Source organism: Rhizobium sp. 9140 (assembly GCF_900067135.1).
GTDB lineage: Bacteria > Pseudomonadota > Alphaproteobacteria > Rhizobiales > Rhizobiaceae > Ferranicluibacter.
In genome coordinates this window covers 2,609,636-2,722,509 of sequence record NZ_FJUR01000001.1, presented here as the reverse complement: position 1 = coordinate 2,722,509, position 112,874 = coordinate 2,609,636, and the positions used below count along the sequence as shown (strand labels likewise).

General features: G+C 63.6%; 108 protein-coding genes and 1 riboswitch (1 of these 109 cut by a window edge). Of the genes, 64 read left to right on the top strand and 44 right to left on the bottom strand.

The features are described 5' to 3' along the window. Positions 1 to 122: 122 nt before the first annotated feature. The 4 genes from GA0004734_RS12825 to GA0004734_RS12810 are packed head-to-tail and all read right to left on the bottom strand — an operon-like array spanning position 123 to position 3,944. Entirely contained in the window at positions 123 to 1,160 is a 1,038-nt protein-coding gene (locus GA0004734_RS12825) for a sulfate/molybdate ABC transporter ATP-binding protein (protein WP_092934224.1), read from the bottom strand. Positions 1,161 to 1,177: 17 nt separating this feature from the next. Beyond that, on the bottom strand, positions 1,178 to 2,065 hold the full coding sequence (gene cysW, locus GA0004734_RS12820; RefSeq protein WP_092934222.1) for a sulfate ABC transporter permease subunit CysW: 888 nt from the start codon (positions 2,063 to 2,065) through the stop codon (positions 1,178 to 1,180). Beyond that, positions 2,055 to 2,912, bottom strand: a complete 858-nt coding sequence (cysT, locus tag GA0004734_RS12815) for a sulfate ABC transporter permease subunit CysT (RefSeq protein ID WP_092934220.1) — start codon at positions 2,910 to 2,912, stop codon at positions 2,055 to 2,057. Before cysT (GA0004734_RS12815) ends, cysW (GA0004734_RS12820) begins: the two co-directional genes overlap by 11 nt. Before the next feature lie 6 nt (positions 2,913 to 2,918). Next, on the bottom strand, positions 2,919 to 3,944 hold the full coding sequence (locus GA0004734_RS12810) for a sulfate ABC transporter substrate-binding protein (RefSeq protein WP_092934218.1): 1,026 nt from the start codon (positions 3,942 to 3,944) through the stop codon (positions 2,919 to 2,921). A gap of 170 nt (positions 3,945 to 4,114) precedes the next feature. On the opposite strand from GA0004734_RS12810, the gene GA0004734_RS12805 reads away from it, so the two are divergent. From GA0004734_RS12805 to GA0004734_RS12790, 4 genes are all read left to right on the top strand, one after another. Then, on the top strand, positions 4,115 to 4,669 hold the full coding sequence (locus GA0004734_RS12805) for a DUF924 family protein (protein ID WP_092934217.1): 555 nt from the start codon (positions 4,115 to 4,117) through the stop codon (positions 4,667 to 4,669). Positions 4,670 to 5,047: 378 nt separating this feature from the next. Beyond that, positions 5,048 to 7,726, top strand: coding sequence for a mechanosensitive ion channel family protein (locus GA0004734_RS12800; RefSeq protein ID WP_245292414.1), 2,679 nt, complete (start codon positions 5,048 to 5,050; stop codon positions 7,724 to 7,726). A gap of 172 nt (positions 7,727 to 7,898) precedes the next feature. Continuing rightward, a complete protein-coding gene (locus tag GA0004734_RS12795) occupies positions 7,899 to 8,732 on the top strand; it encodes a response regulator (RefSeq protein WP_092934214.1) in 834 nt (277 codons plus the stop codon). Between the two features lie 301 nt (positions 8,733 to 9,033). Further along, the gene (locus GA0004734_RS12790; protein WP_245292413.1) at positions 9,034 to 10,353 is read left to right on the top strand and encodes a sensor domain-containing diguanylate cyclase; all 1,320 of its coding nucleotides are present in this window, start codon (positions 9,034 to 9,036) and stop codon (positions 10,351 to 10,353) included. A 27-nt stretch (positions 10,354 to 10,380) separates the two neighbouring features. On the opposite strand, the gene GA0004734_RS12785 is transcribed toward GA0004734_RS12790, so the two are convergent. The 3 genes from GA0004734_RS12785 to GA0004734_RS12775 all read right to left on the bottom strand — a co-directional run bounded on the left by GA0004734_RS12785 (position 10,381) and on the right by GA0004734_RS12775 (position 12,335). Next, positions 10,381 to 11,388, bottom strand: a complete 1,008-nt coding sequence (locus GA0004734_RS12785; RefSeq protein WP_092936280.1) for a GlxA family transcriptional regulator — start codon at positions 11,386 to 11,388, stop codon at positions 10,381 to 10,383. 415 nt (positions 11,389 to 11,803) lie between these two features. Next, the gene (locus GA0004734_RS12780; protein WP_092934212.1) at positions 11,804 to 12,010 is read right to left on the bottom strand and encodes a hypothetical protein; all 207 of its coding nucleotides are present in this window, start codon (positions 12,008 to 12,010) and stop codon (positions 11,804 to 11,806) included. Between the two features lie 103 nt (positions 12,011 to 12,113). Beyond that, complete coding sequence (locus GA0004734_RS12775) at positions 12,114 to 12,335, bottom strand: hypothetical protein (protein WP_139056267.1); 222 nt, start codon at positions 12,333 to 12,335, stop codon at positions 12,114 to 12,116. Between the two features lie 106 nt (positions 12,336 to 12,441). On the opposite strand from GA0004734_RS12775, the gene GA0004734_RS12770 reads away from it, so the two are divergent. Continuing rightward, a complete protein-coding gene (locus tag GA0004734_RS12770; protein WP_092934209.1) occupies positions 12,442 to 13,326 on the top strand; it encodes a LysR family transcriptional regulator in 885 nt (294 codons plus the stop codon). 3 nt (positions 13,327 to 13,329) lie between these two features. On the opposite strand, the gene GA0004734_RS12765 is transcribed toward GA0004734_RS12770, so the two are convergent. After that, positions 13,330 to 14,475 (bottom strand): DNA topoisomerase IB, encoded by a 1,146-nt coding sequence (locus GA0004734_RS12765; RefSeq protein ID WP_092934207.1) that lies wholly within the window; start codon positions 14,473 to 14,475, stop codon positions 13,330 to 13,332. Positions 14,476 to 14,602: 127 nt separating this feature from the next. Here GA0004734_RS12765 and GA0004734_RS12760 point away from each other — a divergent pair, with 127 nt between their 5' ends. Further along, complete coding sequence (locus tag GA0004734_RS12760; RefSeq protein WP_092934205.1) at positions 14,603 to 14,761, top strand: entericidin domain-containing protein; 159 nt, start codon at positions 14,603 to 14,605, stop codon at positions 14,759 to 14,761. A gap of 124 nt (positions 14,762 to 14,885) precedes the next feature. Further along, positions 14,886 to 15,623 carry a phosphodiester glycosidase family protein gene (locus GA0004734_RS12755; RefSeq protein WP_245292514.1) on the top strand — a complete coding sequence of 246 codons (738 nt, stop codon included), beginning with the start codon at positions 14,886 to 14,888 and terminating at the stop codon, positions 15,621 to 15,623. Between the two features lie 3 nt (positions 15,624 to 15,626). On the opposite strand, the gene GA0004734_RS12750 is transcribed toward GA0004734_RS12755, so the two are convergent. The 3 genes from GA0004734_RS12750 to GA0004734_RS12740 form a co-directional block, all read right to left on the bottom strand. Then, a complete protein-coding gene (locus tag GA0004734_RS12750; protein WP_245292412.1) occupies positions 15,627 to 15,995 on the bottom strand; it encodes a hypothetical protein in 369 nt (122 codons plus the stop codon). Positions 15,996 to 16,085: 90 nt separating this feature from the next. Further along, on the bottom strand, positions 16,086 to 17,042 hold the full coding sequence (locus GA0004734_RS12745; protein ID WP_175386489.1) for a glycine betaine ABC transporter substrate-binding protein: 957 nt from the start codon (positions 17,040 to 17,042) through the stop codon (positions 16,086 to 16,088). Between the two features lie 98 nt (positions 17,043 to 17,140). Further along, a complete protein-coding gene (locus tag GA0004734_RS12740; RefSeq protein ID WP_139056266.1) occupies positions 17,141 to 17,332 on the bottom strand; it encodes a hypothetical protein in 192 nt (63 codons plus the stop codon). 342 nt (positions 17,333 to 17,674) lie between these two features. On the opposite strand from GA0004734_RS12740, the gene GA0004734_RS12735 reads away from it, so the two are divergent. Beyond that, positions 17,675 to 19,132, top strand: coding sequence for a cobyric acid synthase (locus tag GA0004734_RS12735; RefSeq protein WP_092936276.1), 1,458 nt, complete (start codon positions 17,675 to 17,677; stop codon positions 19,130 to 19,132). 30 nt (positions 19,133 to 19,162) lie between these two features. Here the strand turns inward: GA0004734_RS12735 and GA0004734_RS12730 are convergent, their stop codons facing one another. Beyond that, positions 19,163 to 20,968 (bottom strand): chloride channel protein, encoded by a 1,806-nt coding sequence (locus tag GA0004734_RS12730; protein WP_092936275.1) that lies wholly within the window; start codon positions 20,966 to 20,968, stop codon positions 19,163 to 19,165. 110 nt (positions 20,969 to 21,078) lie between these two features. Then, positions 21,079 to 21,479: riboswitch (cobalamin riboswitch) on the top strand. Between the two features lie 171 nt (positions 21,480 to 21,650). Here GA0004734_RS12730 and cobU point away from each other — a divergent pair. From cobU to cobO, 4 genes are read left to right on the top strand one after another with little or no spacing between them, the layout of a single operon-like run. Continuing rightward, complete coding sequence (gene cobU / locus GA0004734_RS12725; RefSeq protein WP_092936274.1) at positions 21,651 to 22,175, top strand: bifunctional adenosylcobinamide kinase/adenosylcobinamide-phosphate guanylyltransferase; 525 nt, start codon at positions 21,651 to 21,653, stop codon at positions 22,173 to 22,175. A 3-nt stretch (positions 22,176 to 22,178) separates the two neighbouring features. Then, complete coding sequence (gene cobW, locus GA0004734_RS12720; RefSeq protein WP_092934203.1) at positions 22,179 to 23,261, top strand: cobalamin biosynthesis protein CobW; 1,083 nt, start codon at positions 22,179 to 22,181, stop codon at positions 23,259 to 23,261. A 21-nt stretch (positions 23,262 to 23,282) separates the two neighbouring features. Continuing rightward, positions 23,283 to 27,044: a cobaltochelatase subunit CobN gene (gene cobN / locus GA0004734_RS12715; RefSeq protein WP_092934201.1), complete on the top strand. Its 3,762-nt coding sequence runs from the start codon at positions 23,283 to 23,285 to the stop codon at positions 27,042 to 27,044. Positions 27,045 to 27,063: 19 nt separating this feature from the next. Further along, a complete protein-coding gene (cobO, locus tag GA0004734_RS12710; RefSeq protein WP_092934199.1) occupies positions 27,064 to 27,693 on the top strand; it encodes a cob(I)yrinic acid a,c-diamide adenosyltransferase in 630 nt (209 codons plus the stop codon). Here the strand turns inward: cobO and GA0004734_RS12705 are convergent. After that, entirely contained in the window at positions 27,690 to 28,475 is a 786-nt protein-coding gene (locus tag GA0004734_RS12705; RefSeq protein WP_245292411.1) for a TSUP family transporter, read from the bottom strand. The two genes, cobO and GA0004734_RS12705, sit on opposite strands and share 4 nt — an antisense overlap. Before the next feature lie 527 nt (positions 28,476 to 29,002). On the opposite strand from GA0004734_RS12705, the gene GA0004734_RS12700 reads away from it, so the two are divergent. The 13 genes from GA0004734_RS12700 (at position 29,003) to GA0004734_RS12640 (ending at position 40,761) form a co-directional block, all read left to right on the top strand. Further along, positions 29,003 to 29,500 carry a cobalamin biosynthesis protein gene (locus GA0004734_RS12700; RefSeq protein WP_092934197.1) on the top strand — a complete coding sequence of 166 codons (498 nt, stop codon included), beginning with the start codon at positions 29,003 to 29,005 and terminating at the stop codon, positions 29,498 to 29,500. Further along, the gene (cobA, locus tag GA0004734_RS12695; RefSeq protein WP_092934195.1) at positions 29,497 to 30,318 is read left to right on the top strand and encodes a uroporphyrinogen-III C-methyltransferase; all 822 of its coding nucleotides are present in this window, start codon (positions 29,497 to 29,499) and stop codon (positions 30,316 to 30,318) included. Before GA0004734_RS12700 ends, cobA begins: the two co-directional genes overlap by 4 nt. Continuing rightward, the gene (locus GA0004734_RS12690) at positions 30,315 to 31,640 is read left to right on the top strand and encodes a cobyrinate a,c-diamide synthase (protein WP_092934193.1); all 1,326 of its coding nucleotides are present in this window, start codon (positions 30,315 to 30,317) and stop codon (positions 31,638 to 31,640) included. Before cobA ends, GA0004734_RS12690 begins: the two co-directional genes overlap by 4 nt. Continuing rightward, the gene (gene cobD, locus GA0004734_RS12685) at positions 31,637 to 32,638 is read left to right on the top strand and encodes a threonine-phosphate decarboxylase CobD (protein ID WP_092934191.1); all 1,002 of its coding nucleotides are present in this window, start codon (positions 31,637 to 31,639) and stop codon (positions 32,636 to 32,638) included. The genes GA0004734_RS12690 and cobD overlap by 4 nt, the downstream gene beginning before the upstream one ends. Beyond that, a complete protein-coding gene (gene cbiB, locus GA0004734_RS12680; RefSeq protein WP_092934189.1) occupies positions 32,638 to 33,612 on the top strand; it encodes an adenosylcobinamide-phosphate synthase CbiB in 975 nt (324 codons plus the stop codon). The genes cobD and cbiB overlap by 1 nt, the downstream gene beginning before the upstream one ends. A 140-nt stretch (positions 33,613 to 33,752) precedes the next feature. Next, a complete protein-coding gene (locus GA0004734_RS12675; RefSeq protein WP_245292410.1) occupies positions 33,753 to 34,154 on the top strand; it encodes a L,D-transpeptidase in 402 nt (133 codons plus the stop codon). A gap of 136 nt (positions 34,155 to 34,290) precedes the next feature. After that, positions 34,291 to 34,569, top strand: a complete 279-nt coding sequence (locus tag GA0004734_RS12670; protein WP_062592716.1) for an acyl carrier protein — start codon at positions 34,291 to 34,293, stop codon at positions 34,567 to 34,569. Between the two features lie 186 nt (positions 34,570 to 34,755). Beyond that, positions 34,756 to 35,286 carry a 3-hydroxyacyl-ACP dehydratase FabZ family protein gene (locus tag GA0004734_RS12665; protein WP_092934185.1) on the top strand — a complete coding sequence of 177 codons (531 nt, stop codon included), beginning with the start codon at positions 34,756 to 34,758 and terminating at the stop codon, positions 35,284 to 35,286. 4 nt (positions 35,287 to 35,290) lie between these two features. Beyond that, on the top strand, positions 35,291 to 36,508 hold the full coding sequence (locus GA0004734_RS12660; RefSeq protein WP_092934183.1) for a beta-ketoacyl-ACP synthase: 1,218 nt from the start codon (positions 35,291 to 35,293) through the stop codon (positions 36,506 to 36,508). After that, on the top strand, positions 36,505 to 37,788 hold the full coding sequence (locus GA0004734_RS12655; RefSeq protein WP_092934181.1) for a beta-ketoacyl-ACP synthase: 1,284 nt from the start codon (positions 36,505 to 36,507) through the stop codon (positions 37,786 to 37,788). Before GA0004734_RS12660 ends, GA0004734_RS12655 begins: the two co-directional genes overlap by 4 nt. Positions 37,789 to 37,833: 45 nt before the next feature. Next, positions 37,834 to 38,862, top strand: a complete 1,029-nt coding sequence (locus GA0004734_RS12650) for a zinc-binding dehydrogenase (protein ID WP_092934179.1) — start codon at positions 37,834 to 37,836, stop codon at positions 38,860 to 38,862. After that, positions 38,858 to 39,826, top strand: a complete 969-nt coding sequence (locus GA0004734_RS12645; RefSeq protein WP_092934177.1) for a lipid A biosynthesis lauroyl acyltransferase — start codon at positions 38,858 to 38,860, stop codon at positions 39,824 to 39,826. Before GA0004734_RS12650 ends, GA0004734_RS12645 begins: the two co-directional genes overlap by 5 nt. A gap of 215 nt (positions 39,827 to 40,041) precedes the next feature. Next, positions 40,042 to 40,761 carry a PAS domain-containing protein gene (locus GA0004734_RS12640; protein WP_092934175.1) on the top strand — a complete coding sequence of 240 codons (720 nt, stop codon included), beginning with the start codon at positions 40,042 to 40,044 and terminating at the stop codon, positions 40,759 to 40,761. Positions 40,762 to 40,780: 19 nt separating this feature from the next. Here GA0004734_RS12640 and GA0004734_RS12635 read toward each other — a convergent pair whose 3' ends face one another. Together GA0004734_RS12635 and GA0004734_RS12630 are read right to left on the bottom strand one after the other, a co-directional pair. Further along, positions 40,781 to 41,194, bottom strand: coding sequence for a polyketide cyclase (locus GA0004734_RS12635; RefSeq protein WP_092934173.1), 414 nt, complete (start codon positions 41,192 to 41,194; stop codon positions 40,781 to 40,783). Continuing rightward, positions 41,191 to 41,439 carry a hypothetical protein gene (locus GA0004734_RS12630; protein ID WP_139056265.1) on the bottom strand — a complete coding sequence of 83 codons (249 nt, stop codon included), beginning with the start codon at positions 41,437 to 41,439 and terminating at the stop codon, positions 41,191 to 41,193. Before GA0004734_RS12630 ends, GA0004734_RS12635 begins: the two co-directional genes overlap by 4 nt. A gap of 33 nt (positions 41,440 to 41,472) precedes the next feature. On the opposite strand from GA0004734_RS12630, the gene gndA reads away from it, so the two are divergent. Then, a complete protein-coding gene (gene gndA / locus GA0004734_RS12625; RefSeq protein WP_092934171.1) occupies positions 41,473 to 42,912 on the top strand; it encodes an NADP-dependent phosphogluconate dehydrogenase in 1,440 nt (479 codons plus the stop codon). A gap of 100 nt (positions 42,913 to 43,012) precedes the next feature. Here gndA and GA0004734_RS12620 read toward each other — a convergent pair whose 3' ends face one another. Continuing rightward, a complete protein-coding gene (locus tag GA0004734_RS12620) occupies positions 43,013 to 44,122 on the bottom strand; it encodes a LacI family transcriptional regulator (protein WP_245292409.1) in 1,110 nt (369 codons plus the stop codon). Positions 44,123 to 44,548: 426 nt separating this feature from the next. Here GA0004734_RS12620 and GA0004734_RS12615 point away from each other — a divergent pair, with 426 nt between their 5' ends. From GA0004734_RS12615 to mgrA, 8 genes are all read left to right on the top strand, one after another. Continuing rightward, positions 44,549 to 45,784, top strand: a complete 1,236-nt coding sequence (locus tag GA0004734_RS12615) for an ABC transporter substrate-binding protein (RefSeq protein WP_092934167.1) — start codon at positions 44,549 to 44,551, stop codon at positions 45,782 to 45,784. A gap of 237 nt (positions 45,785 to 46,021) precedes the next feature. After that, the gene (locus GA0004734_RS12610) at positions 46,022 to 46,948 is read left to right on the top strand and encodes a carbohydrate ABC transporter permease (RefSeq protein ID WP_245292408.1); all 927 of its coding nucleotides are present in this window, start codon (positions 46,022 to 46,024) and stop codon (positions 46,946 to 46,948) included. After that, on the top strand, positions 46,941 to 47,885 hold the full coding sequence (locus GA0004734_RS12605) for a carbohydrate ABC transporter permease (RefSeq protein ID WP_092934165.1): 945 nt from the start codon (positions 46,941 to 46,943) through the stop codon (positions 47,883 to 47,885). Before GA0004734_RS12610 ends, GA0004734_RS12605 begins: the two co-directional genes overlap by 8 nt. Before the next feature lie 5 nt (positions 47,886 to 47,890). Next, positions 47,891 to 48,979 (top strand): ABC transporter ATP-binding protein, encoded by a 1,089-nt coding sequence (locus GA0004734_RS12600; protein WP_092934163.1) that lies wholly within the window; start codon positions 47,891 to 47,893, stop codon positions 48,977 to 48,979. A 207-nt stretch (positions 48,980 to 49,186) separates the two neighbouring features. Next, on the top strand, positions 49,187 to 51,661 hold the full coding sequence (locus tag GA0004734_RS12595) for a glycoside hydrolase family 2 protein (RefSeq protein WP_245292407.1): 2,475 nt from the start codon (positions 49,187 to 49,189) through the stop codon (positions 51,659 to 51,661). Positions 51,662 to 51,715: 54 nt separating this feature from the next. After that, positions 51,716 to 52,477, top strand: coding sequence for a sugar phosphate isomerase/epimerase family protein (locus GA0004734_RS12590; protein WP_092936270.1), 762 nt, complete (start codon positions 51,716 to 51,718; stop codon positions 52,475 to 52,477). Between the two features lie 30 nt (positions 52,478 to 52,507). Next, on the top strand, positions 52,508 to 53,641 hold the full coding sequence (locus tag GA0004734_RS12585) for a Gfo/Idh/MocA family protein (protein WP_092934161.1): 1,134 nt from the start codon (positions 52,508 to 52,510) through the stop codon (positions 53,639 to 53,641). A 456-nt stretch (positions 53,642 to 54,097) separates the two neighbouring features. Further along, positions 54,098 to 55,129: an L-glyceraldehyde 3-phosphate reductase gene (gene mgrA / locus GA0004734_RS12580; RefSeq protein ID WP_092934159.1), complete on the top strand. Its 1,032-nt coding sequence runs from the start codon at positions 54,098 to 54,100 to the stop codon at positions 55,127 to 55,129. A gap of 52 nt (positions 55,130 to 55,181) precedes the next feature. Here mgrA and GA0004734_RS12575 read toward each other — a convergent pair whose 3' ends face one another. The 4 genes from GA0004734_RS12575 to GA0004734_RS12560 all read right to left on the bottom strand — a co-directional run bounded on the left by GA0004734_RS12575 (position 55,182) and on the right by GA0004734_RS12560 (position 59,098). Further along, positions 55,182 to 56,210, bottom strand: a complete 1,029-nt coding sequence (locus GA0004734_RS12575; RefSeq protein ID WP_092934157.1) for a sulfate/molybdate ABC transporter ATP-binding protein — start codon at positions 56,208 to 56,210, stop codon at positions 55,182 to 55,184. Beyond that, positions 56,207 to 57,124: a sulfate ABC transporter permease subunit CysW gene (gene cysW / locus GA0004734_RS12570; RefSeq protein WP_092934155.1), complete on the bottom strand. Its 918-nt coding sequence runs from the start codon at positions 57,122 to 57,124 to the stop codon at positions 56,207 to 56,209. Before cysW (GA0004734_RS12570) ends, GA0004734_RS12575 begins: the two co-directional genes overlap by 4 nt. Positions 57,125 to 57,126: 2 nt before the next feature. Then, entirely contained in the window at positions 57,127 to 57,948 is an 822-nt protein-coding gene (gene cysT, locus GA0004734_RS12565; RefSeq protein WP_092934153.1) for a sulfate ABC transporter permease subunit CysT, read from the bottom strand. Positions 57,949 to 58,120: 172 nt separating this feature from the next. Continuing rightward, entirely contained in the window at positions 58,121 to 59,098 is a 978-nt protein-coding gene (locus GA0004734_RS12560; RefSeq protein WP_092934151.1) for a sulfate ABC transporter substrate-binding protein, read from the bottom strand. 340 nt (positions 59,099 to 59,438) lie between these two features. On the opposite strand from GA0004734_RS12560, the gene GA0004734_RS12555 reads away from it, so the two are divergent. Further along, positions 59,439 to 60,545 (top strand): TRAP transporter substrate-binding protein, encoded by a 1,107-nt coding sequence (locus tag GA0004734_RS12555; protein ID WP_092934149.1) that lies wholly within the window; start codon positions 59,439 to 59,441, stop codon positions 60,543 to 60,545. 143 nt (positions 60,546 to 60,688) lie between these two features. On the opposite strand, the gene GA0004734_RS12550 is transcribed toward GA0004734_RS12555, so the two are convergent. Both GA0004734_RS12550 and GA0004734_RS12545 read right to left on the bottom strand, forming a co-directional pair. Beyond that, the gene (locus GA0004734_RS12550; RefSeq protein ID WP_092934148.1) at positions 60,689 to 62,440 is read right to left on the bottom strand and encodes a TRAP transporter large permease; all 1,752 of its coding nucleotides are present in this window, start codon (positions 62,438 to 62,440) and stop codon (positions 60,689 to 60,691) included. Further along, positions 62,437 to 63,021 carry a TRAP transporter small permease subunit gene (locus GA0004734_RS12545; RefSeq protein WP_092934146.1) on the bottom strand — a complete coding sequence of 195 codons (585 nt, stop codon included), beginning with the start codon at positions 63,019 to 63,021 and terminating at the stop codon, positions 62,437 to 62,439. The genes GA0004734_RS12550 and GA0004734_RS12545 overlap by 4 nt, the downstream gene beginning before the upstream one ends. A 325-nt stretch (positions 63,022 to 63,346) precedes the next feature. Between GA0004734_RS12545 and GA0004734_RS12540 the strand changes: the two genes are divergently transcribed. Beyond that, positions 63,347 to 63,682, top strand: coding sequence for an RcnB family protein (locus GA0004734_RS12540; RefSeq protein ID WP_092934144.1), 336 nt, complete (start codon positions 63,347 to 63,349; stop codon positions 63,680 to 63,682). Between the two features lie 44 nt (positions 63,683 to 63,726). On the opposite strand, the gene GA0004734_RS12535 is transcribed toward GA0004734_RS12540, so the two are convergent. Then, positions 63,727 to 65,643 carry an O-linked N-acetylglucosamine transferase, SPINDLY family protein gene (locus tag GA0004734_RS12535; RefSeq protein WP_175386338.1) on the bottom strand — a complete coding sequence of 639 codons (1,917 nt, stop codon included), beginning with the start codon at positions 65,641 to 65,643 and terminating at the stop codon, positions 63,727 to 63,729. Positions 65,644 to 65,704: 61 nt separating this feature from the next. After that, entirely contained in the window at positions 65,705 to 66,679 is a 975-nt protein-coding gene (gene znuA / locus GA0004734_RS12530; RefSeq protein ID WP_092934140.1) for a zinc ABC transporter substrate-binding protein ZnuA, read from the bottom strand. Between the two features lie 222 nt (positions 66,680 to 66,901). Between znuA and GA0004734_RS12525 the strand changes: the two genes are divergently transcribed. The 3 genes from GA0004734_RS12525 to GA0004734_RS12515 are packed head-to-tail and all read left to right on the top strand — an operon-like array spanning position 66,902 to position 69,097. Beyond that, positions 66,902 to 67,876: an ATP-binding cassette domain-containing protein gene (locus GA0004734_RS12525; RefSeq protein WP_092934138.1), complete on the top strand. Its 975-nt coding sequence runs from the start codon at positions 66,902 to 66,904 to the stop codon at positions 67,874 to 67,876. Beyond that, positions 67,869 to 68,699 carry an iron chelate uptake ABC transporter family permease subunit gene (locus GA0004734_RS12520; protein ID WP_092934136.1) on the top strand — a complete coding sequence of 277 codons (831 nt, stop codon included), beginning with the start codon at positions 67,869 to 67,871 and terminating at the stop codon, positions 68,697 to 68,699. The genes GA0004734_RS12525 and GA0004734_RS12520 overlap by 8 nt, the downstream gene beginning before the upstream one ends. After that, positions 68,699 to 69,097 (top strand): Fur family transcriptional regulator, encoded by a 399-nt coding sequence (locus tag GA0004734_RS12515; RefSeq protein WP_092934134.1) that lies wholly within the window; start codon positions 68,699 to 68,701, stop codon positions 69,095 to 69,097. The genes GA0004734_RS12520 and GA0004734_RS12515 overlap by 1 nt, the downstream gene beginning before the upstream one ends. Before the next feature lie 10 nt (positions 69,098 to 69,107). On the opposite strand, the gene GA0004734_RS12510 is transcribed toward GA0004734_RS12515, so the two are convergent. The 3 genes from GA0004734_RS12510 to GA0004734_RS12500 form a co-directional block, all read right to left on the bottom strand. Then, a complete protein-coding gene (locus tag GA0004734_RS12510) occupies positions 69,108 to 69,644 on the bottom strand; it encodes a gamma carbonic anhydrase family protein (protein ID WP_092934132.1) in 537 nt (178 codons plus the stop codon). A 62-nt stretch (positions 69,645 to 69,706) separates the two neighbouring features. Then, positions 69,707 to 70,393, bottom strand: a complete 687-nt coding sequence (locus GA0004734_RS12505) for a fumarylacetoacetate hydrolase family protein (protein WP_092934130.1) — start codon at positions 70,391 to 70,393, stop codon at positions 69,707 to 69,709. A 177-nt stretch (positions 70,394 to 70,570) separates the two neighbouring features. Further along, the gene (locus GA0004734_RS12500; protein WP_092934128.1) at positions 70,571 to 70,774 is read right to left on the bottom strand and encodes a hypothetical protein; all 204 of its coding nucleotides are present in this window, start codon (positions 70,772 to 70,774) and stop codon (positions 70,571 to 70,573) included. A 308-nt stretch (positions 70,775 to 71,082) separates the two neighbouring features. Between GA0004734_RS12500 and GA0004734_RS12495 the strand changes: the two genes are divergently transcribed. After that, positions 71,083 to 71,325, top strand: coding sequence for a hypothetical protein (locus tag GA0004734_RS12495; RefSeq protein ID WP_092934126.1), 243 nt, complete (start codon positions 71,083 to 71,085; stop codon positions 71,323 to 71,325). A 390-nt stretch (positions 71,326 to 71,715) separates the two neighbouring features. After that, a complete protein-coding gene (dusA, locus tag GA0004734_RS12490; protein ID WP_092934124.1) occupies positions 71,716 to 72,828 on the top strand; it encodes a tRNA dihydrouridine(20/20a) synthase DusA in 1,113 nt (370 codons plus the stop codon). A gap of 219 nt (positions 72,829 to 73,047) precedes the next feature. Here the strand turns inward: dusA and GA0004734_RS12485 are convergent, their stop codons facing one another. Then, entirely contained in the window at positions 73,048 to 73,260 is a 213-nt protein-coding gene (locus tag GA0004734_RS12485) for a cold-shock protein (RefSeq protein ID WP_092934122.1), read from the bottom strand. 523 nt (positions 73,261 to 73,783) lie between these two features. Here GA0004734_RS12485 and GA0004734_RS12480 point away from each other — a divergent pair. After that, positions 73,784 to 74,347, top strand: coding sequence for a J domain-containing protein (locus GA0004734_RS12480; RefSeq protein ID WP_092936269.1), 564 nt, complete (start codon positions 73,784 to 73,786; stop codon positions 74,345 to 74,347). A gap of 236 nt (positions 74,348 to 74,583) precedes the next feature. On the opposite strand, the gene GA0004734_RS12475 is transcribed toward GA0004734_RS12480, so the two are convergent. Both GA0004734_RS12475 and GA0004734_RS12470 read right to left on the bottom strand, forming a co-directional pair. Next, a complete protein-coding gene (locus tag GA0004734_RS12475) occupies positions 74,584 to 74,955 on the bottom strand; it encodes a hypothetical protein (RefSeq protein ID WP_092934120.1) in 372 nt (123 codons plus the stop codon). 689 nt (positions 74,956 to 75,644) lie between these two features. Then, complete coding sequence (locus GA0004734_RS12470; protein WP_092934118.1) at positions 75,645 to 76,148, bottom strand: nuclear transport factor 2 family protein; 504 nt, start codon at positions 76,146 to 76,148, stop codon at positions 75,645 to 75,647. Positions 76,149 to 76,591: 443 nt separating this feature from the next. On the opposite strand from GA0004734_RS12470, the gene GA0004734_RS12465 reads away from it, so the two are divergent. The 5 genes from GA0004734_RS12465 to GA0004734_RS12445 all read left to right on the top strand — a co-directional run bounded on the left by GA0004734_RS12465 (position 76,592) and on the right by GA0004734_RS12445 (position 80,702). Further along, positions 76,592 to 76,846, top strand: coding sequence for a hypothetical protein (locus tag GA0004734_RS12465; RefSeq protein WP_139056264.1), 255 nt, complete (start codon positions 76,592 to 76,594; stop codon positions 76,844 to 76,846). Between the two features lie 43 nt (positions 76,847 to 76,889). After that, on the top strand, positions 76,890 to 77,324 hold the full coding sequence (locus GA0004734_RS12460; protein ID WP_092932084.1) for an IS66-like element accessory protein TnpA: 435 nt from the start codon (positions 76,890 to 76,892) through the stop codon (positions 77,322 to 77,324). Beyond that, the gene (tnpB, locus tag GA0004734_RS12455; protein ID WP_060716621.1) at positions 77,317 to 77,670 is read left to right on the top strand and encodes an IS66 family insertion sequence element accessory protein TnpB; all 354 of its coding nucleotides are present in this window, start codon (positions 77,317 to 77,319) and stop codon (positions 77,668 to 77,670) included. The genes GA0004734_RS12460 and tnpB overlap by 8 nt, the downstream gene beginning before the upstream one ends. Before the next feature lie 53 nt (positions 77,671 to 77,723). After that, positions 77,724 to 79,313 (top strand): IS66 family transposase, encoded by a 1,590-nt coding sequence (locus GA0004734_RS12450; RefSeq protein WP_092932082.1) that lies wholly within the window; start codon positions 77,724 to 77,726, stop codon positions 79,311 to 79,313. Between the two features lie 96 nt (positions 79,314 to 79,409). Beyond that, positions 79,410 to 80,702, top strand: coding sequence for a reverse transcriptase domain-containing protein (locus GA0004734_RS12445; RefSeq protein ID WP_139056263.1), 1,293 nt, complete (start codon positions 79,410 to 79,412; stop codon positions 80,700 to 80,702). 11 nt (positions 80,703 to 80,713) lie between these two features. On the opposite strand, the gene uvrB is transcribed toward GA0004734_RS12445, so the two are convergent. Beyond that, on the bottom strand, positions 80,714 to 83,833 hold the full coding sequence (gene uvrB, locus GA0004734_RS12440) for an excinuclease ABC subunit UvrB (RefSeq protein WP_092934114.1): 3,120 nt from the start codon (positions 83,831 to 83,833) through the stop codon (positions 80,714 to 80,716). A gap of 65 nt (positions 83,834 to 83,898) precedes the next feature. Between uvrB and GA0004734_RS12435 the strand changes: the two genes are divergently transcribed. From GA0004734_RS12435 to GA0004734_RS12420, 4 genes are all read left to right on the top strand, one after another. Then, positions 83,899 to 84,678: a hypothetical protein gene (locus GA0004734_RS12435; RefSeq protein ID WP_139056262.1), complete on the top strand. Its 780-nt coding sequence runs from the start codon at positions 83,899 to 83,901 to the stop codon at positions 84,676 to 84,678. A gap of 82 nt (positions 84,679 to 84,760) precedes the next feature. Continuing rightward, positions 84,761 to 86,572, top strand: coding sequence for a methyl-accepting chemotaxis protein (locus GA0004734_RS12430; RefSeq protein ID WP_092934109.1), 1,812 nt, complete (start codon positions 84,761 to 84,763; stop codon positions 86,570 to 86,572). Between the two features lie 223 nt (positions 86,573 to 86,795). Further along, on the top strand, positions 86,796 to 87,257 hold the full coding sequence (locus GA0004734_RS12425; protein ID WP_175386335.1) for a MarR family winged helix-turn-helix transcriptional regulator: 462 nt from the start codon (positions 86,796 to 86,798) through the stop codon (positions 87,255 to 87,257). Between the two features lie 32 nt (positions 87,258 to 87,289). Continuing rightward, positions 87,290 to 87,688 carry a DUF1398 domain-containing protein gene (locus GA0004734_RS12420; protein ID WP_092936266.1) on the top strand — a complete coding sequence of 133 codons (399 nt, stop codon included), beginning with the start codon at positions 87,290 to 87,292 and terminating at the stop codon, positions 87,686 to 87,688. Positions 87,689 to 87,850: 162 nt separating this feature from the next. On the opposite strand, the gene GA0004734_RS12415 is transcribed toward GA0004734_RS12420, so the two are convergent. Further along, positions 87,851 to 88,231 carry an acyl-CoA thioesterase gene (locus GA0004734_RS12415; protein WP_092934107.1) on the bottom strand — a complete coding sequence of 127 codons (381 nt, stop codon included), beginning with the start codon at positions 88,229 to 88,231 and terminating at the stop codon, positions 87,851 to 87,853. A gap of 47 nt (positions 88,232 to 88,278) precedes the next feature. Further along, entirely contained in the window at positions 88,279 to 88,506 is a 228-nt protein-coding gene (locus GA0004734_RS12410; protein ID WP_092934105.1) for a hypothetical protein, read from the bottom strand. Positions 88,507 to 89,132: 626 nt separating this feature from the next. On the opposite strand from GA0004734_RS12410, the gene GA0004734_RS12405 reads away from it, so the two are divergent. The 6 genes from GA0004734_RS12405 to GA0004734_RS12380 all read left to right on the top strand — a co-directional run bounded on the left by GA0004734_RS12405 (position 89,133) and on the right by GA0004734_RS12380 (position 93,789). Then, on the top strand, positions 89,133 to 90,269 hold the full coding sequence (locus GA0004734_RS12405) for an extensin family protein (RefSeq protein WP_245292513.1): 1,137 nt from the start codon (positions 89,133 to 89,135) through the stop codon (positions 90,267 to 90,269). A gap of 239 nt (positions 90,270 to 90,508) precedes the next feature. Then, the gene (locus GA0004734_RS12400; RefSeq protein ID WP_092934101.1) at positions 90,509 to 91,330 is read left to right on the top strand and encodes a sulfite exporter TauE/SafE family protein; all 822 of its coding nucleotides are present in this window, start codon (positions 90,509 to 90,511) and stop codon (positions 91,328 to 91,330) included. Positions 91,331 to 91,411: 81 nt separating this feature from the next. Further along, positions 91,412 to 92,338, top strand: coding sequence for an ABC transporter ATP-binding protein (locus GA0004734_RS12395; protein WP_092936264.1), 927 nt, complete (start codon positions 91,412 to 91,414; stop codon positions 92,336 to 92,338). Beyond that, entirely contained in the window at positions 92,335 to 93,096 is a 762-nt protein-coding gene (locus GA0004734_RS12390) for an ABC transporter permease (RefSeq protein WP_092934099.1), read from the top strand. The genes GA0004734_RS12395 and GA0004734_RS12390 overlap by 4 nt, the downstream gene beginning before the upstream one ends. 70 nt (positions 93,097 to 93,166) lie before the next feature. After that, positions 93,167 to 93,430 (top strand): AbrB/MazE/SpoVT family DNA-binding domain-containing protein, encoded by a 264-nt coding sequence (locus GA0004734_RS12385; RefSeq protein ID WP_092934097.1) that lies wholly within the window; start codon positions 93,167 to 93,169, stop codon positions 93,428 to 93,430. Next, entirely contained in the window at positions 93,430 to 93,789 is a 360-nt protein-coding gene (locus tag GA0004734_RS12380) for a type II toxin-antitoxin system PemK/MazF family toxin (protein ID WP_092934095.1), read from the top strand. Before GA0004734_RS12385 ends, GA0004734_RS12380 begins: the two co-directional genes overlap by 1 nt. 15 nt (positions 93,790 to 93,804) lie before the next feature. On the opposite strand, the gene GA0004734_RS12375 is transcribed toward GA0004734_RS12380, so the two are convergent. From GA0004734_RS12375 to GA0004734_RS12365, 3 genes are read right to left on the bottom strand one after another with little or no spacing between them, the layout of a single operon-like run. Beyond that, positions 93,805 to 94,503 (bottom strand): retropepsin-like aspartic protease family protein, encoded by a 699-nt coding sequence (locus GA0004734_RS12375; RefSeq protein WP_092934093.1) that lies wholly within the window; start codon positions 94,501 to 94,503, stop codon positions 93,805 to 93,807. After that, complete coding sequence (locus GA0004734_RS12370) at positions 94,500 to 94,730, bottom strand: DUF1289 domain-containing protein (protein WP_092934091.1); 231 nt, start codon at positions 94,728 to 94,730, stop codon at positions 94,500 to 94,502. The genes GA0004734_RS12375 and GA0004734_RS12370 overlap by 4 nt, the downstream gene beginning before the upstream one ends. 39 nt (positions 94,731 to 94,769) lie before the next feature. After that, positions 94,770 to 95,558, bottom strand: a complete 789-nt coding sequence (locus GA0004734_RS12365; RefSeq protein WP_092934089.1) for an adenosylcobinamide-GDP ribazoletransferase — start codon at positions 95,556 to 95,558, stop codon at positions 94,770 to 94,772. Between the two features lie 364 nt (positions 95,559 to 95,922). Between GA0004734_RS12365 and cobT the strand changes: the two genes are divergently transcribed. After that, positions 95,923 to 96,942, top strand: a complete 1,020-nt coding sequence (cobT, locus tag GA0004734_RS12360; RefSeq protein WP_092934087.1) for a nicotinate-nucleotide--dimethylbenzimidazole phosphoribosyltransferase — start codon at positions 95,923 to 95,925, stop codon at positions 96,940 to 96,942. A 251-nt stretch (positions 96,943 to 97,193) separates the two neighbouring features. Here the strand turns inward: cobT and mazG are convergent, their stop codons facing one another. Further along, the gene (gene mazG, locus GA0004734_RS12355; protein WP_092936262.1) at positions 97,194 to 98,033 is read right to left on the bottom strand and encodes a nucleoside triphosphate pyrophosphohydrolase; all 840 of its coding nucleotides are present in this window, start codon (positions 98,031 to 98,033) and stop codon (positions 97,194 to 97,196) included. Between the two features lie 43 nt (positions 98,034 to 98,076). After that, positions 98,077 to 98,664: a nucleoside deaminase gene (locus GA0004734_RS12350; RefSeq protein ID WP_092934085.1), complete on the bottom strand. Its 588-nt coding sequence runs from the start codon at positions 98,662 to 98,664 to the stop codon at positions 98,077 to 98,079. Between the two features lie 230 nt (positions 98,665 to 98,894). On the opposite strand from GA0004734_RS12350, the gene cysG reads away from it, so the two are divergent. From cysG to GA0004734_RS12325, 5 genes are all read left to right on the top strand, one after another. Continuing rightward, entirely contained in the window at positions 98,895 to 100,370 is a 1,476-nt protein-coding gene (gene cysG / locus GA0004734_RS12345; protein ID WP_092934083.1) for a siroheme synthase CysG, read from the top strand. Positions 100,371 to 100,372: 2 nt separating this feature from the next. Continuing rightward, complete coding sequence (locus tag GA0004734_RS12340) at positions 100,373 to 100,696, top strand: DUF2849 domain-containing protein (protein WP_092934081.1); 324 nt, start codon at positions 100,373 to 100,375, stop codon at positions 100,694 to 100,696. A gap of 150 nt (positions 100,697 to 100,846) precedes the next feature. Continuing rightward, the gene (locus tag GA0004734_RS12335) at positions 100,847 to 102,520 is read left to right on the top strand and encodes a nitrite/sulfite reductase (RefSeq protein ID WP_092934079.1); all 1,674 of its coding nucleotides are present in this window, start codon (positions 100,847 to 100,849) and stop codon (positions 102,518 to 102,520) included. Between the two features lies 1 nt (position 102,521). After that, positions 102,522 to 103,019, top strand: a complete 498-nt coding sequence (locus GA0004734_RS12330; RefSeq protein ID WP_092934077.1) for a DUF934 domain-containing protein — start codon at positions 102,522 to 102,524, stop codon at positions 103,017 to 103,019. Between the two features lie 202 nt (positions 103,020 to 103,221). Further along, positions 103,222 to 104,034 (top strand): ferredoxin--NADP reductase, encoded by an 813-nt coding sequence (locus tag GA0004734_RS12325; RefSeq protein WP_092934075.1) that lies wholly within the window; start codon positions 103,222 to 103,224, stop codon positions 104,032 to 104,034. Between the two features lie 306 nt (positions 104,035 to 104,340). Here GA0004734_RS12325 and GA0004734_RS12320 read toward each other — a convergent pair whose 3' ends face one another. The 5 genes from GA0004734_RS12320 to GA0004734_RS12300 all read right to left on the bottom strand — a co-directional run bounded on the left by GA0004734_RS12320 (position 104,341) and on the right by GA0004734_RS12300 (position 110,685). Further along, positions 104,341 to 106,068, bottom strand: coding sequence for a M10 family metallopeptidase C-terminal domain-containing protein (locus GA0004734_RS12320; protein ID WP_092934073.1), 1,728 nt, complete (start codon positions 106,066 to 106,068; stop codon positions 104,341 to 104,343). A gap of 316 nt (positions 106,069 to 106,384) precedes the next feature. Next, positions 106,385 to 107,155 carry an amino acid ABC transporter ATP-binding protein gene (locus tag GA0004734_RS12315; protein ID WP_092934071.1) on the bottom strand — a complete coding sequence of 257 codons (771 nt, stop codon included), beginning with the start codon at positions 107,153 to 107,155 and terminating at the stop codon, positions 106,385 to 106,387. Between the two features lie 15 nt (positions 107,156 to 107,170). Beyond that, positions 107,171 to 108,325 (bottom strand): amino acid ABC transporter permease, encoded by a 1,155-nt coding sequence (locus tag GA0004734_RS12310; RefSeq protein ID WP_092934069.1) that lies wholly within the window; start codon positions 108,323 to 108,325, stop codon positions 107,171 to 107,173. Position 108,326: 1 nt separating this feature from the next. Next, positions 108,327 to 109,538 carry an amino acid ABC transporter permease gene (locus GA0004734_RS12305; RefSeq protein ID WP_092934068.1) on the bottom strand — a complete coding sequence of 404 codons (1,212 nt, stop codon included), beginning with the start codon at positions 109,536 to 109,538 and terminating at the stop codon, positions 108,327 to 108,329. 118 nt (positions 109,539 to 109,656) lie between these two features. Further along, on the bottom strand, positions 109,657 to 110,685 hold the full coding sequence (locus tag GA0004734_RS12300) for an amino acid ABC transporter substrate-binding protein (RefSeq protein WP_092934066.1): 1,029 nt from the start codon (positions 110,683 to 110,685) through the stop codon (positions 109,657 to 109,659). 395 nt (positions 110,686 to 111,080) lie between these two features. On the opposite strand from GA0004734_RS12300, the gene GA0004734_RS12295 reads away from it, so the two are divergent. Continuing rightward, on the top strand, positions 111,081 to 112,277 hold the full coding sequence (locus GA0004734_RS12295) for a cystathionine beta-lyase (protein ID WP_092936260.1): 1,197 nt from the start codon (positions 111,081 to 111,083) through the stop codon (positions 112,275 to 112,277). On the opposite strand, the gene GA0004734_RS12290 is transcribed toward GA0004734_RS12295, so the two are convergent. Beyond that, positions 112,274 to 112,874, bottom strand: partial view of an FAD-dependent monooxygenase gene (locus GA0004734_RS12290; protein ID WP_092934064.1) — the 3' portion only. It continues 569 nt past the right edge of the window; 601 of the gene's 1,170 nt are visible here — the last part of the coding sequence; its start codon lies beyond the right edge, outside the window — the gene reads right to left on this strand; it ends in the stop codon at positions 112,274 to 112,276. The two genes, GA0004734_RS12295 and GA0004734_RS12290, sit on opposite strands and share 4 nt — an antisense overlap.

The following is a 112,874-nucleotide window of genomic DNA, read 5'->3' as shown; positions in this document are numbered from 1 at the left end:
CGGAGCATCGATCCGTCGCCTAAAGGAATAGTCCGTCGCCGGCATTCTTCAAGACGCTAATGGAATAGCGACCACGCATTCTCCGCCGGTGTGGCCGTGGTGCACGTTTCGGTCCGGCAACCTCAGGGACGGAACAGGCGCCAGCGATTCGGACGGAAAGCGATGCGCGTGCCGGGGGTGGCTGCGACGTCGGAAGGCAGCTCGATTTCGACACGGCGCGTGCTGCCGGCGATATCCAGCTCGACATGCCGCGTGCCGGCAACGCGCCGGCTGAGCGTGACGACGCCGGCAAGACAGCCGCCGCAGCCATCGAGCAGGTCGATATCGTGCGGGCGGAAATAGAGGTCGGCCGGACCTTCGGGCTCTCCGGGGGCGCTGACGCCGATCGAGCGGTCCTCGAGCCATAGCTGTCCGTTCTCGATGCGCACCTTCAGGGTGTTGGACTGGCCGATGAAGCCGTAGACGAAGGGGGAGTTCGGCGTGTCGTAGATCTCGTCCGGCGTTCCCACCTGCTCGATCCGGCCCTTGCTCATCACCACGACGCGGTCAGCCAGTTCCATCGCCTCGTCCTGATCGTGCGTCACGAAGACGGTGGTGTGGCCTGTGCGGTCGTGGATCTCGCGCAGCCAGCGGCGCAACTCCTTGCGCACCTGCGCGTCGAGCGCCCCGAAGGGCTCGTCGAGCAGCAGCACGTTCGGCTCCACCGCCATGGCGCGGGCGAGCGCGACGCGCTGGCGCTGGCCGCCCGAAAGCTGCGCCGGATAGCGCTTCTCCAGGCCGCCGAGTTGCACGAGATCGATGAGATCTTCGGCGCGCTTGCGGATGTCGGCCGCAGCCGGGCGACGAGACGAAGGCCGCACCTTTAGCCCGAAAGACACGTTGTCGATCACCGTCATATGCCGGAAGAGAGCGTAATGCTGGAACACGAAGCCGATATTGCGCTGCTGCACGGTCTTCCTGGAGGCGTCGTCGTCGCCGAAATAGATCGTGCCGCCGGTCGGGCTTTCCAGCCCGGCAATCAGCCGCAGCAGCGTCGTCTTGCCGGAACCCGACGGGCCGAGGAGGGCGATGAGTTCGCCCGAGCGGATGTCGAGCGAGACCTTTTCGAGGGCCGGGAACCGGCCGAAATCCTTGCGGATGTCCTGAACGCGTACTTCCATGAAACCATATACCTTTTTCAGTGCTTGCGTGCGGCGGCGATCTGCGCACTGAATTTGAATTCGAGCAGCGACTTGATGACGAGCGTCACCAGCGCCAGAAAGGCGAGCAACGTGGCCACGGCAAAGGCGCCGATGAAATTATACTCGTTGTAAAGGATCTCGACCTGCAGCGGCATCGTGTTGGTCATGCCCCGAATATGGCCTGAGACGACCGAGACGGCGCCGAATTCGCCCATGGCGCGGGCGTTGCAGAGCAGCACGCCATAGAGCAGACCCCATTTGATATTCGGCAGCGTGACGTACCAGAAGGTCTGCCAGCCGCTGGCGCCGAGCGAAAGGGCTGCCTCCTCGTCGCTCGTGCCCTGTTCCTGCATCAGCGGGATCAGTTCGCGGGCGACGAAAGGAAAGGTGACGAAGACCGTGGCGAGCACGATGCCGGGCACGGCGAAAAGCACCTTGATGCCATGGCTGCTCAGCCATGGGCCGAGCAAGCTGTGCGATCCGAACAGGAGCACGAAGACGAGCCCCGAGATCACAGGCGAGACCGAGAAGGGCAGGTCGATCAGCGTGGTCAGAAACGCCTTGCCCTTGAACTCGAACTTGGCGATGGCCCAGGCGGCGGCGATGCCGAAGGCGAGATTGAGGGGCACCGCGATGGCCGCGACCAGCAGGGTCAGCCGGATCGCCGCCCATGTCTCGGGATCGGCGATGGCCTCGAAGAAGGCGCCCGGCCCCTTGCGCAGCGCTTCCGTGAAGACGATGGCGAGCGGCAGCACGAGGAAGAGGCCGACGAACGCCAGCGACAGCGCAATCAGGCCGTAGCGGGCGAGGCGGCTTTCCGAGGTCGCGGATCGCACCATCTCCGATGTTCCGCCGGATGCGGGAGCGGCAGCATCATGCGCCATAACCATACCTCCGCCGGCTCCAGGCCTGTATGGAATTGATCACGAGCAGCATGACGAAGGAGATGATCAGCATGACGGCGGCGATCGCGGTTGCGGCGGGATAGTTGAACTCTTCCAGCCGGATGACGATGAGCAATGGCGCGATCTCCGAGACATAGGGCAGGTTGCCGGCGATGAAGATGACGGAGCCGTATTCACCCACGCCACGGGCAAACGCCAGCGCAAAGCCGGTCAGAACGGCCGGCGCGAGGCCCGGCAGCAGCACGCGGCTGACGGTCTGGAAGCGTGTCGCGCCGAGCGTCGCTGCGGCCTCCTCGACCTCGCGGTCGATCTCTTCCATGATCGGCTGCACCGTCCGCACCACGAAGGGCAGGCCGACGAAGATCAGCGCGAAGACGATGCCGAGCGGCGTGAAGGCGACCTTGATCCCGAGCGGCGTCAGCAGGCTGCCGATCCAGCCGTTCGGTGCGTAAAGCGTGGTGAGCGCGATGCCGGCGACCGCCGTCGGCAGGGCGAATGGCAGGTCGACCATGGCGTCAATGACACGCCGGCCGAAGAAGCGGTAGCGCACCAGCACCCAGGCCAGCAGCACGCCGAAGACCACATTGGCCAGTGCCGCGAGGAAGGCGGTTCCGAAACTGATCTTCAGCGCGTTCAGCGTTCGCTGATCGGTCGCCAGCGTCCAGAACGTGCTCCAGCCGAGCGCGCTCGATCGCCAGGCGAGACCGGAGAGCGGAATGAGAATGATGAGAATGAGCCATGACAAAGTGACGCCGAGCGCCAACCCGAAACCCGGGATGACGCTCGGCTGTCGAAATTGCCACCGCTGAGGGAGGCTTATCGTCATGTAATCTTATTGCCCCGGCTTGTAGATCTGGTCGAAGACGCCCCCGTCTCCGAAGAATTTCGGCTGAGCTTCCTTCCAACCACCGAATTCGTCAATGGTCGAGAGCTTAACATCCGCAAAGCGCTTGATATCGTCGGGATCGGCCGCTTCCGGCTTGAACGGGCGATAATAATGCTTGGCGGCGATCTTCTGCCCGACATCGGAGTAGAGATACTGGAGGTAGGCCTCGGCCACCTTGCGGGTTCCCTTCGCATCGACATTGCCATCGACCAGCGCCACCGGCGGCTCGGCCTTGATGGAAACGGACGGCGTGACGATGTCGAAGTTGTCGGGGCCGAGTTCCTCAAGCGAGAGATAGGCCTCGTTTTCCCAGGCGATCAGCACATCGCCGAGACCGCGCTGGACGAAGGTCGTCGTTGCGCCGCGCGCGCCGGTGTCGAGCACCGGAACGTGCCTGAAGAGCTGGGCGACATAGTCCTGCGCCTTGGCATCGTCGCCGCCATTCTGCGCGAGCGCCCAGGCCCAGGCGGCAAGGAAGTTCCAGCGTGCGCCACCCGACGTCTTTGGGTTCGGCGTGATCACCTGGATGTCGTCCTTGACCAGATCGCCCCAGTCCTTGATGCCCTTCGGATTGCCCTTGCGGACGAGGAAGACGATCGTGGACGTGTAGGGCGCGCTGTTGTTCTCGAACTTCGACTTCCAGTCGGCGGGGATCTTGCCGCTTTCCTTGGCGATGGCGTCGATGTCGGCTTCGAGCGCGAGCGTCACCACGTCGGCCTCGAGGCCATCGATGACGGATCGCGCCTGCTTGCCCGAGCCGCCATGGGAGGTCTGGATCGTCAGCGTTTCCCCGGTGTCGGTCTTCCACTTCTCGGCGAAGGCGGCGTTGAAGTCCTTGTAGAGTTCGCGCGTCGGATCATAGGACACATTCAGGATCGTCTGATCGGCAAACGCGAACCCCACACCCCCGACCTGAATGCTGGTGGCCAGCAGGGCCACCGTGAAAAAGCGGGACAGTCCCTTTGCGTTCATGAATCTCGACCTCCGTGTTGTCGCACGTACTCTAGCGGGTCTGTAGAATAGGATAACAAAGAAGTTTGCGATTGCGACGCCCTTTGGAGAAAAGTCCTGCCGTCAGGTCTCCCACTCGCGCAAGATTGATGCAACAAGGCACCCTTACGTCCGGCAGAGAGGGGATACCCATGACCGAAACGCTGTGCACGCCGCAGGAGGTTATCTCGTTCTGGTTCGAGGATATCGACCCGGAACAGTGGTACAAGGCGCACCCGGCGCTGGATGCGGAATGCGACCGGCGTTTTCGCGCCACACATCTCGCCGTGTCACGCATTGTCGGCTCCGACTGGCGGGCGACGCCGGAGGCGCGGCTTGCGACCCTCATCCTGTTCGACCAGATGTCGCGTAACATCTATCGCGGGTCGCCGCTGGCTTTCGCGACGGATGGTCTCGCGCGCCGCGAAGCGCGGCTGGCGCTGGAAGCGGGCGCCGACCAGGCGGTCGCGCCGGTGCAACGCGCGTTCTTCTACCTTCCGTTCGAGCATTCCGAGGCGATGTCCGATCAGGATCTCGCGGTGCAGCTCTTCACGGCGCTGGGCGATCCCGTGCTTCTTGATTTCGCCGTGCGCCACCGGGAGATCGTCGCCCGCTTCGGTCGCTTTCCCCATCGCAACGCTATTCTCGGCCGCATGTCGAGCCCGCAGGAGGAGGCGTTCCTACTGCAGCCGGGTTCGAGTTTCTAACGTTCGGCCGGAGTAACCTTCTGCAGGAAGCCTAAAATTCGCCATACCCGGCCGCCAACCGGAGCGGGTATGGCACCTTCCTGCCGCCTGATTCTTTCGGCACCGTGCCGCGTTCTTTTCCAGTACCTTTCGGCCTCATCCGTCGGGAAGACAGACCCAACCGTGAAAGCGTGTTCCCCAACGATGCTTCGTTTCCTCGTCCTTCTGCTCATCCTTGTTTCCAGCCTGTCACCCGTGGTGGCCCAGCAGGCGCCCAGCCAACCCCCAGCAGGCCAACCCCCGGCAAACCAAACCGGGGCAAGCCAACCTGCGGCAAACCCAGCGCCGGCGACGCCCGCTGCAAGCGTCGGGCGGCAAAGTGCCGGTGGTAGCGAGGCCGTGCGGGACAGGCCGGACGACGCGCAGGCCGATGCGGCTCAGCAGCTCGACGCCGCGCGCAAGCGGCTCGATACGCTGGCTGCACAGGTCGAGGCGGCCGATGCTGCGGAAACCGCGCGTTCGACCCAGGCCAACAATTCCAATGCTGCCGACAACCGGCTGGCCGAAATCAAGGCGCAGGTGGACGACCTGTCGCAGCAGGTTGCCGGCCAGATGGATGCGGCCCGCACGCGCATCGAGCAGATCAAGGCGCGGTTGACCGAACTCGGCGATCCGCCGGTGGCCGGTGCGGAGCCTGAAGCTTCCGTCGTGACCGAAGAGCGTGGCCGCCTGATCGCCGAGCGCAACGCCCTGAACGCCGTGACCGGCACGGCCGAAACGCTCGTCGCGGATGCCAACGCGCTCTCGACGACCATCACCGAGAAGCGCCGGGTGCTGTTCTCCAGCACGCTGCTGCGGCACACGGACATCAACATCGACATGCTGGTCGATGCGGGCCAGGCGCTGGTGGTCGAGGCGCAGGCGTTTTCCCGCAATATCGGTAGCTGGCTGACCTTCGTCTTCACCTTCAAGCGCGTACCGCTGATGTCGGCGCTGTTTCTGTCGCTCTGCTCGGCACTGGTGCTTCTGGCCGGTACGCACCGGCTTTTCGCGCCGCTTCTGCGCCGTTCGGTGCGGGACATGAACCCGACCTACATCGCCCGCCTGTCGCGCGCCTTCGGCTCGACGCTGGTGCCGACCATCGCATCCGCCACGTTCGCGACAACGGCATTCTTCTTCCTGCAAACATTCAATGTCCTGCGACCGGATATCGCGCCGATCGTGGTGACGTTTCTGGCGCTCTGCGTCGCTCTCCAGTTCGTCTGGACCATCTCCACGGCGGTTCTCGCACCCGGTCAGGCCGTCTGGCGGCTGGTGCGCGTGTCGGATCGCGGCGCGCGATTGCTGGTCGCCCTCATCATGGCGATGGCCTTCGCAAATCTCTTCGATTACCTGCTGGAAACAATCAGCGTCACGCTCGGCTCGCCGCTGGTGCTGACGGTCGCGAAAAGCCTGATCGCCTCGATCCTCATCGGCCTGCTTCTGATGGCGATCGCGCTGATCCGTCCTGTTATTTCTCAGGGCGAGCCGCTGGACGGGCAGGGGCGGCCGTGGCCGCGCGCCATCTCCATCCTGCTACTCCTCGCAGGCCTCGGACTGATCACGGCGGCGCTCTCCGGCTATGTCGGGCTGGCACGCTTCATCGCCACGCAGATCGTCGTCACCGGCGCGATCTTCGTCACCATGTATATCGGCATCCTCACCGGCAAGGCGCTGGCCAAGCAGAACGCGCTCGCCAAGACCGTCGGCGGACGTTACCTCTCGCACCGCTACCGGCTGGAGCCGATGGCTCTGGATCAGATCGGTCTTGCGGTCGGGCTCAGCATCTACCTGCTCGTCGCCCTGTTCTTCGTGCCGCTTCTGCTCCTGCAATGGGGCTTCAAGATCGCGGATATCGAGGCGTGGGCATACCGGATCCTTACCGAAATCCGCATCGGCACCATCACCATCTCGCTCGTCGGCATCTTCGCCGGCATTCTTCTGTTCATTCTGGGCTTCGTCATCACCCGGTGGCTCCAGCGCTGGATCGACGGCAGCGTGCTGGCGCGCAGCCGGGTCGATCTCGGCGTGCGCAATTCGGTCAAGACGGGCATCGGCTATCTCGGCATGGGCATTGCGGGCCTGATCGGCATTTCCGCCGCGGGCCTCGACCTGTCGAGCCTTGCGCTGGTCGCCGGCGCCCTGTCTCTCGGCGTCGGTTTCGGCCTCCAGAACATCGTCTCGAACTTCGTCTCCGGCCTCATCCTGCTCGTTGAGCGACCGTTCAAGGTGGGCGACTGGGTCATCTCAGGAACGACCGAGGGTTTCGTCAAGCGCATCTCCGTGCGCGCGACCGAGATCGAGACGTTCCAGCGGCAGACGATCATGGTGCCGAACTCGCTGTTCATCAACGCCTCCGTCGGCAACTGGACCCACCGCAACAAGCTCGGGCGTGTCGATGTCACCTTTTCCGCGCACGCCTCCAACGATCCGCGCAAGGTGGTGGAATCGCTGCGCGCCGCGGTGACGGGGCTGCCGAACATCCTGCGCAATCCCGAGCCGATCATCGTCTTCCGCGGCTTCACGTCGTCCGAGCTCGAGTTCGAGGTGCGCGTGTTCCTCGCCGATATCCTGCAGGGCGTCTCCGTTCGCACCGATGTCCGCATGGCTGTCTTCGAGCGTTTTCAGGCCGATGGCATCGCACTGGGCGGTCCGGCGGCACCCGAAGTGCCGATCAAGATCTCGCCGGAGGATGCCGAAGTGCTCTCGGCCATCTTCCAGGGAACGCGGTCTGAGGCTTCAAGGGCGTCCTCGCCGTTGCCGGGAGACGCCGGCGGCTATGTGGAGCAGCCGAGCGTCGAACCGCCGGACAGCCGCGGCAATGATGTGCCGGATTCCTCCGAGAGCGACCGGCGCGATGCGCTGCGGGGCGAGGCATTGCGTGCCGATGCCAAGCCCGGCGTTTCCGCTGCGGCATCGCCCGCACCGGTCACCCCTGCGCGAAAGGTCGATATCGGCGAAGACAAACCGGCACCGGGCAAGGGCACGGAGGGGACGAAAAACGGTTCCCGCAAGCGCCGGCCCGGCCGGCCCCGCTGAGCGTCGTTCGGCATTTGACGGTATGAACGTCGCGCCGGCGAAGACTGTTTTCGCATTCTCCGCCGGTTTGTCGCCGTATTCCTAAAATAGCCACCCTAGGTAGCGGCCTTTTAACGACTGCGAAAACCTTTTTTGCTAATGTCTCTCTCAGTGTAGAAAAAGAGAGCGCGCAATGTCTTTTTTCGGTGTGTCGGGGATGTATTACTCCGGAGAGTCCCTGCAACAGCACCGTATCGTGCTCGCGGAAGATAGTAATCTCTTCGCGGCAATGGTGTCGAAGCGTCTTAAGGAACTCCTCGATATCGATGTCATCGTCTGTAAGGACTATGACGAAGTCACCTTCGCCATTGAGAACGCTTCCTTCCCCGCGACGCTTGCCATCTCGAATATCAATCTTCCCGGCGCTGAGAACGGCGAGGCGCTGTCCTATCTGGTCGATATGAGCATCCCGACCATCGTGTTCACGGGCACGTTTCAGGAAAGCACGCGCGAGTCGATCCTGGCCAAGGACATTGTCGATTACATCATCAAGGACAGCGTCTTCGCCGTGGATATGCTGGTGGAATCGGTCTGCCGCTTTCTGACCAATCACCGGCACCATGTCATGATCGTGGACGACAGCCCGACGGCCCGCGCGCTTTTGACGACGCAGCTCAAGCGGTTCAATTTCCGCGTCAGCACTGCCGATTGCGGCGCGACCGCGCTCGAACTCCTCAAGCGCCATTCGGATATCGGCCTCGTCATCACGGACTACAACATGCCCGATATCGACGGCTTCGAGCTGACCCGGCGCATTCGTGGCGCCTATGGTCCGCATCAGCTGCGCATCATCGGCGTATCCTCCTCCACGAACCGTCTTCTGTCCGCGCGCTTCCTGAAGGCCGGCGGCAACGACTTCATCATGCGGCCGTTCGTCAACGAGGAGTTCTACTGCCGCGTCAACCAGAACCTGGATACGCTGACGAAGATCCGCACTCTCGGCTCGAAGATGGCGCTCAGCGCCTGATCTGACCAACGGCGACACTCTTGGGTCCAACGTTGCAGATATGACGCTTGCGCTTGCCTGATGTGCACCAGGCGCCCGCTCCGGGCGCTTGGTGTTTGTGCTGCGCCACGCCGACCTCCCCGATCTTTTATCCGTAGCGATGTGTACCCCGTACTGTTTTCGGGTCGCGTTAACGGAACACAAAACCCTTCATGGTAAGCCATACGAGACATAACAGATCCCGCTTGCGCAGCGTTGACGGCCGGGATCGTGACGGGAGCAGAACCGACATACGGTGTCCTGCTCGAAAAGGGTGGGGACCTTGACGTTCAGCAAGCAAGAGCAGACCGGCGATGCCGCGCGGAAGCAGAGCGGCAGGTATCTGCTGCTGATCGAAGATTCCCGTGTCTTCTCGACGCTCATCCGTCACGAGATCCAGAACGGTGAGGCCATGACGGTGACGCATTGCGCCTCGCTTGGTGACGTTACGCGGGCGCTGGAGTGCCAGAGCTTCGATGTCGCCGTGCTCGACCTCAACCTTCCCGACGCGCCGAACTGCGAAGCGCTCGACCTCGTGCTCTCGCACGGCATTCCCGCCATCGTCTTCACCGGCAGCTTCAATGACAGCACGCGCGAGCGCGTCATGGCGCGCGGTGTGGTGGACTGCATCATCAAGAACAAGCGCGACTCGGTGTCTTCGGTCGTTGCGGCCGTCAATCGCATGCTGAGCAATGCCGGCACGAACGTGCTGGTGGCGGACGACGATGCGGAACGGCGGCAGGCGCTGGCGTCGATCCTGCGCGAGCAGCGGTTTCAGGTGACCGAGGTGACGACGGGGCAGGACGTGCTCAGCGCCGTGCTGGAGGGCCGCGTCGATCTGGTAATCTCGGAATATGCATCTAGCGAACTCTCCGCGCAGCAGCTTCTCGTCGGCCTGCGGTCCTATGAATGCGAAACGACGGTGCCGATCATCGCCATGGCCCCACAGTCCGCCCGCGGTCAGGCGGCGCGCTTTCTCAAAGGCGGCGGCGCCGACTTCGTCGAGCGGCCGTTCGACCGCGACGAGTTCATCAGCCGCATCAACCGGTCGATCACCGTCAACCGGCGTATCGCCTCGCTAGAGCGCCTGGCGTCGCGCGATTACCTCACCGATCTCTACAACAGACGCTTCTTCTTTCAGGAAGGGCCACCCATTGTCGAGCAGTGCTTCCGCCGCAACGCGGGTTCCTCGATCGCCATTCTCGACATCGACCACTTCAAACGCCTGAACGACACGTTCGGCCACGAGGTCGGCGATCTCGTGCTGAAGGCGGTCGCACGCACGCTGCGCAATTTCGTCGGCAACGACCACCTTCTCGCCCGCCTCGGCGGCGAGGAGTTCGGCGTGTTGTTCGACGGGCTCGATATCTCCGCCGCCACCCTCTATTGCGAGCAGTTGCGTGAAACGATTGCCCGGACGCAGGTCGTCACCGACGACGAGGACCTGTCGGTTACCGTGTCGATCGGCCTTGCGCCCATCGAGCAGCGCGAGGTGTTCGACAACTACCTCCACGCAGCCGACCAGTTCCTCTACATGGCCAAGCACGCCGGCCGGAACCGGATTGTGTCCGAACTCACGATGATCAATACAATGGCGTCCTGATACGCCACACCCGGATTGGGCAAGTCCTTAACGAGGGGACTGGGCAAGTGTGACCTTGCGGTCGGCGCGTTCCTGCTGCGGCGAACGGTTGTAGAGTTCGCGATAACACTTGGAGAAGTGCGACGCGGAGACGAAGCCGCAGGCGACGGCCACCTCGACCACCGGCATGGCCGACTGGACGAGGAGGTGACGGGCGCGGTCGAGCCGGATTTCCAGATAGTAGCGGGCAGGCGAGCGGCCCATTTCCTGTCGGAACAGCCGCTCGATCTGGCGTCGTGAGAGACCGGCGCTGTCGGCAAGTTCCAGCAGCGACAGAGGCTCGGCAAGATTGCCTTCCATCAGCTCGATGATCGACAGGACCTTGGCGTTCTGCACCCCGAGGCGCGCGCGCAGCGGCAGTCGCTGGCGATCGTGCGGGCCGCGGACGCGATCCGTCAGCGCCTGTTCGCAGACGCGATTGACGAGGTTCTCGCCGAAATCCTGATCGATCAGGTTCAACATCATGTCGAGCGAGGCGGTGCCGCCGGCGCAGGTGTAGATGTTGCTGTCGATCTCGTAAAGATCCGCAAAAACATCGACCTGCGGGAAGGCTTCGGCGAAGCCCGGCAGGTTCTCCCAGTGGATGGCGCAGCGCTTGCCCGTCAGCAGGCCGGCCGAAGCCAGCACATGGGCGCCCGTACAGAGGCTACCCACGGCGACGCCGCGATTGTAGACCTCGCGGAGCCAGGCATTGACGGACTTGTTCTGGAAATCCTCCACGAAGACGCCGGAACAGACCAGCACCATCGACGGCCGGCTCTCGCCGCCCAGGTGCTTTCGCTCGTCGGCGACCGATGAGTTGACCTCCAGCGCGATGCCGCTGGAGGACACGACCTGAGCGCCATCCGTGGAGGCGAGCCGCCAGGAATAGGCCTCGTAGCCCAGCATCCGGTTGGCAATCCGCAGCGTCTCGATGGCGGCCGCGAAGGGCAGAAGAGAAAAATGGGGAACAAGGAAGAAGACCAGCGAGCGCTTGGCAATGAGCGGCTTGTTCACGAGCGATATCTCCATGCAGGGCAGATGGCTATTCGTCGCTTGGGAACGGCCGACGAGCTTGCTTGAATGCGACACTGGCATGGATGGTCGCGACTGCCAAGGAACAAAATTTGCGACATCCTGCGCCGTGCCTGAAAAAGCATCTGCCGATGGTGCAAACGCCCAATTATATTGCTTTGCAGCATAGGGACTGGAGGGTGGAACAAGCGATGCGGGCTCGGCCCCCCTCTTGACTGATCTGTTTGCGACGCTCTGACATGCGGTGGCCTTGTCGGAAACAGAAGGTTTGAGGGTCATCTCGTCCGCGTTTGAACACGGCACAAAAAAGGGCGTCCTGCCGAACGGCAAAACGCCCTTTTGTCATGGCCGCGGCGGGAACACGGCGGGTCCTCTTTGGCGTCATTGGCGGATGGGATCATTGCGCAGGCGTGTTCCGGCTGTCGGTGGATGCGGGAAAGCCGATGTCCTTGAGCATGTCATAGGACAGCGATGCCAGAGCGCGTTCGGAGCGCCTGTCCTGCCATGTCTTGACGATGCGATGTGCGAGCGACGTGGCGCCAGCAAGCGCACGCGATCCGAACGATGGGGTTGAGGGTGAACTCGAGAGGCTGAAGGTAGACATTGCACTGGTTCCTTTTGATGAGGTTCTTCAAAAGGTCGCGACCATGAGGGCATCATGTCGCAACCTTATCTATCAATCCAACGAATAGAATTGATGTGTCAGTTCAGCATTCTTGATGATCATTGACATCGAATATGCCGATGTCGCGTCGGACCACCGTGGGAAGATTCCGCAATTGCCGGCGCGTGATCCGGCGTGTCGCCGCAAGCTTTTGCCGGTCGATGATTGCCCGCACGATGCGGATGATTGTGCCGATGGGATAGCGCGCCAATTCCGCTGGCTCTTGGATAGTCCTCGTCTTGAAATGGATGATGTTGCTGTTCATGGCCGGCGTCTCCGTTGCCCGTGCCTTGACAATGCGCGTCGGTCGATGTTCAATCAAACGAAATGAACTCATGGTATCGTTCAGTTTTTCTGATGATGGATCCCACATGAACATGATGATGCGGCACGCGCTGCCGATGCTCGAGATCGACGTGCTGAAGACCTTCGTGGCCATTGCCGAGACCGGCAATTTCACCACGGCGGCCGAAGCCGTCTACCGTACGCCGTCGGCCGTCTCCATGCAGATCAAGAAGCTGGAAGAGCTTCTCGGTTGCGCTCTGTTCCTCCGGGATGCGCGCTCGGTGTCGCTGACGCCGAAGGGGGAGGTTCTGCTGGGCTTTGCCCGGCGCATGCTGGCACTCAACAATGAAGCAGTCACGCGCTTCCTCATGCCCGACATGCACGGCGTGGTGCGCCTCGGCGCGCCGGAAGATCTTGGCGAGCGTATCCTTCCCGACGTCCTAAAGCGGTTCGGGGAGACCTTTCCGAACGTCACGGTCGATGTCACCATCGGGCAGAGCAATGTCATGCGGAAACGCGTCGAGGAGCGGCGCATGGACATCGTCATCTACAACAGCTTTCCGAGCGAGACGCTGCGCGACGGCGAGATCCTCATGGAGGAAAGACTCGTCTGGGCGGGCACACGGTGCGGGACCGCCCATCTGCGAGACCCGCTGCCCGTCTCGATGTGGGAAGACGGCTGCGTCTGGCGCGCCGATGCGATCGACAAGCTCAACAAGGCAGGGCGCGCCCATCGCGTGGCCTTTCTCAGCGCACATACGACCGGCCAGAAGGCGGCGATCCTCGCCGACCTCGCGATTGCACCTTTGCCCCGCTATCTCGTGCAGGGCGATCTCGTGGAGCTTGGGCCGGCGGAAGGTCTGCCGGATCTCGGAACCTACAACATCGGCATCCAGACGATCGACGATGCCTCTGCGCCCGTGCTGGCGGTCGCCGAACACGTGCGCGCCGCCTGCATCGCGCTCGTCTGATCGTCAGGCGCTGTCCGTCGTCTTCTTCAGCCAGCGCAGCACGCGGATTTCGTCGTCGTCCATCCAGCGCGTCATCGTCTCGCTGGTGCTCTTGCGCTGGGCGCGAAGGGTGCGCAGTTCGCCGTTCTCGAAATCCTCGAACACCTTGGGGTGAATGTAGGAGCTTCGGCACACGGCGCGCGTATTGACCAGTGCGGCCGCGATGCCATCCACCGCCTCGTTGATCTGGCGCTTTCGCTGCCGCTCGCTCGTTGCCGGCTCCACGGTCGAAAGCGCTGTTGCCGCCATCTGCGTTGCGCCCCAGGTGCGGAACTGGCGCGACGAGAACTCACCGCCGGTCGCCTCGCGGATATAGGCGTTCACGTCCTGCGAGCGGATCTGGTGGCGCTCGCCGTCCTCATCGAGATACTGGAAGAGATGCTGGCCGGGCAACTCCTGCAGCGATCGGATGATGCGGGTTATCCGGCGGTCATTATGGCTGAGGCGCCATTCCTTGCCCGATTTGCCCTTGAACTGGAAGTGCACGCTCGATCCCGACACTTTCACATGCCGGTTTTTGAGCGTCGTCAGGCCGTAGGAACCGTTTTCTTCGGCATAGACCGTATTGCCAACGCGGATGAACAGGTGGTCGAGCAGCCAGACGATGGTGGCAAGCGCCTTTTCCATGCCCGGCGTGCGTATGCGCAGATCATGATCGACGCGCTCGCGGATTCGCGGCAGACGTGATGCGAAGGACGGCAGCAGCGCGAACTTTGCCTTGCCGCGCTCGGCATGCCAGTCGGGATGGTAGCGATATTGCTTGCGGCCGCGCGCATCCTTGCCGATCGCTTGCAGATGCGTCTGCGGATCGGGCGAAATCAGAACCTCGGTATAGGCGGGGGGAATGGCGAGCGCCGCGATGCGCTCGACTTCGCCCGGATCGGATATGCGCTGGCCGTCCGGTCCGTAATAGAGGAAGCCATTCTTGCCCTGCTTGCGGGTGATGCCCTCTTCAAGCCGGGAAAGATAGACGAGTTCGGGAGCAGGCGTATCGCCAACTTGGCCGGCGTCGCGTTTTTTGCCGACCGAAGCGGCTATCGAGGCTGTGATCTGGTCCACGGCCGTAAGAACTTTATCGGCAAGCGGAAGTTCCGCTGCGAAGCATTCCATGGTGCAAATTTTTCGACAAAGGCGTTCCGATTTTTGTCACGATCACGTGAACCTTTTTGAAGGCCCGGCGTTAGGTGGTCGAAGACACATGTCTTTCTTCCACTGGCGTTATTCAAGGACCCAAGCCATGACCGCAAAGACCATCGCTACCGTCGGCATCGTACTCGTCTCTCTCGTTTCGCTTTCCGCTTGCGGTAACACGATCCGCGGCATGGGTCGGGACACGGCAAACACCGTCAACGCCACGCAGGATGCGGGCCGCAGCGTCGAACGCGCCGCCAACTGATCCGATCTGATTTCCCCAAGCGCCGGCGACCGTGGGTCTGCCGGCGTTTTCGTGTCTGGCAACAGGGCGCAGCTCGCCTATGATGACGCCGATGTTCGCAAAACTTCTTCTGGCGCTGGTCCTGATGGTCATTCTTTCTCCCGACGCCCGTGCCGCCTGCCGGATCGTTCGGCACCTCGGGGCCGACTATGCCGTATGCGATGTCGATCCCGTGACCGCGTCGCTCACGATCTTCCATACAGACGAGGCCGGCCGACCCTATGGCGGCTTCACCGCTTTGAAGACCGATCTTCTTCGCGATCAGACACGGCTCGACTTCGCCATGAATGGCGGCATGTACGAGAAGGACCTCTCACCCGTCGGACTGCTGGTCATCGACGGCGAAGAGCGCAAGCCGATCGCGACCGGCGGTGGCTGGGGCAATTTCTATCTGCTTCCGAATGGTATCTTCGCCCTCTCGAACGGCAAAGCGATCGTCAGGGAAACGGAGGCCTACCGGCGTTCGGTGGTGGCCACGCCCGATGTCGCAACACAATCCGGGCCTATGCTCGTCATCGACGGCGCGCTCCACCCTGCGTTCAAGCCGCAGAGCGACAGCCTGCAGATCCGCAACGGTGTCGGCGTCGATGAGAAGGGCGTCGTGCATTTTGCCGTCGCATTATCGCCGGTGCGCTTTCACGATTTCGCGACGCTCTATCGCGACGCGCTCGGTTGTCCGAATGCGTTGTTTCTCGACGGGCACATTTCCAGTCTCTACGCGCCCGACCTCGGCCGCATCGACGAGACCTACCCGATGGGGCCGATCATCGCCGTGACGACGCCGATGTGGCATGGCGCCGTTCTTCCCAAGCCCGCACCCTAAAGCCTAGGCCTTCGGAAACGCCCGCTCCAGTCCGCCCGACTTCGTGAGCCCGGCGCGGAAAGCCTGATAGGCTGCATGCTGCGACGAGCGTGCCGCTTCCGTCAAGCGAATCTGCAGCCGGGCAGGGGCGACACTTCCGAGCCAGAAACCGCGCTGCTCCAGCTTCAGCGTGTGCAGGAAGCGTGCGCCGGCCGAGCGGTCGAGGAAGCGGTGCAGCCCGTCGATCAGCGCGTCGTCCTGTTGCGGATTGTCCATCATCAGCGACAGAAAGGCCGTGTCCGCCGGCTGGAAGCGCTCGATGACGTCGGCAACCGCATCGCGGTCCGTCGGCGTCGGCTGCTGCATGGGGCTGATCGTCGTGTGCGTGTTCATGGGGTCCCTCAAGCCGGTGTCTGCGTTCTCGCGCCGTGATGCCATATAAGGCTGAAGCCGGACTGGAGTGCTGCGCCGTGAAGGAAACGGTCAGAGGGCGGCCTTGACCTTCGCAGCGATATCGGCAGGCAGCCAGGCGGTCCAGACAGGCTCGAACGTCTTCAGGAAGTAGCGTGCTGCATCCTCGCGGCTGCCGTTGGTCTGGTCCATATGCGCCAGCACGCTGTTGACCGTCTGATTATCCCATTGCCGTTTCGAGACATAGGCGAGGGCGGCGGGACCGGCCTTTTCGGGGAAGGCGCGCGTGACGATCGTGTAGACATCGGTGGTGGGATAGCCGTTGACGACGGGCGCGCTGCAGTCGGGCACCGCCGTGCAGTTGTTCCACTCGGCCCGGTCGTGGGTGACGCCGAAGGAGAGTTTGACCATCTCGTATTTGCCGAGGATTGCGGTGGGCGCCCAGTAATAGCCGAGCCAGCCCTTCTTTTCCTCGAAGGCCCGGGCGATCGAGCCGTCGAGATCGGCCGCCGATCCGGAATTGATCAGCTGGAACCCGGCGTCGTCGCCCTTCAAGGCCCGGTAAAGGTTGGATGTCGGGATCTGGCAGTTCCAGTCCGAGGGACAGTTGTGAATCGCGCCCTTCGTGGCATCCTGCGGCGAGGGGAAGAGTTCAGGGTGCTTCAGCGCATCCTGCACCGTCTTGATGTCGGGATGCGCATCGCTGATGTAGCGGGGGATCCACCAGCCTTCGACACCGCCATCTGTCAGGACGCGTGCGACTTCCACCAGTCGGCCATCCCGCAGCGCATCGGTCAGCGGTGCCTGCAGCGAGGCCACCCAGATCTCCGGCGCCATGTCGGGTCGTCCTTCGGTATTCATCGAGGCGAAGGTCGGCATTGTGTCGCCGGGTACGAGCTGGACGGTGCAGCCGTAGCCCTTCTCCAGAATGAACCTGTCGATATGGGCGGTGATGGCGGCCGATCCCCAGGTCATCTCGGCAATCGAGAGCCTGCCGCAGCCTGCGGCGCGTGCGGGCGTGCCCGACATCAGGAGGACGCTGCCGGCGAGAAGGCCGAGCGCGGTTGCAAGCGTCGGGCCGACGGCGGACTTTGTCATCTTTTCGCAGACGTCGCGAATGTTCTTCATCAGACCGACGCCTCCAGTGCGAACGCACGATGTCCCGCGATCATATAGTGCCAATATTTTTCGTCCGGACAGCCTAGAAGCTCTGGGACAGAAATCAACCGCTCTTCTTGGCCGGTCGAATTGGAACCGTCATGCAAGCCATTGAATTTTATCTCTTTCGAATGTTCGGTTTTGTGGGCGCTCTTATCCAAGGCGCGTCATCCCGGCAGTTGCATCGATCAGAGCCCCTTCATTCGAGATGACGTGATTGTGACAAAAACGGAGGCCGAGCCCGGCAGGTAACTCTCTGGTAACTCTCACGGCGTAAGGATGGTCCGTGGCTGGTCACAGCTGCTCTGCCGGATCAGGTATTGCGTCCCGGCATTCTGCCAGCCTCTTGGCATCCGTTCGATGCCTCCCGCTTGCCCGCCCCGTGCCGTGCGTTTCTTTGGTGTCGAGGGTGGAAAACCGCAGAGCTTCGGCTGCTGCGGTTTTTGCGCGTGATCGTCCGGGCCGTCCATGGCGCCCGCCGCGTCCCGGTGATATCAGGCCGCATGGCAAAATCGATCATGCTTCAGGGGACGGGTTCGGATGTCGGCAAGACTGTGCTCGTCGCCGGCCTCTGCCGGCTCGCGTCCAATCGCGGCGTCCGCGTCGCACCCTTCAAGCCGCAAAACATGTCCAACAACGCGGCGGTGTCGGCCGATGGCGGCGAGATCGGCCGGGCGCAATGGCTGCAATCGCTCGCCGCCCGCATTCCGTCCTCGATCCACATGAACCCCGTGCTCCTCAAGCCGCAGTCGGAGACCGGCAGCCAGGTCGTGGTGCAGGGCAAGGTCGTCGGGCAGGCGCGCGGGCGCGACTATCAGGCGATGAAGCCGAAGCTGCTCGGCGCGGTGCTGGAGAGCTTCGAGACGACCCGCGCTGGCCGCGACCTCGTGGTGGTCGAGGGTGCGGGCTCGCCGGCCGAGATCAACCTGCGGGCCGGCGACATCGCCAATATGGGATTTGCGACGCGCGCGGGCGTGCCCGTGGTGCTGGTTGGCGACATCGACCGCGGCGGCGTCATCGCCTCGCTTGTGGGAACGCATGCGGTGCTCACGCCCGAGGACCGGGCCATGGTCACGGGATACCTCATCAACAAGTTCCGGGGCGATGTGACCCTGTTCGACGACGGGCTCACCGCGATCCAGGGCTTCACCGGCTGGCCCTGTTTCGGCGTCGTCCCCTGGCTGAAGGCCGCGCGCCAGCTTCCGGCCGAGGATTCCGTCGTTCTCGAACGCCTGTCGCGGGGAACGGCGCGGGCGCTGACGATTGCCGTACCCGTGCTGCCGCGCATCGCCAATTTCGACGATCTCGATCCGCTCGCCGCCGAACCGTCCGTGGACCTCCGCTTCATCCAGTCCGGCGACCGCCTGCCGGAGGATGCGGCGCTCGTCATTCTCCCCGGCTCGAAAGCCACGATCTCGGATCTCGCGGCCCTGAAAGCGGCCGGCTGGGACAAGGATCTGGCCCTGCATCTTCGACGGGGCGGACGCGTGATCGGCCTCTGCGGCGGCTACCAGATGCTCGGACGCCGCATCTCCGATCCGCTCGGCATCGAGGGCGGAACCGCCGAAATCGACGGCCTCGGCCTGCTCGACGTGGAAACAGAAATGGCGTGCGAAAAGGTGGTGCGCAACAGCGGCGCCCGTTCCACGGAACACGATGTCGCGCTTGAGGGCTACGAGATCCACCTTGGGAAGACCACCGGACCCGACTGCGCCCGACCGCCCGTTATGATCGGGGACCGTCCCGACGGTGCGCTATCGCCCGACGGTCGCGTCATGGGGACCTATCTCCACGGTCTGTTCACCAGCGATGCCTACCGCGCGGCACTGCTGCGCAGCTTCGGTATCGCGGCGGAGGCCTTCGATTACCGCGCTTCCGTCGATGCGGCGCTCGATGCGGTTGCCGGGGAGCTGGAGGCCGTGCTCGATCCGCGCTGGCTCGACGGGCTCACGGGTCGCTAGAGCGTCGTCGCCTGTATCGCTGAAATCGCTCTAGAATTCGCCGGATGCCTCGCGACGTCTCCGGTCGAGTTCCTCGCTGTAGCGGCGCAGGGTGTAGCTCTCGGTCAGCACCCCGACGACGCGGCGCTCGATGAGATTGTTGCAGACGGCGAGCGCGTCGCTCTCCGTCTTGTCGAACAGGGTCGCCGCCTGCCGGGCGTTCATGTTCGGCTGGAGGAAGTCGTTCGGGAGCTTGATGTAGTCTTCAATGCCCTTGCCGGCGGCATCCTTTTCCACCGGGCTTGCATAAACCTCGGGAATAAGGATGACGCCGCCATAGCGGTTGGTGTCATCCACGACGATGGCGCGCTGGGCCGAGCCGAGCGGGAATTCGGCTTTCAGCTCGTCCAGTGTCGCCTTCGCGTTGATAGTGCGGACATCGGGCCGCATCAGCCGCCCCACGGTCAGGTTGCGGATCCAGCCGACATCGTGGGCGCTGCGAATGCTTTCGCCGCGCAGATGGAAGCGCCACGTGGCGAACGAGTAGCCGAAGGTGGTGCGCACGACCAGCGACGAGGTGATGACGGCCGCCAGCACCAGCGTGGTGATCGGGAAGTCGCCGGTGATCTCCAGCGCGAGAAACGTCATCGTCAGCGGCCCTCCGATAATGGCGACCGCAAGCGAACTCATGCCGACCACGGCATAGATGACCGGCGTCAGCGTGGTGTCGCCAAAGACGTAAGGTACGACGCCGGCAAAGACCTTGCCGAGCAATGCGCCCATGAACAGCGAGGCGAAGAACAGCCCGCCGCGAAAGCCCGAGCCGATCGAGACCGCGGTTGCGACCGACTTCATCAGGAACAGGCCGATCAGCATGGCGAAGGGCGTGGCGTGCGCGAGGTTCAGATGCAGGGCGCCGTGACCGCCGGAGAGCACCTGCGGCGAGATGGTGGCGAGCAGCCCGACGACGACACCGCCGATAGCGGGGCGCAGCGGCGCGGGGATGTCGCTCTTGCGGGCGACCTCTTCCGTCAGCGACACGCCCTTCATGATGAGAATGGCGACGCCGGCGCAAAGCGCGCCGAGGAGGATGGCCGGCACGTAGTCTCCGGGGACGACATCGCCGAATGCGCCGATGTCGATGGTGAATTCTTCGCCCCAGAGCAGGCGCGTCACGAGGTTGGCGACCAGCGCGGAGACGACGACCGGGGTCAGCGAGGCGATGGTGTAGGAGCCGATGATCAGCTCGAAGGCGTAAAAGGCGCCCGTCAGCGGCGCGTTGAAGGCCGCCGCGATAGCACCCGCCGCGCCGCAGCCGAGCAGCGTGCGCAGATCGTTGCGCCGTAATTTCAGATTCACACCGATCTTCGATGCAAGACCGGAGGCGAGCTGCGTGTAGCCGGCCTCCAGACCGACCGACGCGCCGAAACCATTGGAGACGAGGTTCTGCACCGCGACGACGATGCTGTCGGTCAGGGACATCCGCCCCCCGTGCAGCGCATTCGCCTCGATCGGGTCCACCATCGCCTTCTTACGCCAGAGCGCAAGGCCCATCATGATTAGGCCCAGCAGCAGTCCGCCGACGATCGGCGCCATAAGAATGGCGATCTGGCCCTTGAGGTCGGCGGAACTGACGCGCTCATATTCTGAAATACCGAAGATCAGCTTGTGCAGCTGCAACGAGATGAAGCTCATGGCGATGACGGCGAGCCCTGAGGTCAGGCCGACGACGATGCCGGCGACGAGCAGCCCGACCTCGCTGCGCCGGGCGAAGATGCGCCATTCCGAAAAGGTGACGGATTTCCGGGCCAGGCGCTTCACGCGGGCAAGGGTCAGGGACTTCAGGATGTCGGGCATGTCAGGCTCGATCTCGTCGGGCGTCTCCAGGGGTGAAACGCGATGGATCTTCGGGTCGGGCGATGGGGCCGACATAGCGCGGATGATTGACTTGATCCAGCGACGCGCCTAATCTTATCGGCATGGATGGTTCCCGTGCGGCGCGTGTCGTTCGGGAGTAAATGGGAATGCGAAGGGATGGACCCATACAGGGCATCCTCATCGCAGCCGACCCCGCGACTGTAGAACGGTCAGGGTTCGCCATCCGGTCTCGTCCGAAGGGCGACGGACCATGCCGCGTGGTGCGGCTGGCGTCACCAGACGGGCAGGGCCGGAAAAGCCACTGAAACAGCGATGCGAGCAACCGGGGTCGGACGCCTCTTTATCTACGAATCGTCCACCTCTTCGACATCGACCCGACGGTCAAACGCCGGGCAACCTGTTTCGGGAAGGCGAGGCGAACCCGTTCTCAGGGCTTTCGCCCTGCGTGACGCCGTGAGCCAGGAGACCTGCCAGCCACACCGCGCCGCATCCTCATGATGCTGCGTTCCAGCGCCAGCACGGAGGTTGTCGTGGCACACGAGACGTTCGCCCACCGGGTTTTCCGGGCCGGCGGTTTTTACCCATGCCCGTCCGGTGTATACCGGAGCCGCAGGCTGCCTTCGCTTCCATGGAACGGGAGCAGCGGGATAGCCGCGCGCGCATGACATCTCCCCTTCACGGTGCCACACTCGTGCTTGGCGGCGCACGCTCCGGCAAGTCGAACTTTGCCGAGCGGCTGGCTGTGGAAACGGGTCTTGTCCGGCATTACATCGCCACGGGCCGCGCCTTCGATGACGAGATGCGCACGCGGATCGACACCCACAGGACGTCGCGCGGCGATCTCTGGACGACGCATGAGGAGCCGTTCGATCTCGTTGGCCGTCTCTCGGTCATAGACGCCGTCGGCTGCGTCGTTCTTGTCGATTGCCTGACGCTCTGGGTCACAAATCTCATGCTGGAAGAGCGCGATGTCGCGGCGGAATCGGAGCGGCTCGTCGCCAGCCTTTCGGCGCTTCGCGCCTCCGTCATTTTCGTTTCCAACGAGGTGGGCCTCGGCATCGTGCCGGATAACCGCATGGCGCGGGACTTCCGCGATCACGCCGGCCGGCTCCACCAGCAGGTCGCGGCGCAGGCACGCGACGTCTATTTCGTGGCGGCAGGACTGCCGCTCAAGATGAAGGGTTAATCCATGACATTTTCAAAGACCGGCGACCGGACAAACCCGGGCGCCAAGATCCCCGCGACCGTCATCACCGGCTTTCTCGGTGCCGGCAAGACGACGATGATCCGCAACATTCTGGAAAATGCGGAAGGCCGGCGGATCGCGCTGATCATCAACGAGTTCGGCGATCTCGGCGTTGACGGCGACGTCCTGAAGGGCTGCGGCGCCGAGGCGTGCAGCGAGGACGATATCATCGAGCTGACCAATGGCTGCATCTGCTGCACGGTGGCGGATGATTTCATTCCCACCATGACCCGCCTTCTGGAGCGGGACGGACGCCCCGACCATATCGTCATCGAAACCTCCGGCCTTGCACTCCCTCAGCCGCTGATCGCCGCGTTCAACTGGCCGGATATCCGCACGCAGGTGACGGTGGACGGCGTGATCACCGTGGTGGACAGCGCCGCCGTCGCCGCCGGGCGCTTTGCCGACGATCACGACAAGGTGGATGCCGCGCGCGCGCAGGACGACAATCTCGACCACGAGAGCCCGATCGAGGAGCTGTTCGAAGACCAGCTGACCGCCGCCGACCTCATCGTCCTCAACAAGACCGACCTCCTGGATGCAGCCGGCATCGACGCCGTCCGCCGCGAGGTCGCTTCGCGCACGATCCGCAAGCCGATGATGATCGAAGCCGCCAACGGCGCGGTGCCGGCCTCCGTTCTGCTCGGCCTCGGCGTCGGCACGGAGGACGATATCGCCAACCGCAAGTCCCACCACGAGATGGAGCATGAGGCCGGCGAGGAGCACGACCACGACGAGTTTGCCAGTTTCGTTGTGGAACTCGGCCCGATTTCCGATCCCGCAGCCTTCGTATCGCGGCTGAAGGACATCGTCTCTGCGCATGATGTCCTGCGGCTGAAGGGCTTTGCGGATGTTCCCGGCAAGCCGATGCGGCTTCTGATCCAGGCCGTGGGAACGCGGATCGATCCCTATTTCGACCGTGCATGGGCAACCGGTGAAGCCCGCCGCACGCGTCTCGTCGTCATCGGCCTTCACGATCTCGACGAGGCGGCGGTGCGTGCTGCCATCGTCGCGTCTGCGGCATAAGACGGACGGGATTGGCGGCGGATGCATCTTCTTCTTGCGCAGAAAGGCACGATCTCGGACGGGGACGAGGCCATCGATCTCGGTCAGTCGCCGGGCGAGATCCTCTTCCTCTCCGCCGCCGATACGGAGCTTTCCGCCATCGCCAGCGCCTGCAAGGCCGAACCCGACGGGCGGACCCTGCGGGCGGCAAGCCTCCTCTCGCTGAAGCACCCGATGTCGGTCGATACCTATGTCGAGCGTACCGCGCGGCATGCAAAGCTGATAATCGTACGGGCACTCGGCGGCGCTTCCTATTTCCAGTATGTGTTGGAAGCCCTTCACGCCACGGCCGTGACCCATAGAGCAAAAATCGCCGTGCTCCCCGGTTATGACAAGCCGGATCCGGCGCTCGATGCCTATTCCACCGTGTCCGCAGACGATCGGGCGGCGATGCTCGCCTATTTCACCGAGGGCGGCCCTGAGAATATGCAGCGGTTCCTTGCGTATGCCCATGCACTCGTCGATGACGGCGAGCGGCCGGCGGCGGCAACGCCGCTGTTGCGGGCCGGCATCTGGTCGCCGCACGAGGGTATCGTCGGCGCGGAGAACTGGGGGCGAACGCACGCCGGAAGTCAGCCGATCGTGGCGCTCTGCTTCTACCGTGCGCTCGTCCAGTCCGGCGAGACACGACCTGTTGCAGCCCTGGTCGAGGCCCTTTCGGCCGAGGGCATGCGGGTTCTCCCGGTTTTCGTCTCCAGCTTGAAGGATGCCCTGTCCGTCGGCACGGTCGAGGCGATCTTCGCGCGGTTCACGCCGGATGTCGTTCTCAATGCCACGAGCTTTGCCGTTTCCGCCCCGGGCGGCGATCACAAGGGGACCGTGCTCGATGCCGGCGGCGCGCCGGTGTTGCAGGTCCTGTTCTCCGCGTCGACACGGCAGGCATGGGAAAGCTCGTCGCAGGGCCTGATGGCGCGCGATCTCGCGATGAACGTCGCGCTTCCCGAGGTGGATGGACGCATTCTCTCCCGTGCCGTCTCGTTCAAGGCGGCGGCGATCTACGACGAGGCGGTCGAGACGAATATCGTCGGGCATGCGCCCCTGGCCGACAGGGTCGCGTTCGTCGCAAAGCTCGCGGCAAACTGGGCGCGCCTGAACCACACGCCGCCGGCCGAGCGCAAGGTCGCCATCGTTCTCGCCAACTATCCGAATCGCGATGGCCGTCTCGGCAACGGCGTCGGGCTGGACACGCCCGCCGGCACCATCGGGGTGCTGCGCGCGATGGCGAAGGCGGGGTATCCGGCGACCGAGCTGCCCGCAGACGGCGATGCGCTGATCCGCTATCTCATGGAAGGCCCGACGAACGCGGCGCGTGACGGGCGGCATATTCGCGAGACGCTGTCTTTCAACGATTACAACGCGTTCTTCGCAACACTTCCCGAAAAGATTCAAACCGAGGTCACGGCACGCTGGGGCGATCCCTCGCGCGACCCTTATGCCGATGGCGACCGCTTCGCGCTGCCGCTTGCGCGTCTCGGCGGCGTGCTCATCGGCATCCAGCCGGCGCGCGGCTACAATATCGACCCGAAGGAAACCTACCATTCGCCGGACCTCGTGCCGCCGCATGTTTATCTCGCCTTCTATGCGTTCCTGCGCCAATCTTTCGGCGCCCACGCCGTCATCCATATGGGCAAGCATGGCAATCTCGAATGGCTGCCGGGCAAGGCCCTGGCGCTGTCGGAGACCTGCTACCCGGAAGCGGTGTTCGGCCCGCTGCCGCATCTCTACCCGTTCATCGTCAACGATCCCGGCGAGGGAAGCCAAGCCAAGCGCCGGACATCGGCCGTCATCATCGATCACCTGACGCCGCCGCTGACCCGCGCCGAAACCTATGGCGCGCTCCGCGATCTCGAAGGTCTGGTCGATGAATATTACGACGCCGCCGGTGGCGATCCCCGGCGCCTGCGGCTGCTCTCCAACCAGATCCTGCATCTCGTCCGCGACATCGGGCTCGATGCGGATGCCGGCATTGCCGAGACGGATGGCGAGGAGGCGGCGTTGCAGAAGCTCGACGCCTATCTCTGCGATCTGAAGGAAATGCAGATCCGCGACGGCCTCCACGTCTTCGGCGTGTCGCCCGAAGGGCGTCTCCTGACCGACCTGACGCTGGCGCTCGCCCGTGTGCCGCGCGGCAGCGGCGAGGGCGGCGATGCCAGCCTGCAACGGGCGATCGCGCGCGATTGCGGGCTCGTCAACGGGGAGGGCGCGGATAGGACGGCGTTCGACCCGCTCGACTGCGCACCGGCCACGCTCTGGCAGGGCGCGCGCCCGCCGCTTCTTCTGGCTGCGAGTGACGATCCATGGCGCAGCGAAGGCGATACCGTCGAGCGAATCGAATTGCTCGCGGCAAAGCTGGTCGGCGGCGAGATGGCCTGCCCGCACGGCTGGGCGGCGACGCGCGCCGTTCTCGATGCCGTCGAGGCGCGGCTGAGGCCATCGTTGATTGCCTGCGGGCCGGCGGAGATCGCCGGTCTCATGGCCGGTCTCGACGGTCGGTTCGTGGCGCCCGGGCCTTCCGGCGCGCCGACGCGGGGGCGGCCGGACGTGCTGCCCACAGGGCGCAACTTCTATTCCGTCGATAGCCGCGCCGTGCCGACGCCGGCCGCTTTCGAACTTGGCAAGAAATCGGCCGATCTCCTCATCCGGCGCTATTTGCAGGATCATGGCGCGTGGCCGACGGCGCTCGGCCTCACCGCCTGGGGCACCTCCAACATGCGCACCGGCGGAGACGATATCGCGCAGGCGCTGGCACTCATCGGCGCGAAACCGCTCTGGGACCCGATGTCACGACGCGTCACGGGCTACGAGATCGTTCCCCCGGCGCTTCTCGGCCGCCCACGCGTCGATGTTACGCTGCGCGTCTCCGGCTTCTTTCGCGATGCCTTCCCCGAGCAGATCGCGCTGTTCGACAGCGCGGTACGTGCCATCGGCGCGCTGGAAGAAGACGACGAGGACAATGCCATTGCGGCCCGCATCCGCCGCGAGAGCGCGGAATGGCGCGAAAAGGGCCTGAGTGCTGCGGATGCCGAACGCCGCGCCTCCTACCGCGTCTTCGGCTCCAAGCCCGGCGCCTACGGTGCCGGGCTGCAGGCGCTGATGGACGAGAAGCGCGGGCCGGAACGCTCCGAGCTTGCCGACGCCTATCTCACCTGGGGCGGCTATGCCTATGGCGCGCATGCCGAGGGTCGGGATGAGCGGGAGATGCTGGAGACGCGTCTTGCTTGCGTGCAGGCCGTGGTGCAGAATCAGGACAACCGCGAGCACGATCTTCTCGACAGCGACGACTACTACCAGTTCGAAGGCGGCATGAGCGCTGCCGTAGAGCATCTCTCCGGCACGCGGCCTGTGATCTACCACAACGACCATTCCCGCCCGGAAAAGCCGGTCATCCGGTCGCTGGAAGAGGAAATCGGCCGCGTCGTGCGCGGGCGGGTGGTCAATCCGAAATGGATCGCCGGCATGATGCGGCACGGCTACAAGGGCGCTTTCGAGATGGCGGCGACCGTCGATTATCTTTTCGCCTTCGCTGCGACCACAGGCGCTGTCCGCAGCCAGCATTTCGAGGCGGTCTATCAGGCCTTCGTGCTGGACGATGCCGTGCGCGCCTTCATGGAGGAGGCCAACCGCCATGCCTTCCGCGATCTGGCAGCCCGGCTGACCGAGGCCATCGACCGGGGATACTGGCAGCCGCGCTCCAACTCGGCACGATTCGCGCTTTCAAACAGCCTGACGCTCAGGGCGTCGTGAGAACCCCAAGGGACGAGATATGACCGAGGAAACACCGGCCGCCGAGGTCGATCTGGAGCGTCACGCCATGAAGATGGCGAAGAAGAAGGTCGCACGCGAAAAGATCATGGCGACGAAGACCGACGGCAAAGGCCTCATCATGGTCCACACCGGCAAGGGCAAGGGCAAGACCACCGCCGGCTTCGGCATGATCTTCCGCCACATCGCCCACGGCATGCCGTCCGCCGTCGTGCAGTACATCAAGGGTGGATGGGAGACGGGGGAGCGGACGCTGATCGAGACGCATTTCCAGCATCTCTGCCGTTTCTACACGCTTGGCGAAGGCTTCACATGGGAAACGCAGGATCGCGCCCGAGATGTGGCGATGGCGCAGAAGGCGTGGGAAACCTCCAAGGAACTGATCCGCGATCCTGCCAATTCGATGGTCCTGCTGGACGAGATCAACATCGCCCTGCGATACGACTACATCGATATCCACGAGGTCGTGCAGTTCCTGCGGGAGGAAAAGCCGCCAATGACGCATGTGGTGCTGACCGGCCGCAATGCGCGCGAGGAACTGATCGAAATCGCTGACCTTGTGACCGAGATGGAACTCGTCAAGCACCCGTTCCGCTCGGGCATCAAGGCACAGGTGGGCGTCGAGTATTAGATTCCCAGCCAGACCCGAACCGGATTCATCGGATCGGCGAGCAGGCGTATGGCGAGTGCGATGCAGGTGACGACCAGCAGCGGCTTGATGATTTTGGCGCCGCGCTTCATGGCGAAGCGCGAGCCGACCTGCGCACCGGCAAACTGCCCGACGCCCATCATCAGCCCGACCTTCCACAGCACGACGCCATACCAGGCCAGCACGAGGAAGCCGCCGATATTGGAGCCGAAATTGAGGAGCTTGGTATGCGCCGTCGCCTTGAGGACGCCGAAGCCGGCAAGCGCAATGAAGGCCAGCATGAAGAAGGAGCCGGTGCCGGGGCCGAAGATGCCGTCGTAAAAGCCGATGGCAGGCACGATGGTGAGGCCGAACACGAAGGGCGTGATGCGCTGGGCGCGGTCGAGATCCGCCACGTTCGGCTTCAGCGCGAAGTAGAGCGCGATGCCGATGAGCAGGAACGGCAGCACGGCGCGCAGCACATCGCCGGGAACCACGGTCGCCACCATGGCGCCGATCCCGCCGCCGGCAAGCGACAGGAGCGCCATCGGCAGCTGGCTCTTCAGGTTCACATGGCCGGCTCTGGCATAGGCAAGACTGGCCGAGCCCGAGCCGAACAGCGACTGGAGCTTGTTGGTGCCGAGCGTTTCCAGCGGCGGCAGGCCGGCCAGCAGCATGGCCGGCACGGTGATCATGCCGCCGCCGCCAGCGATGCTGTCGATGAAGCCGGCGACGAACGCTGCAAGGAAAAGGAAAAGGAGCAGATGAAACGCGAGATCGTGCACGATGGACCTTGGGCCGTGTCGCCGGCAGAGGGTGTTCCGGGAAGCGCGCGCTCCGGGCGCAGGCGCAGACGCTCTTTGGCAGAGCCGGCGGACAAAGGAAAGGGCCGGCGGGGAGGCAGGATGCCGGTGACGGGTATGCTTGCGCCGTGTTCCCGGTCTTTCCTTTCGCATCCGGTCCCGCAACCCGTCTCGCATCGCGCGCTCGACCGTTGCTGCGGGAACCGAAAGGGCGGATTTTGTCATGGCGTCTTCATAAGCAATTCCGATCTGCGCAAATCTCTTGTAAAAGACCCCGAATGCGACGGCGCCCGGTTCGGGCTGAAAACGCGTCCGGTGCGGCCGACCCTGATCGGGGGCTCATGCCGGAGCTGTCGAGGCCTCGGCCGGGGAGAGATCCCCAGCCGCTCGGCGTCTGCGCGACCATGGCCTGCGGTGTCGGTATCGACCGCCGCATCGCTGCGGGATCTGGAACGCGGCTTCCTGTCCGGCCTTTTCAGGCGCAGGTGGCGTGCAGCGGAGAGCGTGGAATGACGATGAGCGGTGAGACGACGGGGTGCGGGCTTGTTCTCGGCCTCGGCTGCCGGCCGGGGTCATCCGCCGCCGAGGTGCTCGATCTCGCGCGGGCCGTGCTGGCGGAGGCCGGCTATCCCGCACTGCCACTCCACGCCGTCGCCTCGCTCGATGCCCGCGCCACGGAGCCCGCCATCCTTGCCATTGCCGATGCTTTCGCGGTTCCGCTCCTGACATTCAACGCCACCCGGCTGGAAGAGGAGACGCCGCGCATCGTGACGCCGTCGGCGGACGTTTTCCGCCTGACCGGATGCCACAGCGTTGCGGAGGCATCCGCCCTTGCCGCTGCCGGTATCGGCGGGCGGCTCGTGGTGGCAAAGCGCGCGTCTCGACAGGCGACCGCTGCCGTCGTGGAAACCTTTTCGAAACAGCTGTTTGCCGCCGCGTCTTCAACTGGTTTGGCGACAGCTTCCCAGAATGATTCATCCTTTGCAGCCCTGGAGTTGGCGGGATGAGCGTTTTCCCCTTCGAAGGCCTGCCGCTGATGGCGCCCGGCGCGGTCTGGCTGGTCGGGGCGGGGCCGGGCGATCCTGGCCTGCTGACGCTGCATGCGGTCAACGCCCTGCGGCAGGCGGATGTGATCGTGCATGATGCGCTGGTGGATGCCGCCTGCCTGTCTCTTGCGCGGCCCGGCGCCGTTCTGGAATTCGCCGGCAAGCGCGGCGGCAAGCCCTCGCCGAAGCAGCGCGACATCTCGCTGCGCCTCGTGGCTCTCGCGCAGGAGGGCAAACGCGTGCTGCGGCTGAAGGGTGGCGATCCCTTCGTGTTCGGTCGCGGGGGCGAAGAGGCGCTGGTGCTGGTCGAGCACGGCATTCCCTTCCGGGTCGTACCCGGCATTACTGCGGGTATTGGCGGTCTCGCCTATGCCGGCATCCCCGTCACCCACCGCGATATCACCCATGTCGTCACCTTTCTCACCGGCCATGATTCCTCGGGTCTCGTGCCGGATCGCGTCGATTGGGCAAGCGTCGCCAAGGGGTCGCCGGTCATCGTCATGTATATGGCGATGAAGCACATCCGTGAAATCACCGCGAACCTGCTGGCCGCCGGCCGCGCGCCGGACGAGCCGCTGGCCTTCGTCAGCAATGCCGCCACGTCCCGCCAGTCGGTTCTCGAAACGACGCTCGGCCAGGCCGCCGCCGATGCCGCCGCGGCCGGCGTCTCGCCCCCGGCCATCGTCGTTCTCGGCGAGGTCGTGCGGCTGCGCTCCGTCCTCGACTGGCTCGGCTCCGCGCAGGCCGATGGGGTGCTGACGAAGGAATACTCGGCATGAGCGGTATCCTGATCGCCGCCCCGTCCTCCGGTTCCGGCAAGACCACCATTACCCTCGGCCTGTTGCGCGCCCTCAGCCGGCGCGGCGTTGCCGTGTCTCCGGGTAAGGCGGGGCCGGATTACATCGATCCCGCCTTCCACACGGCGGCCTGCGGCATCGCCTGCGTCAATTACGATCCCTGGGCCATGCGTCCCGCTCTGCTCGATGCGCAGGCCTTCCGCGCGCGGGACGGTGGCCGCCTTCTGGTCGTCGAGGCCATGATGGGCCTGTTCGATGCGGCGCTGGATGGCACCGGCGCGCCGGCCGATCTTGCGGCGTCTCTGGGTCTGCCGGTCGTGCTGGTGGTGGATTGCGGCCGGATGGCACAGTCCGTGGCGGCGCTCGTGTCCGGCTATGCCCGCTTCCGCGCCGATGTGCGACTCGCCGGCGTCATCCTCAACAAGGTCGGCAGTCCGAAGCACGAAGCCATGCTGCGCGGCGCACTGGCGTCTATCGATATGCCCGTACTCGGCGTGATCGGTCGCGATCCCGGCCTCGCCTTGCCCGAGCGGCATCTCGGCCTCGTTCAGGCCGGTGAACATGGCGGCCTCGATCTCTTCATCGACCATGCGGCCGACGCGGTCGAGGCGGGTTGCGATCTCGCCGCGCTGGTGGCGCTCGGTGCGCAGGCCCGTCCGGTTCGGTCGCCCACAGGGCAGGTCGTGGCGCTCGACCCGCTCGGGTCGCGAATCGCGATTGCGCGCGACGTCGCATTTGCCTTCGCCTATCAGCACCTGCTGGACGGATGGCACGTAGCGGGTGCTTCTCTCTCTTTCTTCTCGCCGCTGGCCAACGAGGCGCCGGCGGACGATGCCGATGCCGTCTACCTGCCCGGCGGCTATCCGGAACTGCATGCGGAGACGTTGTCGGCGGCCGGAACCTTCCGTGCCGGCATGCGGGCTGCGGCCGCACGAGAGGCGCGGATCTTCGGCGAGTGCGGTGGCTATATGACGCTCGGCGAGGGGCTTATCGATGCGTCGGGCAAGCGCCACCCGATGCTCGGCCTCCTGCCGCTAACCACCAGCTTTGCCGAACGACGCCGGCATCTCGGTTACCGTCGCATCCGGCCGCTGGATGAAACGGGCGCTTTCAAGCCGATGATGGCGCATGAATTCCACTACGCGACGATCGTCTCGGAAGGTGACGCGGCACCCCTGTTTGCGGTCGAGGATGCCACGGGTGCCTCGCTCGGTACGGCTGGCCTCAGCGCCGGAACGGTCGCCGGCTCCTTCATGCACCTCATCGACCGCGCGCCGGAACACATCACCACGGAGCCCGCATGACAGCGCCGATCCAGCATGGCGGCGGTCTGGCTCGGGCCATGGCGGAATATGGCGGTATAGCGGCGGACTGGCTGGATCTTTCCACCGGAATCAACCCCTGCCCACCGCCGCTTCCGGACATTCCCGCATCCGCTTGGCACCGTCTGCCGGATGCGGACCTCGTGCACCGGACCGAAATGACTGCTGCCGCTTTCTACGGCACCGGTTCGCTGCGGCCGCTGGCCGTGCCGGGGACGCAGTCCGTCATCCAGCAATTGCCCGCTCTCGCCGCGCCGGGCCGGCCTGTCGCGATTCTCGGGCCGACCTATGGCGAGTATCAGGGGGTGCTGTCGCTCGCCGGTTTCGCGGTCGATCCGATTGCGGATATCGGCGAACTTCGCCCCGATCACGGTCTTGCCGTCATCGTCAATCCGAACAACCCGACGGGACGCCTGCTGCCGCGCGATACGCTGCTGGATCTCGCAGACCGCATGGCGGCGCAGGGCGGACGGCTGGTCGTGGACGAAGCTTTCGGCGACGGGATGTCAGGCAACAGTGTCGCCGCCGAGGCGTTCGCCCATCCCGGCCTCATCGTCTTCCGCTCCTTCGGCAAGGTCTTCGGATATGCCGGCATCCGCCTCGGCTTCGTCATGGCTGCGCCCGCCGTGCTGGAGGCCCTGGCCACGGCGCTTGGCCCCTGGGCCGTGTCCGGGCCGGCGCTGGCGGTCGCAGAGCATCTGTTTCGGGGCGATATCGACGGCTTGCGGTCGCGGATCGCCGAGCGCAAGGCCGGGCTGGACGGCGTTCTGTCGGAGGCCGGCGTCCGCACGGCGGGCGGCACGCATCTGTTCGCGCTCATCGAGGTCGCCGATGGCGCCGCCCTTCGGCACGCCCTTGGCGAGCGGCATATCCTCACGCGCAGCTTCGACTACGCACCCCGCTGGGTGCGGCTAGGCCTCACGCCGGATCCCGCATCCGACATCCGGTTGCTCGACGCGCTTCGCGAGGTTGCCGCCTGATGCATCTCGTTATTCTCGCAGCCGGTCTTGCAATAGACCGTATCGTCGGCGATCCCGACTGGCTCTGGCGCCGCCTGCCGCATCCCGTCGTCCTGTTCGGCAAAGCCATTGGCGCCTGTGAACGAAGGCTGAACCGGCGACATCTCAGCGGGCCGCAGCTTCGCCGACGCGGTGTGGTGGCGATATCAGCGCTTCTTCTGCTGTCCGCCGCGATTGGCCTGCTCATCCATCTCGCGCTGTCGTCGCTCGGCCTTGCCGGCGCCGTGGTCGAGGCCCTGATCGTCGCGATCTTCCTCGCGCAAAAGAGCCTGTCCGATCACGTCCTGCGCGTCGCCACCGGCCTGCGCGAGGGCGGGCTTGCGGGCGGAAGGCGGGCGGTCGCAATGATCGTCGGGCGCGATCCCGAAAGCCTCGACGAAGCGGGCGTCTGCCGCGCCGCCATCGAGAGCCTGGCCGAGAACTTTTCGGACGGGGTCGTGGCGCCGCTCTTCTGGTATGCGATCTCTGGGCTTCCAGGGCTCTTCGCCTACAAAATGCTCAACACGGCCGATTCGATGATCGGCCACAAGACGGAGCGTTATCTCCACTTCGGCCGGGCGTCGGCACGATTGGACGATGTCGCAAACCTCCCGGCCGCGCGGCTTTCCATGCTGCTAATTGCATGTGGAGCATGGTGGCGGCTTGGCCAGCGGGCAGGGCGGGATGCGCTCTCCGTCGCCCTGCGGGATCAGGGGCTTCACCGGTCACCTAATTCCGGCTGGCCCGAGGCGGCTATGGCAGGCGCGCTCAACCTTCAACTCGCCGGCCCCCGCCTTTACGCCGGCGGCCGGGTGGAAGAGCCGATGATGAATGCCGCCGGTCGGCCGGTCGCCACGGTGGACGATATCTTTCGCGGCGTCAGGGTCTTCCATGCCGCCTGCACGCTGGCGCTGGCTGCGGTGGTTTCCGCAGCCTTATGTCAGAACTTATTTTAACGCTCTGTTTCCACTGCTGTTTAAGTCTTTCTCCGTCCTCCCTGGAGTAGTATCCTCCGCAGTGGGGACATCGTACCGTTGCGGTACGCCAGGGGGATCGGATGCGTCGTTTTTTTCTCGCCGCTGTGGCGGTATCGTGCATGACCATGGCGATCGCTGTGATGCCGAGCACGGCAAGCGCCGCGACGCTCGTCGCCCGCATCAGCCTTTCCAGCCAGACGATGACGGTCAGCGAGAACGGGATCGTTCTGCACCAGTGGCAGGTTTCCACGGCGCGCCGGGGCTATGTCACACCGCAGGGCAGCTGGAGCGCGAAATGGCTCTCCCGCAATCACCGTTCGCGAAAATACAACGATGCGCCCATGCCCTTCGCCGTCTTCTTCAACGGCGGTTATGCCGTCCACGCGACCTTTGATCTGAAGAGACTCGGGCGACCCGCATCGCATGGCTGCGTGCGGTTGCATCCCCGAAATGCGGCGGCGTTCTTTACGTTGGCGAGCCAGGCGGGATTGAAGAACACGCGCATCGTCATCGCCGATTGACGTCGCCCATGCTGCAACGCGGTCCTTTCGGCAACAGGGCGGCGCAAAAATCCCTGCATGGCCGGAAGGCCATTGGCTTTTCGCGCGCAGTTACCCTATAGCTTCGGCAAAACTTGCCATTCAAAGAGGTCCGCGCGTGACAGCCACATTCGACAAGGTCGCCGATATCATTGCAGAAACCAGCGAGATCGATCGCGAGACGATCACGCCGGAAAGCCACACGATCGACGATCTGGGCATCGACAGCCTCGATTTCCTCGACATCGTGTTTGCGATCGACAAGGAATTCGGCATCAAGATTCCGCTGGAAAAGTGGACGCAGGACGTCAACGAAGGCAAGGCCTCGACCGAGGAATACTTCGTTCTGAAGAACCTCTGCGCCAAGATCGACGAACTGCGCGCTGCCAAGGCCTGATCGGCCTTTCCAACTGCACCCGTTCCGCGATGCCGCCTGACGCCGCTCTTGCGCGCTTGACAGGCGGCATCGCCGTTTCTACCTGACGGCCTCGAACGCAATGTCCGGGTGCCGCCGTCACCGGTCCTCGATACCTGTTGCGGGTCGCCCCTCGCAGGCTTGAAGGTGGTCAGCGGATGATGTCGTATGCTGCTTGAATATTTCCAGATGATCGACCGTGTCGAGGCCGTCGACATGACGGCGAAGACGCTGCGCGCCCGCTCCGTCGTGCCGGCGCAGAGCCCGGTTTTCGAAGGTCATTTCCCCGGTTATCCGCTCGTCCCCGGCGTTCTCCTCATCGAAACGATGGCGCAGGCCTCCGGCTTTCTCGTGCTGGCCGTGACCGATTTCGCCGCGATGCCGTTCCTGATGACGGTGGACGGCGCGAAGATGCGCTCCTTTGTCGAGCCCGAAGCCGTGCTCGACATCGAGGTCGTGCTGGAGCATGACGGCTCGGGCTTTGCCGTGACGAAGGCGAAGATCTCGTCCGCCGGCAAGCGGATCGCCGATGCCCAGCTGAAATTGCGGACCGTCCCCTTCGATCAGCTGCCGCTCGGCCCCATCGTCCGCAAGCGGGCCGACGAGGTCGGGTTGACGGCCGCGCTGGCCGCCCAGGTTTCCCCGGAAATATCCCCGGAGCTGCCACCGGAATCGCCCCCAGAATCGCCTAAGGAGTGACCGCATGAAGGCCGCCAACGATGTCGTGATCACCGGGGTGGGGATCGTCACCAGCCAGGGCGTGGGTGTCGCGCCGCATGTTGCCATGCTCACGGCGGGCGAGGCGCCGGCGGTGGTGGTGGAGACGGAGCGTTTCGCGCCCTATCCCGTCCACCCCCTGCCGGCCATCGACTGGTCCGCACAGATCGCCAAGCGCGGCGACCAGCGGCAGATGGAGAACTGGCAGCGCCTCGGCGTGTTCAGCGCAGGCCTTGCGCTTGACGATGCGGGCCTGAAGGACGATGCCGACGCCTGCGGCACGATGGACATGATCGTCGCGGCCGGCGGTGGCGAGCGCGACATCGCGGTCGACAGCCTGATCGTGGACGAGGGCCTCAAGCGTAACGACCGCGAGCATCTGCTGAACGAAAAGCTGACCACGGAACTGCGCCCGACCCTGTTTCTCGCGCAGCTTTCCAATCTGATGGCCGGCAATATTTCCATCGTCCACAAGGTCACCGGCTCGTCGCGCACCTTCATGGGCGAGGAAGCCGCCGGCATTTCCGCAGTCGAGACGGCCTTCGCCCGCATCAAGGCGGGCCAGTCGAGCCATACGCTGGTCGGCGGCGCTCTGTCGGCCGAACGGCTCGATATCATCCTGCTCGTGGAAGCGCTTCAGGCGCACGCCACCGGTCCCTGGCATCCGCTATGGTCGCGCGCGGCGGGCGAGGGCGGCGGCATCATCCTCGGTTCGGTCGGCGCTTTCCTGGTGCTCGAATCGCGCGAACATGCCGAAAACCGCGGCGCGCGGATCTATGCGACCATCGATGCGGTGGGCGGCGATCGCGGCAACCGCGACGATGGCCGGCTCGAGCGGCGGCTGGACCACTTGAGCCAGGCGGCGCCCGCCGAGGATACCATCGTGTTCTCCGGCGCCAGCGGCCTTGCCGCCCTTGCCACGCAGGAGCTGGCATGGCTGACCAAGCGCTTCCCCAACGCGCCGGTGCGCGGCTATAGCGGCGCCGTCGGACATGGGATCGAGGCGCAGTTTCCGCTGGGTCTCGCGCTCGCCGCGCTTGCGCTCGACGCCGGGGCCGTCGTGCCGCCCTTCGATCCGTCGGAGCCGTCGATAGTGCGCGCGCCGAAGCACGCCATCGTCACGACGCTCGGTCACGGCCGAGGCGAGGGGATCGCCGTACTCACAGCGCATGCCAAAGCGGGTTCACAGGAGCTCTCGTCATGACCAATGCCTATAAGGACCATCTGGGCCGGCCGCTGATCGCCGTCACCGGCATGGGCGTCATCACTTCGCTCGGCCAGGGTCTTGAGGACAACTGGGCCGCGCTGACCGGCGGCGTCTCCGGCATCCACAAGATCACACGCTTTCCGACCGACGGCCTGTCGACGCGAATCTGCGGAACGGTCGATTTCATCGATGTTCCCAATGAGAACTCCGTCGAGCGCTCCTACGCCATGGCGCGTGAGACGACGCTGGAAGCTCTGGCGCAGGCCGGCATTTCCGGTGATTTCGACGGCCCCCTCTTTCTCGCAGCGCCGCCGATCGAGCCGGAATGGAGCGCGCGCTTCGCGCTCGCCGACCGTTCGCCGCCGTCGGAAAAGCCGGCCGATGCCTATAATCGTTTCCTCGCCGCTATGCGGGAGAAGGCCGATCCGGTGTTTTACGAGGCCGCCCTGTTCGGCGCGATCTCCGAGCGTCTGTCCGACCGGTTCGGAACGCGCGGTCTGCCGGTAACCCTGTCGACTGCCTGCGCCTCGGGCGCGACCGCCATCCAGCTCGGCGTCGAGGCTATCCGGCAGGGCCGCACGACGCGTGCGCTGACGGTTGCGACCGACGGCTCGGTGAGCGCGGAAGCACTGATCCGGTTCTCTCTGCTCTCGGCTCTCTCCACCCAGAACGATCCGCCGGAAAAGGCGTCGAAGCCCTTCACGCGCGACCGCGACGGCTTCGTGATCGCGGAGGGTGCGGCGACGCTGGTGCTCGAATCGCTGGAAGCGGCCGTCGCGCGCGGCGCAAAGGTTCTCGGCATCCTCAAGGGTTGCGGCGAGAAGGCCGATCTCTTCCACCGCACGCGCTCCTCGCCGGATGGCGGTCCCGCCATCGCCTCGATCCGCGCGGCGCTGGCGGATGCCGGCATCGCCGAGAGCGATATCGGCTACATCAACGCGCATGGCACCTCGACGCCGGAGAACGACAAGATGGAATACGGCGCTATGTCGGCCGTCTTCGGCGAAGGGCTTGCCCGCATCCCGGTCTCTTCGAACAAGTCGATGATCGGCCACACGCTGACGGCGGCCGGTGCCGTCGAGGCGGTGTTCTCGCTTCAGACGATTCTCACAGGCACGCTGCCCCCGACCATCAACTACCAGAATCCCGATCCGGCCATTGCCCTGGATGTGGTGCCGAACGTCAAGCGCGATGCGCAGGTGACGGCCGTGCTCTCCAACTCCTTCGGCTTTGGCGGGCAGAATGCCAGCCTGGTCATGACGGCGGAACCCGCCTGAGACAGGCGGCAATGACGACCTCGCGGAAACGATAAGGAAAAGACCATGCGCGCGCTGCAACTGATCGACGACCGGAAGCTTGAAGTCACCGACCTGCCGGAACCCGACGCGCCCGGCCCGGGCGAGGTGACGTTGCGCGTCAAGGCCGTGGCACTCAACCATATCGATGTCTGGGGCTGGCGGGGCATGGCCTTCGCCAAGCGCAAGATGCCGCTTGTCATCGGTGCCGAGGCTGCCGGCGTGGTCGAGACCATCGGGCCGGGTGTCGCGAACGTTCTTCCGGGCCAGCTGGTGTCGATCTACGGCGCGCGCACCTGCGGCCTCTGCCGTCCCTGCCGCGAGGGCCGCGACAATCTCTGCGAACATGTCAGCGGCGTCCACGGCTTCCATCTCGATGGCTTCGCGCAGGAAAAGGTCAATCTTCCCGCCCGCCTTCTGGTACCCGCACCGCCCGGCGTCGATGCGGTCGCCGCAGCGCTGGCACCCGTCACCTTCGGCACGGTCGAGCATATGCTGTTCGACAATGCCAAGCTCGAGCCGGGCGAAACCATCCTCATCCATGCCGGCGGGTCCGGCATCGGTTCGGCGGCGATCCAGCTTGCCAAGAAGATCGGCTGCACCGTCATCACCACCGTCGGCTCCGACGACAAAATCGAGAAGGCCAAGGCCCTCGGCGCCGATCACGTCATCAACTACCGCACCGACCGTTTCGAGGGCGTGGTGCGCAAGCTGACGAAGAAGAAGGGCGTGGACGTTGTGTTCGAGCATGTCGGCAAGGATACCTGGGCCGGCTCCATGCTCTGCATGAAGCGTGGCGGGCGCCTCGTCACCTGCGGCTCCACCTCGGGCGTTTCCGCGGACATGAACCTGATGATGCTGTTCCAGCAGCAGCTGAAGCTGATCGGCTCGTTCGGTTGCCGGATGGAGAATATGGCCGACGCCATGCAGAAGATGGCGCGCGGTCTCGTTCATCCCGTCATCGATACTGAAGTAACCTTCGAGAACATCGATCGCGCGCTGGAGCGCATGGAAGGCCGTCAGGTGTTCGGCAAGATCGTGCTGCGGCTGGATTGAGCCGGTGCGCAGTCTGATCACGCGGCTCGTTCTGTCTTACCGGCAGGCGAGCGACTGGATCGTGGCGCAGCTGGCCTTCCTGCCGCTGATGCTGCTGAAACTCCTGCCGGCGGATACGGCGCTCAATGTCATGGACCGCGTTGCGCGGCTTGCCGGGCCGCGCTTTATGCGCGGCCGGCATCTGCTGACGCTCGCCAACCTGCGCGCCGCCTTTCCGGAAAAGAGCGAGAGCGAGATCGAAACGATCGCTCTGGAAAGCTGGGGCTCCATCGGTCGGCTTGCCGCCGAATACGTATTCCTCGACCGGTTGTTCGACTATGACCCGACGCGCGGCACGCCGGGCCGGGTGGAGGTGGCGGGCGCGCCGATCTTCCTCGATCTATGCGCCAACCCGCGTCCCTTCATCGTCTTTACCGGCCATACCGGCAGTTTCGAAATGCTGCCGGTTGCAGGGTCCGCGTTCGGTCTCGATGTCACGGTGCTCTTTCGCCCGCCGAACAATGCGACCATGGCCAAGAAGGTCTATGATTTCCGTGCCAAGCGCATGGGAACGCTGGTGCCGTCCCACGCCGGATCGTCCTTCACGCTCGCGCGCAAGCTGGACGAAGGGCAGGGGATCGGCGTTCTGGTCGATCAGAAGTTCAAGAAAGGCTTGAGCACCACGTTTTTCGGACAGCCGGTCAAGACCAATCCGCTGCTCGCAAAGCTCGTGCGTCAGTTCGGCTGCGAGGTTTACCCGGCGCGCTGCATCCGCTTACCCGGCAATCGATTCCGCCTGGAAATCGAGCCCGCCGTCGCGATTCCCCGCAAGGAGGGCGGCAGCGTGGATGTCGAGGCGACGGCGCAGCTTCTCAACGACACGGTGGAGCGCTGGGTGCGGGAATATCCCGGTCAATGGCTGTGGTATCATGATCGCTGGCAGGTGAAACGCAAGCTGGCCCGCGATACGAATACGAAAATGTAGATGGAGAAGACTGAGGTTTGCTTTCTCAGGTCAGTACATCTTGTAAATAAGGCATATGACGTTCACGATATCGCGAAGGATCGGTTGAACGAGGCTGCCGCCTGTGTAGAGTGAAACCGCGCATTATCAGGCGTTTCGTTGACATGGTGTCATGCGGTCGGAATAGACATTTCCTGTCTGTTTGCGGTTGCGCGCATGGGTGTGGAGATAAGGTCGTGAAGACGCTGATCGATTTGTTCTGGATGAAATACAGCCAGATCCAGCAGGCGGTGAACGGCGGGGACACCGTGCTGATCGACGTCCTCGACAGAGAGATCGAACCCCTTTTGAAGGCGATCGAGAGCGAACGTGCAAATACGGTCGCGGATGCCCGCCTGCAGTTCCGGTTTCTGTTGGATCTTCTGAAAAAGGAGGCCGACGACTGCTCCACTGTCCTGCGGCACAGCAATGTGCTGTCGGATCTGGCCGAGCGCTATTTCGTCGAGTCGGAAACCGGAAATCTGATGGTGCGGTACCCGGGCATCGCCCCGGAACCGACGGCGCTGCTTCCGAAGGTCCGCGCGGATGAGGGGCTGTTGAACGAGGCCATTCTCGACAGTCTGCCGGACCGTGTCTGTGTCGTCACGCCCGATTATCGCTATCTCTATGCGAATGTCCTTCACGCACAGCATGTTCATCAAACCCCGCTATCTCTGATCGGGCGGACGATTCTCGAATTCGCCGGGCTTCAGTTTTTCGAGGACAATCTGAAACCCCGCCTCGACCGCTGCTTTGGCGGCGAGACGGTGGATACGACCTATGCCCGCGAAATCGATGGCCGGACGATCGTGATCCGGTCCCGCATGACCCCGTGTCGCACATCGACAGAACAGATCATCGGCGCCATCATTGTCTATCAGGAACTTGCCAACCGCCGCCGCGCCATCGCGGCCTGAAGGTGCCGCCGCCGGTGGCTCAGGCCGCCGCGTCTCCCTTGCCCTCCAGAAGTGCCTTGAGCCGGGTCAGGTCTTTCCGCACCCACGCGATATCGCGTGCGAAGCTATCCTCACTCGTATCGGCCTGCTGCAGCAGGGTGAACACGACCACGGCGCCTGAGCCGTTCGGTGTCACGCGGAAAGCATTGTAGGTTGTCACGCCTGTTTCCTCGACGACCGTATGGTCCATCACGCCGAGATCGTTTGCAGGCGTGAAGAAGATCCTGACGGTTCCGAGCGGCCCGCTCGCGATCCAGTGATCGCCGGCAGGCTGAAGCCCGCTTGCAAGCCCGGATGCCCAGAGCGGCATCGTCTCGGGGCGGCTCGCATAGGCATAGACCGCGCCCGCATCCCGCTCGATGACGACCTCGACGGTTCGCACGTTCATCGTCATTTCGCTCTCTCCTCCTCTTCGAGCATTCCTGTCGATGCAGGCGCGGACGCCTGTGCAGGACGTCCTCGCGCTGCTGCAACATCTGTCGGCATTGGAGAGGAAATGTAGCTTCGAACGTCAACAATGTCTTGTGGTTCACGCTTTCCGGTGCCAAAACTTGCGGCGTTCACCCATTCGGCAACCGGCTGCAACGGTCGGCACTGCGGGTACGACACATCAATGGAACGCCCGCCGATGATCGGCATCCCCGCGTTCCAGGATCTAATGGAGGCATACACGTGGCACAGGCGGAAATCGGCCTCATCGGGCTCGGCGTCATGGGGTCCAACCTCGCGCTCAACATTGCCGAGAAGGGCAACACGATCGCAGTGTTCAACCGCACGGTCGAGCGCACGAGAGAGTTTTACGAAGAGGCAGGCAATCTGAAGGATCGCATCATCCCCTGCGAGACGATCGAAGAGTTCGTCGCGGCGATCAAGCCGCCGCGGCCGATCATCATCATGATCAAGGCCGGCGAAGCGGTCGACCAGCAGATGGAAATCCTGAAGCCGCATCTCGAAGCGCACGACATCATGATCGATGCCGGTAACGCCAATTTCCGCGATACGATGCGCCGTTTCGACACCCTGAAGGATAGCGGCCTGACCTTTATCGGCATGGGTGTCTCCGGCGGCGAGGAAGGTGCCCGCCACGGTCCTTCGATCATGGTCGGTGGCCTTGAGGAAAGCTGGACGCGCGTCGAAAAGGTCCTGACCTCGATTGCCGCGCGCTATGAAGGAGATCCTTGCGTCGCGTGGCTCGGCGAGAACGGTGCCGGTCACTTCGTCAAGACCATCCATAACGGCATCGAATATGCAGACATGCAGATGATCGCCGAGATCTACGGCATCCTGCGCGACGGTCTGAAGATGAGCGCGACCGAGATCGCCGAGGTTTTCGCGACCTGGAACAAGGGCCGCCTCAATTCCTTCCTGATCGAGATTTCCGAAATCGTGCTGCGCGCCGACGACCAGCTCGGTTCCGGTCCGCTCGTCGATGTCATTCTCGACAAGGCGGGTCAGAAGGGCACCGGCAAGTGGTCGGTGATCGAGGCGCAGAACATGGGCGTGCCGGCCACGGGCATCGAGGCGGCCGTCGCTGCCCGTAGCCTGTCGTCGATGAAGGCCGAGCGCGAGGCCGCCGAGAAGATTCTCGGCCTGCCGGATGTGCCGCCGCTGTCGATCGGCGACAAGGCGGCCTTCCTTGCCGATCTCGAAAACGCCTTGCTTGCGGCCAAGATCGGCGCCTATGCGCAGGGCTTTGCCGTCATGGCGGCGGCCTCCCGTGAATTCGGCTGGAACCTGCCGATGCCGACCATCGCCCGCATCTGGCGTGCCGGCTGCATCATCCGCTCGCAGTTTCTCGACGAGATCACCAAGGCGTTTACCGAATCGCCGGATGCCGCGAACCTCATCGTCACCCCGGCCTTTGCCGCCATGGTCAAGGAAACCGATGGTCCGCTTCGCCGCGTGGTCTCCACCGCCGTTCTCGGTGGTCTCCCGGTCCCGGCACTCGCATCGGCGCTCGGCTACTTCGACAGCTACCGTCGCGCCCGCGGCACCGCCAACATGATCCAGGCCCAGCGCGACTATTTCGGCGCCCATGGCTATGATCGCACGGACGGCAAGGATTCGCATCACGGCCCGTGGGGCAGCGGCCTCGTCGCCGAACGGTCCTGATCTGCCGAACAATCCTGCTCTGAAGGGTCGAACGACGTGACGAAGAAAGGCCGCGCGGCATATGTCGCGCGGCCTTCTTGCTGCTCTGAGAGAGGCGTCGTCAGCTCTTCGATCTGTCGAGCCCGCTCAGGCTCTGAAGCTCTTCCGGCGGTTGGCCGGCGATGCGGGCGAGGACCGCCTTGGCAAGTTCGTGGCCGGCGTGGCGGATATCTTCCTTCATCGTGATGACCTCCGGGCGCAGCCAGCCGAGGAAGTCGCTCGGCACCTTGGAGACGAGGTCGAGGTCGGCGCCGATCTTGCGGCCGGTCGCCTCGATGGCGGCGATCAGGGCGATCGTTCCCGCACCGCTCCCCGAGACGATGCCATCCGGTACCGCTCCGCCGCGCAGCAGGCTTTCGAACGCGGTGCGGATGTCGATCAGCGAATGGTCGATATCGACGGTGTCGAACGGGATGGTCTCGACGCCGAAGTCGCGGACCGCGCGGTCGAAGCCGTTGCGCATGTGCCGGTGAAAGGTGAGGTGGGGCGGCGGCTGCAGCAGCGTGAGCCGACGCCGCCCGCGCTCCACCAGCGTCCGCACGGCCGCATAGGCAAAGCCCTCATTGTCGTAATCGTGATAGGGATGTGCCAGCCCCATATCGGTGCGGCCATGAGTGGCGAAGGGGAAGTTTCTCTCCAGCATCAGTGCCACGCGGGCATCTTTCGGCTCCGTCCGCGAGATGATGACGCCATCGGCGGCACCTGTGTCCAGCACGTAGCGAACCGGGGCGAGGGCGTCCCGCGAGGGGCTGTAGGGTGTGACGACGAGGTGGTAGGGCGTGGCCGCCAGCACTTCGGAAATGCCGACGACGATCGGGCTGGTGAGGCCCATGATCTCCTCCTCCAGCGACAGGACGAGGCTGATGACGTTGGTTTTGCCAGTGCGCAATCTCACGCCTGCGCGATTCGGCTGGTAGCCGACCTGGCGCGCCACGAGGCGCACGCGCTCCTTCGTTTCCGCGCCGATATCGGGCGCGTCCTTCAAGGCGCGCGACACGGTGGTGATGCCGAGCCCGGTCATGAAGGCGATCGTCTTCAGCGTCGGGCGGTCGTTGCCGGGGAGGTGGCGTTGCGCGCCGCCGGTCTGCGGGCCGGTCTGCGCTGCCGTTTGTGGCAAACCATCGGTTTTCGTCGTCTCGTCCATCGATGCCTGCCCTTCTATCCGGTTCATGCAACCGGCATGTCGCCGATCATCCTAGCCGGTTCGAAGCGGCTTGACCAATGTCACCGACGCCGTGCCTACACGAAAAACCTGTAACGATACAGTTGATGGAGCCGATCTTTCACGGGTCTTCGACCAGGTTGCAATCTTCGGGTGACGCCTGCGCGACTCGAGAATGATTGCTGCGCTGCAAATCGGCGTAGCACAACGAATGAAGGCAAGAATGCCGAAAATGATGCACATTCAATAAGCTTGTTGCACACAAAGACGTATATTGCACCGCAATACGGCAAGAACACGACCTTGCTGTCGAGTTAGAGTTTCTCCTATAGGTAGAAATTTAGTTCTCTCAAAAAATTTAACGGTTGCTCTGTTGCGTGCTTCTCGCACATCCGCTACGTTTTTACGGCAACGTTACAGTGAGGGAGGAGACTCATGATGACACGCTTTCGCGCAGCAATTCTGGCTGCCGGTGTGGTACTGCCGCTCGGTGCGGCTCATACCACGGATCTGGAAGTAACGCATTGGTGGACGTCCGGCGGGGAGGCTGCGGCGGTCGCGGAACTGGCCAAGGCGTTCGATGCGACCGGCAACAAATGGGTGGACGGCGCGATTGCCGGTTCGGGCGGCACGGCCCGTCCCATCATGATCAGCCGCATCACCGGCGGCGACCCCATGGGCGCCACGCAGTTCAATCACGGCCGTCAGGCGGAAGAACTGGTTCAGGCCGGCCTGATGCGCGACCTGACCGATGTCGCCACGGCCGAAAAGTGGAAAGAGGTCATCCGGCCCGCCAGCCTTCTCGATGCCTGCACGATCGAGGGCAAGATTTACTGCGCTCCCGTCAATATACACTCGTGGCAGTGGCTCTGGCTTTCCAACGCGGCCTTCAAGACGGCTGGCGTCGCGGTGCCGAAAACCTGGGACGAGTTTGTGGCCGCAGGCCCGGCGCTTGAAAAGGCCGGTATCGTGCCGCTCGCCCTTGGCGGGCAGGCGTGGCAGTCGTCCGGCCTGTTCGACGTGCTCGTGCTCTCGCTCGGCGGCAAGGACTTCTATTTCAAGGCCTATGGCGACAAGGACGAGGCCACGCTGACCGGCCCTGACATGGCCAGGATCTTCAAGGCGGCGGACGACGCCCGGCGCATGGCAAAGGGCTCCAACGTTCAGGACTGGAATCAGGCGACGAACCTTGTCATCACCGGCAAGGCCGGCGGGCAGATCATGGGTGACTGGGCGCAGGGCGAGTTCCAGATCGCCAACCAGAAGGCCGGCACCGATTATTCCTGCCTTCCCGGCCTCGGCGTCAATGCGATGATCTCGACAGGCGGCGATGCCTTCTACTTCCCGCTGCTCAGCGACGAGGCGAAGACCGAGGCGCAGAGCGCCCTTGCCAAGACCATCCTCGATCCCGCCACGCAGGTCGCCTTCAACCTCAAGAAGGGTTCGCTGCCGGTGCGGGGCGATGTCGATATGTCGGCGACCAACGACTGCATGAAGAAGGGTCTCGACATCCTCGCCAAGGGCGATGTGGTGAAGAGTACGGACGAACTGCTGTCGGCTGACATCCAGAAGCAGAAGGAGGACCTGTTCTCCGAATTCTTCTCGAGCACGACCATGACGCCCGAGGATGCCCAGAAGCGCCTCGCAAGCATCATCGCCTCCGCCGAGTGACGGTGCGGGTGGCGGTCTCCAGCCGTCACGGCCCCACAACCGCCGTCACGTTCTGACGGCGGTGTTCACGCCACCAAAGACGTTCCGCATCCATCGTCCGTGACGCGCTGCTACGGTTTCCGGGTCGCGAAACGATCAACCGGAAACGGTGTGGCAGGATGCGGGACAGCCTGCCCCAAGTCTCATGTTTGCCGTGCTCCGCCCTTTGGGCGAGAGCCCACGAGGAGGCGATTGCCGATGACGGTTCCAGCGATGACAGCTGCCGCACCGGTCCGGAAATTCACCCGGCCAAACCAGTATTTCCGCAATATGAGCGCGAAGATCGCGTCCATTCCGATGATCCTCACCGCCGTCGTCATCTTCGCGGGGGGTACACTCTGGACGGTGCTCTATTCCTTCACCAATTCGCGTCTGCTGCCGCGGATGAGCTTCGTCGGCTTCGACCAGTACGAGCGCCTGTGGGCAGCCCCCCGCTGGACGGTGTCGATCATCAATCTCGGCATCTACGGCATCTTCTCGCTGATCTTCAGCCTCTTGATCGGCTTTCTGCTGGCGGCGCTGATGGATCAGAAGATCCGGTTCGAAAACACGTTCCGCACGATCTTCCTCTATCCCTTCGCGCTGTCCTTCATCGTCACGGGCCTCGTCTGGCAGTGGATCCTTAATCCAGAGTTCGGCATCCAATCCGTCATCCGCTCTCTCGGCTGGACCTCCTTCCGCTTCGATCCGCTCTATAATCCCGATCTCGTGATGTACGGCATCCTCATCGCCGCGCTCTGGCAGGGAACCGGTCTCGTCATGTGCCTGATGCTCGCCGGCCTGCGCGGCATCGACGGCGAGATCTGGAAAGCCTCGCGCATCGACGGCATTCCCGCCTGGAAGACCTATCTCTTCATCGTCATCCCCATGATGCGGCCGGTCTTCATCACCACGCTCGTCATCATCGCCTCCGGCATCGTCAAGGTCTACGATCTCGTGGTGGCGCAGACCAGCGGCGGCCCCGGCATCGCATCCGAAGTGCCGGCGAAATACGTCTACGACTACATGTTCCAGGCCCAGAACCTCGGCCAGGGCTTTGCAGCCTCCACCATGATGCTGCTGGCCGTCGCGATCATCATCATTCCCTGGGCCTATCTCGAATTCGGAGGACGCAAGCGTGGCTGATATCGCCTCCCTCAACACCACCGCCGTCGCCATCGACGCCGCCAAACCGCAACTGGCCGCCGGCCCCCGCGGCAAGCGCCCTGCGCGTGCCTTTTCCGGCACTAACATCGTGGTCTACGGCACGTTGCTGGTGTTTGCCTGCTACTACCTGCTGCCGCTCTACGTGATGGTTGTGACCTCGCTGAAGGGCATGCCGGAGATCCGGCTCGGCAACATCTTTTCACCCCCTGTCGAAATCACCTTCGAGCCCTGGGTCAAAGCATGGTCCAGCGCCTGCACCGGCCTCAACTGCGATGGCCTGTCGCGCGGCTTCTGGAACTCGGTGCGCATCACCGTGCCGTCCACCATCGCCTCGATCGCGCTCGCCTCGATCAATGGCTATGCGCTCGCCAACTGGCGCTTCAAGGGGTCGGAGACCTTCTTCATCATCCTGATCATCGGGGCCTTCATTCCCTATCAGGTGATGATCTACCCGCTCGTCATCATCCTGCGCGAACTGGGCATCTATGGCACGCTCAGCGGCCTCATCATCGTCCACTCCATCTTCGGCATGCCGATTCTGACCCTGCTTTTCCGCAATTACTTCGTCTCGCTGCCGGAGGAGCTTTTCAAGGCGGCCCGTATCGACGGCGCGGGGTTCTGGATGATTTATTTCCGGATTATGCTGCCGATGTCGCTGCCGATCTTCGTGGTCGCCATGATCCTTCAGATCACCGGCATCTGGAACGACTTCCTCTTCGGTGTCGTGTTCACCCGTCCCGAATATTATCCGATCACCGTCCAGCTCAACAACATCGTCAACTCGGTGCAGGGCGTGAAGGAATACAACGTCAACATGGCCGCCACGCTGCTGACCGGCGCGGTACCCCTCATCGTCTACTTCATCTCCGGGCGCCTGTTCGTGCGCGGCATCGCCGCCGGCGCCGTGAAAGGCTGATCCTCATGACGTCAAGCGTTTCCATCCAGGATCTGTCGCTGAGCTTCGGCGCAGTCACCGTTCTCCGGAACCTCAACCTCGATATCCGCGACGGCGAGTTCCTCGTGCTGCTCGGTTCGTCCGGCTGCGGAAAATCGACCCTGCTAAACTGCATTGCCGGCCTTCTGGAAATTTCGGACGGGCAGATCTTCATCAAGGGCAAGAACGTCACCTGGGAGGAACCCAAGGATCGCGGCATCGGCATGGTGTTCCAGTCCTATGCGCTCTATCCGCAGATGAGCGTCGAGAAGAACCTCTCCTTCGGCCTCAAGGTCGCAAAGATGCCGCAGCCGGAGATCGACAAGCGCGTCGCCCGCGCCGCCGAGATCCTTCAGATCCAGCCGCTTCTGAAGCGCAAGCCGGCCGAGCTTTCGGGCGGGCAGCGCCAGCGCGTGGCGATCGGGCGAGCCCTCGTCCGGGATGTCGATGTGTTCCTGTTCGACGAGCCCCTGTCGAACCTCGACGCCAAGCTGCGTTCCGAATTGCGCGTCGAGATCAAACGGCTGCACCAGTCGCTGAAGAATACCATGATCTACGTGACGCACGACCAGATCGAGGCGCTGACGCTCGCCGACCGCATCGCCGTCATGAAAAGCGGCGTGATCCAGCAGCTTGCCGACCCGATGACCATCTACAACGCACCGGAAAACCTGTTCGTGGCCGGTTTCATCGGCTCGCCGTCCATGAACTTCTTTCGCGGCACGGTCGAGGAGAAGGGCGGACGAAAGGTCGTGCATGTCGGCGGCGTGGATTTCGCCATCGATGCCTATCCAGCGCGCGCACCCATCCGTGCCGGCACCAATGTCGTCCTCGGCATCCGCCCGGAGCATGTGACGGTGGACGAGGTGTCTGTCGGCGGCGATGCGCATGCCGCCGTGGTGGATATCGAGGAGCCGATGGGTGCCGACAATCTGCTGTGGCTGAAGCTCGCCGGGCAGACGATGTCCGTCCGTATCGCCGGCGCACGTCGCTACGCCCCGGGGTCGCAGGTGCGCCTCGGCATCGACATGGGCATGGCGTCGATCTTCGATCAGGGGACGGAGCAGAGATTGTGACGGTTGTTATTCGACAAGCGCTTTTGGGCGCCGCAGCCCCTCACCCTAGCCCTCTCCCCGCCCGCGGGGAGAGGGGACGTGCCTCAAGGCCGCTGCGAGTCCCTTCGCCCCGCTCGCGGGGAGAAGGTGCCGGCAGGCGGATGAGGGGCTGCGACCTCGCAGCGCGCTGAGCGATTGCGGCCTTATCGCGAAACGAACCGAGCAAACATGACCGAGCAGAGACCCGAAATGACCGAAGCCGCCACCACCCACACCACCGATCTTTCCGGCACCTGGACCCTGTCGAGCCTCGACGCGAAACACACCCTCACCATGCCGGTCCCCGGCGATGTCCACAGCGCGCTGCTTGCAGCCGGCATCATCCCCGACCCCTATGTCGGGCGCAACGAAGCCGACGTGCAGTGGGTGGCCGAGCAGGACTGGGTGCTGGAGCGGACTTTCGACATTACCGATACCGCCTCGACCGACAGCTGGTATCTCGACCTCGCCGGGCTGGACACGGTGGTCGATGTCACCCTCAACGATACCCTTGTGCTTGAGGCCGACAACAGCTTCCGCCGCTACCGCCCCGACGTGTCCGGCAAGCTCGTTCCCGGCGTGAACCGGCTGAGGCTGGTCATCAAATCCTCCGTGCGCGAGAGCGCCGAGCGGCAGGCCAAACAGCCGTTCTACATTCCCTATTCCACCGCCAATTCTCCCATTCCCAACGGCAGCATGCTGCGCAAGGTCCAGTGCCATTTCGGCTGGGACTGGAACATCGCCATCGCACCCCTCGGCGTCTACGAGCCGCCGCTTCTCAAGCGGCTGGCGGAAGCGCGGATCGAGCATGTGACGACGCGGCAGGATTGGCATGAGGATGGCTCGGTCGATCTCGTCGTCACCGCCGCGCTCTTTGCGGCCAGAGCCGGGCATTCGTCCGTCAGCTTCGATCTCGACGGCACCAAACAGACGCTCGACGTCGATCTCGCCAAGGGGAAGACCACGGTAGAGCACACCTTCCCGGTCCCCCGGCCGAACCTCTGGTGGCCGGCTGGCAGCGGAGACCAGCCGCTGTCGCGTCTCGTCGTGTCCGTTGGCGGCGATCACGTCCGCAAGACCATCGGTTTCCGCAGGATCGAACTTCTGACCGATCCGGACGAGGCCGGCAGCCGCTTTGCCTTCCGGGTCAATGGCGTCGAAATCTTCTGCCGCGGGGCGAACTGGATCCCGGCCGACGCCCTGTTCTCGCGCGTCACCCAAGCCGGCGTCGCGGATCTGCTACAGTCGGCTGTCGATGCGCATATGAACATGATCCGCGTCTGGGGCGGCGGCTTCTACGAACCGGACTGGTTCTACGACCTTTGCGACCGGCTGGGCCTCATGGTCTGGCAGGACTTCATGTTCGCCTGCAACCTCTATCCCTCGACCACGGATTTCCTCGAAAACGTCGCGGTCGAAGTGGACGATCAGGTGCGCCGCCTGTCGTCGCATCCCTCCATCGCGCTCTGGTGCGGGGATAACGAGCTTGTCGGCGCGCTGACCTGGTTCGAGGAAAGCCGCCGGGATCGCGACCGTTATCTCGTCTCCTACGATCGCCTGAACCGCACCATCGAGACCGCGATGAAACGGGCGGCACCGGACCTGATCTGGTGGCCATCGAGCCCGGCCGTCGGTCCTCTGAACTTCGGCGATGCCTGGCATGCCGACGGTGCGGGCGACATGCACTACTGGTCGGTCTGGCACGAAAACAAGTCGTTCGACAATTACCGTACCGTCCGCCCGCGCTTCTGCTCGGAGTTCGGCTTCCAGTCCTACACATCCATGCCGGTGATCCATCAATTCGCTGCGCCCAAGGATCTTAACATCGCCTCGCCGGTGATGGAGAGCCACCAGAAGAATGCCGGCGGCAACGAGCGGATCGCGGGCACCATGTTCCGCTACTTCCGCTTCCCCAAGGATTTTCCGAGCTTCGTCTATCTCAGCCAGATCCAGCAGGGTCTCGCCATCAAGACGGCCGTGGAGTTCTGGCGCTCGCTGAAACCCCATTGCATGGGTACGCTCTACTGGCAGCTCAACGACACCTGGCCGGTCGCATCCTGGTCGAGCCTCGATTATGGCGGCAGCTGGAAGGCCATGCATTACATGGTGCGCCGCTTCTTCCAGCCGGTCGCCGTCGCCGCCATCCCCTCGGACGACGGAAAGACCCTTGCGATCTCGATGGTCAACGACACGCGGGAAGCCGTCAGCGTCGAGGTTCAGACCTTTCTCGTCTCGACATCCGGTGAGCGTCGGCCGCTATTGGCCGCAAGCGGCACATGCCCCGCCGACCGTGCCGCAACGCTGGTCACGCTTCCCGCCGCCGATATCCCCGAAGGCATGCTGCTCTTCTGGACCTTCGAGGCCTCGGACGGCGCGCGCGGTGCCGGCCACCATGTGGCGGGTACCTACAAGACGCTCGATCTCGAACCCTCCGGCCTGACGCTGACGACGGCCGGCCGCGATGGCGGTATCGACGTCACCGTGTCGGCGACGGGGCTCGCCCTCCATGTGATGATCGAGGCCGATGTCGCCGGTCGCTTCAGCGACAACGCCTTCGACCTGACCGCCGGCGACAGCCGCACGGTGCGCTTCACGCCGACGACGCCGGGCCAGCGCCCGTCGCCGGTCTTCACCGTCTACGACCTGCAATCCTCGGCCGGTTGACGCTCCTCGATGGAGCCAGAGACCGACCCGCATTTTCTGAAAAAGGACAGTTCCATGAGACCGCTCAGCTTCCAGCTCTACACCGCCCGCAATTTTCCGCCGCTCTCGGATGCCCTGCATCTCGTGGCCAAGGCCGGCTATACCCAGGTCGAAGGCTATGGAGCGCTCTATGGCGATCACGACGACAACGCGGTCCAGGCGCTGAAGACCGATCTCGACCGCAACGGGCTGACCATGCCGACCGGGCATTTCAGCCTCGATATGCTGGAGAACAAGCCGGATCGCGCCATCGACGTGGCGAAGATGCTGGGTATCCAGACGATCTACTGCCCCTATGTCCTGCCGGAGAACCGGCCGACGGACGCGGCAGGCTGGAAGGCGTTCGGTGCGCGCCTTCAGAAGGCCAGCGAGAAGGTCCGGGCAGCGGGGCTCGGCTTCGGCTGGCACAATCACGACTTCGAATTCGCGGCCCTGCCGGACGGCACTGTTCCGATGGACCTCATTTTCGAAGGCGGCCCGGATCTCGAATGGGAAGCTGATATCGCCTGGGTGATCCGCGGCGGCGCCGATCCGCTGGCCTGGATCGACCGTTACGGCGACCGCATCACGGCGGTTCACGTCAAGGACATCGCACCGGCCGGCGAGAACACGGACGAGGACGGCTGGGCGGATGTCGGACACGGAACGGTCGACTGGAAGGGGCTTTATGCCCGTCTCGCCTCGACACCCGCCAAGACCTACATCGTCGAGCACGACAATCCGAGCGATCTCGCCCGCCTTGCCGAACGCTCCATCGCCTCCATCAAGACCTTCTGACAGCACGACCTTTTCAAAGGAGCACACGTCATGACACAGGATCTCGGCGTCGGCATCATCGGATGCGGCAATATTTCCACCACCTATTTCCGGCTCGCGCCTCTGTTCAAGGGCATCGAGATCCGCGCCTGCGCGGATATCAACCCGGCAGCGGCCGAAACGCGCGCCGGCGAGTATGGGGTCAAGGCACAATCGATCGACGAGCTTCTCGCCAATCCCGATATCGACATCGTCGTCAATCTGACGATCCCGGATGCGCATTTCCCTGTCTCGAAACACATCCTCGAGGCCGGCAAGCACGTCTACTCAGAAAAGCCGCTCGTGCTGACGCTGGAGCAGGGCGAGGAGCTCCGCTCGCTTGCGACATCGAAAGGTCTTACCGTCTGCTGCGCGCCGGATACGTTCCTCGGCGGCGCGCATCAGTTGGCGCGGGCCCAGGTCGATAGCGGTCGCATCGGTCGCGTGACCTCCGGCACCTGCCATGTCATGAGCCCCGGCATGGAAATGTGGCATCCGAACCCGGATTTCTTCTTCCTGCCGGGTGCCGGTCCCGTGCTCGATCTCGGGCCGTATTACGTGGCCAACCTGATCAACCTCATCGGGCCGGTCAAGCGCGTTGCGGCGCTCGCCTCCAAGGCCGCGAAGACCCGCACCATCCTGAGCGAGCCGCGCAAGGGGCAGGTCATTCCGGTGAAGACGCCGACAAACATCCACGCGCTGCTCGAATTCCACAGCGGTGCCACCGTGACGCTGACGGCGAGCTGGGATGTCTGGTCGCATCGCCATGGCAATATGGAGCTTTACGGCACCGAGGGCTCGCTTTATGTGCCGGACCCCAACTTCTTCGGCGGCAAGGTCGAGGTGAGTGGCAAAGGCAAGGAAATCTCGCCGGTCGACCGTTGGGACCATCCGTTCTCGGTCGAGAATCAGGAACATCCGCAGGGCCCGCTCGCCAATTACCGCACGGCCGGTCTCGCCGATATGGCGCAGGCCATCACCGACGGCCGTGACCCTCGCTGCTCGCTGGAACGCACGCTCCACGGCGTCGATGTCATGGTGTCGATCCTGAAATCGGGCGACGAGGGACGGTTTGTCGATCTCACCACCACCTGCACCCAGCCGGCCCCGCTCGGCATCGAGGCGGCGCGGGCGCTGCTGCGCTGATCGGTCGGGACTCAATGGCGTCCGGGATCGGGCGCCGTTCGCGGTCTGACCGTTGGTCCTACGACGTGTGCAGCTTCCGGCGGTCTTCGTCGCTCGGATTGCACGCCTCGCCGGAAGAGGTATAGAATTTGCCGTCCGGCGAGGGGTTTGTGCCCCCGCCGCAACCCGGCATGCCCGGTTTCCCGTCGCGTCCGCCGGGGAGGCCGGCTCCACCATTGCCCGCGGGAGTTCCGTTGCCCCCGTCACCGCCATTAGCGGCATGGAGTGATAGAGGCGTCGCCAGAAGGCACAGGGTAGCCAGTATTTTCGGTATTGCTTTCATGTCTTTAGCTCCGAACTAAGTGAGACCATGGCGCCATTGTGCGGTATCACCATACGAGAACACGCCGAGTCGTTCGCCCTCGCGGGGCTGACGCGACATGCCTGACAATACGTACGAAATATGGAGCAACGACGATGACCTGGCACCCCGCCGACACCCGCTACGAGACGATGATCTACAACCGCTGCGGCCGCTCCGGCCTCAAACTTCCGGCGATCTCGTTCGGGCTGTGGCACACCTTCGGCGAAACCACGCCGCATGCCTTGAAGCGCGAGATGTGCCAGACGGCTTTCGATCTCGGCATCACCCATTTCGACCTCGCCAACAATTACGGCCCGCCCTATGGCGCTGCCGAAACGGCCTTCGGCGCGATCTTCGCCCAGGACTTCAAGCCCTATCGCGACGAGATGATCATTTCGTCCAAGGCCGGCTACGACATGTGGCCGGGTCCCTATGGCGAATGGGGCAGCCGCAAGTACCTCATCGCCTCCTGCGATCAGAGCCTGAAGCGCATGGGCCTCGACTATGTCGATATCTTCTACTCACACCGATTCGATCCCGAGACGCCGCTGGAGGAGACCTGCGGCGCGCTCGATCATATCGTGCGGTCCGGGCGGGCGCTCTATGTCGGCATTTCGTCCTATAACTCGCAGCGCACCCGCGAAGCCGCCGCGATCCTCAGGGAGCTCGGTACGCCGCTGCTCATCCACCAGCCGAGCTACTCGATGATCAACCGCTGGGTCGAGGACGACGGGCTCCTGGATACGGTCGAGGATCTCGGTGTCGGGTCCATCGTGTTCTCGCCGCTGGCGCAGGGCATGCTGACGACGAAGTATCTCGACGGCATTCCGGGCGACAGCCGCGCTGCCCTCAACCACTATCTCAACCAGCGCCTCATCCGTCCCGAAGTGATCGACAACGTCCGCAAGCTCAACGAGATCGCCACCCGTCGCGGCCAGACGCTGGCACAGATGGCGATTGCATGGGTGTTGCGCGGCGGACGCGTGACGTCGGCGCTGATCGGCGCGAGCAAGACCTCGCAGATCGTGGATTGCGTCAAGGCGATCGACAATCTGTCGTTTACGACCGAGGAACTGGCCGAGATCGACACCTACGCCCGCGAGGCGGATATCAACCTCTGGGCCAAGTCCGCCGAGCTGGCCTGACGTTCACCGCGTAGCAAGCCGGCGCATTGCCGGCTTGCTAACTCTGCCCGGTTCAAGCCGGTGTGGTGGAAAATACCCGCGGGCGCAGGATTTCCAACGTTCCGCGCGCCGTCGTGCGGAAGGGGAATTCTGGCGCGGTGTCGAATTCGACATGCTGGCCATCGGCCGTCACCGCGAGGATGCGCTTGGAGTCCGGGCGGTCGATGACGCGCAGGATGACGGCGGGGATGCCGGCGCCGTCCTCGCGCCAGATGACGTCGGCCGGTCGGAAGAACAGTTCCGCCGGACCGTCGGCGACGCCTGCCGCATCGAACAGGATCTCGTTGACGCTGGCGCGTCCCGCCGTCACCGTCGCCCTCAGCCGATTGGCATCGCCGAGAAAATTCATCACGAAGGCATTTTCCGGCGCGCGGCAGACCTCTTCCGGCGTGCCTGCCTGCACGATCCGTCCCTTGTCGAGGATGACGACGCGATCCGCGAGATCGAGCGCCTCGGCCTGGTCGTGGGTGACGAAGAGCGTGGTGATCCCCAGTTCCTCGTGGATCTTGCGCAGCCAGCGGCGAAGGTCGCGCCGCACATTGGCGTCGAGCGCGCCGAAGGGCTCGTCCAGCAGCAGCACTTTCGGATCGACGGCCAGCGCCCGGGCAAGGGCCACGCGCTGGCGCTGTCCGCCGGAGATCTGCGCGGGGAAGCGGTCCTTCAGCCCGTCGAGCTGCACCAGCCGCAGCAGATCGGCGACGCGGTCGGCAATCTCGGCCGTCGAGCGGCGGGTCTTCGAGACCTTCATGCCGAAGGCGATGTTCTCGCCGATCGTCATGTGGGGGAAGAGCGCATAATGCTGGAACACGAAGCCGACGCCGCGATGGCGGACCTCGATGTCGGTCGCGTTCTCCTCGCCGAAGAAGATCGCGCCTTCGTCGGGATATTCGAGGCCTGCGACCATGCGCAGAATCGTCGTCTTGCCCGAGCCCGAAGGGCCGAGCAGGGCCACCAGTTCGCCGCTTTCGATCTCAAGCGAGACGCCGTGCACGGCGCGGAAGGTGTCGAAGGTCTTGACGATTTTATCGAGGCGGATCTTCACGGCTTGGATATCCCCGGTTCAGTCGTTTCGAGTTTTGGCCCTGCCAATGCCGGCCCGGTCAGCGCCGGACGCTGCACGCGGCCGGCGCCACGGCGCTCCAGCGCGACCTTGGCGATCAGCGTCACAATGGCAAGGCTTGCAAGGATCGAGGCGGCCGCGAAGGCGCCGACCGCGTTATAGTCGTGGTAGAGCAGTTCGATGTGCAGCGGCAGCGTGTTGGTCTGGCCACGGATATTGCCCGAGACGACCGAGACGGCGCCGAATTCCCCCATGACGCGGGAATTGCAGAGGATGACGCCATAGAGCAGCGCCCATTTGATGTTGGGCAACGTGACGAACAAGAACGTCCGCCAGCCGCTTGCGCCGAGCGATGTCGCGGCTTCCTCCAGATCCCGGCCCTGCGCCTGCATCAGCGGAATAAGCTCGCGGGCGACGAAGGGTGCGGTGACGAAGAGGCTGGCCAGCACGATGCCGGGCAGGGCGAAGAGGATCTTCATGTCGGCCGATTGCAGCGCCTCGCCGAACAGCCCCTGAAGGCCGTAGACGAAGAGATAGGCGACGCCGGCGACGATGGGCGAGACGGAGAAGGGAATCTCGATGACGACGAGCAGCAGGCGGCGTCCGGGGAAGTCGAATTTGGTGATCGCCCAGGCGGCGGCGACCCCGAAGATCGTGTTGATGGGGACGGCGATGAGCGCGGTCAGCGCCGTCATCCAGATGGCATGAACCGTATCGCGATCCATGATCGATTTCGCGAAGAACGCGGCGCCCTTCGAGAAGGCCTGCACGCCGATGATGACGAGCGGGGCGACGATCACCAGCGCTACCAGCACGAGAACCACGGCGATAAGCGTGTTGCGGAAGACCGGCTTCTCGCCGATGCGCGGCGGGCGGCGGGTTTTGGCTGTTGTCATGGTCAACCCTTCACCGTGTAGCGCAGGGCGCGGGTTTGCAGGATGTTGGTGATCGCGAGCATCAGGAACGCGGCCATGAGCATGACGGAGGCGATGGCGGCGGAGGCGGGGTAGTCGTATTCCTCCAGCCGGATGAAGGTGAGGAGGGCGGTGATTTCCGTCTCGTAAGGCTGGTTTCCGGCGATGAAGATGATGGCGCCGAACTCGCCGAGGCTGCGCGCGAAGGACAGCGACAGGCCGGCAAGCATGGCCGGAAAGAGCTGCGGCAGCAGCACCCTGGCAAAGATCTCACCGTCGCTGGCGCCCAGCGTCTGCGCGGCCTCTTCCAGCGCGCCGTCAAGCTCTTCCAGCACCGGCTGCACCGTGCGCACGATGAAGGGCAGGCTGGTGAAGGCCATGGCGACAATAATGCCGATGGGGGTGTAGGCGACCTTGATGCCGAGGCTCGACAGCGCTCCGCCGAACCAGCCATTGTTCGCAAACAGCGTCGTCAGGGCGATGCCCGCCACGGCCGTCGGCAGCGCGAAGGGCAGGTCCACCAGCGCATCGACGATGCGGCGGCCGGGGAAGCGATAGCGGACGATGACCCATGCGAGCGCCATGCCGAAGACGAGGTTGAATGCGGTCGCGGCGGCAGCGCAGAGCAGCGTCACGCGATAGCTCGCAACAGCGCGGTCCGACGAGACGATCGTCCAGTAGTCGCCGGGGCCGAGGCTTGCCGCCTTGAAGATCAGCGCGCCGAGCGGCAGCACCACGATCACGGCGACATAGACCAGCGTGATGCCGAGGGTCAACGGCAAGCCGGGAAGAATGCGCCGAGCCAAGGCCGGTCCTCTTTCTCTTCAGGTCGCGTGGACGGCGAGGGCCGTCCTGCGGTCGTTTATGGGCCGCAGCGTCGTTCGTCACCGGCGGTGGCGGACGGCTCTGCAAACAAATAGAGGCCGCGGGGACACTCGGTCCGCCGCGGCTTCCGTTTTCCATAGATCGCGCCTGCGATCAACGGCTGCCGTAAAGTTTGTCGAGATGGCCGCCTTCGGCGAACTCTTCCTTCTTGACGTTGGCCCATCCGCCGAACACGTCCTCGACCTTGAGAAGACGGATATCCGGGAACTGGTCCTTGAAGGTCGCCGCAACCGTGGCGTCATTCACGCGGTTGCCGTTTTCGGCCAAAATCGTCTGGCCTTCGGGCGTGTAGAGAAAGTCGAGATAGGATTTCGCGAGCTCGCGGGTTCCATGCTTGTCCACGACCTTGTCGACAACGGCGACCGGAAATTCCGCGAGCAGGCTGACGGAGGGAACGACGATATCGAACTTGTCCTCGCCGAATTCCCGGGCGATGCCCTTGGTTTCCGCCTCGAAGGTGATCAGCACGTCGCCGGTCTCGCGCTCCACGAAGGTGGTGGTGGCGGCGCGGCCGCCCGTGTCGAAGACGGGGACGTTGTCGAACAGCTTGGCAATAAAGGCATCCACCTTGGCCGGATCGTCCTTGAAGGTCTCCTTGGCGAAGGCGAGCGCCGCCAGATAGGTGTAGCGCGCATTGCCGGAGGTCTTCGGGTTGGGGAAGACGACCTTCACGTCGTCGCGAACCAGATCGTTCCAGTCCTTGATGCCCTTCGGGTTGCCTTCGCGCACGAGGAAGGCGGGGAAGGAGTAGTAGGGCGAGGCGTTGTTCGGGAAATCTGTCTTCCAGTCATCGGTGACGAAGCCGCCTTTCACCAGGGCATCGACATCGATGACCTGGTTAAACGTCACGATATCGGCTTCCAGACCTTCCAGAATGGCGCGCGCCTGCTTGGACGATCCGCCATGCGACTGATCGACCGTGACGCCGGGATGCTTGGCAACGAAGGCCTCGTTGACCTTCTCGAACAACTCGCGCGAAATGTCGTAGGAGGCGTTCAGCAGCTTGTCGTCGGCATGGGCGGACGCGGTCAATGCGGCCAGGGCGGCACCGATCAGAAGGAAGCGTTTCATTCAAGTCTCCGGTCTGTTGATGGCGGCATCATAGGGTGGTGTCGCCTTGTGTCCGAGGTCGGCCATCTCAGGTTGTTCGGCCATCCGGGAAAATTATTGCCGGGATGGGGGCCGGGGCAGAAAACCTGTCGTCTTCACGGTCAAGTCTCCCTTTGCTGCAAAAGTCGAACTGCCCTGTCGCCACCCCCGCTGGACACGGCGACGGGGGCGTGTAATCTCCCTCTCGGGAAAGCGGTTCCCTCAAGGAAACCGCTTCTGGGATCAGGCGCCTGAAGGGGCGCCCGCAGGGAGGACAGACCGGCATTCTACCGGCTGACTGCGACAGGAGGAGAGACAGAACATGGATCGTCGTTCATTTATTCGTCGAGCAGGGATTGGTAGCGCCGGAGCCGCCGCTGCAACCGTGCTGGCGGCACCCGCCATTGCCCAGACGACCCCGAAAGTCTCCTGGCGGCTGACGTCGTCCTTTCCGAAATCGCTCGACACGATCTATGGCGGCGCCGAGGTCATATCGAAATATGTTTCGGAAGCGACCGACGGCAATTTTCAGATTCAGGTCTTCGCGGCCGGTGAAATCGTCCCCGGATTGCAGGCGGCCGATGCCGCGGCATCCGGCACGGTGGAGGCCTGCCACACGGTTTCCTATTATTACTGGGGCAAGGACCCGGTCTGGGCGCTCGGCGCCGCCGTTCCCTTCGCGCTCAACGCTCGTGGCCACAATGCCTGGCAGTATCACGGCGGCGGTATCGACATGTTCAACGAGTTTCTGGCGCCGCAGGGCCTCGTCGCCTATCCCGGCGGCAATACCGGCGTGCAGATGGGTGGCTGGTTCCGCAAGGAAATCAAGACCGTCGCCGACCTCCAGGGCCTGAAGATGCGCGTCGGCGGCTTTGCCGGCAAGGTCATGCAGTCGCTTGGCGTCGTGCCGCAGCAGATCGCCGGCGGGGACATCTATCCCTCGCTCGAAAAGGGCACGATCGACGCGGCCGAATGGGTCGGCCCCTATGACGACGAGAAGCTCGGCTTCTACAAGGTCGCGCCGTATTACTACTATCCCGGCTGGTGGGAAGGTGGCCCGACCGTCCACGCCATGTTCAACAAGACGGCCTTCGACGGTCTGCCCAAGGCCTACCAGTCGCTGCTGCGTACCGCCTGCCAGGCCGCCGACGCCAACATGCTGCAAAAATACGACTACCTGAACCCGGCCGCGATCAAGCGTCTCGTGGCGGCGGGCGCGAAGCTCAGCCCGTTCAGCGCCGATATTTTGTCCGCCTGCTTCGACGCCTCCAACAAGGTCTATGCCGACATGGAAGCGACGAACCCGGCCTTCAAGAAGATCTGGGGCTCGATCAAGGCGTTCCGCTCCGAGTTCTACCTCAATGCGCAGATCGCGGAATACAATTACGATACGTTCATGATGATTCAGCAGCGCAACGGCAAGCTCTGATCGATCTTTACCGTTTCAAAGACCGCCGCCGGAGCCCGTTCTCAACCACGGGCTCCGGCGGTTTTCGTTTGTCGTTTTACCACATGAGAAAAGGCCGGGGATGGACCCGGCCGTTCTTTTGCTGCTCGCTGCTTCTGCCCGCCCTATTTGAACGAGGGCGGGGCGCTGAGGTCGTTCATCGGAGGCGGCGCACTCAAGGGATCGGCGGGTTTCGGGCTGTCCAGCGGGTTTCCGGAGGGCAGTTGCAGACCGCCGGGGAGGCTCAGGCCGCCGCCGTTGTTGCCGAAGCCGGGAACCTCGATCTTGATCGTGTTCGGATCGACCGCCGCGCCGTCACCCTTATAGTGCATGACCATCTGCGGAAACAGGATCGTCAGCGCCACCATGATGATCTGGATGCAGACGAAGGGAACGGCACCCCAGTAGATCTGGCCGGTTGTCACCGGCGGCGTCATTTTGCCGGTGATGCGGTCGAGATAGGGGATCTTCGGGGCGACCGAACGCAGGTAGAACAGGGCGAAGCCGAAGGGCGGGTGCATGAAGCTCGTTTGCATGTTGATGCCGAGCAGCACGCCGAACCAGATCAGGTCGATGCCGAGCTTGTCGGCGGCAGGCGCCAGCAGCGGCACGATGATGAAGGCCAGCTCGAAGAAGTCGAGGAAGAAGGCGAGGAAGAAGACAAGCGCGTTGACCGCAATCAGGAACCCGGTCTCCCCGCCCGGCATGGCCGTGAGCAGGTGCTCCACCCAGATATGGCCATTGACGCCGTAGAAGGTCAGCGAGAAGACGCGGGCGCCGATGAGGATGAAGAGCACGAAGGCCGACAGGCGTGTGGTGGCGGCCAGCGCCGAGCGGATGACCTCCATCGACAGGCGGCCCTTGGCGCCGGCCATGATGAGCGCGCCGACGGCACCCATGGCGCCGCCTTCGGTCGGCGTGGCAATACCGAGGAAGATCGTGCCGAGCACGAGGAAGATCAGCGCCAGCGGCGGGATGAGGACGATGATGACCTGCTGGGCCAGCCGCGACATCATGTTGAGCCTGGTCGTGCGGTCGATGAGGGCGACGACATAGATGAAGGCGACGCCGCAGGTGCCGCCGAGAATGTCGGCATCCGGCCCGTAGGTCGGCGACAGCATGACGTGGGCCGCATAGGCGAAGGCGAAGGCGACGGCGAGCGCGACGATGAGCGAGGTGACGCCGGAGCCGAGGGTGCGCGCCTCCAGCGGCAAAGCCGGCATCGCATCGCGCTTGATGAACGACATCAGCAGGATATAGCCCATGTAGAGGCCGGTGAGGATGAGGCCGGGGATGAGCGCGCCGGCATACATGTCGCCGACCGAACGGCCGAGCTGATCGGCCAGGACGATGAGGACGAGCGAGGGCGGGATGATCTGGGCCAGCGTGCCGGATGCGGCGATGACGCCGGAGGCGACGCTGCGGTCGTAGCCGTAGCGCAGCATGATCGGCAGGGAGATGAGGCCCATGGCGATGACCGAGGCCGCGACGACGCCGGTGGTGGCGGCGAGCAGCGCGCCCACGAAGATGACGGCATAGGCAAGGCCGCCGCGCACGGGGCCGAACAGCTGGCCGATCGTATCGAGCAGATCCTCCGCCATGCCGGACTTCTCCAGCACGATTCCCATGAAGGTGAAGAAGGGGATGGCGAGCAGTGTGTCGTTCGACATCACCCCCCAGAACCGGTCCGGCAGCGCGTTGAGCAGCGGCCAGGACAGGTTGATGCTGTCGGAATAGGGGGCGAGTTCGACGCCGATGACGAAGAACAGCAGGCCGTTCGCGGCGAGCGAGAAGGCGACGGGGTAGCCGATCAGCATGAAGACGATCAGCGAGAGGAACATGATCGGGGCGAGGTTTTCGGCGATGAACGCGATCACGGGCGCGCCTCCGGGTCGATGGTCGACGGCACTATTTCGAGCGGCGCATGTGTCGGCACATAGGGCGCGGGGTCGTCGATGATGCCGCGCATGATGGCGATTTTCTTGACGATCTCGGATACGCCCTGAAAGGCCAGCAGGATGAAGCCCGCGAGCAGGATGGCCTTTGCCGGCCAGAGGATGAGACCGCCGGCGCTGGAGGACATTTCACCGGAGACGTAGCTCATGCGGACATAGGGGATGAGATAGACGATCATCACGAGCACGAAGGGCATCAGGAACAGGAGGTGGCCGAGCAGGTCGATCCAGTGCTGCACCCGGCGCGAGAAATTGCCGTAGACGACGTCGATGCGGATGTGCTCGTTCTGCTTCAGCGTGTAGGCGGCGGCCAGCATGAAGGCGGCGCCGAAGAGGTACCATTGCGCTTCGAGCCAGGCGTTCGAAGACATGTTGAAGGCTTTGCGGATGACCGCGTTGCCGGCACTGACGAGCACGGCGACGAGGATCAGCCACGTCACGGACTTGCCGATGAACTCCGTCGTCGCGTCGATCAGGCGGCTGAGGCCCAGCAATGGTGTCATGTCGATCTCCCTCACTCGGCTGCTCTCCCCAGCAGCCTTCCTTGTGCCACAGTGCCGATTTCGGACGTGCTTTCAAGCGCTTTGGGCTGTTTTCAGTGTGGTTTGGCGCGGATGCGACCAAAGTCGAAGATGCGGTATGGCCGGCGTCTAAAGGGATCGGGTGACAGACTCTGTGCGGGCGGCCAGCTGTAAATTTCATGCGTTTAATGATGAATGACTTATAATATGCTGATATAGTTACGGAAATGTAATGTGCGCCTTCACCTCCCGTTCATCATCGCGGCCCTAGTTTCCGGCTGTCTCGAAACACGAAGGACACACTTTCATGAAGCGTTTTATCATCACCCTTCTCGCCACATCCTTCTTGGCCGCGCCGGGCGCCTTTGCTGCGCCGCAGGACCGGAATGACGGGTTCCGGGGCCGGAAGGTCGAGCGGCATTCGACCACGACGATCAAAAAGACGGTCGTGCGCAAGAACCGCTGGACGCGCGGCCACCGCCTGTCGCCTGCCGAGCGCCGCCGCACCGCCGAGGTCCGCGACTACCGCCGCTACCGCCTGAACGCTCCGCCGCGTGGCCAGCGCTGGGTCAAGGTCGATAACGACTTCCTGCTCATCAGCGTTGCCACAGGCGTCATCGTCGGCCTCGCCTCTAGCCGGTAAGCCATGTTCGCCGCAGCTTCCTTGCGGGGCTGCGGTGTTCCCTTTCAACGAAAACGCCCCTTCCGTTCGGGCAGCGCCGGCACATCGAACGATGCCGGCGGCAGCCTCAGTCTCGCCCTCTCGGCCATTCTCTCATAGGCGGCTTCGAGGTGGAGACAGAATCGCTCGGCGTCGAACAAGGGCGCGGAGTCCCGGTTCCCGATCAGCCGCTGCTTGAGGTGCCCAATCTCTTCCGGATGCCTTGCGAGGGCGACCGCGCGATCGATCAAGGCCTGTTTGTCCGCGAGGACGAGGTCGGGCAGGCCAATCGCCGTCAGCAGGCTTTCGGAGACCCGCGACGCGAAATTTCTTCCCCGCAGGGTGATGACCGGAAGACCCGCCCAGAGCTGGTCGGATGTCGTCGTGTGCCCGTTATAGGGAAAGGTGTCGAGACCGAGGTCGGCGGCCTGCAGCCGGGCGATATGGCTCTCGTAATGCGCCTTTCCTGCAAAGACGATCTGCGTTTCCGCAACGCCCCGCGCCGCCATGGCCCGGGCGAAATTTTCGCGTGCGACACTGCCATCGACGAGGACCCAAAGGAGGGCGTCCGGTACCTGGCGAAGGATGTCGGCCCAGATGTCGATCGTCTCGATCGTCATCTTCCGGGTCACGTTGAAGGCGGCGAAGACGAAGCGGCCTTCGGGAAGGCCGAGTTCGGCGCGGGACGTTGGCGGCGGAAGGGCGCGGTGGAACGGGTCGTTCGGCTGGTAGGTTTCGGGAAGGCGGCAGATGCGTTCGTGGTAGAAGGGGGCGGACGAGGGCGGCGTGACGATCGGGTCGCCGATGACGTAATCGCAGTCAATGTTGGTGTTGCTGCCGGGAAAGCCGAGCCAGGACACCTGCACGGGCGCCACGTTTTCATTGAGGATGGTGTTCCGGTTGCCGGCGGTCGAACCCTTAAGATCGACGAGAATGTCGATGCCGTCGGCGCGGATTGTCTGCGCAGCCTGCCCGTCGCTCATGGCATGGATGGGGACGATGCGGCCCCAGCGCGTGCGATCAGAGGTCTCGGCGGTCGTGAATTGGTCGTGCGTATGGCAGTAGAGCGTGACATCGAAGCGGTTGCGGTCGTGCAGGGTGAGGACGGCCTGCAGCAGGCGCATGGTGGCGTGGCCGCTCCAGAAGTCGCTGGAGAGGTAGCCGATCCGCAGCGGTTGCGTGCTGCGTTTCCGGCTCATGCGGGGGCGGGCGGCGAAGGTGGGTTTCGAGCGGTTGCGGGTCGGGGTGCCGTTGGTCGCGAGACGGTTCAGGCGTTCGTTGTCGCAATGGAGCAGGTTGGCATAGGGCGTTTCGCCCTGGAGGAGCGGCGGTGTCGAGGTTGCCGTGTCCCAGGAGGCCTTCTCCCACCGGCTTTCCAGATCGGCCAGGGCTTTATAATCGCAAAAGTCCCGCGCGATCGCCATATAGGTTGCCTGCGCATAGGGATCGTCGGTCTTCAGGTTCGCCAGCTTGCGAAAGACGGTGAGCACGGCGGGGTCGCGGTCTTCGCCCGCATAGAGGTTTGCGGCGAGATGGATGTGGGCGGGGTCGTCGCTCTCGACCAGAGCCGCCCGGACGAGGTGCGCTGATTGGGCATCGCCGGAGCGGATGAAGGCTGAGGCGACGAGCGCCGCGACAGTCGCGTTGTTGGACTGGAGCACGAAGAGCCGCATTCCATAGAGCAAGGCTCGTGCATCGTCCCCGGCGACGACGGCTGAGGCGGCGGCGCGCTCCAAGGCTTCGGGCGTCGGATCGAGATCGACGGCGCGACCGAAGAGATCAAGCGCGTCCTTTTCCAGGCCGAGCTTCTGGAAGGTCCGGCCGAGAAGCGTCAGCACGCCGGCATCCGCGCCGTCATCGACCATGCTGCTCAAAAGCGTGAGAGCGGCGATGTAGTCGCCGCTCTCGTAAGCTCTGGTCGCGTTCGCCAATCGTCCCGTCATAGCATCACGCCTGTCTGTCATCGATACCGGGATGATGGCGAAGCGACCTTGTGCGAGGCCATCAGCCCTGCTGGGACAGGCAGCTTGCCAGTGACTGGGCGACGCCGTTCATCAGCTGGAAGTAGAGGTCCGGGCCGGCGGTCAGCGTGCCGGCTTCGGGGTCCAGCGTACCGGATCTGGCCGTCGTGCCTTCCAGAACGACGTTGACCAGCTTCGGCTCGAACTGGGGCTCGGCGAAGACGCAGGTGGCGCCGAGCGTTTCGATCTTGGCGTGGATTTCTTTCAGGCGCTGGGCGCCGGGAGCGGTCTCCGGGCTAACGGTGATCGAGCCGGCAACCGTGACGCCGTAGCGGTTTTCGAAATACTGGTAGGCATCGTGGAAGACGATGAAGGGGCGATCCTTGATCGGGGCGACCGTGGCGGCAATCGCGAGATCCAGGGCGTCGATGCGGGCGTCGAGGGTCTCGCGGTTGGTGCGGTAGGTTGCGGCATGTTCGGGATCGGCCTTCGCCAGCACTGTTTCGATCTCGGCGGCCATGGCCTTGGCGTTGCGCGGATCGAGCCAGGAATGCATGTCGAACTCCCCGTCGTCATGAGCATGCTTGGCGTCATGAGCGTCGGCGGCGTCATGGCCATGAGCGTCCTCGGCCTCGTCGCCATCGTCATGCGGCTCGAACGGGCCGCCTTCGCGCTGGGGCAGCTTTTCGACGCCCGGCGCTTCTTCGAGCGCGACGATGGTGGCCTTGGAGCCCAGCGTTTCCAGCGGCTTTTCCAGAAAATGCTCCATGCCTTCGCCCATCCAGAAGACGACATTCGCCTTCTGGAGCGCCGAGGCATTGGACGGCTTCATGTTGTAGGTGTGGGGGGAGGCGGCGCCTTCCACGATCAGCTTCGGCTCGCCGACGCCGGCCATGATGGAGGCGACGAGCGAGTGGATCGGCTTGATGGAGACCACCACATCGGGTGTCTGGGCGTGGGCCGTGCCGGCTGCGAGGAATGCGGTGGCGGCGAGGATCAGCGAGGCGCGAGGGGACATGGAGAAGCTCCTGTAGGGTTCATGCCGGGTCCGACCATCTCGCGAGCGACGAAGACGTCGCGGTTGAAGGGATGGTCGGGCCGTTTGTTCGGGCAAGACGTCGGCAGGGGTCAGGGAGGATGCCGGCGGCTTGTATTCTTAATGTAATGTTATTACATCAATTGCGTTATGCTATAACGTGTGGCATAGCCGCTGGCAACAGGGTCCTCCGGGAAATTTCCGATGTCCGAAACCGACATTCATCCGCACACCGCGCCTGCAATATCCCGCACGGGTGCGCCCGCGCGCGCCGCGAACGAGGCGCTCGTGACGCTGCGGGAGGTGGGTATTCGCCGGAGCGGGCGGTGGCTGGTGCGGGGCGTCGATTTTTCCGTCTCGCGTGGCGAGATCGTGACGCTGATCGGGCCGAACGGCTCGGGAAAATCCACGACCGCGAAAACCGCCATCGGCGTGATGAAGCCGGACGAGGGGCGCGTGGAAAAGATCGGCGGCCTGAAGGTCGGCTATGTCCCGCAGAAACTTTCCATCGACTGGACGCTGCCGCTGACCGTGGAGCGTCTGATGACGCTGACCGGGCCGCTGAAAAGCGCCGAGATCGCCGAGGCGCTGTCGTCCACCGGCATCCTGCATCTGGCGCGGGCCGAGGTCCAGCATCTCTCCGGCGGCGAGTTCCAGCGGGCGCTGTTGGCGCGGGCGATCGCCCGCCGGCCGGACCTGCTGGTGCTGGACGAGCCGGTTCAGGGCGTGGATTTCTCCGGCGAGATCGCGCTTTACGATCTGATCAAGACCATTCGCAACCGGACCGGCTGCGGCATTCTGCTGATTTCGCACGACCTGCATGTCGTGATGGCGGAAACGGATACGGTGATCTGCCTCAACGGGCATGTCTGCTGCCGCGGTACGCCGCAGGCGGTGAGCCAGAGTCCCGAATATCAGCGCCTGTTCGGCGTGAAGGCTGCACAAACTCTTGCTGTCTACAATCACGATCATGATCACACCCATCTGCCCGACGGCCGCGTCCTGCATGCGGACGGAAGCCTGACGGACCATTGCCATCCGGATGACGGCCATCACAGGGACGACCATCACGGGGATGATACGGCCGTTCAGGACCACGTGCATGACGATACCTGCGGATGCGGCCACAGCCAGATCCGCCTGAAGCGGCTCGAACCGGGGAAGCGCGACCGTGCTTGACGATTTCTTCATCCGCGCCCTCATTGCCGGCGTCGGTCTGGCCATGACCGTCGGGCCGCTCGGCTGCTTCGTGGTCTGGCGCCGCATGGCCTATTTCGGCGACACCATGGCGCATTCCGCGCTGCTCGGTGTCGCGCTCTCCCTGCTGCTCGACCTGAACCTGATGGTCAGCGTGTTCATCGTCGCGGCGATGGTGTCGCTGCTGCTGCTGGCACTGCAGAAGCGCGGCGGGCTTTCGACCGATGCGCTGCTCGGGATTCTCTCGCATTCCTCGCTGTCGATCGGCCTCGTCATCGTCGCCTTCATGACCTGGGTGCGGATCGACCTCGTCGGGTTCCTGTTCGGCGATATTCTCGCCGTATCAGAGGCCGATATCGACATCGTCTGGGGCGGGGGCATTCTCGTGCTGATGGCTCTGGTCATGCTGTGGCGGCCGCTGCTCGCCGCAACCGTCAATCCGGAGATCGCGGAGGCCGAGGGCCTGCATCCGGAGCGGTCGCGGCTGTTCTTCATGCTCCTGATGGCGCTCGTCATCGCCATCGCCATGAAGATCGTCGGCATTCTGCTGATCACCTCGCTGCTGATCATTCCCGCCGCCACGGCCCGCCGCTTTTCGGCCTCGCCCGAGATCATGGCGGTGTTCGCCTCGCTGATCGGTGCGGTGGCGGTGGTCGGCGGGTTGTTCGGCTCACTGCATTTCGATACGCCGTCCGGCCCGTCCATCGTGGTCGCCGCCGTCGTCATCTTCGTCCTCAGCCTGTTGCCGATCGGCCGGCGCGGGCCGGACGGTACGCCGTTTTCACCGCCGGGAGGACATCACTGATGGAGCCACGCAAGCTGACCCGCAACCAGGCGCTCGTTCTGGAAACGCTGACCCATGCCGAGGCGCCGCTCAGCGCCTATACGATCCTCGACAAGCTGCGCGACCACGGGTTTCGGGCGCCGCTGCAGGTCTACCGGGCGCTGGAGAAGCTGACCGAATTCGGCATCGTTCACCGGCTGGAGAGCCTCAACGCCTTCGTCGCCTGCACCCATCCGCATGATCACGGGCCTGACAAGGCCGTGATCGCGTTTGCGATCTGCGAGGATTGCGGGCAGGTGAGCGAGATCAGCGATCCCGAGATCGAGGACCGGCTGGCTCTGCTCGCGAGCAAGCAGCAGTTCAGGACTGAAAAGACGACGATCGAGATGCGCGGGCATTGCGGAAATTGCACGGCCTGAGAGCGATTGCTCATTCCTCTTCGATCGGTGTGAGTTCAGCGGCGAAAGTCTGCCAGTTGCGGACGTAGTTGTCGGCCGAGGCGCGCAGGCCGGCAATTGCTGCGTCATCCAGTATGCGCAGGACACGGGCCGGGGCGCCGACGATGAGAGAATTGTCGGGAAACACCTTGCCTTCGGTAACGAGTGCATTGGCGCCGACGAGGCAGTTCCGGCCGATGACGGCGCCGTTGAGAATGGTTGCGCCCATGCCGATAAGGCTGTTGTCGCCGATGGTGCAGCCGTGGACGATGGCGCGGTGGCCGATGGTGCAGCCTTGACCGATGGTGACCGGGAAGCCGGCATCGACATGGACGACGGCGCCCTCCTGAATATTGGTGCGCGCGCCGACCTGGATCGGCTCGTTATCGCCGCGCAGCACCGCGCCGAACCAGATGCCGACATCCTCGCCGATCACGACATCCCCCATGACATGCGCATCCGGCGCGATCCAGTAGCGATCCGCGGGCGGGCAGGTGGGACGGCGTGTGCCGAGGGCGTAGAGGGGCATGGTGGCTCCGGTGATTCGGGCAGGGAAACTGACGCGCGGGGAGGCCCCGCGCGCTGGAAATGTCAGACGATGGTAACGGTGAGATCGCCAAAACCTTCGACGCTGCAGGTGACGACATCGCCCCGGTTGACGGCGCTGACGCCGGCGGGCGTGCCGGTGAGGATGATATCGCCGGCGGCGAGCGTGAAGAGCTTCGAAAGTTCCGCAATGATCTCCGGGATCTTCCACGTCATCTGCGCGAGGTCGCCATCCTGCCGCGTCTCGCCATTGACGCTCAACTGGATGCGGCCGCTGGCGGGAGCGGGGCAACCTTCCGCAGCGACAAGCGGGGAGACGGGTCCAGAATGTTCGAACGCCTTGGCCGCTGCCCAGGGGTGGCCTTTGGTCTTTGCCTCGGCCTGAAGATCGCGCCGCGTGAAATCAATGCCGACGCCGTAGCCCCAGACGCAGTCCATCGCGGTGGCCGGATCGATATTCGTGCCGCCCGCCTTCAGCGCGACGACAAGTTCGACCTCGTGGTGCACGTCGCTGGACTGCGCAGGGTAGGGGAAACCGGTCGCCGGCAGCACGAGATTTTCCGGGTTCTTCTGGAAGAAAAAGGGCGGTTCGCGTGAGGGATCATGCCCCATCTCGATCGCATGGGCAGCATAGTTGCGGCCGACGCAATAGACGCGACGAACGGGAAACCCGGCGTCGCTGCCGCGAACGGGCAGAATGACGGGGGCGGGGGCGGGAATGACGGTGTTCATGGCAATCCGGATGCTGGTGATGACAGCGGCAGGATAGCACCCGCGAGAGGCGGCGGGGAAGACGGTGCGGAGATTTCGTGGTGTGGGAGCGTGAGGTGAGGCCGGTCGCTCCGGATTTTTCGCATCATCCTGCGTGTCGCAGCAAGCGAACCTTGCCGGCAGGCGCTGTCGTTCCCCTCAGCGGCAGGCGTAGGCCTGAAGCTGGGCGCGGGTGATGAAGGGGCCGCCACTGCGAGTCTTGCGGTCCGGATCGGTATATTCCAGGCTCGGCACATCCGGGAGGGCCAGCGCCTGGCGCACCGTCATGATGCCGACATCGCGCCGGTCCGTGCCACGTTTCACGCTCACTTCGACAATACGATACAGATTTTCCTCGACCATGACGTTCTCCCTTTGCCTCTTATTTGCGATCCATCTTTTGCGACGTGTTTTCCGACTCAGGCATTTGCAGCCGTGAAGCGGGTTTTTATGAGGCACCTCACGAAGAGCTTGCCAGAAACGATCCGATGCAACCAGAGAAAATTTCGCAAAATCGAAAATAAGACTGACATGCAAAGCAAATTTTGCCCCGATATGCTGCACTGCGAAAACAGAATGCCTTAGAAACGAAGTTTCTTTCGGCGCTGCGGAACAAAAATCTTCTCTGCCCTTTTCTTAAGGGATACCTCACTCAACTTCGGAGCAGCGAAATGTCTGACATCAAGGCAGGATTTACCGGCGAACTGGAAGACAAAACGACCGTGGCCGCGAATGTAAAGCGCGCAACCGCCGCCGTTCAGCGCGAGGCCGGTGCCGTCGTCGCCTCGGCGCAGGATCACCGGGCAGCGGCCGGGTCCGTGCTGCTGCTGGTCGGAGCTGCGGCATTTGTCGCCGGTTATCTGCTGGGCACCGGACATCGCCGGGAGACGCTGGTATCGCGGTACTGGCGATAGCGTTTTGCTCGATGGAAAATGTGTTTGCCGCAATCTGACAAAGGGCTGACCCGAGCAGCGGCAGAAAATCTCATTGCTGATCTTGTTTTTGCTGCAATGCAATATTATCTTGAATCCACCGAAGCACTCATCCTCCTCCCGGGTGCTTCGAGAGATCCGGGTCACCTCCTCCCGACCCTTGGATCCTTTCATAAAGCCTGCCGCACCTCCTCCCGCGGCAGGCTTTTTTCTTTTTCGGCGACCGGCGATGTTGCGGCCGTCGGGATGTCGGCTCTTGGCGCAGTGCGCGCTGAGGGGTATTGGAAGGGCGGCAGGTTCGGGCGACCTGTGGCCCTTGCGCCCCGCGGGCGTTTTCCGCCCGGCGATTCTTCGAGATGACGAGACGGCACCATGACGGACATTGAGAACGCTTCCGAGACCGCGCAGGCCCGCATGTTTGCGCCGCCGGTGTTCGCCGTCGCACCGATGATCGACTGGACGGACCGCCATTATCGCTATTTCGCGCGCCAGCTGTCGGCGCATGCGCTGCTCTATACCGAGATGATCGTCGCCGATGCGGTGTTGCGGGGGGATCGGGAGCGGTTGTTGCGGTGCTCGGTCGCGGAGACGCCGGTGGCGTTGCAGTTGGGGGGCAACGATCCGGGGAAGCTGGCGGAAGCGGCGCGGATCGGGGTGGGGTTCGGCTATAGCGAGATCAACATGAATGTCGGCTGCCCGTCCGACCGGGTGCAATCCGGTACGTTCGGCGCCTGCCTGATGCGGGAGCCGGAGGTGGTGGCGGACTGCGTGGCGGCGATGAAGGCGGCGGTTTCGGTGCCCGTGACGGTGAAATGCCGGATCGGCGTCGATGACCAGGACCCGGAGATCGCGCTGCGGGCGCTGCTCGACCGCGTGCGGGCGGCCGGCGTCGACGGCGTGTGGGTGCATGCGCGCAAGGCCTGGCTGCAGGGGCTTTCGCCCAAGGAGAATCGCGACATTCCGCCGCTCGACTATGGGCTGGTGCACCGGATCAAGGCGGAGAATCCCGACCTTTTCATCGGCATCAATGGCGGGCTTCACACGCTGGGTGATGCCTTGCTCCAGCTTCGTCATGCCGACGTTCCTCTTGCTCTCGACGGCGTGATGCTTGGCCGGGCGGCCTACCATGATAGCGCGATGCTGACGGGCGTGGATGGCGCTTTTCCGCATCCTCTGACGGGTGCTGCGCCCGTGGCTGTCGATCCGGGTGATTTTATCGAGGCGGGGCATCGGCGCTCCCCGGACTTCTGGTGCGGCGTTCGGGATGCGATGATGGCCTATGCGGCGGGGCATATCGCCAGCGGCGGGCGGCTGGTGCATGTGACGCGGCACATGGTCGGGCTGTTTCAGGGCTGGCCGGGGGCGCGGCGGTTTCGGCAGATCCTTTCGGCCGATGCGACACGGGCCGGCGCCGGGCCGGAGGTGATCGCCGCCGCCTTTGCCGCGGTGCTCTCGGTTGCCGGAGACCGCGAGGCGGCTGAGTAATGCGGGACGGCGCGGGTAAAGACGGGCTTGTTCAAAGAGCGGTAGAGGACCGGTATCGGCGTTTCCCGAACCTCAGACGCTCACTGTAGCCCGCCCGTGCCGAGCGGGGAGAGGATGGTGGGGATTTTTTCGACAGATGCATGCCGGGCAGGTGGGCCGGCCGGCGCAAACAGAAACGGCGCCACTGGGGCGCCGTTTCCGGATGTCGTCAGCGGCAGATTATGCAGCGCTGATGTTGACGGCCTTGGGGCCTTTGCCCATGCGATCCGGCTCGGTGTCGAAGGTGACCTGCTGGCCGTCCTTCAGCGTCTGGAGGCCGGCGGCCTGGAGAGCGGAGATGTGGACGAATACGTCCTTCGCGCCGCCGTCCGGAGTGATGAAACCAAAACCCTTGTCCTGGTTGAAGAATTTTACGATGCCTTTGGTGGCCATGGGGGATGTCCTCTGGTCTTCCCTTGAAGTGGTAACCGCACCCCCGAGACCGGGGAGGCGGGCGGTCATGCGTGTCGAAACAGGACACGCCGTCTGGATGTCACGTACGGGAGCAAAGAACGTCTACGCCCATGGGAGCCGCAAGGCCTTGCCGGCCATCCGCCCCATGCTGCCGTTCGGCCGTGTCCACAGCGGATCTCTCCACCGGAACGCCGCCGAGCGGCACAACCACATCAGTCCAGTCTCCGGGATGAACAGCCCGAACGGTATATTTCTGCCAGCAAATACGCGCCTTGGCAAGCGGGTCCGGATGGGGACAGATGAGAGAAAAAGGCCGGGCCTCCACATTTTCGTCGGATGCATGGCGGAGTGTCCGCAAGCGGTGCACAGCGGGCCGTCTGAGCCTGCCAAGGGTTGATGCCGGCGGCCGGGGCGGGTACTGCAAGGGTGGCCGACACTGTAGGGCCGGCGCCATGGCCGGTGCGGCGAGAGGATTGGGGGCAAGGTGATCGATCCCTATGCGATGCTGGGCGTGGAGCGCGACGCCGACGAGGCCGCGATCAAGACGGCCTATCGCCAGCTGGCGAAGACGGCGCATCCCGACCAGGGCGGCGATGTGGAGGCTTTTGGCAAGCTGCAGGCGGCCTACGACCTGCTGCGCGACCCCGTGCGCCGCAAGATCTTCGACGATACCGGCTACGACCCGCAGCTCGCCGACCCGCGCGACCTGAAGGGGCTGCTGGTGATCGAAATGCTGGTCAACGAGGTGATCCTGGACGAGCGCGAGCCCGGCAGTTTCGACCCGGTGGCCGCCATGCGCCGCCGCCTGTCCGACGATATCGTCAAGAGCCGCTTCCATATTCTCGAACTGGAGCGCCACCGCACCCGCGTTCGCCAGCACATGGACCGGCTGGGACGCCGCCCCGAGGCGGATGTGCTAGGGTCGATGCTGCGAGCGCGCTCGCAATCCATCGCCGAGGCGATCCGCAGCGCGGAGGGGCAGATCGAGGTGATCGAGCAGGCCTATCTGATGCTGGAAGGCTATCGGTATGAGCTGGAGGTGTTGCGGGACGAGGCTGCTGAGTGAAGTTGGTGAGTAGTGAGTAGTGAGTAGTGAGTAGTAAGTAGTAAGTAGTAAGTAGGGATTAGGAAGGAAGGCCCTCTCTGGCCTGCCGGCTATCTCCCCCACAAGGGGGGAGAAGACTTGGGGTTGGCCGCGCGATTCCGTTTTGTCTTCGTGCTTGATTTCGTCCCTATTCCCTATTCCCTATTCCCTATTCACTGCTCACTGCTCACTGCTCACTGCTCACTGCTCACTACTCCCTACTCCCGCTTCTCATCTTCCCGCCAGAAAGCCCGAAACTCCGCCAACAAGGGATCTCCCCGGGGCAGGCGGCGGGCGGCGAGGGTGAGGGCGGCGCGAATCTGGTCGCCGGTGTCCTCGGTGTCGATATTGCCGCTCCAGGTTTTCAGCAGGCCCGGTTCCAGAAGCTTTTCGATGTGCATCAGCAAGGCGAGGATCAGAAGGAATTCCCCGCGAAATCCGGTCTTTGCTTCCATGATGCAGCGGGGAAAGCAGGTTTCGGACTGCCAGAGGGGAATGTCCGGGTCGGGCTCGGTCGCGCCGGGCAGGCTGCAGGCGCGGTGACGGCGGCAGCGGGCGCGGTGGCAGAGGAAGGCCGGCGCGAGCAGCATGTCCGCGACCGCGCAGGCGGGGTTCGGGGGTGAGGGCCGGATGGGCGGTAAAGCCTCTGGCGGTTCTGGCTCAGCCGGTCGAGCGCTGGCCGGCGCGATGCCGGGGGATGTCGGGTCTCGTCTGGACATGCGGTCTCCTTCACGCAGGCGGTTTTGCCGCGTGGTCTGGCGCATCGATGCTGGACCGGCTGTCGGGCCGGAATTTCGGACGGGGCGCTGGAAGCTGCCGCGTTGATAGGTAAAGGAATGACACCTTCCGGCGCCCCGTTCGGCGGTTTATGCCCGCAAATGCCTCTCTGCCGGTCTCCCGACCGCCCGGAGGGGCAGGACAGGATGGCGTTGCATGCCGCGAAGGCAAACCCGAACCCATTTGCATCCTCGCTTGCGCGAGGCGCTGCCGTTTCGGGGGGAGGCCGTGTTGCGGACCGTGATGCGGGAGGCGCACGTCGTTCCTCACACCCCACAGCCGGCTCCGCCTCGCCGGCACGCCTGCCGGTGTATCCGAGAGCGGAACGGGGCCAGTATGGGGGCGGGTCCGGGCGGCGGGGAAAACGGCGCGTGCAAAAATGGGGGATGTGCGCGTTTCGGCTTCGCTTGATCAGGCCGATGCGGACGGCGGACACGAAAAGGAGGCAGAACCGTTTCCGGCCTGCCTCCTTGTTTTCAAACAGATTTTCGAACAGTCGGGATCAGCTGTAGCCGCCCTTGGCGCGCTGCTCGGCGGCTTCGCGCTGGGCGGTCTCCAGATCGTCCTCGCCGTTGTTTTTCCCCGTCACTGCGATCTCCGGTTTCCCGCCGCGACCGGACCCTTTGCCGCCGGTGGAATGGGCGCGGGGGATCTGGGCGCTGTCGAAATAGGTGCGAAACGCGGCGATCTTGCCATCCGCCACCTCCAGAACGCTGACGCCGCCATAGTCAAAAGCCTCGCCATCGATCGAACCGCGGCTGCGCCATTCGAGAAAGGCAACGCCATCCGTATCCGTCACGGCGCGGAACTCCGAGGCGATATCATCGAAAGCATCGCGATAATGCGACCAGAACGTCTTCGCCGCATCCACCCCGCCATCGTCATAGGACACCAGCGGATTGGACAGGCTGGCATCGTCGGTAAACAGGCTGGCGATGGTGTCGGTATCGTGGTCGGATTCGAGGTGGTGGAGGGCGGAGATGAAGGTGTCTGCGAGTGCGGGCATGGGGCGCTCCTGAGGTTTGGGCTCGGGAGAGAACGGGGGTGGGGGTGGGTTGTTCCGGGGCGCGCAAATCGAGTATATGGATAAGTGGAATTTTGTTGTGAGCGTTATTTCACTTAACTTAGACGGTTCTCTCTTGAATCAACGTATTGGAATCGCCATTATACGTTTATGGGGGTTCCCAGACGGCAAGCCTGAAACTACGGAAGCAGTAAACTCAACATCTATGGTTGGGATTGTTGGCCTCCGCAGTCAGTGTCCCGGATCACGGTAACGCGTGAGTCTCGTGTTTAGACTGTCAATTGGACAGGCGGTTAATAGCTCTACGATCATCTGGATTATTCCTGCGGTTCGTTGTAGCGACTGTCGCGTCTTCATCATGCCGGCAGCTGCCGTCACGATTCGCGATACTACAGTATAGCACACATCGTTGAACTTGGACGATAGTGGCGAAAGCCATGATAAATGGCGGAGGCAATAACTATACCATGCCAACTGGTGTTATTGCCTCCACTCAATCCTACGATTGGGTTCCCAGAGATAAAGACATAAAAAAATATCTCCATTTTGATCGAAAAGTACCGATCAAAAATGTTGTGGCGCTTGCTAACGATCCGGACGCTGTGTCGAAGCACACCTTTTTTCCCTTGTTAAGATTTAACGTAAGCGCGAATTTCTCCGCACCTTCTGTAATTGAGTGAGCTTTGGCATGAGGTGTCCACTTAAAAAAGGTGGACACCAAGTATGGGTGAAGGTCAAAAACTTGCTGTGCGGCTGGTTGGTCGGAATGGAAGACGGCGCTTCGATCAAGGTTCGAAAGATCGCCTTGTTGCGGCCTGCCTTGAACCCGGCGCATCAGTATCGAAACTGGCGCGAGAACACGGGGTCAACGCGAACCTCGTTTGGAAATGGATCAGGAAACATACCCCGGCACATCCATTATCGCCGTCTTCGACATCTGCGTTTATTCCAGTTCAGATTGCCGCCCCGAGCAGCGAGTTCGACATTGAGATGCCTGCCACGGATCGCGAAGAGCGATTGCCGACGACGGAGAGGAGCGACCCGCTGACCTCTCCAGCGAAGGTGAGTGTATCATTGCCGAATGGTGTGAGATTGACGCTGGAGTGCCGCGATCTCAACGCATTGACGGCAATCATCGGAGCTCTGGGTCATGTTTAAGCTTGGCGCTGATCTTCAAGTCTATCTGCATCGCGAACCGATCGACTTCCGGGCCGGCATCAACAGCCTTGCGGTCCTGGTCCAGGAGACGATGGCGCTGGACCCGTTTGCTCCTGCAGTGTTTGCCTTCTGCAACCGCCGGCGTGACCGGGTGAAGCTGCTATTCTTCGATCGCTCGGGCTTCGTGCTCATCCTGAAGCGGTTGACCGAAGACAAGTTCCGATGGCCGCGCCGAGAGGTGACGGTGGTCACACTGACGACCGAGCAACTGCACTGGATCCTCGACGGGATCGATATCGATGCGATGATCCGCCATCCCGTGCGGCAGTATCAGATCGCCGGCTAAAGGTGGCGAATTGAGCTATTGACGCGGCAGCACGGCTCAGATTCAAAACTGGGATGACCCGAACCGGCGAACTGAGCGTTGCAGAGCTGATGGCGCATTTGGCGGCCAACGCCGCCGAAATTGCTGCGCTCAAAGCCGAGAAGGAGGCCCTCTCGCAGCGGGTCGTCAAGCTTGAAGAAGAACTGGCGCTTGCAAGGCTCCATCGTTTTGCCCCCCGCAGCGAAAAGCACATTGATCGCATCTTCAACGAGGCCGAAGAGGCCGCGGACGAGGATGATCCTGATTATGGCGACGCGGCCGCCGATCTCCCGGATACAGGCTTGCCGGTGGTCCAAAGCACAACGGGAAAGAAGCGTGGCAGAAGGCCTCTACCGGAAGATTTGCCACGCGAGCGTGTCGAATATGACCTTGCCGACGATCAGAAAGCTTGCCCTTGCTGCGACAGTCAAATGCATCGCATGGGCGAGGCCGTCACCGAGCAGCTCCATATCGAGGTCAAGGCAAAAGTCCTGCAGAACGTGCGGTTCAAGTATGCCTGCCGCCATTGCGACCGCACCGGGATCAATACGCCTGTCGTGATCGCTCCGATGCCGACGCAGCCCCTGCCGGGCAGCATCGCCACCGCCTCGACACTGGCTTTCGCGCTCGTCCACAAATACGTCGATGGCACGCCGCTCTACCGCGTGGCTCAGACATTCGAGCGTGCCGGCGTTCCGATCAGCCGAGGCGCTCTCGCTCACTGGGTGATCGGCTCGAGCGAGAAGCATCTTCACCGCATCTATGATGCGCTGAGATTGCGGCTCAGGTCGCAGCCTCTCATTCACGGTGATGAGACGACCGTTCAGGTCCTCAAGGAAAAGAATAAGGAAGCCACCAGCACATCGTATATGTGGGCTTATCGCAGCGGCGAGGACAGTGACGAGCCGATCGTGCTTCTCGACTACCAGCCCGGCCGCGGTCAGATTCACCCACAAACCTTCCTTGGCAAATACCGCGGCATACTCATGACGGATGGCTACACAGCCTGGCGCACCTTCGATGATGCCACCCATGTCGGATGCATGGCTCATTCCCGGCGGCGCTTTGTCGAGGCACTCAAAACCAGAAAGAATGGAGGCGGACCGCCGGAACAGGCACTCCGGTTCTTCGAGCAGCTCTACCGGATCGAAAAACAGGCGCGAGACAAAAAGCCCGACGCCGATGAAACGCAGGCCGATTGCATTCGCCGTTTCCGGCAACAGCACAGCTTGCCGGTCCTGAACGCTCTAAAGGCATGGCTTGACAACATCGCGCCGAAGATTATGCCTGATACAAAGCTCGGCGATGCAGTGTCCTACACCCTCAACCAATGGGATTATCTGACGCGCTATATCACCGACGGCAGGATGCCGATCGATAACAACATTCTGGAGCGTGACATCAGGGTCTTTGCGACAGGAAGAAAATCGTGGCTGTTCAGCGACACCGCTGACGGAGCCAAGGCCAGCGCAGTGGTCTACAGTTTGATGCTGACTTGCCGCGCATGTGGCGTCGACCCACTCACCTGGCTGCGCTATGTGCTCACTGAGTTGCCGCAGCGGGACGAAGCGGCCGAAATCGACGACCTGCTGCCGTTCAACTACGCCACGACCACTGCGGCGTAATAGAGCTGGATATCAAAATCGGTGTGACGGCGGTTCAGCGCTGCCGCAGCCGTCAAGGTGCATCGAAAATTGCGCTTACGATTTAACGAGGAGTGGGTGAAGTTTCGCAGCAATGGTGAGCGAAAGAAGAAAACTCGGCCTCTTCGTTACGCATCTCGGGTTGATGCAGCCATTTATGCTCGTTACCGTGTTTTGTTGTCTAAACTATATGAAGATAAGTTATACGTTGAAGGTCTTCAAGATAATGTTATAGCGTATAGAGAATTAACTAATGCGACTGGTGGCAGTAAATCTAATATTAATTTTGCCTTCGAGGTATTTGACTTTATAAATGACATTGGTGACTGTTATGTCACGGTTGTTGACATAAAATCATATTTTGAAAGCCTTGAGCACAATAAAATTTTGCAGGTATGGGAGCGCCTGCTAGGCTCAAAATTACCTCCTGATCACTTGGCGATATTTAAAAGTCTGACTGCTTACTCAGTTGTCGACTTGGATCAGCTATTCGACCGTTTGAAATTGAATTCTATGATTGTATCCGGCACAAGACAAGAGCGTCGCCGAAGAAAGATTGATCAACTTAAAGCTGATAGATTTAAGCAGATCTGTACTCCATCAGATTTCAAAAGCTTCGTTTCTGGTCGATCGGGATTACCGAGCCTCATTCAAAAGAATAGTTTCGATTTCGGTATTCCTCAGGGGACCCCGATATCTGATCTAGTCGCAAATTTCTATCTCATCGATTTTGACAAAGAGATAGCTGATTTTGTTTCTAAAAGTGGCGGACTGTATCGTAGATATTCTGACGATATAATTATCGTTTTACCTAAAAACTCGTGTCGTCGTTATTCCGAAGGGAGAATTTTTCTTCAAAAAACCATCCGAAAGTACGGACGAAAATTAAAGATACAGGATAAAAAGACGTCTGTGACTAAGTTCTCGCGCTCTAATGGAACGGTAAATTTTGCGCGCTTATTCGGAACTTCATCAGCCAACGGCCTTGAATATCTCGGCTTTGAGTTCGATGGGACATCAGTCAGATTGCGGAATAAAACAATGTCTAACGCTTGGCGTCGAATGAAGAGACGTTCATACGGACACGCCTCGCGTTTTGTTAAGCAGTATCGCGGGAAAGGTAAGCTGTGGCTAAATCAAAATTACCCGTTTCTTGAGCTTGAGACTAGAATCCTGAGAGATGTGACTATCGCACAAGATGTCGGGGTTAGGAGTTGGACATTCATTCGGTATGTGCGTCGTTCTAATAAAGTATTTATTAAACTAAATCCTAAGTTTAGTATGCAGACAAAACGTTATAGGCGCATGACAAAAACTATGATCGCTATTGCATTCGGTAAAGCAATGCGAGTGCATTTTAGGCAATGCTAGCTTTAACTCCACTACCGCCCCGGCCGTCCCGTCTTCCCCTTCGTCCGGCCCTTCTGCCGCTTCACATCCCCCGCATCCTCATAGCTCCCGACGCCCGCCTTCGCCCGGACCAGCGGGCGCGGGTCGTCCTTGCCTTGTTCCGGCAAGCCTTCCGTCAGCGGTGAAAAGCGTTTCGTGGCCTTTGCGGCGTCGGGTTTGACCGGCAGGGCGCCGGGGACGGGTTTTTCGGTGCGGCCGACGGTCATTTCGTCGAGGTCGTTGCGGCGGAAGAGGGGGCGTTCGGTGTCGGTGCCGGGACCCATGTTGTCGAGGGTGTTCCGGCGGAAGAGGGAGGGGGCGGGTTGTGGCTGCCCCTCATCCGCCCTGCGGGCACCTTCTCCCCGCGGGCGGGGAGAAGGGAGGGCGCCTTCGGCGCTTTCCGCTTCCTCATCTGCATTCCGCGCGGTTTTCGGCTTGTTGGTGGCGACTTCCTGCGCCTTCGCCGCGTCTCTTGCCTTGGCGCTCTTCTGGTCGGCCTTGCTGACGAAACCTTCCTGTGCCTTGGCCGGGTTTCCTGCCTTCCCGGTCGCGCCTTCGGCGCTCCTCGCCTCCTGCCGGGCCATCGGGTCGTCCATCGTTGCCAGCTCGGTGGCTTTGAGGCGTTTGATTTCGTCGCGGAGGCGGGCAGCGGTTTCGAAGTCGAGGTCGGTGGCGGCGTTGCGCATCTGTTTTTCGAGCGCTTCGAGATGGGCGGCGAGGTTGTTGCCGACCATGTGTCCGCCGGAGGCCAAGCCCTTGCCGGAGGCGCCGGCAATGTCGGCGCGGACGTGGTCGCGCTCGTAGACCGAGTCGAGAATGTCGGAGATCTTGGCCTTGACGGACTCCGGGGTGATGCCGTGGGCCTCGTTATAGGCCATCTGCTTTTCGCGGCGGCGGGCGGTTTCGTCCATGGCGCGCTGCATGGAGCCGGTGACCTTGTCGGCATAGAGCACGACCTTGCCATCGACGTTTCGCGCGGCGCGGCCGATGGTCTGGACCAGCGAGGTTTCCGAGCGGAGAAAACCTTCCTTGTCGGCATCGAGAATGGCGACGAAGCCGCATTCGGGAATGTCGAGACCTTCGCGCAGCAGGTTGATGCCCACCAGCACGTCGAACGCGCCGAGACGCAGATCGCGGATGATCTCGATGCGCTCCAGCGTGTCGATGTCGGAGTGCATGTAGCGGACGCGGATGCCCTGCTCGTGCAGGTATTCGGTGAGGTCCTCGGCCATGCGCTTGGTCAGCACGGTGCAGAGCGTGCGGTAGCCCTTGGCAGCGGTCTCGCGGATTTCGCCCAGCACGTCGTCCACCTGGCTTTTGGCCGGGCGCACCTCGACGGGGGGGTCGATGAGGCCCGTGGGGCGGATGACCTGCTCGGCGAAGACGCCGCCGGCCTGCTCCATTTCCCAGGCGGCCGGGGTGGCGGAGACGGCGACGGTATCGGGGCGCATGGCGTCCCATTCCTCGAAGCGGAGCGGGCGATTGTCCATGCAGGAGGGCAGGCGGAAGCCGTATTCGGCCAGCGTCGCCTTTCGCCGAAAGTCGCCCCGGTACATGCCGCCGATCTGGCTGACGGAGACGTGGCTCTCGTCGATGAACAGGAGGGCGTTGTCGGGGATATATTCGAACAGGGTCGGCGGCGGCTCGCCGGGGCGGCGGCCGGTGAGGTAACGCGAATAGTTCTCGATGCCGGCGCAGGAGCCGGTGGCCTCCAGCATCTCGATGTCGTAGCGCGTGCGCTGCTCCAGCCGCTGGGCTTCCAGCAGGCGGCCGGCCTTTTCGAGTTCCGCGAGGCGAAGTTTCAGCTCCTCCTTGATCGACTTGATGGCGGCGTTCAGCGTCGGGCGCGGGGTGACATAGTGGCTGTTGGCGTAGATCTTGACCGATCGGAGGTCGCCGGTCTTGTTGCCGGTCAGCGGGTCAAATTCGGTGATGGCGTCGATCTCGTCGCCGAACATGGAGATGCGCCATGCGGCATCCTCCAGGTGGGCGGGAAAGAGTTCGATCGTGTCGCCGCGCACGCGAAAACTGCCGCGCTGGAAATCCATGTCGCGGCGCTTGTATTGCTGGGCGACGAGATCGGCGAGCAGCTGGCGCTGGTCGAGACGGTCGCCGACCGACATCTGGAATGCCATGGCGGTGTAGGTCTCGACCGAGCCGATACCGTAGATGCAGGAGACGGAGGCGACGATGATGACGTCGTCGCGCTCCAGCAGCGAGCGCGTGGCGGAGTGGCGCATGCGGTCGATCTGCTCGTTGATCGAGCTTTCCTTCTCGATGAACGTATCCGAGCGCGGCACATAGGCTTCCGGCTGGTAGTAGTCGTAATAGGAGACGAAATACTCCACCGCATTGTTGGGGAAGAAGTTCTTGAACTCCGAATAGAGCTGGGCGGCCAGCGTCTTGTTGGGCGCAAGGATGACGGCGGGGCGCTGGGTGGCCTCGATCACCTTGGCCATGGTGAAGGTCTTGCCCGAGCCGGTGACGCCGAGGAGGACCTGGCTGCGCTCGCCATTGTTGAGGCCTTCCACGAGGTCCTTGATGGCGGTGGGCTGGTCGCCGGCCGGCTGGTATTCGCTGACCATCTCGATGCTGATGCCGCCTTCGGACTTGGACGGGCGCGCGGGACGGTGCGGCGTCCACATCTTGCCGTCCTTGAACAGCGGGTTGCCGCTCTCGATCAGGCTCGCCAGCGCATCAACCGTGGCGGTGACGGCGCCGGGGGCCAGCGTGGCGGAGTCCTCCAGCGAGATATCCATGCCGGACACGGCGGGCAGGCCGGCGGCGGCGCGCGACTTCGGATCGCTGGCGGCGCCCATGGAGGTGCCGCGCGCGGATTTCGAGGATTTGAGCGCAGGCTCGACCGGCTTCGCCTTCGCCTTGGCGGCGGCGATCTCGACCTGCTTGCGGTGTTTGCCGGCCTTCGAGGCGACATCGCGGCGGGTCTCGTGCGAGGCCGCCTCGGCCTCGGCTTCGAGCTGTTTCACCCAGTCGGCGACGGAACCTGCCAAGGGGCTGGAAAGAGGGGCGCCTTCGAACGGCGCCTGTGCCGCTTCTTCGAACCCGGATGTTTCACGCGGGGAAGCAGCTGTTTTCTTCGGGGATCTGGCCATGGCGGAAATATGGAGAGAGTCTCCGAAGAAGAAAAGAGCCGGGCGACCAAGAAGGGAACATCGACGTGCGGATCCTTGTTGATCCGTATATTCGAATAAGCAATTCTGACTGCGTCGAACCGTTCCGGAAAAGGGATCCATACCATGATCAGGACCTTCGTGATCGCAGGCATTCTGTTGTTCGTTCCTGTTGCGGACGGACTGGCGCGGGAAAAGCCGTGACGCTGGAGCCGGCGCTGGTCCAGGCTCTGGAGCGAACCCTGTACGCGCCCGTCCAGGCCCTCAAAGGTTTCTCGCTATCGGATGGATGGGGTGCCTGCGGCTATGTGACCACCGGCGGCGTGCGCAGGCCCTTCATGGCGACCGCCCTCAGAAAAAACCATCCGGCCCGGTGGATGCTGAAAATCGGCACGAACCGAAACACGGTCTATTCCGCCTATGCCACCTGCGCCACATTCGGCGCGCCTTTCGAGGGCTGGGAAAAGGTCGTAAAACCCTCGCCTGTGGGCGCAACGTCCGGAAATACCGGCAATGTGAGACTCTCCGCGGAGCAACGCGCTCTGGTGGAAAAGAGCGTGGGGCGGGAGTTGCGTCTGTTCGGGAAATCCCGGATCACAGGCCTGATGGCCAGCCGGCGGCCTTACAAGGGCACGCCGATCACCTGGGCCTGCGGCACTGCGGTTTCCGGCCGAAAAGGGGTGCCGTTCATGGGCGTGTTCATAGAGAAACACGCATCGTCACCGGCGAGCTTCACGGTGACGGGGCACGGCGGTGACGCGCTGGACAACTGGACGACGTTCGATTCCTGCAAGGAAAGCGGCATGTCCTTCTCCATCCCGTTTTAAGGGGATGTCTGGAGCACATTGCTCATACATTAGAAACTATTTTCACAGCATCTTCTCCTTCTGATATGAAGGGGACTGGACAATGAAATATTTTCGGATTTCCGTGCGGCTTTACGCGCTGGTGGCGATGGCGTTGTTGATCATGGCGGGGGCCATGACGTTTTCGCTGTTCCAGGCGCATGACCGGCTGGTGAGCGAGCGCAAGGCCATGCTGGCGGCGATGGACCAGAGCGCCATCGGCATCTTTACCTATTACCACGGGCTGGAAACGGCCGGCACGCTGACGCAGGCGGCGGCGCAGGCCGCCGCGCTCGATGCGGTCCGCGCCATGCGCTTCCAGAACAACGGCTATCTCTGGATCAACGACATGCAGTCGCGCGTGCTCATGCATCCGATCAAGCCGGAGATGAACGGCACGGACCAGAGCGGCTTGGCCGACACGGATGGCAAGAAAATCTTCGTGGAATTCGTCAAGGTCGTCGCGGCGAACGGGCAGGGCGCTGTCGACTATCACTGGCCGAAGCCCGGCGTCGATGCGCCCGTGCTGAAATATTCCTACGTCATCGGCTTCCAGCCCTGGGGATGGGTCGTTGGCACCGGGGTGTATGCGGACGATCTCGCGACGATGTTCCGGCAGGGGCTGTTGCAACTCGGGGTGATCTCCGGCGTGGCCGCCCTGCTGATCCTCGGGGTGGCGCTCGCTGTCGTGCGCAGCGTCGTCGGCCCGGTGGAGCGGCTGAAGGCCTCGATGCTGGCGATTTCGCGGGAAGACGTCTCGTCGCCGGTACCGGAAACGGACCGTGGCGACGAGATCGGCCAGATGGCGAGCGCGCTCGGTGTGCTGCGCGACAGCGTCTCCGAGCGGATCGCCCTGCGGGCGCGCGAGGCGACGCAGCAAAGCGAGATCGAGACCGAGCGTCGCGGAAACGAAGCGCGCACGGCACGCCAGACGCAGGAGCAGGCGGATGCCATGGCCACGGTCGGCGTAGCGCTGGAAGCGCTGGCACGCGGCGACCTGACGGCGGAGATCGGCGCGATCTCGCCGGAATATGCCAAGCTGCGCGACGACTTCAATCAGGCCGTCGCGGCGCTGGCCGAAGCCGTGCAGTCCATCGCGCACTCCACCGACGTCGTCCACGAGAATGCCGGCGATATCTCCGAGGCGGCCGGCAACCTGTCGCGGCGCACGGAGCAGCAGGCGGCGGCACTGGAGGAGACGGCGGCGGCGCTCGACCAGATCACTTCGACGGTGCGCAACGCCTCCGAGCGGGCCGGCGAGGCGCGCATCATGGTGGCCGAAACGAAGTCGAGCGCCGCGAAATCCGGCGAGATCGTGCGCAGCGCCATCGCGGCCATGAGCCGGATCGAGGGCTCCTCGGAACGCATCAGCCAGATCATCGGCGTGATCGACGAAATCGCCTTCCAGACCAACCTTCTGGCGCTGAACGCCGGCGTCGAGGCGGCACGGGCGGGCGAGGCCGGTCGCGGCTTCGCCGTCGTGGCGCAGGAAGTCCGCGAGTTGGCCCAGCGTTCCGCACAGGCGGCCAAGGAGATCAAGGAATTGATCCGCAGCTCGACCGGCGAGGTGGAAACCGGCGTCGCCCTCGTCCGCTCGACGGGCGACGCGCTGATGGAGATCGAAACGCTGGTCAACCGCGTCAACGACCACGTGGCCTCCATCGCCACCGCCGCCCGCGAGCAGGCGACGGGCCTGCAGGAGGTGAACGTCGCCGTCAACAGCATGGACCAGATGACCCAGCAGAACGCGGCCATGGTGGAGGAAACCACGGCGGCCAGCCAGACGCTGGCACAGGAAAGCCGCACGCTCAAGGCGCTGTTGCAGACCTTCCGGCTCGGTGGCCATGGCGCACGGCCGATGCGGCGGGCCGCCTGAGGTAAGAGGGCATTCCGGACGGCGGGACGGGGCGGGGCGTTGCACGGCAGACCGTGCGAAAACGCCCCGCCCCGTCCCCGGTTTCGGTCCCGGTGCCGCCCCCAGTTTTGGCCCCGGTTTCGGCCCACCCTCCCTTCGACGAGACCCGTGCCGAACACCCCGGCATCCCGGTTGACAGGAATATCCGTGTGATTTAGTTTCCTAGTCAACTATTGGGGGTCGCATGTTTCCCGTCCAGCCTGTTCCGGATCTGACCGCGCATATCGGCTACTGGCTGCGCATGGTGTCCAACCACGTGTCTCACGCCTTCGCGGCCAAGCTGGCTGCGAGGGAGGTAACGGTGGCCGAATGGAGCCTGATGCGCGCGCTCTACGGCAAGGCGCCGATATCGCCCAGCCGGCTTGCCGACGAGATGGGTCTGACGCGGGGCGCGATCACCAAACTTGCCGACCGGGCGATTGCGAAGTCGCTCGTGCTGCGCGAGGCCAGTGCGGACGACGGCCGCGCGCAGACCCTCGCGCTGACGGATCGCGGCCATGCGCTCGTGCCGGATCTGGCGGCGCTCGCCGACCGCAACGACGAGGAATTCTTCGAATGCCTTGGCACGGACGAGCGGGAAACGCTGGTGCGTCTGCTGAAAAGCCTAGCCCAACGCGGCCACATGACCGGAATCCCGATCGAATGAACGCGACCCGGCCCGACGACGGAGAAGCCACGATGAACGAACACCAGACGGCCATTGCCAAGCGCTGCCTCGCGGCGGCAGAGGACGACACCACGGCTTTTCCGCAGATCGTGGGAGCCTTGATGGACGCCGGATTCGAAAGCTATGCGATCGACTTCCGGCGGGCGACGGCAACCTACTATCTGCCTGACGGAGACAGCATCGAGCTTGCGGCCCGCCGCGTCGATGCGCCGATGGCACCGGCCCTCGACACGGCACGCATACAGGCGGCGATCCGCGAAGCGCAGCAACAGGCGCCCGGCTACACCTACAGGGGTTTCTGCGAGACGGCCGTCATGGCGGGCTGCGCCGGCTATATCGTGTCGTTCTCCGGCCGCCGCGCCGTGTATCTCGCGCGCACCGGCGAAACCCACGTCGAACACTTTCAATAACAATACGGCATGTCGCTTTCGCGAAACGGCTGCACGCATGCGCGCGATCGCTTGCAGAGAAGCGTTTATACCGGCTGCATCATTCTACCCTGAAATCGATTCCGATGTAACGTAGGACGCCGTCGCAATGGGCTGCCGCCCGTGGCGACGGGACGGTGCGGCTCAGCGTTCGCCGGGGACGGGGGTGGGGTGGCCTTCGGCGTCGAGCGCGACCATGACGAAGGTGGCGTCTGTGACCTTTTCCATGCGGTCGGAGAGGTAGCGCTGCGCCCAGGCTTCGACCGTGAGCGTGATCGAGGTGCGGCCGACGGCGGCGATGTCTGTGTAGATGCAGAGGGTGTCGCCGATCTTGACCGGCAGGGCAAAGGCCATTTCACGCACGGCGGCGGTGACGACGCGGCCACGCGCGCGCTCGGCGGCGCGGATGCCGCAGGAGAGGTCCATCTGGGCCATGACCCAGCCGCCAAAGATATCGCCCGCAGCATTGGCATCGGCGGGCATGGCTAGGGTTCGCAAGGTCAGTTCACCGCTGGGCGTCGCCATGGCCGTCTCCGTCTGTTCTGGCGCCTACGCGCCTGGAATGGGCCGCCTCAGGCCGTTCCGGATGACGGGTCGGGCATGGTCGGCAGGCCGAGGCGGAGGCGCTGGCCGCGGGCGTAGCTGAGAGCCCAGTCGTACTGGACGAAGGATTGCCGGCGCTCGTTTCCGTTCTCGACGATCACGACGTCCCATTCGTCGCGATCGGCTACGACGGTAACGGCCTTGCCGGCGAGGGCATCGACGGCGTCCTTCGTGACGTTTTGTTGCAGATCATTCATGCCTGGCCCTCTCCTCCCACACAGCGCGCAGCCGGTGACCGCCTGGCACCGGAAATGGCTGTCTCATCGTTCCCACGCATATTCCAGCAGGACCCCGTTTCGGCAGGACCCCGTTTCAGTTCGAATGCGCCGGCTATCGACTCATGACGAAAAAAGCTCCGTCGGCAAAACGCGATGCTCCGGCCGTTTCCTGTGCTTCTGTCCCGAACCCCCTCGGGATGCGAACGCCGGGCGCCCGACCGGCCGCGCGAACGCTTACCGATGCCGCGATGGTAGCGGGTTTGCAAGCCGGAGTAAACGGCGATGGCTGGTCCGAAACAGCACTGATGTAACCATTCGTTTACCATGATGGCCTAAACTCGGGCGATGGACTCCCGCCCGCGTCGTGCGCCCGAAAATGACCGAAGAGGGAACGCAATCTCACCGGGTCTGCGGCACTTGCCCGATGCTGCCGGCAGGCCCGATGCTGCCGGCACGCATTCTCTTGTCGGCCCGCATGCTCCTGTCGGCAAGTCGGGGTTGTTCCCCGGGAAACAGGCTCCGTTCGAAAGGCGAAACCCGGCATGGCGAACCTTCCACAGTCTTCCAGACGTCTGCCACGCGGAACCTTCGCCGGCCTCGGGCTGATGCTGGCGCTGGCGAGCTGCTCCACGGATGCGCTGGAGCCATCGGAGCGCATGAGCGGCGTGCGGCCCGCGACGGCGGTGCGACAGGAGCGGGTGGCGGCCTATCCGGCGGGCGAGGCGTCCTCGCCGATTCCCGAGCAGGGCATCGACATCGACGCCATGGTCACGGCCGCACCCGTGGTGGGACTGGCGGAGGAGCAGAGCCGCGATATTCATGCGGAGCAGCGTGCACCTGGTCGTTCTGGGTCTGGGTCTGGGCCGGGGTCTGGGCCGGTGCTGGTGGACGGGATCGGCACGAACAGCGTGCATGTGCTTTCGGTGCCGGCGCGGGAGACGGCGGTCGCCAGTGCGGCTGCGCCCGGAAACACAGGACCGGCTGCGCCGGCGGCAAGCGATCCGGACCTGCCGCCGCTGACGCCCGAGCGGAGGGAGATGGAGGCGCGGCGCAAGGCGCAGTTTCTGGAGCAGGAACAGCGGGTGATGATCCAGCGGCGGGATAAGGCCCGCGAGGAGCAGGTGGCCTTTCTGCCGCGCGCCGCAAATCCCCTCGATACGATGTCCGAACCGGATTTCCGCGGGCAGATGCCGGCCTCCGAAATCGCCTGCCGCAAGCGGCTGACGAAGCTCGGCGTGAGCTTTACCGACGTGCCGCGCATTTCCAACGGGCCATCCTGCGGCATCGACTATCCGATCCAGCTTTCGGGGCTTTCGGGCGATATCAAGGTGAAGCCGGCGGTGAAGCTGAACTGCGAGGTGACGGAAGCCTTTGCACTGTGGGTGAAGAACGAACTCGCGCCGTCGGCCCGCTATCGTTATCTCAGCGGCATCGGCACCATCAAGCCGCTGGGCGGCTATTCCTGCCGGACGATGAACTCGCGGCGCGGCGCCGCCATGTCCGAGCATGCGCATGGCAATGCCATCGACGTTGGCAAGTTCGTGCTGAAGAACGGCAAGGAGATCGACGTGCGCAAGCCGGGCTTCTTCGCCTTCCGGGAAAAGGGCCTGCTGAAGGCGGTGCGGCAGGACAGCTGCAAATATTTCAACACGGTGCTGGGGCCGGGCAGCGACCCGTTCCACAAGGATCATTTCCACTTCGACCTGCGGTCGCGGAAATCCGGCTATCGGCATTGCACCTGAAGACGATCCTGACGTGAAAAAAACGGCCGGTCTCCCGTTTTCAGCCGGGAGCCGGCCTTCAAAAAACCGCGCGGGAGGGGACTGCCAGCCGACCGGTGCAAACCACGAGGCGAGGCGGTGAAGCCGCACCGTGTGCCAGGGGAAAATGATTGATTCCGGCGACGGATTGATGACAGGTGGAGGGGTCTTCTTCCCGCGCCGTCCAATGGTGCATCTCCCGTGCCTTCGAAAGCTTCTTCATGCCTCCGCTGATCGATCTTCTGTTCTTCGCGCTGGTGCTGGGCGTCGCGGGCGCTTTCGCCGGCGTGCTGGCGGGTCTGTTCGGCATCGGCGGCGGGGCGATCCTCGTGCCGGTCTTCTTCTACACCTTCCACGCCATCGGCGTCGGCGATGCCGTGCGGATGCATCTGGCGCTCGGCACCTCGCTCGCGATCATCGTTCCCACGGCGATCCGCTCGTTCCTCGCGCACCGCAAGCGCGGGGCGGTGGATATGGGGCTGCTGAGAGGCTGGATCGTGGCGGTGCCGGTCGGCACGCTGCTCGCGTCCGGGATCGCGGCCAGCGTCTCCGGCACGGTGCTGATGGCGGTGTTCTCGGTGATGTCGCTGCTCATGGCGCTGCGGATGTTCTTCAATCGCGACAGCTGGCGGCTCGGCACCGACCTGCCGGGAAACCCGCTGCGCTGGCTGGTGGGCATGGCGATCGGCCTGCTCTCGGGGCTGATGGGTATCGGCGGCGGCGTGCTCAACAATATCTTCATGACCGTCTACGGCCGCTCGATCCATCAGGCGGTGGCGACCTCGGCGGGGCTCGGCGCCCTGATCTCCGTCCCCGGGCTGATCGGCTATGTCTGGGCGGGATGGGGCGATGCGGGCCTGCCGCCGTTCTCGACCGGCTTCGTCAACTGGTTGGCGATGGCGCTGATCATTCCGGTGACGCTCGTAACGGCGCCGCTCGGCGTGCGCGCCGCCCATGCGCTGAGCCGCCGGCATCTGGAAATCGGGTTCGGGGTGTTTCTGCTGTTGAACGCCATCCAGTTTTTCATCAACGCGCTGGTTTGAGACCGGCTGAGGACGTCGGGTGACTTTTGGCGCGCGGATGCCATATAAGGCATCCCGTCCCCCTCACTCCGGATGATCTTCATGGCGCCCATCGTCTCCGTTTCCAATCTCGTCAAGACCTACGGGTCCGGGTTTCAGGCGCTGAAGGGTGTCAGCCTCGACATCGAGGAGGGGGAGATCCTGGCGCTGCTCGGGCCGAACGGGGCGGGCAAGACGACGCTGATCTCCATCATCTGCGGCATCGTCAATCCGAGCTCCGGCACCGTGCTGGTGAACGGCCATGACGTGGTGAAGGACTTTCGCGCGACGCGGTCGATCATCGGGCTGGTGCCGCAGGAGCTGACGACCGACCAGTTCGAGACGGTGTGGAACACGGTGTCGTTCTCGCGCGGGCTGCACGGGAAGAAGGCGAACCCCGCCCATATCGAAAAGGTGCTGCGCGACCTGTCGCTCTGGGACAAGAAGGACAACATGCTGCGGGAGCTTTCCGGCGGCATGAAGCGGCGCGTGCTGATCGCCAAGGCGCTTTCTCACGAGCCGCGCATCCTATTTCTGGACGAGCCGACCGCTGGCGTGGACGTCAATCTTCGCAAGGACATGTGGAAGGTGGTTCAGGCGCTGCGCGAAGATGGCGTGACGATCATTCTGACGACCCACTACATCGAGGAGGCCGAGGAGATCGCCGACCGGGTGGGTGTGATCAATGGCGGCGAAATCCTGCTGATCGAAGAGAAGAGCGCGCTGATGAAGACGCTCGGCCGCAAGCAGCTGCGCATCGAACTCATCGAGCCCGTGACCGCGCTGCCGCCGGGGCTGGAGCCCTACCGGCTGAAGCTGGAGGATGGCGGCGGGCGGCTGATCTACGACTATGACGCCTCCGGCGGGCGCACGGGCATCACGACGCTGCTCGCCGCCGTCGCGGAAGCGGGCTTGCGGATCAAGGACATCTCGACGCGGCAAAGCACGCTCGAGGATATTTTCGTGGAATTGGTGGAGAAGCGGGCATGAATGTCGAAGCGGTCAAGGCAATCTACCTGTTCGAAATGGCGCGCACGCGGCGAACGCTGCTGCAAAGCGTGGTATCGCCCGTCATTTCCACCTCGCTCTATTTCATCGTCTTCGGCGCGGCCGTGGGCTCGCGCATCCAGGAGATCGAGGGTGTTTCCTACGGCGCGTTCATCACGCCCGGGCTGATCATGCTGACGCTGCTGACGCAGTGCATCGGCAACGGCTCGTTCGGCATTTACTTCCCGAAGTTCACCGGCACGATCTACGAGATCCTGTCCTCGCCGATCTCCATGACCGAGATCGTGCTCGGCTATGTCGGTGCGGCGGCGACCAAGGGGATGCTGGTCGGGCTGATTATCCTCGCCACGGCCTCGCTGTTCGTGGACCTGCACATCGCGCATCCGTTCGTCATGCTGGTGTTCTTCGTGCTGACGGCGGTGACGTTCTCGCTGTTCGGCTTCCTCATCGGCATCTGGGCGAAGGACTTCGAGCAGCTGAACCTCATCCCGATGCTGGTCATTCCGCCGCTGGTCTTCCTCGGCGGCAGCTTCTATTCCGTCTCCATGCTGCCGCCCTTCTGGCAGGCCGTCAGCCACGCCAATCCGGTGCTCTACCTCATCTCCGGCTTCCGCTGGTCGTTCTTCGAGATCTCCGAGGTCAGCCCGCTGGTGAGCTTCGGCATCATCCTCGGTTTTCTCGGCGTTCTGATGGGCCTGCTGGTGTGGATTTTCCGGACGGGGTATCGGTTGCGGAATTAGGGGGCGATCGTGTCGCCTTGCCGATTTCTATGGAGTGCTATATAAGTAGCACATTCTGGAGGGTGCTTGGATGTCCAATACAGCTAAAATCCGCCGTCAGGGCGGCGCCACTGTCTTCAGCATTCCGCCCGCGCTTTTGAAGATGCTGGGAGCGGATGTCGGTACGGAACTGGCACTGGTCGTCGACAACGGTGCGCTCATCGCAACGCCGTTGAAGACGAAGAAAAGATATACGCTTGCCGAGCTTCTTGAAGGAGCCGATGAAATGGTCGCCCTGAATAAGCAGGCCGCCGCGTGGGAGGCTGGTGACCCTGTCGGGAACGAAGTGCTCTGATGGTTCGAAGCAATATTCCGAAACGGGGTGACGTCTTTATTGTCGACCTCAACCCCGTTGTCGGACATGAGATGAAGGACGATCGTCAATGCGTCGTCATCTCGCCCCGCGATATCAACGCGTTAGGCATATGCATCATGGTGGCCATCACCATGGGCGGAGCTTTCGCCCGGAAGGCCGGTATGGCGGTCAACATATCCGGACACGCCACGAACGGCGTGGCGCTCTGCAATCAGGTGAGAAGCCTGGATATCGCAGAACGGGTCAAGCAGAAGACCGCTCGCTACACCGATACGCTCGATGCGGCGACGGTGAACGATATCGTTGCCCGCGTGGTCAGCATTATCGACACCGCCTGAACATTCCCGACGTCCTCAATCCCGCAACCGCAACTCATCCGTCTTCATCTGCATCATGTCGAGCGTGGAGAGGAAGCTCATGCCCAGCAGGCTCTGGTCGAGCTTGCCGTCTTCGGCGACGGTGGCGCGGACGTCATTGCGGACGATGGGGCCGATGGCGACTTCGGAAAGGGTGACGGGGGCGCCGCGGGCTTCGCCGTTGGCGGTCATCAGGCGCTGGGTGTAGGCGAGGCTGTCGGGCTCCAGGCCAAGGCTTTTCGCGTCGGCATAGGAAAGGGCGATGGTGCTGGCGCCGGTATCCACGAGCATCTGGACGCTCGCGCCGTTGATGGCGACGTTCGCCTCGAAATGGCCGTTCATGACCTTATGCAGGACGACTTCCTGATAGCCTTCATTGTCGGTGAAGACGGCGGCGCGGCCGGGCATGAGGCCGCCGGAGAGGCGCGCCCAGTAGGATTCCAGTTCGCCGCGATAGAGGTAGGCGGTGACGACGGCGAGGAAGATCAGCACCCACAGTGCGAACTGCCGGACGCTTTCGCTCAAATTCCGGCTGCGCCAGATGCCGGCGGCAAAGACCGTGAGAAGCGCCGTCATGCCGACGAGGCTCGCGAAGCTGTCATTGCCGAGCCCCAGCGTGCGGCCGCTGTCGTGATTGAAAAGCAGAAGGACGAGCCCCAGGCCGAGAATGCCGAGCGCGACGGTCAGCCTGTTCATCGTTTCGTGCGCTCCCGGGCGATACGGTCGACGCGGGCGCTCCGCGTTTCCAGACGTGACGAGGCATCCAGTGAACTCATGCGCGTGTGCAGGCCGGTCATGATGTGCCGGCGTTCGCGGTCGCTGAAGAGCGTCCATGTCGCGATCTCGTCGCCCGTGCGCCCGCAGCCGCGACAGTAGCCGGTGGCGGCATCGATGGAGCAGACGGAGGTACAGGGTGATTCCATAAAAGATCCGCGTGGGAATGATGTGTCTATATCGGTGCCTCAGGCGAAGATCGCAAGGGCGACGAGAAGGGCTGTTTCGGCCAGTTGTTGTGTGGCTCCGATTGTGTCGCCCGTATGACCCGAAATCCTCTTGCGGACATATCGTGTCCAGAGCGGAACCGTGACGGCAAAGGCGGCGAAGGCGATGAGGGCAGCCATAAGCGTGACGCCTGCCGCCAGCAGGAGAAGCGCGGCGAGCACGACGCCGGTGGCGAGCGCCACGGTGACGGCAACGGGCTGTGGCTGGCCGGCACCGGCGGCGACGCCCGTTTCCCTCGCCGGGGCGAGCTGCGACCAGTGCCAGACCATGCTCGCCCGGCTGAGCGCGGCGATGGCCAGGAGCGCCAGCGCGCAGCCGGCAGCCGAGAGATGGTCGGCGAGATCCGCAATGGCGACGGCTCTCAGCGCAAGCGTGAGGACCAGCGCGATGACGCCATAGGTGCCGACGCGGCTGTCCTTCATGATGTCGAGCGCATGACCGCGCGTGCGCCCGCCGCCGAGCCCGTCGGCTGCGTCCGCAAGACCATCCTCGTGGAGCGCGCCGGTGACGAGCGTCTGCGCGCCGAGGGCGAGAAGGGCGGCAAGCAGAGGATCGGCATCGAGGGCGAGGGACAGCGCGAAGACGAGGCTTGCCGGCAGGGTGATGAGCAGGCCGGCCACGGGGAAGGCGCGCACGGTGCGGCCCATGCGGCCGTCGTCGCCTTCGAAGAAGCGCGCGGGTACGCGCAGGCGGCTGAGAAAGGCGATGGCGCGCATCGTATCGGTGAGGAAGGCGGCGACAAGGGTCATCAGTTGGTTTGCTCCCCCGGTTCCGGGTCTCGCTGTTCCGTTCGGTCGCGGCGATCCGGCATAAGCCGTTGCCGGGGATCGTCATGCGCTTTAAGAGACTGTTTGAAAACCCGGACGGGTCGATCCGGCGGTGCTTTTCGTGCCCCGGTGCGTCGAGAATCTTGCCGATATCTCAGGATATCGGCTGCGATCCTCTTCTGCCGGAGCGCGAAAATCCCTCGCCGGCTCTCCGCCGCCGGGTTTCCAAACAGCCTCTATGAGGGCGCGAGACAAGATGACGTGTCGCCGCTTCGCCTGACGATGAGCCGGGCCGGGACGGCGCAGAGGACCGGCCGACGAGCGGCCGGAGGAAAAGGATAGCCAGATGAGTGCCAGCGGTCTTCCGTTCGATGATTTTCGCGAGCTGCTTCGCCAGTTGCCGGGTCCTGATTCGGCAGCGCTTGCGGCGGCGCGCGCGCGCGATGCGCAACTGACGAAGCCGGCGGGCGCGCTCGGCCGGCTGGAGGAAATCGCCTTCTGGCTGGCGGCGTGGCAGGGTCGTGCGCCGGCCGTGACACGGCCTCTGGTGGCGATCTTCGCCGGCAATCACGGCGTCGCCCAGCAGGGTATCACGCCTTACCCACCGTCCGTGACGGCGCAGATGGTCGAGAACTTCGCGGCGGGCGGCGCCGCCATCAACCAGATCTGCGTGACCAACGATCTCGGGCTGAAGGTGTTCGACCTCGCGCTCGACTACCCGACGGGCGACATCACGCAGGAAGCGGCGCTGACGGAACGCGACTGCGCGGCCACCATGGCCTTCGGCATGGAAGCGGTTGCGGGCGGCACGGACCTGCTCTGCATCGGCGAAATGGGCATCGGCAATACGACGATCGCGGCAGCCATCAACCTTGCGCTTTACGGCGGTTCGGCGCGCGACTGGGTGGGGCCGGGCGCGGGCTCGCACGGGGAGCTGCTGGAGCGGAAGATTGCTGCGGTGGAAGCCGCGGTGACGCTGCATGGCGACCATCTGTCCGATCCGCTGGAGGTGCTGCGGCGCCTCGGCGGGCGCGAAGTGGCGGCCATGGCCGGCGCGATCCTTGCCGCCCGCATGCAGAAGATCCCCGTGATCATCGACGGCTATGTCGCCACGGCCGCAGGCGCGATCCTCAGGGCCATCAACCCCGCCGCTCTCGACCACTGCCTGATCGGCCACGTCTCCGGCGAACCCGGCCACATGGCGGCCATCGAGCAACTGGGCAAGACGCCGCTGCTGGCGCTCGGCATGCGGCTCGGCGAAGGCACGGGCGCGGCGCTTGCGGCCGGAATCGTGAAGGCGGCGGCGGCGTGCCATTCGGGCATGGCGACGTTCGAGCAGGCGGGTGTGAGCGGGCGGATGGCGTGATTTGACGGGCTGTGACGGCTGTGGGTGGGGCTGCCCCTCACCCTAACCCTCTCCCCGCGCGCGGGGCGAGGGGACGTGGCCTGCGTGATGTTTTCAGATGAGGCGGAAGCGGTGCCTCGGGTTCCTTCGCCCCGCGTGCGGGGAGAAGGTGGCGGCAGCCGGATGAGGGGCTGTTATAGGACTTTGCGGGTTGGATTTTGAAGAATAACCCTCTCTGGCCGGCAGGCCAGAGAGGGTTTTTGGTTTGGAACCTAACTCGTCCCGTCGAGCGCACGCTCGATGGCCTTGGCGTCCTGCCAGAGGGCTTCCATTCGCTCCAGTGCTGCCGCTTCCAGACTTTCGCCTGATGCTTGAAGTTCCGTCTCGATGTGGCGGAAGCGGCGACGAAATTTGGTGTTGGTGCCGCGTAGCGCCATTTCAGGATCGGTGCCGGTGTGGCGGCCGATGTTGACCATGGCGAAGACGAGGTCGCCGAGTTCGTCGGTGACTTTGGCGGCGTCGCCGCTGCGGAGCGCTTCGCGCAGTTCTGCGATTTCCTCCTCGATCTTGTCGAGGATCGGCTCGGGTTCCGACCAGTCGAAGCCGACTTTCGCGGCGCGCTGCTGGAGCTTCAGGGCCTCGCTCAGGGCCGGCTGGTGGCGCTGGACGCCGTCAAGGAAGCCGGACGCGTCGTCGCTCAAGCCGCGGCGGAGGCGGCGGGCGCGGCGTTCGGCTTTCTCGGCCTGCTTGATCGCGTCCCACTGAAGCTTGACCGCATCCGGCGTGTCGGCATCCGAGCGGGCGAAGACGTGGGGGTGGCGGCGGATCATTTTGCGCGTCACGGCTTCGACCACATTGCCGAAGTCGAACGCGGCGGCCTCCTCTGCCATTCGCGCGTGAAAAACCACTTGCAGCAGGAGATCGCCGAGTTCCTCGCAGAGGTCGTCCATATCGTCCCGCTCGATCGCGTCGGCCACTTCGTAGGCCTCCTCTATCGTATAGGGCTTGATGGTCTCGAAGGTCTGGACGATGTCCCACGGGCAGCCGGTCTCGGGCGCGCGCAGGGCGGACATGATGTCAAGGAGCTGCTGGATGTCGCGGGAGGGCTGCATCGCGTCGGTCATGGGGCGGATTTCTGCATCAGGGGAAGGGTTTTCAGGCAAGGGGAATGGCGTTTCCGGACTTGCCGGACTGGTAGGCGTCCGACAGGTCCTGATAGCGGCGGCGGATGCGGGCGTCCTGGGCCTTGAGGCTCGCGCGGTCGGCCTCGTCGCTGGCGGCGATGAGATCGGCGATGGCGGCCGAGCGCCAGAAGGCGTTCTGGCGGGCGTAGCCGCCGGGCTCCAGCCGGAAGACCTCTTTCAGGATGACGAGGTCGTGCGGGATGGCGAAGCTGTCGCGGCTGTCTTCGTGGCTGAAGAAATAGTAGAAATTGTCGAAGCCCGCCCAGGTGATGGCCGAGAGACACATGGAGCAGGGCTCGTGGGTGGACAGGAAGATGAGGTCTTTCGTGTCGTGGCCGACCTGGCGCTCGTAGAAGCGCTTCAGCGTGTGGACTTCCCCGTGCCAGAGCGGGTTTTCCGTCTCGTTGTTGGTCTCGGCGACGACGAGGGAGAGATCCGACTTGCGCAGGATGGCGGCGCCGAAGACCTTGTTGCCGGCCGCAACGCCCCTTTGCGTCAGTGGCAGGATGTCGTTTTCGATGACGGAGAGAAGGCGGGCGGCAAGCGGATCGGTGGACATCGGGCGCTGTTCCCTATGAGCTGCGGGGTGGTCGGCGGGCTCATCTAACGGGCATTGCGTGGCCTGCGCAATGCATCGCTTGGCGGTGCCGGGTCACATTTGCTCCGATAATCCCGTGCATGAGGAAAAGAATACGCGAGGCTGAGGGCTGGCGGATTTCTGTTTCTTCAATTTGCGCGTAGGATGGGCGATATCTACCCGAACCCTGAAAGGACAGATCCCCCATCGTCATGAGCGAGCAACTGACCGTATTCCCGGCTTTTTTTCGCGTTGCGCAGAAGTGCGTGGCGGTGTTCGGCAATGGCGACGAGGCTTATGCCAAGGTTCGCCTCCTTCTGAACACGCAGGCGCGGATCGTCGCTTATGCCGACGATGCCGAGCCGGATTATGCACGTTTCCTGACGGACAAGGGGATCTCCCGCATTGCTGCGCCGTTCGACGGGGCGCAGGTCGAAGGCGCTGTTCTGGTGTTTGCCGCGACGGGCGACGCCGCGCAGGACCGGCGGATCGTGGCCGCCGCGCGTGCCGCGCGCATTCCTGCCAATGCGGTGGACCAGCCGGAGTATTGCGATTTTCTGACGCCGGCGCTCGTCAACCGCGCGCCTGTGGCCGTGGCGATCGGCACAGAGGGTGCGGGGCCGATCCTCGCGCAGATGATCCGGGCGCAGATCGACCAGCTGCTCCAGCCGTCGCTGGGCAGCCTCGCGGCGCTTGCGCAGTCCTACCGGATCGCCGCCGAGAAGCTTTTGCCGCGCGGGGCGCCGCGCCGCCAGTTCTGGAAGAGGTTCTTTACCGGCGGCGTTGCCGCGCATGTGGCTGCCAATGACGTTTCCGCCGCGCGCCGCGAGGCGACGCGCCTCTTGAAGGCCGGCAGCGTCGTCGAGGGCCGCGTCTATCTCGTGGGCGCCGGACCGGGTGCCGAGGACCTGCTGACGCTGCGCGCGCAGCGGGTGATGATGGAAGCGGACGTGCTCGTCTACGACGCGCTGGTGCCGCAGGCGATCGTGGATATGGGACGGCGCGACGCCGAGCGGCTGTCGGTCGGCAAGCGCAAGGGCTGCCATTCGAAGTCTCAGGACGAGATCAACCAGCTGCTGGTGCGCCTCGGCCGCGAAGGCAAGCGCGTCGTGCGGCTGAAATCCGGCGATCCCCTGGTCTATGGCCGGGCCGGCGAGGAGATGGCGGCGCTGCGGGCAGCGGGTATCGGCTACGAGATCGTGCCGGGCATCACCTCTGCCTTCGCCGCGGCTGCCGATTTCGAGCTGCCGCTGACACTGCGCGGCGTGGCATCGTCGCTCATCTTCACGACCGGCCACGATCTCGCCGGCGACGTGCTGCCCGACTGGGCGCGACTGGCGGTCTCCGGCGCGACGATCTCCGTCTATATGGGGCGCACCGTCGCGGCTTCCGTCGCCGCACGGCTGATGGCTGCCGGGCTGCACCGCGACACGACGGTGGCCGTCGTGGAAAATGCCAGCCGGGCCGACCGGCGGCTGCTGCACGGGACGCTCTGCGAACTGCCAGGGCTGGAGACGCGGGACGATCTCGACGGGCCGGTGATGGTGATCATCGGCGATGCGGTGGCGGGTGCGAATTTCGAGCGGTCCGAGCCGCTGTCGCAGCGGACTTCGGCGCAACTGGCGACGCCGTCTGCGGCGCAGCGGGCAGACCAACATGACGTGCAATGTGACGTGCAAGGAGCATGACGATGAGTGACAAGGTTCTGACGGCCAACCGACTGTCCGACGGCATTTCCGTCTGGCTGGATGCGGCCGGCAACTGGGGCGAGAGCCTGCAGGATGCCTTTATCGCCCGTCATGCCGAGGCGGTGACGGCACTGGAAGCGGCGGGCAAGGCAGCCTTTGCCGACAACAAGGTCGTCGACGTCAACGTGATCGAGGTGGTGGAAGTGGATGGCGTGCTGCGGCCTCAGCGGCTGCGGGAGCGGATCCGCGCGGAAGGGCCGACGATGGACTATGCGCCGGGCTACAAGGGCCTGCACCACGTGGCGGCGGTTCAACCCGCCGGATAAATCTCCCGCTGCATTGCTTTTCCTGAGGCCGGGCCTGGTTTAAGGAGATGCGCAAGCGGGTCAGGAGAACTGCGCGATCTTCGCCGGGGTTCCGGCGGGGCGTCCCGCTGGAAAAGCGTGGCCTTCACGGCTTCAAGGAACAGACAAACGATGTATCGCTACGACGAATTCGATCATGCTTTCGTATCCGCCCGCGTGGAGCAGTTTCGCGATCAGGTGGAACGTCGCCTGTCCGGCGAGCTTGCCGAGGACGCGTTCAAGCCGCTGCGTCTGATGAACGGCGTGTATCTGCAACTGCACGCCTACATGCTGCGCGTCGCCATTCCCTATGGCACGCTGAACGGCCGGCAGATGCGGATGCTGGCGCATATCGCGCGGAAGTACGATCGCGGCTACGGGCATTTCACCACGCGGCAGAACATCCAGTACAACTGGCCGGCGCTGTCGGACACGCCGAACATTCTGGCCGATCTCGCCAGCGTCGAGATGCACGCGATCCAGACCTCTGGCAACTGCATTCGCAACGTGACGGCCGACCACTTTGCCGGTGCTGCCGCCGACGAAGTGGCCGATCCCCGGCCTTATGCCGAAATCCTGCGGCAGTGGTCGTCCGTGCATCCGGAATTTTCGTTCCTGCCGCGCAAGTTCAAGATTGCCGTGACGGGTGCGGAGCGCGACCGCGCCGCCATTCAGGTGCACGATATCGGTCTACACCTGAAGAAGGACGAACAGGGCCGCATCGGCTTTGCCGTTTATGTCGGCGGCGGGCAGGGGCGCACGCCGATGATCGCCAAGAAGATCCGCGACTTCCTGCCGGAAGAGGACCTGCTCTCCTACACCACGGCGATCATGCGCGTGTACAACCTGCATGGCCGGCGCGACAACAAGTACAAGGCGCGCATCAAGATCCTCGTGCACGAGACCGGCGCGGAGGTGCTGGCGGGCCAGGTGGAGCAGGAATTCCTGCAACTGAAGAACACCGAACTGAAGCTGCCCGACGCCGATATTGCCGCGATCACCGCCTATTTCGCGCCGCCGGCGCTGGTCGAGCGTCCCGAGGGCTGGGCGAACCTTGCGAGCTGGAAGAAGGCCGATCCGGACTTCGCCCGCTGGGTGCACCAGAACGTGGCGCCGCACAAGAACCCGGACTATGGCATGGTGACGATCTCGCTCAAACCCATCGGCGGCATTCCGGGCGATGCGACCGACGTACAGATGGAAGCCGTTGCCGATATTGCCGAGGAGTACGCCTTCGACGAGATCCGCATCAGCCACGAGCAGAACATCATCCTGCCGCATGTGGCGCTGGCCGATCTCGAGGCCGTCTATCGCGGGCTGGTGGCGACGGGGCTGGCGACGGCGAATGCCGGGCTGATCACCGACATCATTGCCTGTCCCGGGCTCGACTATTGCGCGCTGGCCAACGCCCGCTCCATTCCGGTGGCGCAGGAGATTTCCACGCGCTTCGGCGACCCCGAGCGGCAGGCCGATATCGGCGAGCTGAAAATCAAGATCTCCGGCTGCATCAATGCCTGCGGCCACCACCATGTCGGTCATATCGGCCTTCTGGGGGTGGAGAAGAAAGGGGCCGAACTGTACCAGATCACGCTGGGCGGCTCCGGCGACGAGACGACCTCGATCGGCGAGATCATCGGCCGTGGGTTCGAGCCGGAGAAGGTGACCGACGCGGTGGAGACCATCGTCGACACCTATCTCGGCCTGCGGCTGTCGAAGGAGGAGACCTTCCTCGCCGCCTATCGCCGGGTCGGCCCGCAGCCCTTCAAGGATGCGCTGTATGGCGCCAAGGAACAGGAAGCCGCCTGAGATGACGCAGATCTGGAAGACGACCGGGTTCGTAACCGACGATGCGTGGGTGATCGAGACAGATGAGACGCAGGCCGGCTCCAACGAGCGCGCGATCCATGGGCTGACGACCTTCATCGAGAAGGCGGAAGCGGGCGAGACCGGGCTCGGTGTGCTCGTCAACCCGGCCGACGACGTGACGCGGCTGCAACCCTATCTCGACCGCATCGCGCTCGTCGCCGTCGCCTTTCCCGCCTTCAACGACGGGCGGGCCTTCAGCCATGCCTCGCTGTTGCGCGCGCGGCTGAAGTTCGACGGCGAGATCCGCGCCATCGGCGACGTCCTGATCGACCAGGTGCCGCTGATGCTGCGCTGTGGCATCGACAGCTTTGCCGTCACCAACGCGACGGCGCTGAAGAGACTGGGGGAAGGGCGCCTGCCCGGCATCGACGAGCATTACCAGCCGACGGCGCGGCCCTCTCCTGAAGCCGGCAGCTACAGCTGGCGGCGGGTTTCCTGATCCGGCCTGTTCATCTGCGGCGATGTGGAGGCGGGGATGCCGCGAGGCAATCTCCGCTCCGGCCGTATTTTGAAATGGAATTGCTTTCCTTAAGCCCCGGTTTGGAATATTCCGCGCATGAAAACCTGAGAGGCGCAGTCAGCCTTTCGCTCGCTCCGTTTCGGGCTTCGGCTCGACCTGCCTACGAGGATGAGACGCAAACATGAATGCTCCGGCCAAGACCGAGGATTTCGCCGCGACCGTACCGGCCGGCGTATTTGCCGAGACCGTGACGAGCGTCACGCATTATACCGACCGCCTGTTCCGCTTTCGCATGACGCGACCGGCGGGCTTCCGCTTCCGTTCGGGCGAGTTCGCCATGATCGGCCTGATGGTGGACGGCAAGCCGGTTTACCGCGCCTATTCGATCGCAAGCCCCGCCTGGGACGAGGAACTTGAGTTCTTCTCGATCAAGGTGCCGGACGGTCCGCTGACCTCGCATCTCCAGGGCATCAAGCCCGGCGATCAGGTGCTGATGCGCAAGAAGCCGACGGGCACGCTGGTGCTGGACGCGCTGACGCCCGGCAAGCGGCTCTATATGTTTTCGACCGGCACCGGCATCGCACCCTTTGCCAGCCTGATCCGCGAACCGGAAACGTTTGAAAAGTTCGACGAGGTCATCCTGACGCACACGACCCGCGACGTGGCCGAACTGAAATATGGCTTCGATCTGATCGAGGAGATCCGCAACCACGAGTTCCTGGCCGAGGTGGTGGGGGACAAGCTGCGCCACTACGCGACGGCGACGCGCGAGGACTATCCCTTCCGCGGCCGCATCACGGACCTTATCCGCAACGGCAAGCTCTTCTCCGACCTCGGCGTTCCCGCCTTCGACCCTCTGATCGACCGCGGCATGATCTGCGGCTCGACCGAGATGCTGAAGGACACGAAGCTGCTGCTTGAAGAGGCCGGACTGACCGAGGGTGCGAACAACAAGCCGGGCGAGTTCGTGATCGAACGGGCGTTTGTGGGGTGATGTTTTTGGGGTGAGGGAGCGGGGGTTGCACACAGAAGACCCTCTCTGGCCTGTCGGCGATCTCCCCCACAAGGGGGGAAGACATGCGGCGGGCCGCTCGTTCCGCGTCTAAGATCTCACCTGCCCAAGATCTCACCTGAAAAGGATCGTAGCAGCCCCTCATCCGGCTGCCGCCACCTTCTCTCCGCCCGCGGGGAGAAGAGACCTGGGGCATGGTGTCACGTCATGTTGAAAAATCGCGCGGGTCATGTTTCCTCACCCCGCGTGCGGGGTGAGGGGCTGTTTGGCCGGAGCGGAGCGTCAAGCTCAAACGATAAAATCGCCTGTGTGCAGGGTCAGGCGGTCGTCGAAATAAAGGGTCAGATCTGATTTGCCGTCGCCGTTGAGATCGCCATAGACAGTGGTCGTGGACTTGAGGGTCGCGAAGCGGAGTTCGCCGCTGGTATCGGTGAAGCTGCCGGTGCCGATGAAGGTGAAATGCTGCACGCCATCGAGGAGAAGATTGGCGTCGATGCCGGAGAGGTCGATGCGGTCGCCGCCGGAGGACGAGAAGTCAGTGATGGTGTCGCGTTGTTTTAGCGTGACTTGCGACTCCACCCAACTTACATAGACGAAGGTATCGGCCCCGGACCCGCCGGTGAGGATATCGCTGCCGGCCCCGCCGAACAGGATGTCGTTGCCGTTGCCGCCGCTCAGCCTGTCATTGCCCTTGCCGCCATCGATGCGGTTTGCGGCGTTGTCTCCGGTGAGGGTATCGGCAAAGGCCGAGCCCGTGAGATTCTCGATCGATTTGAACGTATCGCCTGCGGCGAACCCCGTATTTCCCGAGGGCTTGGCGAGGCTTGCCGTGAGGCCTGCGGTCGCGTCGAGATAGGATGCCGTGTCGAGGCCGTTGCCGCCGTCGAGCGCATCGGCTCCGGCGCCGCCCATGAGAATGTCGTTGCCGTTGAGGCCGAGAAGGCTGTCCTTGCCGGCATTGCCCCGGAGAAGATTGCCGACCTCGTTGCCAACGAGGCGGTCGTTGCCGGAGCCGGCATTGACGTTCTCGATCAGCGATGCCGTATTGCCGTCATGCAACAAGGCATTGAAGATATTGCCGCGCGCATGGCCGCCATTCGGGCCGCCACCGAGATCGGCCAGCTGCGCATTGTCGAACACGGAAAAGCCGCCGGCGCGCAGATCGACCGAGAGGTTGGTCCTGTAGGCCGTAAGATCGAACGTGTCCTTGCCGCCACCGTCCCAAAGGGTCGCGAAGATCCGGTTTGCGCCCGGTGAGATGGTGGTCTGCCCGTCGATGACGGTCACACCGCTCTTCGGCGTCCAGCGATAGACCGTATCCCCGGACATGACGCTATAGTCGGCGCCGTACATGGTTTGCAGGGCCGCGATATCCAGCGCCATGAACGTCTGCGGCGCATCGTAAGCGCCGTAGGTATAGCCATCATCAATGCTCGCGCCGATATAGGCCTTGTAGGTCATCACCGTAAATTCGGCACTGTCCTTGTTCCGGGGCAGGGCGGCGTTCTCTTCCGCCTCATGCCCGTGCTTCAGGCCGAGCGCGTGGCCGAGTTCGTGAATGAGCGTGTGCCAGGCATAATTGCCCGCCTTCGGCTTCGTGTAGTCCGAATCCGTGTTGGCATAATCATTGCCGAACCAGATATCGCCCGAGACGGATGCCGCGCCGGGATAGTAGGCAAAGGCGGTCGGGTTCGCAGCATCGGAGCCGGCAAGCCGCAGCGTCGCATCCGTCGGGCTGCCGCGCTGGAGATCGAGAAGCGTGAAACCTTCGAGCGAGAAGCCATCGTCGGCGGCGTTGCCGCTGGATTGCTCCAGGACAAACAGGGCGGCCTTGACCTGCTGCGACGAGATGGGAAAGAAGCTGGCGGTGCCATCGTCATAGTCGTAATCGCCCCGTGTTTCGGGAAAGGCGTAGGTCAGAGCCCCGCCGCTCCAGGCGTCGTTCGACAGGATGCCGTCGATATCGGGATTGCCCGTCGGTGCGATCGTCGTTGACGGTGTCTTGCTGCCTGTCATAGTCCCCACCCCATCCGGAAGAGTCGCTGCTCTTCCCCTCCTCGGCTTCCGAGACGTTCTGCGCGCTTCCGCCGGACGTCATCCGCGCGCAGGCGCCGCCACTTTCCGCGACAGCACCGTGCGTCATCTATTGCGCACGGTGCTTCCCTGTATCACGTATAAGGATGTTCGGAATTAAGCTCAAGCGCGCGTCACCGCGCGTGACGGGCAAAAGCTTGCCATGGTTTACGACGGCGACAGGCCCTGGAAAAAGCGGGGGAAGCCTGTTGGATGACATATCATTCACGCAACAGGCTTCACAGCATATGGCGGAGCCTCAGTGCAGGATCTGGCTGAGGAAGAGCTTGGTGCGCTCGTGCTGCGGGTTGTCGAAGAACTCGGCAGGGGCATTCTGTTCGACGATCTGGCCCTGGTCCATGAAGATGACGCGGTTGGCGACCTGGCGGGCGAAGCCCATTTCGTGGGTGACGCAGAGCATGGTCATGCCTTCCTCGGCAAGGCTGACCATGGTGTCGAGCACTTCCTTGACCATTTCGGGATCGAGCGCAGAGGTCGGCTCGTCGAACAGCAGGATCTTCGGCTTCATGCAGAGCGCCCGGGCAATGGCGACGCGCTGCTGCTGGCCGCCGGAAAGCTGGCCCGGATATTTGTTGGCCTGCTCGGGGATCTTGACGCGTTGCAGGTAGTGCATCGCGATCTCCTCGGCCTGCTTCTTCGGCATCTTGCGGACCCAGATGGGCGCCAGTGTGCAGTTTTCGAGAATCGTCAGGTGCGGGAAGAGGTTAAAGTGCTGGAACACCATGCCGACCTCGCGGCGCACCTCGTCGATCTTCTTCAGATCGTTGGTGAGCTCGATGCCATCGACGATGATCGTGCCCTTCTGGTGTTCTTCCAGCCGGTTGATGCAGCGGATCATCGTCGACTTGCCGGAGCCCGAGGGGCCGGCGATGACGATGCGCTCGCCGCGCATGACTTTCAGGTTGATATCGCGCAGCACGTGGAAATCCCCGTACCACTTGTTCATGCCGACGATCTCGATGGCGACGTCGGTGGACGAAACAGTCAATTTCTGGGCGGCTTCAGCCATGATCAGTCCCTCGTGTTATCGTTTGTGGCCGGTATCGAGGCGACGCTCGACGAAGGCGGAATAGCGTGACATGCCGAAGCAGAAGATCCAGAAGACGAAGCCGGCAAAGATGAGGCCCGTCATGGGCGTCACCGGCGTGCTCCAGCCGCTGTCACCGAAGCTGGCCTTCACGATGCCGAGCAGATCGTACATCGAAATGATGGTGACGAGCGAGGTATCCTTGAACAGGCCGATGAAGGTGTTGACGATGCCGGGAATGACCAGCTTGATCGCCTGCGGCAGGATGATGAAGGTCGTCTTGTGGAAGTAGTTGAGACCGAGCGCGTCGGCTGCTTCGTACTGCCCTTTCGGAATGGCCTGCAGGCCGCCGCGGATGACTTCGGCCATGTAGGCGGCGGCGAAGATGGAGACGCCGACGAGCGCGCGCAGGAACTTGTCGAAGTTGGTGCCAGGCGGCAGGAACATCGGCAGCAGCACGCTCGCCATGAACAGGACGGTGATCAGCGGGACGCCGCGGATGAACTCGATGAAGACGACGCAGGCTGTCTTGACGATCGGCATTTCCGACCGCCGCCCGAGCGCCAGCACGATGCCGAGCGGCAGCGAGACGGCGATGCCGACGAAGGACAGGATGAGCGTGACCATGAGCCCGCCCCAGAGCGACGTCTCGACATAGGAGAGGCCGAACCGGCCGCCGAGCAGCAGCACATAGGCGATGATCGGCATGACGATGAGGAGCAGGATGGTGTTCAGCCCCTTGCGCGGCACCTTCGGCATGAGGAAGGGCACGAGAATGGCGATGGCGATGGCCAGCACCAGCAAAGGCCGCCAGAGCTGGTCGCGCGGGTAGGAGCCGAACATGAACTGGATGAAGCGATCGTTGACATAGGCCCAGCAGGCACCGCTCCAGCCGTCCGGCTGGATGCCGCCTTGTGTGATCGTGGTGCAGACCGAACGGTCGGCACCGGTCCACACGGCCTGAATGAAGAGCCAATTGAGCGCACCGGGCAGGTAGTAGACGACGGCGAAGATGCCGATCAGCGAGAGGACGCTGTCTGTCGGCGTCGCGAACAGGTTCTTGCGCAGCCAGCCGACGACGGTCGAATCCGTCGAGGGCGGGGTTTCCGGCGCGATGAAATCATGGCGAACGAAGGCGATGTTCTGGGCCATATCAGCGCTCCACCAGTGCCATGCGGGCATTGAACCAGTTCATGAAGACGGACGTGATCAGGCTGATCGAGACGTAAATCAGCATCCAGATGGAAATGATCTCGATCGAGCGGCCCGACTGGTTGAGGATCGTGTTGCCGACGGCGACGAGATCGGCGAAGCCGACGGCGACGGCGAGCGACGAGTTCTTGATGAGGTTGAGATACTGCGAGGTCAGCGGCGGGATGATGATCCGCATGGCCTGCGGCAGCACGACGAGGCGGGTGGCAAGCCCCGAGCGCAGGCCGAGGGCGTAGGAGGCTTCCGTCTGGCCGCTCGCGACGCCGCGGATGCCGGCGCGCACGATCTCGGCGATGAACGAGGCCGTGTAGAAGGACAGTGCCAGATAGAGCGACAGGAATTCCGGGCCGATGACCATGCCGCCGCTCATGTTGAACGATCCGGGCACGGGATAATCGAGCGTCATCGGGCTGCCGAGCACGAGGAAGACGACGAGGGGCAAGGCGACGATCAGCGCAAGATTGACGACCAGAACCGGCGGGCGCTTGCCGGTCTTCAGCTGGTGGGCGGTGGCCCACTTGGTAAAGGCGATGGCCGCGAGGATGCCGAGAACGAAGGCGGCGGCGACATAGATGAAGCTTTCGCCGGGAACGGGCGCCGGGAAGTAGATGCCGCGGTTGCTGACGAAGAAGAAGGCGCCGGGATTGTCCTTTACATGCTGAAAGATGGTGCGGACGTTCGGCAGGAGCGCGAGGACGCCGAGATACCAGAAGAAGATGACGAGCAGCGGCGGGATGTTGCGGAAGACTTCGACGTAGATCGTGCAGAGCTTGGCGATCAGCCAGTTCTTCGACAGGCGGCCGATGCCGATCAGCAGGCCGACGATGGTTGCCGTGATGATGCCCCAGAAGGCGATGAGCAAGGTATTGAGCAGGCCGACGAGAAGTGCGCTGAAATAGGTGGAATCGGGTGAATAGGCGATCAGCTGCTGGCCGATGTCGAAGCCGGCGCGGCTGTTGAGGAACCCGAAGCCGCTGGACATGCCGGAGCGAGCGAGGTTGGCGACGACGTTCGTCGCGGCATAGTAGATGGCGCCAAAGACGACGACCACGGTCACGATCTGGAAGAGAATGCTTCGGAAAGCCGGATTATAGAGAAGCGACACCGTCGGTCGATGTGCGCCGCCCCCGGTGCGGACGTCGTTTGCAGCCATTCACTTGTCCCCTGTCGGTCACCCTTTTTTCCGGGTGTTCAAGACGTTCTGAAGTCTGGAGAAGAGGCGGGCCATGCCACAACGGGACCGAGCCCGCCCCCTCGATATCAGCGGTCGATCAACGGATCGGCGGTGCGTACTGCAGGCCGCCCTTGTTCCACAGCGCGTTCAGGCCACGCTCGATCTTGAGCGGGGAGCCCTGGCCGACATTGCGTTCGAACAGCTCACCGTAATTGCCGACGGCCTTGATGACCTGGACGGCCCAGTCCTTGGGCAGGCCGAGATCGGCGCCGAGCGTGCTGTTGGCTTCTTCACCGAGGAAACGCTTGATATCGGGGTTTTCCGACTTCTTCATTTCTTCGACGTTGGCCTGGGTGATGCCGAACTCTTCCGCCGTGATCGTGGCGTAATGCGTGAAGGACACCACGTCGAACCACTTCGAATCGTTCTGGCGAACGGCCGGTCCGAGCGGCTCCTTGGAGATGATTTCCGGGAGAACGACGTGATCGGCCGGGTTCGCCATCTTCAGGCGGATCGAATAGAGGCCCGACTGGTCGGTGGTGTAGACGTCGCAACGGCCGGCATTGTAGGCGGCATCGGCTTCGTCCTGCGCCTCGAACACGACGGGCTTGAATTCCATCTTGTTGGCGCGGAAGTAGTCGGCGAGGTTGAGCTCGGTGGTGGTGCCCGACTGGACGCAGACGGAGGCGCCGTTCAGCTCCAGAGCCGACTTCACGCCGAGTTCCTTCTTCACCATAAAGCCCTGGCCGTCATAGTAGTTGACGGCGCGGAAGTCGAAGCCGAGCTGGCTGTCGCGGCTGGCGCTCCAGGTCGTGTTGCGCGCAAGCATGTCGATTTCGCCCGACTGCAGGGCCGGGAAGCGGTCCTTGGCGGAGAGGGGGGTGAACTTGACCTTGGTCGCATCGCCGAAGACGGCAGCGGCAACGCCCTTGCAGAGGTCGGCGTCGAGGCCGGTCCAGTTGCCGGAAGAGTCCTGGGCGCCGAAGCCGGCGAGGTTGGAACCATTCACGCCGCACTGCACGAAGCCCTTGGCCTTCACGTCATCGAGCGTGCCGGCGGAGGCTGCATGGGCACCGAAACCCAGCACAGCGGCGCCGATCACGATCGGGAGAATTCTTGTTGCCATTTTTAGACCCTTTTTTAAGTTTTCTGTCGCCCTCACCCCGGCCGCCCTGAAGCATTGCCGGAAGAAGCGCCCCCGCCACCCTCCTGGCGCGAGTGGGGTCTATCTCATTCGTAAATGACGGACGGGTCAAGTCACGTTGCCGAATTTCTAGGCCGTTTCAACATTATCGAATGACCTGCTTATTTTATCCGCGCTTCCTGCTGGTGAGTGCAAAGTGCTGGCGAAAAATAAGGCAGCATAAGGTGCGGGCTTTGATGGATCCGGCGATCCGGGCTTGACCTTCTACGCGGAGCGGACCGACAAGAAGCGCGACAGACCCCCGAGGACGATGCGCTGCGATGAACAGGACGGCGCCCGGGGGCATGCGATGCTGCTTTGAGGACAAGGACGAGGACATGAGCGACAAGAGGGATTTTCTGGCGACGGCGGGTGTGAACACGCGGCTTGCCCATACGGGCAACGTGCCGTCCGACTATCACGGTTTCGTCAACCCGCCGATCGTGCGTGCCTCCACGGTGCTGTTTCCCGATGCGCGGACGATGGACACGCGGGCGCAGAAATACACCTATGGCACCCGCGGTACGCCCACAACGGATGCGCTCTGCGAGGCGATCGACGCGCTGGAGGGGTCGGCGGGCACGATTCTCGTGCCGAGCGGGCTTGCGGCCGTCACCGTGCCGTTTCTCGCCTTCCTCTCCTCCGGCGATCACGCGCTGATCGTCGACAGCGTCTACTTCCCGACGCGGAATTTTTGCAACACGATGCTGACGCGGATGGGCGTGACGGTCGGATATTACGATCCCGCTATCGGCGCCGGCATCGAGGCTTTGATCCGGCCGAACACGCGGCTGGTGCACACCGAAGCGCCGGGCTCCAACACGTTCGAGATGCAGGACATCTCGGCGATCTCGGGCGTGGCGCACAAGCATGGCTGCGTCGTGACCATGGACAATACCTGGGCGACGCCGCTCTATTTCAAGCCGCTCGATCATGGCGTCGATATCTCGATCCATGCGGCGACGAAGTATCCGAGCGGGCATTCCGACATTCTCATGGGCACGGTTTCGGCCAATGCCAAGCATTGGGAGCAGCTGCACGAGGCGACGATCACGCTCGGCATCTGCGGCGCGCCGGATGACAGCTACCAGATCCTGCGCGGCCTGCGGACCATGGGCGTGCGGCTGGAGCGGCATCAGGAAAGCGCGCTCAATCTCGCCCGCTGGCTGGAAGAGCACGAGGACGTGGCGCGGGTGCTGCATCCGGCGCTGCCGAGCTTCCCCGGCCACGACATCTGGAAGCGGGATTTCACGGGCGCGAGCGGGATCTTCTCCTTCGTGCTCAAGGTGTCCGAGCCGGCGCAGGTAAAAGCGCGGGCGCATGCGTTTCTCGATGCGCTCTCGATCTTCGGGCTCGGCTATTCCTGGGGCGGATATGAGAGCCTCGCGCTCGTCGTCGGCCTGTCGGACCGGACGATCTGCAAGCAGCCCGCCGAGGGTCCGGTGATCCGGCTCCAGATCGGGCTCGAGGACGTGCCGGATCTGCGGCGGGATCTCGAAGCCGGGTTTGCGGCAGCGGCAGCGATCGGCGCTTAAGGCGTCTTCTGGCCGGGGAGGCGATGGCCGTAGAGCCAGTCGAAATCCTCGGCCAGTCTTTCCGGCGTGCGCAGCGACAGGACGAGATTTCGACCAAGACGGACGGCGCCGGAGGCGTGGTAGGCGAAGCGGTTGAAGGCGCCGCGGGCGCGGACTTTTTCGATGCGGGGTTTGCGGGTCTGGACGAAGGCGTCGAGATGCGCGGTGATGTCGCCGGGTTTTCCGATCGCGTCTGCGAGCTCGAAGGCGTCCTCGATGGCCATGGCGGCGCCCTGGGCGGCAAACGGCATCATGGCGTGGGCGGCATCGCCGATGAGGATGCGCGTGCCGTCGTGCCACGCACCGTCCTCGACCTCGATCAAGGGCCAGTATCCCAGCGTTCCGGCCCTGGAGAGTGCCGACCGGATGTCCGGGTGCCAGCCCGAAAGAAGCTGCGCGATGGCGGCCCGAGAAGCCTCTTCGCTCGTGTCCGCCTGCGTCATCCCGCTGCCGATGGCCACGAGATTGAGGCCTCCGGATGCGCCGATCGGATAGGCTACGAGATGGGCGCGGCGGCCGAGATAGGCGGTGACGACGGTGGGATCGAAGGGCGACACC

Coding starts and splice junctions, on each gene's coding strand:
- GA0004734_RS12825 (WP_092934224.1), bottom strand. CDS start 1,160: ATGGAAGTACGCGTTCAGGACATCCGCAAGGATTTCGGCCGGTTCCCG.
- cysW (WP_092934222.1), bottom strand. CDS start 2,065: ATGGCGCATGATGCTGCCGCTCCCGCATCCGGCGGAACATCGGAGATG.
- cysT (WP_092934220.1), bottom strand. CDS start 2,912: ATGACGATAAGCCTCCCTCAGCGGTGGCAATTTCGACAGCCGAGCGTC.
- GA0004734_RS12810 (WP_092934218.1), bottom strand. CDS start 3,944: ATGAACGCAAAGGGACTGTCCCGCTTTTTCACGGTGGCCCTGCTGGCC.
- GA0004734_RS12805 (WP_092934217.1), top strand. CDS start 4,115: ATGACCGAAACGCTGTGCACGCCGCAGGAGGTTATCTCGTTCTGGTTC.
- GA0004734_RS12795 (WP_092934214.1), top strand. CDS start 7,899: ATGTCTTTTTTCGGTGTGTCGGGGATGTATTACTCCGGAGAGTCCCTG.
- GA0004734_RS12780 (WP_092934212.1), bottom strand. CDS start 12,010: ATGTCTACCTTCAGCCTCTCGAGTTCACCCTCAACCCCATCGTTCGGA.
- GA0004734_RS12775 (WP_139056267.1), bottom strand. CDS start 12,335: ATGAACAGCAACATCATCCATTTCAAGACGAGGACTATCCAAGAGCCA.
- GA0004734_RS12770 (WP_092934209.1), top strand. CDS start 12,442: ATGAACATGATGATGCGGCACGCGCTGCCGATGCTCGAGATCGACGTG.
- GA0004734_RS12765 (WP_092934207.1), bottom strand. CDS start 14,475: ATGGAATGCTTCGCAGCGGAACTTCCGCTTGCCGATAAAGTTCTTACG.
- GA0004734_RS12760 (WP_092934205.1), top strand. CDS start 14,603: ATGACCGCAAAGACCATCGCTACCGTCGGCATCGTACTCGTCTCTCTC.
- GA0004734_RS12755 (WP_245292514.1), top strand. CDS start 14,886: ATGGTCATTCTTTCTCCCGACGCCCGTGCCGCCTGCCGGATCGTTCGG.
- GA0004734_RS12750 (WP_245292412.1), bottom strand. CDS start 15,995: ATGAACACGCACACGACGATCAGCCCCATGCAGCAGCCGACGCCGACG.
- GA0004734_RS12745 (WP_175386489.1), bottom strand. CDS start 17,042: ATGTCGGGCACGCCCGCACGCGCCGCAGGCTGCGGCAGGCTCTCGATT.
- GA0004734_RS12735 (WP_092936276.1), top strand. CDS start 17,675: ATGGCAAAATCGATCATGCTTCAGGGGACGGGTTCGGATGTCGGCAAG.
- GA0004734_RS12730 (WP_092936275.1), bottom strand. CDS start 20,968: ATGCCCGACATCCTGAAGTCCCTGACCCTTGCCCGCGTGAAGCGCCTG.
- cobU (WP_092936274.1), top strand. CDS start 21,651: ATGACATCTCCCCTTCACGGTGCCACACTCGTGCTTGGCGGCGCACGC.
- cobW (WP_092934203.1), top strand. CDS start 22,179: ATGACATTTTCAAAGACCGGCGACCGGACAAACCCGGGCGCCAAGATC.
- cobN (WP_092934201.1), top strand. CDS start 23,283: ATGCATCTTCTTCTTGCGCAGAAAGGCACGATCTCGGACGGGGACGAG.
- cobO (WP_092934199.1), top strand. CDS start 27,064: ATGACCGAGGAAACACCGGCCGCCGAGGTCGATCTGGAGCGTCACGCC.
- GA0004734_RS12700 (WP_092934197.1), top strand. CDS start 29,003: ATGACGATGAGCGGTGAGACGACGGGGTGCGGGCTTGTTCTCGGCCTC.
- cobA (WP_092934195.1), top strand. CDS start 29,497: ATGAGCGTTTTCCCCTTCGAAGGCCTGCCGCTGATGGCGCCCGGCGCG.
- GA0004734_RS12690 (WP_092934193.1), top strand. CDS start 30,315: ATGAGCGGTATCCTGATCGCCGCCCCGTCCTCCGGTTCCGGCAAGACC.
- cobD (WP_092934191.1), top strand. CDS start 31,637: ATGACAGCGCCGATCCAGCATGGCGGCGGTCTGGCTCGGGCCATGGCG.
- cbiB (WP_092934189.1), top strand. CDS start 32,638: ATGCATCTCGTTATTCTCGCAGCCGGTCTTGCAATAGACCGTATCGTC.
- GA0004734_RS12675 (WP_245292410.1), top strand. CDS start 33,753: ATGACCATGGCGATCGCTGTGATGCCGAGCACGGCAAGCGCCGCGACG.
- GA0004734_RS12665 (WP_092934185.1), top strand. CDS start 34,756: ATGCTGCTTGAATATTTCCAGATGATCGACCGTGTCGAGGCCGTCGAC.
- GA0004734_RS12660 (WP_092934183.1), top strand. CDS start 35,291: ATGAAGGCCGCCAACGATGTCGTGATCACCGGGGTGGGGATCGTCACC.
- GA0004734_RS12655 (WP_092934181.1), top strand. CDS start 36,505: ATGACCAATGCCTATAAGGACCATCTGGGCCGGCCGCTGATCGCCGTC.
- GA0004734_RS12650 (WP_092934179.1), top strand. CDS start 37,834: ATGCGCGCGCTGCAACTGATCGACGACCGGAAGCTTGAAGTCACCGAC.
- GA0004734_RS12635 (WP_092934173.1), bottom strand. CDS start 41,194: ATGACGATGAACGTGCGAACCGTCGAGGTCGTCATCGAGCGGGATGCG.
- GA0004734_RS12630 (WP_139056265.1), bottom strand. CDS start 41,439: ATGCCGATCATCGGCGGGCGTTCCATTGATGTGTCGTACCCGCAGTGC.
- GA0004734_RS12620 (WP_245292409.1), bottom strand. CDS start 44,122: ATGAACCGGATAGAAGGGCAGGCATCGATGGACGAGACGACGAAAACC.
- GA0004734_RS12615 (WP_092934167.1), top strand. CDS start 44,549: ATGATGACACGCTTTCGCGCAGCAATTCTGGCTGCCGGTGTGGTACTG.
- GA0004734_RS12610 (WP_245292408.1), top strand. CDS start 46,022: ATGACGGTTCCAGCGATGACAGCTGCCGCACCGGTCCGGAAATTCACC.
- GA0004734_RS12600 (WP_092934163.1), top strand. CDS start 47,891: ATGACGTCAAGCGTTTCCATCCAGGATCTGTCGCTGAGCTTCGGCGCA.
- GA0004734_RS12595 (WP_245292407.1), top strand. CDS start 49,187: ATGACCGAGCAGAGACCCGAAATGACCGAAGCCGCCACCACCCACACC.
- GA0004734_RS12590 (WP_092936270.1), top strand. CDS start 51,716: ATGAGACCGCTCAGCTTCCAGCTCTACACCGCCCGCAATTTTCCGCCG.
- GA0004734_RS12585 (WP_092934161.1), top strand. CDS start 52,508: ATGACACAGGATCTCGGCGTCGGCATCATCGGATGCGGCAATATTTCC.
- mgrA (WP_092934159.1), top strand. CDS start 54,098: ATGACCTGGCACCCCGCCGACACCCGCTACGAGACGATGATCTACAAC.
- cysW (WP_092934155.1), bottom strand. CDS start 57,124: ATGACAACAGCCAAAACCCGCCGCCCGCCGCGCATCGGCGAGAAGCCG.
- GA0004734_RS12560 (WP_092934151.1), bottom strand. CDS start 59,098: ATGAAACGCTTCCTTCTGATCGGTGCCGCCCTGGCCGCATTGACCGCG.
- GA0004734_RS12555 (WP_092934149.1), top strand. CDS start 59,439: ATGGATCGTCGTTCATTTATTCGTCGAGCAGGGATTGGTAGCGCCGGA.
- GA0004734_RS12545 (WP_092934146.1), bottom strand. CDS start 63,021: ATGACACCATTGCTGGGCCTCAGCCGCCTGATCGACGCGACGACGGAG.
- GA0004734_RS12540 (WP_092934144.1), top strand. CDS start 63,347: ATGAAGCGTTTTATCATCACCCTTCTCGCCACATCCTTCTTGGCCGCG.
- GA0004734_RS12535 (WP_175386338.1), bottom strand. CDS start 65,643: ATGACGGGACGATTGGCGAACGCGACCAGAGCTTACGAGAGCGGCGAC.
- znuA (WP_092934140.1), bottom strand. CDS start 66,679: ATGTCCCCTCGCGCCTCGCTGATCCTCGCCGCCACCGCATTCCTCGCA.
- GA0004734_RS12525 (WP_092934138.1), top strand. CDS start 66,902: ATGTCCGAAACCGACATTCATCCGCACACCGCGCCTGCAATATCCCGC.
- GA0004734_RS12515 (WP_092934134.1), top strand. CDS start 68,699: ATGGAGCCACGCAAGCTGACCCGCAACCAGGCGCTCGTTCTGGAAACG.
- GA0004734_RS12510 (WP_092934132.1), bottom strand. CDS start 69,644: ATGCCCCTCTACGCCCTCGGCACACGCCGTCCCACCTGCCCGCCCGCG.
- GA0004734_RS12505 (WP_092934130.1), bottom strand. CDS start 70,393: ATGAACACCGTCATTCCCGCCCCCGCCCCCGTCATTCTGCCCGTTCGC.
- GA0004734_RS12500 (WP_092934128.1), bottom strand. CDS start 70,774: ATGGTCGAGGAAAATCTGTATCGTATTGTCGAAGTGAGCGTGAAACGT.
- GA0004734_RS12495 (WP_092934126.1), top strand. CDS start 71,083: ATGTCTGACATCAAGGCAGGATTTACCGGCGAACTGGAAGACAAAACG.
- dusA (WP_092934124.1), top strand. CDS start 71,716: ATGACGGACATTGAGAACGCTTCCGAGACCGCGCAGGCCCGCATGTTT.
- GA0004734_RS12485 (WP_092934122.1), bottom strand. CDS start 73,260: ATGGCCACCAAAGGCATCGTAAAATTCTTCAACCAGGACAAGGGTTTT.
- GA0004734_RS12480 (WP_092936269.1), top strand. CDS start 73,784: ATGCTGGGCGTGGAGCGCGACGCCGACGAGGCCGCGATCAAGACGGCC.
- GA0004734_RS12475 (WP_092934120.1), bottom strand. CDS start 74,955: ATGCTGCTCGCGCCGGCCTTCCTCTGCCACCGCGCCCGCTGCCGCCGT.
- GA0004734_RS12470 (WP_092934118.1), bottom strand. CDS start 76,148: ATGCCCGCACTCGCAGACACCTTCATCTCCGCCCTCCACCACCTCGAA.
- GA0004734_RS12460 (WP_092932084.1), top strand. CDS start 76,890: ATGGGTGAAGGTCAAAAACTTGCTGTGCGGCTGGTTGGTCGGAATGGA.
- tnpB (WP_060716621.1), top strand. CDS start 77,317: ATGTTTAAGCTTGGCGCTGATCTTCAAGTCTATCTGCATCGCGAACCG.
- GA0004734_RS12450 (WP_092932082.1), top strand. CDS start 77,724: ATGACCCGAACCGGCGAACTGAGCGTTGCAGAGCTGATGGCGCATTTG.
- uvrB (WP_092934114.1), bottom strand. CDS start 83,833: ATGGCCAGATCCCCGAAGAAAACAGCTGCTTCCCCGCGTGAAACATCC.
- GA0004734_RS12430 (WP_092934109.1), top strand. CDS start 84,761: ATGAAATATTTTCGGATTTCCGTGCGGCTTTACGCGCTGGTGGCGATG.
- GA0004734_RS12425 (WP_175386335.1), top strand. CDS start 86,796: ATGTTTCCCGTCCAGCCTGTTCCGGATCTGACCGCGCATATCGGCTAC.
- GA0004734_RS12420 (WP_092936266.1), top strand. CDS start 87,290: ATGAACGAACACCAGACGGCCATTGCCAAGCGCTGCCTCGCGGCGGCA.
- GA0004734_RS12415 (WP_092934107.1), bottom strand. CDS start 88,231: ATGGCGACGCCCAGCGGTGAACTGACCTTGCGAACCCTAGCCATGCCC.
- GA0004734_RS12410 (WP_092934105.1), bottom strand. CDS start 88,506: ATGAATGATCTGCAACAAAACGTCACGAAGGACGCCGTCGATGCCCTC.
- GA0004734_RS12405 (WP_245292513.1), top strand. CDS start 89,133: ATGCTGGCGCTGGCGAGCTGCTCCACGGATGCGCTGGAGCCATCGGAG.
- GA0004734_RS12400 (WP_092934101.1), top strand. CDS start 90,509: ATGCCTCCGCTGATCGATCTTCTGTTCTTCGCGCTGGTGCTGGGCGTC.
- GA0004734_RS12395 (WP_092936264.1), top strand. CDS start 91,412: ATGGCGCCCATCGTCTCCGTTTCCAATCTCGTCAAGACCTACGGGTCC.
- GA0004734_RS12390 (WP_092934099.1), top strand. CDS start 92,335: ATGAATGTCGAAGCGGTCAAGGCAATCTACCTGTTCGAAATGGCGCGC.
- GA0004734_RS12385 (WP_092934097.1), top strand. CDS start 93,167: ATGTCCAATACAGCTAAAATCCGCCGTCAGGGCGGCGCCACTGTCTTC.
- GA0004734_RS12380 (WP_092934095.1), top strand. CDS start 93,430: ATGGTTCGAAGCAATATTCCGAAACGGGGTGACGTCTTTATTGTCGAC.
- GA0004734_RS12375 (WP_092934093.1), bottom strand. CDS start 94,503: ATGAACAGGCTGACCGTCGCGCTCGGCATTCTCGGCCTGGGGCTCGTC.
- GA0004734_RS12370 (WP_092934091.1), bottom strand. CDS start 94,730: ATGGAATCACCCTGTACCTCCGTCTGCTCCATCGATGCCGCCACCGGC.
- GA0004734_RS12365 (WP_092934089.1), bottom strand. CDS start 95,558: ATGACCCTTGTCGCCGCCTTCCTCACCGATACGATGCGCGCCATCGCC.
- cobT (WP_092934087.1), top strand. CDS start 95,923: ATGAGTGCCAGCGGTCTTCCGTTCGATGATTTTCGCGAGCTGCTTCGC.
- mazG (WP_092936262.1), bottom strand. CDS start 98,033: ATGCAGCCCTCCCGCGACATCCAGCAGCTCCTTGACATCATGTCCGCC.
- GA0004734_RS12350 (WP_092934085.1), bottom strand. CDS start 98,664: ATGTCCACCGATCCGCTTGCCGCCCGCCTTCTCTCCGTCATCGAAAAC.
- cysG (WP_092934083.1), top strand. CDS start 98,895: ATGAGCGAGCAACTGACCGTATTCCCGGCTTTTTTTCGCGTTGCGCAG.
- GA0004734_RS12340 (WP_092934081.1), top strand. CDS start 100,373: ATGAGTGACAAGGTTCTGACGGCCAACCGACTGTCCGACGGCATTTCC.
- GA0004734_RS12335 (WP_092934079.1), top strand. CDS start 100,847: ATGTATCGCTACGACGAATTCGATCATGCTTTCGTATCCGCCCGCGTG.
- GA0004734_RS12330 (WP_092934077.1), top strand. CDS start 102,522: ATGACGCAGATCTGGAAGACGACCGGGTTCGTAACCGACGATGCGTGG.
- GA0004734_RS12325 (WP_092934075.1), top strand. CDS start 103,222: ATGAATGCTCCGGCCAAGACCGAGGATTTCGCCGCGACCGTACCGGCC.
- GA0004734_RS12320 (WP_092934073.1), bottom strand. CDS start 106,068: ATGACAGGCAGCAAGACACCGTCAACGACGATCGCACCGACGGGCAAT.
- GA0004734_RS12315 (WP_092934071.1), bottom strand. CDS start 107,155: ATGGCTGAAGCCGCCCAGAAATTGACTGTTTCGTCCACCGACGTCGCC.
- GA0004734_RS12310 (WP_092934069.1), bottom strand. CDS start 108,325: ATGGCCCAGAACATCGCCTTCGTTCGCCATGATTTCATCGCGCCGGAA.
- GA0004734_RS12305 (WP_092934068.1), bottom strand. CDS start 109,538: ATGGCTGCAAACGACGTCCGCACCGGGGGCGGCGCACATCGACCGACG.
- GA0004734_RS12300 (WP_092934066.1), bottom strand. CDS start 110,685: ATGGCAACAAGAATTCTCCCGATCGTGATCGGCGCCGCTGTGCTGGGT.
- GA0004734_RS12295 (WP_092936260.1), top strand. CDS start 111,081: ATGAGCGACAAGAGGGATTTTCTGGCGACGGCGGGTGTGAACACGCGG.